General features: G+C 35.8%; 100 protein-coding genes, 3 tRNA genes, 3 rRNA genes and 4 pseudogenes (2 of these 110 cut by a window edge). 70 read left to right on the forward strand and 40 right to left on the reverse strand.

All coding sequences use genetic code 11. The features are described from left to right. The 7 genes from UZ34_01965 to UZ34_01995 all read left to right on the forward strand — a co-directional run. Positions 1-1,027 carry the 3' portion of a heat shock protein 90 gene (locus UZ34_01965; GenBank protein ID AKO64222.1) on the forward strand. 842 nt of this gene lie to the left of the window's left edge, so only the last 1,027 of its 1,869 coding nucleotides appear in the window; its start codon lies beyond the left edge, outside the window; its stop codon occupies positions 1,025-1,027. 161 nt (positions 1,028-1,188) lie between these two features. Beyond that, a tRNA-Met gene (locus UZ34_01970) sits at positions 1,189-1,265 on the forward strand. A 221-nt stretch (positions 1,266-1,486) separates the two neighbouring features. Beyond that, positions 1,487-3,078, forward strand: a 16S ribosomal RNA gene (locus UZ34_01975). A gap of 31 nt (positions 3,079-3,109) precedes the next feature. Next, positions 3,110-3,186 (forward strand) — tRNA-Ile (locus UZ34_01980). 12 nt (positions 3,187-3,198) lie between these two features. Continuing rightward, positions 3,199-3,274: transfer RNA gene (locus UZ34_01985), tRNA-Ala, on the forward strand. 259 nt (positions 3,275-3,533) lie between these two features. After that, positions 3,534-6,435: ribosomal RNA gene (locus UZ34_01990) — 23S ribosomal RNA — on the forward strand. Between the two features lie 100 nt (positions 6,436-6,535). Then, positions 6,536-6,650 (forward strand): 5S ribosomal RNA (locus UZ34_01995). The 16S, 23S and 5S rRNA genes sit together here with 3 tRNA genes alongside, the layout of an rRNA operon. Positions 6,651-6,708: 58 nt before the next feature. Here UZ34_01995 and UZ34_02000 read toward each other — a convergent pair. Beyond that, positions 6,709-8,466, reverse strand: a complete 1,758-nt coding sequence (locus UZ34_02000) for a glutaminyl-tRNA synthetase (protein AKO64223.1) — start codon at positions 8,464-8,466, stop codon at positions 6,709-6,711. Positions 8,467-8,526: 60 nt separating this feature from the next. Between UZ34_02000 and UZ34_02005 the strand changes: the two genes are divergently transcribed. Beyond that, positions 8,527-9,522: a hypothetical protein gene (locus tag UZ34_02005; GenBank protein ID AKO64224.1), complete on the forward strand. Its 996-nt coding sequence runs from the start codon at positions 8,527-8,529 to the stop codon at positions 9,520-9,522. 15 nt (positions 9,523-9,537) lie between these two features. Continuing rightward, a complete protein-coding gene (locus tag UZ34_02010; GenBank protein AKO64225.1) occupies positions 9,538-10,257 on the forward strand; it encodes a pseudouridylate synthase in 720 nt (239 codons plus the stop codon). A 14-nt stretch (positions 10,258-10,271) separates the two neighbouring features. On the opposite strand, the gene UZ34_02015 is transcribed toward UZ34_02010, so the two are convergent. Both UZ34_02015 and UZ34_02020 read right to left on the reverse strand, forming a co-directional pair. Beyond that, complete coding sequence (locus tag UZ34_02015; protein AKO64226.1) at positions 10,272-10,622, reverse strand: hypothetical protein; 351 nt, start codon at positions 10,620-10,622, stop codon at positions 10,272-10,274. A 16-nt stretch (positions 10,623-10,638) separates the two neighbouring features. Further along, entirely contained in the window at positions 10,639-10,956 is a 318-nt protein-coding gene (locus UZ34_02020) for an ArsR family transcriptional regulator (GenBank protein AKO64227.1), read from the reverse strand. A 329-nt stretch (positions 10,957-11,285) separates the two neighbouring features. Here UZ34_02020 and UZ34_02025 point away from each other — a divergent pair, with 329 nt between their 5' ends. Continuing rightward, a complete protein-coding gene (locus UZ34_02025) occupies positions 11,286-11,606 on the forward strand; it encodes a hypothetical protein (protein AKO64228.1) in 321 nt (106 codons plus the stop codon). A 47-nt stretch (positions 11,607-11,653) separates the two neighbouring features. Here the strand turns inward: UZ34_02025 and UZ34_02030 are convergent, their stop codons facing one another. Further along, positions 11,654-12,427, reverse strand: coding sequence for a sulfur oxidation protein SoxZ (locus UZ34_02030; GenBank protein ID AKO64229.1), 774 nt, complete (start codon positions 12,425-12,427; stop codon positions 11,654-11,656). A 77-nt stretch (positions 12,428-12,504) separates the two neighbouring features. On the opposite strand from UZ34_02030, the gene UZ34_02035 reads away from it, so the two are divergent. From UZ34_02035 to UZ34_02045, 3 genes are all read left to right on the forward strand, one after another. Then, positions 12,505-13,041, forward strand: coding sequence for a hypothetical protein (locus UZ34_02035; protein AKO64230.1), 537 nt, complete (start codon positions 12,505-12,507; stop codon positions 13,039-13,041). Between the two features lie 104 nt (positions 13,042-13,145). Then, complete coding sequence (locus tag UZ34_02040) at positions 13,146-13,343, forward strand: hypothetical protein (protein ID AKO64231.1); 198 nt, start codon at positions 13,146-13,148, stop codon at positions 13,341-13,343. A 535-nt stretch (positions 13,344-13,878) separates the two neighbouring features. Next, positions 13,879-14,283 (forward strand): hypothetical protein, encoded by a 405-nt coding sequence (locus UZ34_02045; GenBank protein AKO64232.1) that lies wholly within the window; start codon positions 13,879-13,881, stop codon positions 14,281-14,283. 9 nt (positions 14,284-14,292) lie between these two features. Here the strand turns inward: UZ34_02045 and UZ34_02050 are convergent, their stop codons facing one another. Both UZ34_02050 and UZ34_02055 read right to left on the reverse strand, forming a co-directional pair. Further along, complete coding sequence (locus tag UZ34_02050; GenBank protein AKO64233.1) at positions 14,293-15,666, reverse strand: phosphoglucomutase; 1,374 nt, start codon at positions 15,664-15,666, stop codon at positions 14,293-14,295. Next, positions 15,667-15,861: a hypothetical protein gene (locus UZ34_02055; GenBank protein ID AKO64234.1), complete on the reverse strand. Its 195-nt coding sequence runs from the start codon at positions 15,859-15,861 to the stop codon at positions 15,667-15,669. Between the two features lie 146 nt (positions 15,862-16,007). Here UZ34_02055 and glyA point away from each other — a divergent pair, with 146 nt between their 5' ends. From glyA to UZ34_02105, 10 genes and pseudogenes are all read left to right on the forward strand, one after another. Then, the gene (gene glyA / locus UZ34_02060; GenBank protein ID AKO65138.1) at positions 16,008-17,213 is read left to right on the forward strand and encodes a serine hydroxymethyltransferase; all 1,206 of its coding nucleotides are present in this window, start codon (positions 16,008-16,010) and stop codon (positions 17,211-17,213) included. Between the two features lie 9 nt (positions 17,214-17,222). After that, complete coding sequence (locus UZ34_02065) at positions 17,223-17,669, forward strand: NrdR family transcriptional regulator (GenBank protein ID AKO64235.1); 447 nt, start codon at positions 17,223-17,225, stop codon at positions 17,667-17,669. Then, complete coding sequence (locus UZ34_02070) at positions 17,670-18,761, forward strand: hypothetical protein (protein AKO64236.1); 1,092 nt, start codon at positions 17,670-17,672, stop codon at positions 18,759-18,761. Continuing rightward, a pseudogene (locus UZ34_02075) lies at positions 18,751-19,461 on the forward strand (hypothetical protein). The gene UZ34_02070 and the pseudogene UZ34_02075 overlap by 11 nt, the downstream one beginning before the upstream one ends. 56 nt (positions 19,462-19,517) lie before the next feature. Further along, the gene (locus UZ34_02080; protein AKO64237.1) at positions 19,518-20,564 is read left to right on the forward strand and encodes a hypothetical protein; all 1,047 of its coding nucleotides are present in this window, start codon (positions 19,518-19,520) and stop codon (positions 20,562-20,564) included. Next, on the forward strand, positions 20,557-21,204 hold the full coding sequence (locus UZ34_02085; GenBank protein ID AKO64238.1) for a hypothetical protein: 648 nt from the start codon (positions 20,557-20,559) through the stop codon (positions 21,202-21,204). The genes UZ34_02080 and UZ34_02085 overlap by 8 nt, the downstream gene beginning before the upstream one ends. A gap of 87 nt (positions 21,205-21,291) precedes the next feature. Further along, positions 21,292-22,923, forward strand: a complete 1,632-nt coding sequence (gene pyrG, locus UZ34_02090; protein AKO64239.1) for a CTP synthetase — start codon at positions 21,292-21,294, stop codon at positions 22,921-22,923. Then, a complete protein-coding gene (locus UZ34_02095) occupies positions 22,920-23,747 on the forward strand; it encodes a 2-dehydro-3-deoxyphosphooctonate aldolase (protein AKO64240.1) in 828 nt (275 codons plus the stop codon). Before pyrG ends, UZ34_02095 begins: the two co-directional genes overlap by 4 nt. A 17-nt stretch (positions 23,748-23,764) precedes the next feature. Beyond that, positions 23,765-25,051, forward strand: coding sequence for an enolase (eno, locus tag UZ34_02100; GenBank protein AKO64241.1), 1,287 nt, complete (start codon positions 23,765-23,767; stop codon positions 25,049-25,051). After that, positions 25,048-25,326, forward strand: coding sequence for a cell division protein FtsB (locus tag UZ34_02105; GenBank protein AKO64242.1), 279 nt, complete (start codon positions 25,048-25,050; stop codon positions 25,324-25,326). Before eno ends, UZ34_02105 begins: the two co-directional genes overlap by 4 nt. On the opposite strand, the gene UZ34_02110 is transcribed toward UZ34_02105, so the two are convergent. From UZ34_02110 to UZ34_02140, 7 genes are read right to left on the reverse strand one after another with little or no spacing between them, the layout of a single operon-like run. After that, the gene (locus UZ34_02110; protein ID AKO64243.1) at positions 25,323-26,162 is read right to left on the reverse strand and encodes a hypothetical protein; all 840 of its coding nucleotides are present in this window, start codon (positions 26,160-26,162) and stop codon (positions 25,323-25,325) included. The two genes, UZ34_02105 and UZ34_02110, sit on opposite strands and share 4 nt — an antisense overlap. After that, positions 26,159-27,124 (reverse strand): von Willebrand factor A, encoded by a 966-nt coding sequence (locus UZ34_02115; GenBank protein AKO64244.1) that lies wholly within the window; start codon positions 27,122-27,124, stop codon positions 26,159-26,161. Before UZ34_02115 ends, UZ34_02110 begins: the two co-directional genes overlap by 4 nt. Next, a complete protein-coding gene (locus UZ34_02120) occupies positions 27,121-27,672 on the reverse strand; it encodes a hypothetical protein (protein AKO64245.1) in 552 nt (183 codons plus the stop codon). The genes UZ34_02115 and UZ34_02120 overlap by 4 nt, the downstream gene beginning before the upstream one ends. 4 nt (positions 27,673-27,676) lie before the next feature. Next, complete coding sequence (locus tag UZ34_02125) at positions 27,677-28,657, reverse strand: von Willebrand factor A (protein AKO64246.1); 981 nt, start codon at positions 28,655-28,657, stop codon at positions 27,677-27,679. Positions 28,658-28,660: 3 nt separating this feature from the next. Beyond that, a complete protein-coding gene (locus UZ34_02130) occupies positions 28,661-29,620 on the reverse strand; it encodes a hypothetical protein (protein AKO64247.1) in 960 nt (319 codons plus the stop codon). Continuing rightward, positions 29,613-30,464 (reverse strand): hypothetical protein, encoded by an 852-nt coding sequence (locus UZ34_02135; GenBank protein AKO64248.1) that lies wholly within the window; start codon positions 30,462-30,464, stop codon positions 29,613-29,615. The genes UZ34_02130 and UZ34_02135 overlap by 8 nt, the downstream gene beginning before the upstream one ends. Then, on the reverse strand, positions 30,464-31,480 hold the full coding sequence (locus UZ34_02140) for an ATPase AAA (GenBank protein ID AKO64249.1): 1,017 nt from the start codon (positions 31,478-31,480) through the stop codon (positions 30,464-30,466). Before UZ34_02140 ends, UZ34_02135 begins: the two co-directional genes overlap by 1 nt. Positions 31,481-31,576: 96 nt before the next feature. Here UZ34_02140 and UZ34_02145 point away from each other — a divergent pair, with 96 nt between their 5' ends. Both UZ34_02145 and UZ34_02150 read left to right on the forward strand, forming a co-directional pair. Beyond that, entirely contained in the window at positions 31,577-32,092 is a 516-nt protein-coding gene (locus UZ34_02145; protein AKO64250.1) for a 3-hydroxydecanoyl-ACP dehydratase, read from the forward strand. A gap of 9 nt (positions 32,093-32,101) precedes the next feature. Then, the gene (locus UZ34_02150) at positions 32,102-33,325 is read left to right on the forward strand and encodes a 3-oxoacyl-ACP synthase (protein ID AKO64251.1); all 1,224 of its coding nucleotides are present in this window, start codon (positions 32,102-32,104) and stop codon (positions 33,323-33,325) included. Here UZ34_02150 and UZ34_02155 read toward each other — a convergent pair. Then, complete coding sequence (locus UZ34_02155; protein AKO64252.1) at positions 33,318-33,686, reverse strand: hypothetical protein; 369 nt, start codon at positions 33,684-33,686, stop codon at positions 33,318-33,320. The two genes, UZ34_02150 and UZ34_02155, sit on opposite strands and share 8 nt — an antisense overlap. Positions 33,687-33,734: 48 nt before the next feature. On the opposite strand from UZ34_02155, the gene UZ34_02160 reads away from it, so the two are divergent. The 5 genes from UZ34_02160 to UZ34_02180 are packed head-to-tail and all read left to right on the forward strand — an operon-like array spanning position 33,735 to position 38,969. After that, positions 33,735-34,952, forward strand: a complete 1,218-nt coding sequence (locus UZ34_02160) for an aminotransferase (protein ID AKO64253.1) — start codon at positions 33,735-33,737, stop codon at positions 34,950-34,952. After that, the gene (locus UZ34_02165; protein ID AKO64254.1) at positions 34,949-36,259 is read left to right on the forward strand and encodes a homoserine dehydrogenase; all 1,311 of its coding nucleotides are present in this window, start codon (positions 34,949-34,951) and stop codon (positions 36,257-36,259) included. The genes UZ34_02160 and UZ34_02165 overlap by 4 nt, the downstream gene beginning before the upstream one ends. After that, positions 36,256-37,695 carry a threonine synthase gene (locus UZ34_02170; GenBank protein ID AKO64255.1) on the forward strand — a complete coding sequence of 480 codons (1,440 nt, stop codon included), beginning with the start codon at positions 36,256-36,258 and terminating at the stop codon, positions 37,693-37,695. Before UZ34_02165 ends, UZ34_02170 begins: the two co-directional genes overlap by 4 nt. A 3-nt stretch (positions 37,696-37,698) precedes the next feature. Further along, entirely contained in the window at positions 37,699-38,493 is a 795-nt protein-coding gene (locus tag UZ34_02175; GenBank protein ID AKO64256.1) for a thymidylate synthase, read from the forward strand. A 26-nt stretch (positions 38,494-38,519) separates the two neighbouring features. Continuing rightward, positions 38,520-38,969 carry a diacylglycerol kinase gene (locus tag UZ34_02180; protein AKO64257.1) on the forward strand — a complete coding sequence of 150 codons (450 nt, stop codon included), beginning with the start codon at positions 38,520-38,522 and terminating at the stop codon, positions 38,967-38,969. A gap of 11 nt (positions 38,970-38,980) precedes the next feature. Here UZ34_02180 and UZ34_02185 read toward each other — a convergent pair whose 3' ends face one another. From UZ34_02185 to UZ34_02200, 4 genes are read right to left on the reverse strand one after another with little or no spacing between them, the layout of a single operon-like run. Then, on the reverse strand, positions 38,981-41,221 hold the full coding sequence (locus UZ34_02185) for a lysine decarboxylase (protein AKO64258.1): 2,241 nt from the start codon (positions 41,219-41,221) through the stop codon (positions 38,981-38,983). Further along, positions 41,221-41,787: a deoxycytidine triphosphate deaminase gene (gene dcd / locus UZ34_02190; GenBank protein ID AKO64259.1), complete on the reverse strand. Its 567-nt coding sequence runs from the start codon at positions 41,785-41,787 to the stop codon at positions 41,221-41,223. The genes UZ34_02185 and dcd overlap by 1 nt, the downstream gene beginning before the upstream one ends. Before the next feature lie 18 nt (positions 41,788-41,805). Next, a complete protein-coding gene (locus UZ34_02195; GenBank protein ID AKO64260.1) occupies positions 41,806-43,269 on the reverse strand; it encodes a glucose-6-phosphate dehydrogenase in 1,464 nt (487 codons plus the stop codon). Positions 43,270-43,272: 3 nt separating this feature from the next. Continuing rightward, positions 43,273-44,187, reverse strand: a complete 915-nt coding sequence (locus UZ34_02200) for a 6-phosphogluconate dehydrogenase (GenBank protein AKO64261.1) — start codon at positions 44,185-44,187, stop codon at positions 43,273-43,275. Positions 44,188-44,311: 124 nt separating this feature from the next. Here UZ34_02200 and UZ34_02205 point away from each other — a divergent pair, with 124 nt between their 5' ends. Further along, complete coding sequence (locus UZ34_02205; GenBank protein ID AKO64262.1) at positions 44,312-44,989, forward strand: hypothetical protein; 678 nt, start codon at positions 44,312-44,314, stop codon at positions 44,987-44,989. On the opposite strand, the gene UZ34_02210 is transcribed toward UZ34_02205, so the two are convergent. Beyond that, positions 44,986-46,053, reverse strand: a complete 1,068-nt coding sequence (locus UZ34_02210; protein ID AKO64263.1) for an ATP-binding protein — start codon at positions 46,051-46,053, stop codon at positions 44,986-44,988. The genes UZ34_02205 and UZ34_02210 overlap by 4 nt on opposite strands. A gap of 69 nt (positions 46,054-46,122) precedes the next feature. Here UZ34_02210 and metG point away from each other — a divergent pair, with 69 nt between their 5' ends. Beyond that, entirely contained in the window at positions 46,123-48,150 is a 2,028-nt protein-coding gene (gene metG, locus UZ34_02215) for a methionine--tRNA ligase (GenBank protein ID AKO64264.1), read from the forward strand. Positions 48,151-48,153: 3 nt separating this feature from the next. Here metG and UZ34_02220 read toward each other — a convergent pair whose 3' ends face one another. From UZ34_02220 to UZ34_02260, 9 genes are all read right to left on the reverse strand, one after another. Next, positions 48,154-48,843: an orotidine 5'-phosphate decarboxylase gene (locus tag UZ34_02220; GenBank protein AKO64265.1), complete on the reverse strand. Its 690-nt coding sequence runs from the start codon at positions 48,841-48,843 to the stop codon at positions 48,154-48,156. Further along, on the reverse strand, positions 48,843-50,006 hold the full coding sequence (locus tag UZ34_02225) for an N-acetylglucosaminyl transferase (protein ID AKO64266.1): 1,164 nt from the start codon (positions 50,004-50,006) through the stop codon (positions 48,843-48,845). The genes UZ34_02220 and UZ34_02225 overlap by 1 nt, the downstream gene beginning before the upstream one ends. 44 nt (positions 50,007-50,050) lie before the next feature. Beyond that, entirely contained in the window at positions 50,051-50,329 is a 279-nt protein-coding gene (locus UZ34_02230) for an integration host factor subunit beta (GenBank protein AKO64267.1), read from the reverse strand. A 12-nt stretch (positions 50,330-50,341) separates the two neighbouring features. Continuing rightward, positions 50,342-51,790: a 30S ribosomal protein S1 gene (locus UZ34_02235; GenBank protein ID AKO65139.1), complete on the reverse strand. Its 1,449-nt coding sequence runs from the start codon at positions 51,788-51,790 to the stop codon at positions 50,342-50,344. Positions 51,791-51,913: 123 nt separating this feature from the next. Next, positions 51,914-52,552 carry a cytidylate kinase gene (locus UZ34_02240; GenBank protein ID AKO64268.1) on the reverse strand — a complete coding sequence of 213 codons (639 nt, stop codon included), beginning with the start codon at positions 52,550-52,552 and terminating at the stop codon, positions 51,914-51,916. Continuing rightward, the gene (locus tag UZ34_02245; GenBank protein ID AKO64269.1) at positions 52,549-53,847 is read right to left on the reverse strand and encodes a 3-phosphoshikimate 1-carboxyvinyltransferase; all 1,299 of its coding nucleotides are present in this window, start codon (positions 53,845-53,847) and stop codon (positions 52,549-52,551) included. Before UZ34_02245 ends, UZ34_02240 begins: the two co-directional genes overlap by 4 nt. Further along, positions 53,840-54,685 carry a hypothetical protein gene (locus UZ34_02250; protein AKO64270.1) on the reverse strand — a complete coding sequence of 282 codons (846 nt, stop codon included), beginning with the start codon at positions 54,683-54,685 and terminating at the stop codon, positions 53,840-53,842. Before UZ34_02250 ends, UZ34_02245 begins: the two co-directional genes overlap by 8 nt. Further along, positions 54,678-55,403, reverse strand: a complete 726-nt coding sequence (locus UZ34_02255; protein ID AKO64271.1) for a hypothetical protein — start codon at positions 55,401-55,403, stop codon at positions 54,678-54,680. Before UZ34_02255 ends, UZ34_02250 begins: the two co-directional genes overlap by 8 nt. Next, the gene (locus UZ34_02260; protein ID AKO64272.1) at positions 55,400-56,053 is read right to left on the reverse strand and encodes a hypothetical protein; all 654 of its coding nucleotides are present in this window, start codon (positions 56,051-56,053) and stop codon (positions 55,400-55,402) included. The genes UZ34_02255 and UZ34_02260 overlap by 4 nt, the downstream gene beginning before the upstream one ends. Positions 56,054-56,188: 135 nt before the next feature. Between UZ34_02260 and UZ34_02265 the strand changes: the two are divergent. Beyond that, a pseudogene (locus UZ34_02265) lies at positions 56,189-56,923 on the forward strand (hypothetical protein). 10 nt (positions 56,924-56,933) lie between these two features. Continuing rightward, complete coding sequence (locus UZ34_02270; GenBank protein ID AKO64273.1) at positions 56,934-57,707, forward strand: hypothetical protein; 774 nt, start codon at positions 56,934-56,936, stop codon at positions 57,705-57,707. Here UZ34_02270 and UZ34_02275 read toward each other — a convergent pair. Next, complete coding sequence (locus UZ34_02275) at positions 57,692-58,537, reverse strand: hypothetical protein (GenBank protein ID AKO64274.1); 846 nt, start codon at positions 58,535-58,537, stop codon at positions 57,692-57,694. The two genes, UZ34_02270 and UZ34_02275, sit on opposite strands and share 16 nt — an antisense overlap. Positions 58,538-58,645: 108 nt before the next feature. Between UZ34_02275 and UZ34_02280 the strand changes: the two genes are divergently transcribed. After that, positions 58,646-60,715, forward strand: coding sequence for a hypothetical protein (locus UZ34_02280; protein ID AKO64275.1), 2,070 nt, complete (start codon positions 58,646-58,648; stop codon positions 60,713-60,715). A 171-nt stretch (positions 60,716-60,886) separates the two neighbouring features. On the opposite strand, the pseudogene UZ34_02285 reads toward UZ34_02280, so the two are convergent. Continuing rightward, positions 60,887-61,579 (reverse strand): annotated as a pseudogene (locus UZ34_02285) (hypothetical protein). Then, on the reverse strand, positions 61,572-61,874 hold the full coding sequence (locus UZ34_02290) for a hypothetical protein (GenBank protein ID AKO64276.1): 303 nt from the start codon (positions 61,872-61,874) through the stop codon (positions 61,572-61,574). The pseudogene UZ34_02285 and the gene UZ34_02290 overlap by 8 nt, the downstream one beginning before the upstream one ends. A 139-nt stretch (positions 61,875-62,013) precedes the next feature. Between UZ34_02290 and UZ34_02295 the strand changes: the two genes are divergently transcribed. The 3 genes from UZ34_02295 to UZ34_02305 are packed head-to-tail and all read left to right on the forward strand — an operon-like array spanning position 62,014 to position 64,382. Next, positions 62,014-63,210, forward strand: coding sequence for an ammonium transporter (locus UZ34_02295; protein ID AKO64277.1), 1,197 nt, complete (start codon positions 62,014-62,016; stop codon positions 63,208-63,210). Between the two features lie 20 nt (positions 63,211-63,230). After that, entirely contained in the window at positions 63,231-63,884 is a 654-nt protein-coding gene (locus UZ34_02300) for a hypothetical protein (protein ID AKO64278.1), read from the forward strand. A gap of 3 nt (positions 63,885-63,887) precedes the next feature. Next, on the forward strand, positions 63,888-64,382 hold the full coding sequence (locus UZ34_02305; GenBank protein ID AKO64279.1) for a 2-C-methyl-D-erythritol 2,4-cyclodiphosphate synthase: 495 nt from the start codon (positions 63,888-63,890) through the stop codon (positions 64,380-64,382). Here the strand turns inward: UZ34_02305 and UZ34_02310 are convergent. Both UZ34_02310 and UZ34_02315 read right to left on the reverse strand, forming a co-directional pair. Further along, positions 64,363-64,890: a DNA mismatch repair protein MutS gene (locus tag UZ34_02310; protein AKO64280.1), complete on the reverse strand. Its 528-nt coding sequence runs from the start codon at positions 64,888-64,890 to the stop codon at positions 64,363-64,365. The genes UZ34_02305 and UZ34_02310 overlap by 20 nt on opposite strands. Beyond that, positions 64,883-65,824: a thioredoxin reductase gene (locus tag UZ34_02315; GenBank protein ID AKO64281.1), complete on the reverse strand. Its 942-nt coding sequence runs from the start codon at positions 65,822-65,824 to the stop codon at positions 64,883-64,885. The genes UZ34_02310 and UZ34_02315 overlap by 8 nt, the downstream gene beginning before the upstream one ends. A 132-nt stretch (positions 65,825-65,956) precedes the next feature. Between UZ34_02315 and UZ34_02320 the strand changes: the two genes are divergently transcribed. From UZ34_02320 to UZ34_02335, 4 genes are read left to right on the forward strand one after another with little or no spacing between them, the layout of a single operon-like run. Beyond that, positions 65,957-68,260, forward strand: a complete 2,304-nt coding sequence (locus UZ34_02320; GenBank protein ID AKO64282.1) for a cell division protein FtsK — start codon at positions 65,957-65,959, stop codon at positions 68,258-68,260. A 17-nt stretch (positions 68,261-68,277) separates the two neighbouring features. Next, positions 68,278-68,865: a hypothetical protein gene (locus UZ34_02325; GenBank protein AKO64283.1), complete on the forward strand. Its 588-nt coding sequence runs from the start codon at positions 68,278-68,280 to the stop codon at positions 68,863-68,865. Positions 68,866-68,868: 3 nt separating this feature from the next. Further along, positions 68,869-70,146 carry a recombination factor protein RarA gene (locus UZ34_02330; GenBank protein AKO64284.1) on the forward strand — a complete coding sequence of 426 codons (1,278 nt, stop codon included), beginning with the start codon at positions 68,869-68,871 and terminating at the stop codon, positions 70,144-70,146. A 2-nt stretch (positions 70,147-70,148) separates the two neighbouring features. Continuing rightward, complete coding sequence (locus tag UZ34_02335; protein ID AKO64285.1) at positions 70,149-71,426, forward strand: seryl-tRNA synthetase; 1,278 nt, start codon at positions 70,149-70,151, stop codon at positions 71,424-71,426. On the opposite strand, the gene UZ34_02340 is transcribed toward UZ34_02335, so the two are convergent. After that, complete coding sequence (locus tag UZ34_02340; GenBank protein ID AKO64286.1) at positions 71,419-72,090, reverse strand: ribose 5-phosphate isomerase; 672 nt, start codon at positions 72,088-72,090, stop codon at positions 71,419-71,421. The two genes, UZ34_02335 and UZ34_02340, sit on opposite strands and share 8 nt — an antisense overlap. 44 nt (positions 72,091-72,134) lie before the next feature. On the opposite strand from UZ34_02340, the gene UZ34_02345 reads away from it, so the two are divergent. After that, positions 72,135-75,497: a transcription-repair coupling factor gene (locus tag UZ34_02345; protein AKO64287.1), complete on the forward strand. Its 3,363-nt coding sequence runs from the start codon at positions 72,135-72,137 to the stop codon at positions 75,495-75,497. Here UZ34_02345 and UZ34_02350 read toward each other — a convergent pair. Next, on the reverse strand, positions 75,494-78,499 hold the full coding sequence (locus tag UZ34_02350; GenBank protein ID AKO64288.1) for a hypothetical protein: 3,006 nt from the start codon (positions 78,497-78,499) through the stop codon (positions 75,494-75,496). The genes UZ34_02345 and UZ34_02350 overlap by 4 nt on opposite strands. Positions 78,500-78,544: 45 nt before the next feature. Continuing rightward, positions 78,545-81,034, reverse strand: a complete 2,490-nt coding sequence (locus UZ34_02355) for a hypothetical protein (GenBank protein AKO64289.1) — start codon at positions 81,032-81,034, stop codon at positions 78,545-78,547. Between the two features lie 27 nt (positions 81,035-81,061). Between UZ34_02355 and UZ34_02360 the strand changes: the two genes are divergently transcribed. Genes UZ34_02360 through UZ34_02370 form a run of 3 tightly spaced genes read left to right on the forward strand, consistent with a single transcriptional unit; the run spans position 81,062 to position 83,110 of the window. Next, positions 81,062-81,544, forward strand: coding sequence for a transcription elongation factor GreB (locus UZ34_02360; protein ID AKO64290.1), 483 nt, complete (start codon positions 81,062-81,064; stop codon positions 81,542-81,544). Beyond that, the gene (locus tag UZ34_02365) at positions 81,541-82,509 is read left to right on the forward strand and encodes a hypothetical protein (GenBank protein ID AKO64291.1); all 969 of its coding nucleotides are present in this window, start codon (positions 81,541-81,543) and stop codon (positions 82,507-82,509) included. The genes UZ34_02360 and UZ34_02365 overlap by 4 nt, the downstream gene beginning before the upstream one ends. Positions 82,510-82,546: 37 nt before the next feature. Beyond that, positions 82,547-83,110, forward strand: coding sequence for an elongation factor P (locus tag UZ34_02370; GenBank protein AKO64292.1), 564 nt, complete (start codon positions 82,547-82,549; stop codon positions 83,108-83,110). A gap of 2 nt (positions 83,111-83,112) precedes the next feature. Here the strand turns inward: UZ34_02370 and tldD are convergent, their stop codons facing one another. Genes tldD through UZ34_02385 form a run of 3 tightly spaced genes read right to left on the reverse strand, consistent with a single transcriptional unit; the run spans position 83,113 to position 90,364 of the window. Then, entirely contained in the window at positions 83,113-84,546 is a 1,434-nt protein-coding gene (gene tldD / locus UZ34_02375) for a protease TldD (protein AKO64293.1), read from the reverse strand. Then, complete coding sequence (locus UZ34_02380) at positions 84,539-88,381, reverse strand: hypothetical protein (protein ID AKO64294.1); 3,843 nt, start codon at positions 88,379-88,381, stop codon at positions 84,539-84,541. Before UZ34_02380 ends, tldD begins: the two co-directional genes overlap by 8 nt. A 9-nt stretch (positions 88,382-88,390) precedes the next feature. Beyond that, the gene (locus UZ34_02385) at positions 88,391-90,364 is read right to left on the reverse strand and encodes an AMP-dependent synthetase (GenBank protein AKO64295.1); all 1,974 of its coding nucleotides are present in this window, start codon (positions 90,362-90,364) and stop codon (positions 88,391-88,393) included. A gap of 122 nt (positions 90,365-90,486) precedes the next feature. On the opposite strand from UZ34_02385, the gene UZ34_02390 reads away from it, so the two are divergent. Together UZ34_02390 and UZ34_02395 are read left to right on the forward strand one after the other, a co-directional pair. After that, complete coding sequence (locus tag UZ34_02390; GenBank protein AKO64296.1) at positions 90,487-92,190, forward strand: histidine kinase; 1,704 nt, start codon at positions 90,487-90,489, stop codon at positions 92,188-92,190. Between the two features lie 7 nt (positions 92,191-92,197). Next, a complete protein-coding gene (locus UZ34_02395) occupies positions 92,198-92,836 on the forward strand; it encodes a LuxR family transcriptional regulator (protein AKO64297.1) in 639 nt (212 codons plus the stop codon). Here the strand turns inward: UZ34_02395 and UZ34_02400 are convergent. Next, complete coding sequence (locus tag UZ34_02400) at positions 92,822-93,649, reverse strand: membrane protein (protein ID AKO64298.1); 828 nt, start codon at positions 93,647-93,649, stop codon at positions 92,822-92,824. The two genes, UZ34_02395 and UZ34_02400, sit on opposite strands and share 15 nt — an antisense overlap. 241 nt (positions 93,650-93,890) lie before the next feature. Here UZ34_02400 and UZ34_02405 point away from each other — a divergent pair, with 241 nt between their 5' ends. From UZ34_02405 to UZ34_02510, 22 genes and pseudogenes are all read left to right on the forward strand, one after another. Beyond that, positions 93,891-94,388 (forward strand): membrane protein, encoded by a 498-nt coding sequence (locus UZ34_02405; GenBank protein ID AKO64299.1) that lies wholly within the window; start codon positions 93,891-93,893, stop codon positions 94,386-94,388. A gap of 57 nt (positions 94,389-94,445) precedes the next feature. Further along, the gene (locus tag UZ34_02410; GenBank protein AKO64300.1) at positions 94,446-95,642 is read left to right on the forward strand and encodes an acetylornithine aminotransferase; all 1,197 of its coding nucleotides are present in this window, start codon (positions 94,446-94,448) and stop codon (positions 95,640-95,642) included. Next, positions 95,639-96,553, forward strand: a complete 915-nt coding sequence (locus tag UZ34_02415) for an ornithine carbamoyltransferase (protein AKO64301.1) — start codon at positions 95,639-95,641, stop codon at positions 96,551-96,553. The genes UZ34_02410 and UZ34_02415 overlap by 4 nt, the downstream gene beginning before the upstream one ends. A 5-nt stretch (positions 96,554-96,558) precedes the next feature. Next, positions 96,559-97,773 (forward strand): argininosuccinate synthase, encoded by a 1,215-nt coding sequence (locus tag UZ34_02420; protein ID AKO64302.1) that lies wholly within the window; start codon positions 96,559-96,561, stop codon positions 97,771-97,773. A gap of 3 nt (positions 97,774-97,776) precedes the next feature. Beyond that, positions 97,777-98,271, forward strand: coding sequence for a nucleotide-binding protein (locus UZ34_02425; GenBank protein AKO64303.1), 495 nt, complete (start codon positions 97,777-97,779; stop codon positions 98,269-98,271). Between the two features lie 3 nt (positions 98,272-98,274). Beyond that, the gene (locus UZ34_02430) at positions 98,275-99,681 is read left to right on the forward strand and encodes an isopropylmalate isomerase (protein ID AKO64304.1); all 1,407 of its coding nucleotides are present in this window, start codon (positions 98,275-98,277) and stop codon (positions 99,679-99,681) included. Then, on the forward strand, positions 99,674-100,306 hold the full coding sequence (locus tag UZ34_02435; GenBank protein AKO64305.1) for a 3-isopropylmalate dehydratase: 633 nt from the start codon (positions 99,674-99,676) through the stop codon (positions 100,304-100,306). Before UZ34_02430 ends, UZ34_02435 begins: the two co-directional genes overlap by 8 nt. Positions 100,307-100,308: 2 nt before the next feature. After that, the gene (locus UZ34_02440; protein ID AKO64306.1) at positions 100,309-101,364 is read left to right on the forward strand and encodes a 3-isopropylmalate dehydrogenase; all 1,056 of its coding nucleotides are present in this window, start codon (positions 100,309-100,311) and stop codon (positions 101,362-101,364) included. Beyond that, entirely contained in the window at positions 101,365-102,483 is a 1,119-nt protein-coding gene (locus UZ34_02445; protein AKO64307.1) for an aspartate-semialdehyde dehydrogenase, read from the forward strand. Further along, positions 102,480-103,931 (forward strand): hypothetical protein, encoded by a 1,452-nt coding sequence (locus tag UZ34_02450; GenBank protein ID AKO64308.1) that lies wholly within the window; start codon positions 102,480-102,482, stop codon positions 103,929-103,931. Before UZ34_02445 ends, UZ34_02450 begins: the two co-directional genes overlap by 4 nt. Positions 103,932-104,096: 165 nt before the next feature. Next, complete coding sequence (locus UZ34_02455) at positions 104,097-104,531, forward strand: hypothetical protein (GenBank protein ID AKO64309.1); 435 nt, start codon at positions 104,097-104,099, stop codon at positions 104,529-104,531. Then, positions 104,528-105,304: a hypothetical protein gene (locus UZ34_02460; GenBank protein AKO64310.1), complete on the forward strand. Its 777-nt coding sequence runs from the start codon at positions 104,528-104,530 to the stop codon at positions 105,302-105,304. Before UZ34_02455 ends, UZ34_02460 begins: the two co-directional genes overlap by 4 nt. Next, positions 105,301-105,924: an N-(5'-phosphoribosyl)anthranilate isomerase gene (locus UZ34_02465; GenBank protein ID AKO64311.1), complete on the forward strand. Its 624-nt coding sequence runs from the start codon at positions 105,301-105,303 to the stop codon at positions 105,922-105,924. Before UZ34_02460 ends, UZ34_02465 begins: the two co-directional genes overlap by 4 nt. After that, positions 105,917-107,119, forward strand: a complete 1,203-nt coding sequence (locus tag UZ34_02470) for a tryptophan synthase subunit alpha (protein AKO64312.1) — start codon at positions 105,917-105,919, stop codon at positions 107,117-107,119. Before UZ34_02465 ends, UZ34_02470 begins: the two co-directional genes overlap by 8 nt. 4 nt (positions 107,120-107,123) lie before the next feature. Beyond that, on the forward strand, positions 107,124-107,915 hold the full coding sequence (locus tag UZ34_02475; protein AKO64313.1) for a tryptophan synthase alpha chain: 792 nt from the start codon (positions 107,124-107,126) through the stop codon (positions 107,913-107,915). After that, positions 107,916-108,767, forward strand: coding sequence for an acetyl-CoA carboxylase subunit beta (locus UZ34_02480; GenBank protein ID AKO64314.1), 852 nt, complete (start codon positions 107,916-107,918; stop codon positions 108,765-108,767). Positions 108,768-108,770: 3 nt separating this feature from the next. After that, positions 108,771-109,979 carry a hypothetical protein gene (locus UZ34_02485; protein ID AKO64315.1) on the forward strand — a complete coding sequence of 403 codons (1,209 nt, stop codon included), beginning with the start codon at positions 108,771-108,773 and terminating at the stop codon, positions 109,977-109,979. Beyond that, the gene (locus tag UZ34_02490) at positions 109,969-110,427 is read left to right on the forward strand and encodes a hypothetical protein (protein ID AKO64316.1); all 459 of its coding nucleotides are present in this window, start codon (positions 109,969-109,971) and stop codon (positions 110,425-110,427) included. The genes UZ34_02485 and UZ34_02490 overlap by 11 nt, the downstream gene beginning before the upstream one ends. Beyond that, a pseudogene (locus tag UZ34_02495) lies at positions 110,424-110,780 on the forward strand (hypothetical protein). The gene UZ34_02490 and the pseudogene UZ34_02495 overlap by 4 nt, the downstream one beginning before the upstream one ends. Before the next feature lie 158 nt (positions 110,781-110,938). After that, the gene (locus UZ34_02500; protein AKO64317.1) at positions 110,939-112,492 is read left to right on the forward strand and encodes an amidophosphoribosyltransferase; all 1,554 of its coding nucleotides are present in this window, start codon (positions 110,939-110,941) and stop codon (positions 112,490-112,492) included. Between the two features lie 106 nt (positions 112,493-112,598). Continuing rightward, positions 112,599-113,768: an O-succinylhomoserine sulfhydrylase gene (locus UZ34_02505; GenBank protein AKO64318.1), complete on the forward strand. Its 1,170-nt coding sequence runs from the start codon at positions 112,599-112,601 to the stop codon at positions 113,766-113,768. Between the two features lie 93 nt (positions 113,769-113,861). Next, positions 113,862-115,343: the 5' portion of a DNA gyrase subunit A gene (locus UZ34_02510; GenBank protein AKO64319.1), read on the forward strand. It continues 1,086 nt past the right edge of the window; the window shows 1,482 of its 2,568 coding nt (coding positions 1-1,482); it begins with the start codon at positions 113,862-113,864; its stop codon lies beyond the right edge, outside the window.

Here is a 115,343-nt window from a genome sequence, read left to right on the forward strand (position 1 = left end):
AAAAAAGGCTCCATTTGATTTGTATGATCGTGAAAATAACAATTCCATCAAGTTATATGTCCGTAAAGTTTTTGTGATGGACGCAAATGAAAAATTGATACCGCAGTATTTACGATTTGTTAAAGGCGTAATTGATTCCCAAGATTTATCTTTGAATGTATCCAGGGAAATCCTTCAAGACTCACCTCTAGTGGATTCAATAAAATCGGGTGTGACCAAAAGAGTACTCTCATCTTTACAAACAATGTCTGAAAAAGAGCCAGAAAAATATCAAAGTTTCTGGAATGAATTTGGTAAAGTTTTAAAAGAAGGACCTGCAGAAGATTTTGCAAATAAAGAAAGCATTGCTAAGTTATTACGATTTGCTTCGTCGAACACAGATGAGCAATTGGTGAGCTTTGAAAGCTACATTAAAAATATGCCAAAAGAGCAAGAGTCGATTTACTACATAACTGCAGACTCTCATCAGGCAGCAAAAAATAGCCCACATTTGGAAATTTTCAAACAAAAAAATATTGAAGTACTTCTGTTAAGTGATCGTGTGGATGAATGGTTAGTCTCGAGCTTAAATGAATTTGATGGCAAAAAGCTTCAATCTATTGCGAAGGGTGATCTTGACCTTGGTAAATTAGATACTGAAGAACAAAAAGCAGAAAAAGAAAAAATTGAGAAAGAGTCGAAGAATATTGTTGAAAAAATCAAGAAATCTCTAGGAGACAAAGTAAAAGAGGTGAAAGTAACGCATCGTCTAACCAATTCTCCGGCATGTTTAGTTGTTGGTGAACATGATATTTCAGGTAATTTGGAACGTATTTTAAAGGCAGCTGGACAAAGCACGCCCGAAAATAAACCAATTTTGGAGGTGAATCCAAATCACGAGCTTATCAAAAAACTTGAAAATATTGAAGAAAATCAATTATTTAACGATTATTCATCGGTTATTTTAGATCAAGCAATTTTAGCTGAAGGGGGTCAATTAGACGACCCAATTGGGTATGTAAATAAGGTCAATAAATTCCTTATTTAATGTTTTTTTACTCTGTTACAAATTATTTACAAAAAATAATAATAAATAGCGAAAAAGTGTTTGACAAGGGTAATTTAAACCTGATATAGTTTCGCTTCTTTGGCACTACTGGTGCCAAAATCACTCAGAAAATTAGATAATTTGGTGGTGATTTATTCGATCGCGGGGTGGAGCAGTCTGGCAGCTCGTCGGGCTCATAACCCGAAGGTCACAGGTTCAAATCCTGTCCCCGCAACCAATCGAAATGATCTTTAACAATATGCAACTGATAAGTGTGGGTACTTATTGAACGAGGCAGTGATTGTTTACAATCACACTCAAAAAATATAGTGCTTACACACAAATTTGTGAACAAGACCACATTAGCTTTTAGCTAATAAACCTTGTGAATGAATTTGAGTTTTTTAAAGCACAAAGCGATTTATCTAACTTTCTTTCGGGAAAGTTTAGTAATAGACAAGATTAAACTGAAGAGTTTGATCCTGGCTCAGATTGAACGCTGGCGGGATGCTTTACACATGCAAGTCGAACGGCAGCATAGAGAGCTTGCTCTCTGATGGCGAGTGGCGAACGGGTGAGTAATATATCGGAACGTGCCCAGTAATGGGGAATAACTAGCCGAAAGGTTAGCTAATACCGCATACGACCTACGGGTGAAAGCAGGGGATCTTAGGACCTTGCGTTATTGGAGCGGCCGATATCTGATTAGCTTGTTGGTGGGGTAAAAGCCTACCAAGGCAACGATCAGTAGCTGGTCTGAGAGGACGATCAGCCACACTGGAACTGAGACACGGTCCAGACTCCTACGGGAGGCAGCAGTGGGGAATTTTGGACAATGGGGGAAACCCTGATCCAGCCATCCCGCGTGAGTGAAGAAGGCCTTCGGGTTGTAAAGCTCTTTCGAAAGTGAAGAAAACTTATTTCGTAATATGTTATAAGTATGACGGTAACTTTAGAAGAAGCACCGGCTAACTACGTGCCAGCAGCCGCGGTAATACGTAGGGTGCGAGCGTTAATCGGAATTACTGGGCGTAAAGCGTGCGCAGGCGGTTTTGTAAGTCAGATGTGAAATCCCCGAGCTTAACTTGGGAACTGCGTTTGAAACTACAAGACTAGAGTGTGTCAGAGGGGGGTAGAATTCCACGTGTAGCAGTGAAATGCGTAGAGATGTGGAGGAATACCAATGGCGAAGGCAGCCCCCTGGGATAACACTGACGCTCATGCACGAAAGCGTGGGGAGCGAACAGGATTAGATACCCTGGTAGTCCACGCCCTAAACGATGTCAACTAGTTGTTGGTGGAGTAAGATCCATGAGTAACGTAGCTAACGCGTGAAGTTGACCGCCTGGGGAGTACGGTCGCAAGATTAAAACTCAAAGGAATTGACGGGGGCCCGCACAAGCGGTGGATTATGTGGATTAATTCGATGCAACGCGAAAAACCTTACCTGGCCTTGACATGTACCGAATTTAGCAGAGATGCTTTAGTGCTCGTAAGAGAACGGTAACACAGGTGCTGCATGGCTGTCGTCAGCTCGTGTCGTGAGATGTTGGGTTAAGTCCCGCAACGAGCGCAACCCTTGCCATTAATTGCCATCATTTAGTTGGGCACTTTAATGGGACTGCCGGTGACAAACCGGAGGAAGGTGGGGATGACGTCAAGTCCTCATGGCCCTTATGGCCAGGGCTTCACACGTAATACAATGGTCGGTACAGAGGGCTGCTAACCCGCGAGGGGGTGCTAATCTCAGAAAACCGATCGTAGTCCGGATTGTTGTCTGCAACTCGACAGCATGAAGTCGGAATCGCTAGTAATCGCGGATCAGAATGTCGCGGTGAATACGTTCCCGGGCCTTGTACACACCGCCCGTCACACCATGGGAGTGGGTTTTACCAGAAGTAGTTAGTCTGACCGTAAGGGGGACGATTACCACGGTAGGATTCATGACTGGGGTGAAGTCGTAACAAGGTAGCCGTATCGGAAGGTGCGGCTGGATCACCTCCTTTCTAGAGAATCCTCTTCTCTAAGTGCTCACACTTATCAGTTGTTAAGCGATCAAAGGTAAATTGGCCCTATCGAGAGGGGTCTGTAGCTCAGCTGGTTAGAGCACCGTCTTGATAAGGCGGGGGTCGTTGGTTCGAGCCCAACCAGACCCACCAATTATATATTTTGGGGGATTAGCTCAGCTGGGAGAGCACCTGCTTTGCAAGCAGGGGGTCGTCGGTTCGATCCCGTCATCCTCCACCATTTTCTTTGTATTAGAGGTTAGACTCAAGAGCGTTTTTGTGTTCTTGAGTCTGGCTTTTATAGCTAGTATGTTCTTTAACAATTTGGAAGAAGTAAGACTTGAAATCATAAGATTGTGATGAGATTATGATTTCATTGGGTAAGATTGTAGTAATCAAACTTTTTTAACACTGAGATTTGTAGTTATTCTATAAATTGAGTTTTATTAAAAGTTGCTTTAGAAAAAATAATCTTATAACAAAGAAATTTAGGTTTTAATGTTATAGGATCAAGTGAATAAGTGCATATGGCGGATGCCTTGGCGATTACAGGCGATGAAGGACGCGATAGTCTGCGAAAATTCTCGGGGAGTTGGCAAATAAACTTTGATCCGGGAGTGTCCGAATGGGGAAACCCACCCTTTTTAGGGTATCCATCTCTGAATACATAGGAGATGTGAAGCGAACCGAGTAAACTGAAACATCTAAGTAACTCGAGGAAAAGAAATCAACCGAGATTCCGGAAGTAGTGGCGAGCGAAACCGGAACAGCCTGTTACTTTTAGCTTGCGCGTTAGTAGAATGGAATGGAAAGTCCAGCCGTAGAGGGTGATAGCCCCGTATACGAAAGCCCGCAAGTGGAACTAGGGTAACGACAAGTAGGACGGGACACGTGAAATCTTGTCTGAACATGGGGGGACCATCCTCCAAGGCTAAATACTCGTAATCGACCGATAGTGAACTAGTACCGTGAGGGAAAGGTGAAAAGAACCCCGGGAGGGGAGTGAAATAGATTCTGAAATCATATGCATACAAACAGTAGGAGCCCTTCGGGGTGACTGCGTACCTTTTGTATAATGGGTCAGCGACTTACATTCAGTAGCAAGCTTAACCGATAGGGGAGGCGTAGCGAAAGCGAGTCCTAATAGGGCGACTTAGTTACTGGGTGTAGACCCGAAACCAAGTGATCTATCCATGGCCAGGATGAAGGTGCGGTAACACGTACTGGAGGTCCGAACCCACAAATGTTGAAAAATTTGGGGATGAGCTGTGGATAGGGGTGAAAGGCTAAACAAACTTGGAGATAGCTGGTTCTCTCCGAAAACTATTTAGGTAGTGCCTCGTGTATAACTGCTGGGGGTAGAGCACTGTTATGGCTAGGGGGCTCATAAGAGCTTACCAAACCATTGCAAACTCCGAATACCGGCAAGTTCAATCACGGGAGACAGACATCGGGTGCTAACGTCCGGTGTCAAAAGGGAAACAACCCAGACCACCAGCTAAGGTCCCTAATGATGTGCTAAGTGGTAAACGAAGTGAGAAGGCACAGACAGCCAGGAGGTTGGCTTAGAAGCAGCCACCCTTTAAAGAAAGCGTAACAGCTCACTGGTCGAGTCGTCTCGCGCGGAAGATGTAACGGGGCTAAGCACATAACCGAAGCTGTGGATGCATATTTATATGCATGGTAGGAGAGCGTTCTGTAGGCCTGCGAAGGTGTTCCGTGAGGAATGCTGGAGGTATCAGAAGTGCGAATGCTGACATGAGTAGCGATAAAGTGTGTGAAAGGCACACTCGCCGAAAGCCCAAGGTTTCCTGTGCAACGCTAATCGGCGCAGGGTGAGTCGGCCCCTAAGGTGAGGCAGAAATGCGTAACCGATGGGAAACAGATTAATATTTCTGTACTTCAATTTAATGCGACGTGGGGACGGAGAAGGTTAGGTCAGCCTAGTGACGGATATCTAGGTTTAAGCGTGTAGGTAGATTCTTTAGGCAAATCCGGAGAGTCAATACCAAGGCGTGATGACGAGTGAACTTTTGTTCATGAAGTGATTGATACCATGCTTCCAAGAAAAGCCACTAAGCTTCAGTTAAATTGAAACCGTACCGCAAACCAACACAGGTGGGCAGGATGAGAATTCTAAGGCGCTTGAGAGAACTCTGGAGAAGGAACTCGGCAAATTGGTACCGTAACTTCGGGATAAGGTACGCCCTATTAGGTTGAAACATTTTACATGTGTAGGCCGACGGGGTTGCAGTGAATAGGTGGCTGCGACTGTTTAATAAAAACATAGCACTGTGCAAACACGAAAGTGGACGTATACGGTGTGACGCCTGCCCGGTGCCGGAAGGTTAAATGATGGGGTGCAAGCTCTTGATTGAAGCCCCGGTAAACGGCGGCCGTAACTATAACGGTCCTAAGGTAGCGAAATTCCTTGTCGGGTAAGTTCCGACCCGCACGAATGGCGTAACGATGGCCACACTGTCTCCTCTAGAGACTCAGCGAAGTTGAAATGGTTGTGAAGATGCAATCTACCCGCGGTTAGACGGAAAGACCCCATGAACCTTTACTATAGCTTTACATTGGACTTTGACAAGATTTGTGTAGGATAGGTGGGAGACTTTGAAGCGCAGTCGCCAGATTGTGTGGAGTCACCCTTGAAATACCACCCTGATGTTGTTGGAGTTCTAACCCAGATCCCTTATCGGGATCGGGGACCGTGTATGGTGGGTAGTTTGACTGGGGCGGTCTCCTCCCAAAGAGTAACGGAGGAGTGCGAAGGTAACCTAGGTACGGTCGGAAATCGTACTTTTAGTGCAATGGCATAAGGTTGCTTGACTGCGAGACGGACAGGTCGAGCAGGTGCGAAAGCAGGTCATAGTGATCCGGTGGTTCTGTATGGAAGGGCCATCGCTCAACGGATAAAAGGTACTCTGGGGATAACAGGCTGATTCCTCCCAAGAGTTCATATCGACGGGGGAGTTTGGCACCTCGATGTCGGCTCATCACATCCTGGGGCTGTAGTCGGTCCCAAGGGTATGGCTGTTCGCCATTTAAAGTGGTACGTGAGCTGGGTTTAAAACGTCGTGAGACAGTTTGGTCCCTATCTGCCGTGGGCGTTGGAAGTTTGAAGGGGGCTGTTCCTAGTACGAGAGGACCGGAATGGACAGATCTCTGGTGGACCGGTTGTTACGCCAGTAGCATAGCCGGGTAGCTAAATCTGGAAAAGATAAACGCTGAAAGCATCTAAGCGTGAAACTTGCCTTAAGATAAGACTTCCCTTGCACTTTAAGTGCACTCAAGAGTCGTTCTAGACCAGGACGTTGATAGGTCAGGTGTGGAAGTGCAGTAATGCATGAAGCTAACTGATACTAATTGCTCGTGAGGCTTGATCCTATAACTTTAAATCTTAAAGTTGTAGATCTAAAGCACTACAATTTACAACTTACTTCTTTCTTTTGTTAAAAACATCAAACAGATTCGAGCCTTAAGGCTTAACAGTTTGTTTGGCGGACATAGCGAGTTGGAACCACTCCTTCCCATTTCGAACAGGACAGTGAAACGATTCAGCGCCGATAATAGTGTGATCTTTTTCATGCGAATGTAGGACACCGCCAAACTTTTATATATAAAAAAACCCAAACAAGTGTTTGGGTTTTTTTTTGCCTAAGATTAAGATTACTTTTGCCAGGTATCCCTGAGTGTCGCGGTTCGGTTAAAGATTATTTCATATGCATAGCTATCCGGATCAACTATATAGTATCCATGTCGCTCGAATTGAAATTGTTCTCCAGTTTGGACATCTGAAATACTTTCTTCACAATAGGCGGAATTAGTTTCTATCGAGGATTGATTAATATCATCAAGGAAGTTATCAAATTCATTAGGATTTTCAGATAAAAACAAACGATCATAGTTTCTTATGGTGATGGGTTTAGAAAATTTTGTTGATAACCAGTGAATATTGCCCTTTACTTTAACTGCATCACTGCCGGCAGTTCCAGATTTGGTTTCTGGAAAATATTTACAAAAAACGGTAGACACATTTCCATCATCATCAAGTTTGTAGTCCGTACATTCAATAACGAAACCATATCTTAAGCGCACCTTATTTCCAGGAAACAATCTAAAGTATTTTGGTGGTGGATTAATTTCAAAATCTTCACCTTCGATCCATAATTCTTTAGTTAACTTGACTTCTCTAGTCCCCTCTTCAGGTTTTTGTGGATGGTTAGGTACCGTGCAAATTTCAGTATGATTTTCATCAAAATTCTCAATAATCAATTTAATAGGATTAAGAACAGCAATTTTACGGTTACATTCCTCATTTAAAACTTCACGCATTGAATCTTCAAAAGTTTGATAGTCAATCACTGAGTCAGACTTGGATACCCCAATTCGGTCCATAAATAATCTAAACCCTTTGGGATGATACCCTCTGCGTTTTGCTCCAACCAAAGTTGGCATCCTTGGGTCATCCCATCCATTTACATGATTTTCTTCAACTAATTGAATAAGTTTGCGTTTTGATAGAACCACGTGACTTAAATTTAAACGAGAGAACTCATGTTGTTTTGGCAGAGGTTTTTCTAAAAAATTAAATTCAGCTAATTTTTTCAACACCCATTCATAAAAAGGTCTTTGATCTTCAAATTCTAATGTACAGATTGAGTGTGTTATTTTCTCTAAAGCATCTTCAATAGGGTGAGCAAAAGTATACATTGGGTATATGCACCACTTATCTCCTGTATTGTGGTGAGATACATGTCGAATTCGATATATAGCAGGGTCCCTCAGATTAATGTTTGGAGAAGCCATATTAATTTTGGCTCTTAACACCATCTCCCCGTCTTGATATTTCCCACTCTTCATTTCTTCAAAAAGTTTTAAATTCTCTTCAACAGACTGGTCTCTAAATGGTGAATCCTGGCCAGGCTTTATGAGAGTTCCACGGTTATTACGAATTTCTTCCGCTGTCTGTTTATCTACGTAAGCTAAGCCTGCATTAATTAGGACTTTTGCTGCCTCATACATGTAGTCAAAGTAGTTACTCGCATAGTAAAGATTATTTTCATTTTCATCTTCAAATTTATATCCAAGCCAGTGCACACTATCGACAATACTTTTGACGTATTCATTATTTTCCTTTTCAGGATTTGTATCATCAAAACGAAGATGACAGCGTCCATTAAAATCCTGGGCAAGCGTAAAATTCAAAATAATACTTTTTGCATGACCAAAATGAAGATACCCATTTGGTTCAGGTGGAAATCTTGTTCTTATTTTAGCAGTATCAATTGGTGCATCTTTATGGATGTATGATGGACCAGGCTGACCTGACCATTTTTTTTTAGCATAGAGATTCGCTTTAAGATTTTTTTCAATAATATTTCGAATAAAATTTGTTGGAACCGTATTTTTATTTTCATTACTCATGATGCGATATTCTACACGTTTTATAAATTTTTAACTTAGCGCATGCTATGATTTATTAGTATGAAAAAGTACGATCTCCCATTTATAGCGCTCCATATATTATCCGATGGCAACTTCCATTCAGGAGAAAAAATAGCTGCTGATATGGGATGTTCTAGAGTAACTGTCTGGAAAAGTATTTCAGAATTAAAAAGTCTTGGAATAAATATTTTTTCAGTAAAAAAAAAGGGTTACCGTTTACCAAAAAAAATATCTTTTTTTAATATTGAAAATATACAAAGAGAGCTCGGAGAGCTTAATCAGTTCATCAATTTAGAACTACTTAACGTCACAGATTCAACAAATAAATATTTAAATGCATCAGCGAATGTAAAGCCTCATGCATCGGTTGTATTAGCAAATATTCAGACCAATGGTAAAGGTCGTCGAGGTCGATCCTGGCAGGCGTCAGTGGGTGAATCTTTAGCGATGTCTATTTTATGGAAATTTAATAAGGGAGCCTCCGGATTGTCTGGTTTAAGTTTGGTTGTTGGGGTCGCTATTCAAAGACTGATGAAAAAAATAGGGATTATCAATTCATTTTTGAAATGGCCCAATGACCTTTTAATTTTGGAAGGCGATGCTTATTTTAAACTTGCTGGTGTTTTAATTGAGCTTCAAGGTGACCTTGAAAGTCGTTGCTCAGCAGTGATTGGGGTTGGATTAAATTATGACTTATCAAGTGATATTCTGAAAAATATTGATCAACCAGCTACAAATATAAAAAAATATTTAAATAGTGATATAGATCTCAATCAGTTATCGGCAATGTTAATTAAAGAAATCGTAAACGCTTTATCAGAATTTGAGAGTAATGGATTTTTATCTGTTAAAGAGGAATGGTTGTCCTACAACGCATTTAAAAGGAAAACAATAAGTTTTATCAAGAGTGGTGGGGAGATAATTACTGGCCAGATTGTTGACATAGAAAACGATGGCGCATTGAAAATTTTACAAAGTAATGGAATCCATGAAACATTAATTAGTGGCGAAGTTAGTCAACAAAAAACAAATTAATTTATATTACAAATTATGACTTTAGTACGTATATCAAAATTATTGTCAAACCAAGGTGTATGTTCTCGAAGGGAAGCTGACCATTTTATTGAATTGGGCTTTGTGTATGTGGATGGAATTAAAGTTACTGAACTGGGTGCAAAGGCTAATCCAGAACAAAAAATTGAATTAAGAGGTGAGGGTCACAGGCTTCAGAAAAGTAAAAAAACTATTTTATTAAATAAGCCTATTGGTTTTGTCTCTCATGCTGATGATGAAGGAAAATATAAATCCTCACTTTCTTTAATTTTAAAGGAAAATTTTTTTGGCGATGAAAGATTAGATAAACTTTTTTTTAAGTTGGCCCCAGCTGGGAGGCTTGATATTGACTCAACAGGACTTTTAGTTCTTACCGAAGATGGCGTAATTGCAAAAAAAATCATCCAGGAAGACAGTGAAATAGAAAAAGAATATCTTGTGAGGGTAAATGGCAATTTGATTCCAAACGGATTAGAGTTATTAAACCATGGCTTATCTTTAGATAACAAACCATTGAAAAAAGCGATTGTTTCCTGGATAAATGAGGATCAACTCAAATTTATTCTAAAAGAAGGAAAAAAAAGACAAATCAGAAGAATGTGTGAAATGGTGGGTTTGAAAGTTATTGGCCTTAAAAGGGTAAGGATTGGGAAGGTAAAGCTATCTAATTTACCGATAGGGAAGTGGCGTTTCCTTCAAGAAAATGAATTTTTTTAACCGAGAACATCCACTTAAGATTGATTCTTTTGAAGCTGTTCGTACGCAAGATAAATATTTTTTGCTCGACCTCCACTTTTACAATAGCCTAATATAGGTTGATCATTCTGACTAAACTCTTTGCTAAATTGATTTATATTTTCATCAGTGACGTGTCCGGGAATAACAGGTATAGATACAAAACCAATTCCTCGTTTTTTTGCTTCTTTTTTGAGTGTGTCTTGTTTTGGCTGATTTTCTTTATCTTCATCTTGTGGTCTAAAGCAGATGATCGTTTTAAATCCATTCTCACTGATCTGTTCTAGGTCATCTATGTTTATTTGACCAGTTGCGCTATATAAATCATTTATTTTAGTAATTTGCATGATATTTAACCCTTAATTATTTGTTGCATCCATAGAGGCTTCCTAAGGTCTGCATCACTTGGATGACTTCGTCAGAAGCTATGGAGTAGTAATTAAATTTTCCATCCTTACGGATGTTTACGATGTTATCTTTTCTCAAAATAGTTAGCTGCTGTGAGAGGGTAGGTTGCTGAATATTAGTGGCTGCCTCAAGTTCCCCTACATTTTTTTCACCTTGTGTTAGCTGACAAAGCAACATCAACCTGTCTTCATTAGCTAAAATTTTAAGCATCGAACAAGCTTGGCCTGCTGAATCTCTTATGGCGTCAACATTTTGAATTCTACAATCGGTCATAATAATTTATAAATTTATAATATATAAATTTATATTATATTATTTTATTAATTATTGCAATTTTTTGAACAGCACAATTGAAAATTAAAAAATTGTCACAATAATTTCATCGAAACACTTTACAGTGGCATTGCTTTCCAAAAGAAGGCTTATAAATAACAATCTCAAAAGGAAAATATATGAATAAAACATATTGGCAGCCTCAAACCGACGACGATCTGAATTGGTTAAATAATCCTAAAAAGTTATTGAACTCTTGATGAATCGGTAGTCATATTCTTACCCTTCACAAGAGGGTTATTAAAACATTTCTCAAAAGGAACATAAAAATGAAAAAAATACTTTTTTTGACTACACTCTTGTTTTCTATATCATGTTTTGCCCAGTCAAGTTATACCCAATATACCCAAGATCGAATTAATCAGTACAAACATTTAACTGATAAAATTGAGACTCTAGAAAATGTAGTAAGATTAAAAGGATTGGTTAGTAAAGCTATTGAAAATGAAAACTATGATCTTGCATGCAAAGCACAGTCTAAAATTTACGATTTAACAATGAAGGCACAGATTCGCGACATGATTCAGGTATCTAAAGATCAAAAAGAAACCTACTGTTCTGTACAAAAGTACAGCTTGTTAAACAATTAAATAGCTTTATAAGATAGTCAAAAAAAACCGGGATTTCCCGGTTTTTTTTAATTGGTTTTTACTTCTGATTTAAACTTATTTTCTTTTGTATCGATGGCAACAATTTCAATATCGCCTTCGATCTTGTTCGGAACACTAAACTTGAGAAACGGATCTTGACTGATTGATATCTCATTTTCAACGGCTAGAATTTTTTCACCATTATGATTAAATTCAATAGTTTTAACAATCCACTCAGGAATATATCCACCAGAATCCAAATCTTTTTGTAAACCTGTAAAGTTTGGGTGCTTGATGCGTGTAGTAACAAAATCGTTCTCCGCTTTTAATATAATTTTACCTAAGTCTTTCGTTAATTCTGGGTCATGAACATCCATATATCCGCTACATCCGCCTGAGGCTCGAATGGGTATTACATCCATAAATAATTCACCTTGATCATTTTCTGCTATGACACGGACAAAAGAATCTGTCTCCATTCTGATGCGAGTACTTATATTTACTACTTGTGAATGTTCAGTTAAAAAGTAAGTAGCAGCATGCTGTCCAGGGTTCGCATCAATGTACATATAAATTTTTTCAATTTTGTGATCATTTTGGCTGACACTGACTGTCACAGGGACTTGCGCCCCACTTGAGGCTCTCTTAGGCCCATCAATTTTTAAGAAACTTTGATTTTCTTCAATAGCTCTGTCCTTAAAGGCCTGAGCTTTGAGATAAGGCCAAATATCAGGATTTGCGTCAGCGAACACATTAAGTACTGACAAAATCGATATAATTGAAAATTGTAAAAATTTATTAAAAAATTGAATTTTCTCCATTTTTTTATACCTAGAGTATTACGTATTTAAATTTATTTTACCCATCTTGATTAATTTAACAAGTAATGGTTACTTTTATGAAAATTATTTTACTTTTCTTAATATACTCAACACATATTTCAATTACCTCAGCAAACGACCTAAAGAAAATGGCTTTGGATGGGGACCCTGTATCAATGTGTAACTATGCTCAAGAAATTGATGGTGAGGAAAAAAATAAACTAATTAAACACTCTTATTTGCTTGGCAATATTTCCTGTAATGAGGCGGCAGTTCATAACAATTTTGTAAGTAGTCATGATCTGGTAATCATTGAGGATACTGAAAAAACGGCTAAACAGATTAAAGCGGAAGCAAATAATGACTCAAATAAACAGTTTCTTTTGTGGACCTTGTATGCAAATGGTTACGATGTTTCAAAGCTAACTGCATTTACCTGGTTAAAGGTAGCTGCCGAAAACAAACATCCTGCAGCACTAATGATTTTGGGTACCTTGTACTGCTTTGGATACATTGTCCCTGAAGACAAAGACAAAGGTTTAAAACTTATTCAAGAAAGTGCAAACTTACATTACTCGTTGGCAAAAGATGTTTTAAAACAATTAAATATTTGACAAACTTCGTAGGTTTTGTAAAGTATAAATGATGTAGGAAAACGGGATGTAAGGTTTTCATATATTTTAAGTACTTAAAATTACAATTTTGGGAGAGATAAGTAATGAAATATTTAAAAGTTTTAACATTAGTAGGTTTTCTAGCAGCATTTTCTTCAGTGTTTGCTGAAGAGGAAAAAGAGTTTCACCCAACAGATGCGCTACTAATTGGCGGTAACGGTGGCTTCAACCCAACTGGCGATGAAGATTCACCAATTAAATTGCCTGGTGAAGACGGATTTGAATCAGGTGAAGCGAAGTAATTGATCAATTATGACCTGGGGTATGCTCCAGGTCATAATGATTTTCCTTAGTTAATCTTCATGTAGTTCTTCATTCCACTTTTAATCATTCGATATATTATTTATATGTAAATCTCAAGTTGAACCTTTGCAGTTCGCTGCATCTTCAATGATCTGGTTTATGTTGATTTTTAATAACATAAACAAGGAGAAATACTATGTGGACACAACCAACAGCAACTGAAATGCGTTTTGGTTTTGAAGTAACAATGTACGTTTGCAACAAGTAATTTTAATGAAATTACAACGTCGTAGACATACTGACATTACTTTTTGGCCGTTTCATAACTGGCAATGTACTTGCCCGATATGTTCGGCTAAATCTTTTAACTAATTTTCTTTTAAGGAGAAATATTATGTGGACAAAACCAGCAGCTACTGAAATGCGTTTTGGTTTCGAAGTAACCATGTACGTAATGAACAAGTAATTCATTATTTGTTCTATACTAAAAGCCCGATGTATATCGGGCTTTTTTATTGTTAAAATCATATTTCTATGCAAAGACTAATTTATATAGTTTTATTTTTATTTTTTTCCTCACAAGCCCTTGCTGAGTGGACATTAATATTTGCTAATGATGAAACAGATGCCAAGTACTACGTTGACTTGTCTTCACTTAACAAAAAGAAAGAGACAGTCCGAATGATGACGCTCGAGGATTACACAGCACCCGAGATTGCAAAAAAAGGACAAAAAAAAATAAGTTACAACTCGGTAAAAACTTTATCAGAGTTTAATTGCGGTCTTGAAACGATGAGGGTTTTGTCCTATTCCGTTTATAAAAATCAGATGGCGTTTGGAGAACCGATCCTATCAAAGGGAATACCCTTTGAATGGTCTAAGGTCAATCATAATACGGTGAATGATGCGTATCTTAATATCGCCTGTAATGAGATATAGCGGCGTTTATTAAAAAGGAATGTCACTTACATTAATTTTTGTTTTCAATTTGTCTCTAAAGTCATCTTGAATTTCTAATAGACCTTGTTCTGTTTCTGCTTCAAATCTCAATACAACCACTGGCGTAGTATTAGATGCCCTCATTAAGCCAAAACCATGTTTGTATTCAACACGCAATCCATCAATCTTAATGACTTCAAGCGCTTTTTCAAAATGTGCTTCTTGTTGCAGTGAATGGATAATGCTGTGCTGCTCACCTTCATTCAGCGGAATGTTAATTTCAGGAGTGGAGAATCCTTTGGGCAGTTCGGACAATACTTTTTCTATTTCTTGAGTTTCGTGACTTAATATTTCTAATAATCGGGCACCTGCATAAATTCCATCATCAAAGCCATACCACTTATCATTAAAAAAAGTATGGCCGCTCATCTCACCAGCTAAGATGGCATTATCCTCTTTCATTTTTTTCTTGATCAAGGAATGACCAGTTTTCCATATAATAGGCTCACCACCATTGTTTGCGATCCAAGAGTGAAGATATCTGGATGACTTCACGTCAAAAATTATTTTTCTTCCCGCATTGTCTTTTAAGATACTTTTGGCGAATAACATTAATTGCCGATCTGGATAAATAATTTCACCATTTTTATTAACAACACCCAAGCGATCCGCGTCACCATCGAATGCTAAACCGAGCTCACAATCCGTATTTTTTACGACATCAATTAATTCTTTTAAATTATTAGGTTTTGATGGATCAGGGTGATGATTAGGGAAATTTCCATCAACTTCGTCGTACATCATGTGCGTATCAATGCCAAGTTCTTGAAATAATTCTTTGGCAATCACACCGGCAGCGCCATTTCCACAATCAATCGCCACCTTCATTTTTCTTTTTAATTTGATGGTGCTTAGAATTTTATCTTTGTACGCTTTTTTAACATTCTTATTTTTACTTTTGCCTTTACCAGCAATGAAATCATCTTCTAATATTCTTTGTTTTAATTTTTGAATGTCATCAGAACTTAGAGTTGTTTTGTTTATGACCATTTTGAAGCCATTGTAATTAGGTGGGTTATGACTGCCCGTAATCATGACTCCAGAATTAGTCTCTAGATAAAAAGTACTAAAATAGAGAATAGGGGTGGTAACTAATCCAATGTTGATGGTGTTGATTCCGGTAGAGTTGATTCCTTTGATTAATGTATCACAGATGGATGGACTGGATAGCCGACCGTCATAGCCAACACATATATCAGTTTGCTTTTGAACAATAGCTTCCGATCCTATCGCTTTACCGATGGCAAATATAGTTTCATCGGTGAGGCCTTCATCAACTATTCCTCTAATGTCATAGGCTTTAAATATTAACTGGTCTAGCATTTATTCATATTCCTCGATCCAAGCCATTTGAATTGCCTCGAGAATTCTTTCACCACAGTTACTCTCCTTATCTGTAAAACCGTCTAACTCCAAAACCCATTGCATAAGGTCTGTAAATCTAATTGTTTTAGGATCTACGTCCGGATATTTGTCATACAATTCTTCAGCAATGTGAGTTGAGTCTGTCCACTTCATAAAATTTCCTTAAATTAATTTTTTGTATTCATTTAGTCATTAAATACCTATGAGTAGCGTGATAAAATAGAAGTTCTTATTAATCAGATACTAAACAAAAAATGTACAACAGCCAAGATTATTTATTAAAAGATATTGATCCTGAAATTTATGCGCAGGTAGTCAGTGAAGAAAAACGTCAAGAAGAGCACATTGAGTTAATCGCCTCTGAAAATTACACCAGCCCAGCAGTTATGGCTGTGCAGGGTTCACAACTAACAAATAAATATGCAGAAGGCTACATTGGTAAGCGATTTTATGGTGGCTGTGAATTTGTAGATCAAGTTGAACAGCTTGCCATTGACCGAATTAAGAAATTATATGGGGCGGAATATGCTAATGTCCAACCTCATTCAGGCAGTCAAGCCAACCAAGCGGTTTATTTTGCCTTTTTAAAACCAGGTGACACGGTCATGGGAATGAATTTAGGCCATGGCGGTCACCTCACTCATGGATCTCCCGCGAATTTATCAGGAAAATTATTTAATATCATTCCATATGGTTTAAATGATAAAGAAGAGATTGATTATGACCACATGGAAGAATTAGCAATTGAAAATAAACCTAAGTTAATTATAGGAGGCGCATCTGCTTACGCGTTAACTTTTGACTGGGAAAGAATGTCCAATATCGCAAAAAAAGTTGGCGCTTATTTTATGGTGGATATGGCTCATTACTCAGGACTGATTGCAGGTGGCGCGTATCCCAATCCAACACCATATGCTGACTTTGTGACTTCAACTACCCATAAGTCTTTAAGAGGACCTAGAGGAGGCTTTATTTTAGCGAAAGAGGAGCATGCCAAGGCATTAAACTCAATGGTGTTTCCTGGTATTCAAGGAGGACCGTTAATGCATGTGATTGCAGCAAAAGCGGTTGCATTTTTAGAAGCACTTAAACCATCCTTTAAAGAATATCAGCAACAAGTGGTAAAGAATGCTCAAGTGATGGCACAGCAATTTATTAAACGTGGATATCGAGTAATCTCTGGAAGAACTGAGTCGCATGTTTTTTTAGTGGATCTGAGAGGTCAAAAATTAACCGGCAAAGAAGCGGATCGTTTACTTGGAGAGGCTCATATTACGGTAAATAAAAACTCTATCCCTAATGACCCCGAAAGTCCTTTCGTCACCTCTGGTATTCGAATTGGTACTCCAGCAATCACTACAAGAGGGTTGAAAGAACAGGATGCTATTGAGGTAGTTAACTTTATAGCAGATGTTTTGGACAATCCTGGAAATGAGGAAGTTTCATTAAAAGTAAAAGCTCAAGTATCTGAAATGATGAAGAAATTTCCAGTTTACAAAAGATAGGAAAATGAAATGAAATGTCCATTTTGCTCTGTTGCAGATACCCAAGTCATTGACTCTCGTGTCAATGAGGCAGGGGATTCAATCCGTAGACGGAGAAAGTGTATTAAATGTGAAAAGCGTTTTACCACATATGAAAACGCTGACCTCGGTCTTCCTGCCGTTGTCAAACAAGATGGTAAGAGAGAAGATTTTAATCAAGAAAAATTAAAACAATCTTTTTCTAGAGCACTTCATAAGAGACCAGTCCCTGCTGAATTTGTAGACCAAGCCATATCTAATATCATGCAAAAAGTATTGGCCTCAGGAGAAAAAGAAATTGTTTCACGATCTCTAGGTGAATCAGTGATGGCTGAACTAAAGAAACTAGATAAGGTGGCTTACATAAGATTTGCATCAGTTTACAGAAGTTTTTCAGATGTTGAAGATTTTAATAATGTCATTAAGGATCTTGATTAATTGACTTTTAATAAGCTGGACTTTTTTTTTATGGCGCAGGCTATCAGGCTTGCAAAAAAAGGTCTGGGTCGTTGTAACCCCAACCCTATTGTCGGCGCGGTGATTGTGGCTGAAGATAAAATAATCGCAACAGGTTTTCATCAGCAATTTGGTGGACCTCATGCTGAAGTAATAGCAATAAATAACTGTAAAGATAAATCTCTTTTAAAAAAATCCACTCTTTATGTCACATTGGAGCCTTGCGCGCATGAGGGAAAAACTCCGCCGTGTCTAGATCTAATTTTAGAACATAACATTAAACGAGTTGTGATTGCTTCCCAAGATCCAAATCCAAAAGTGAATGGTGTCAGTATTAGGACGTTAATAGAAAAAGGTGTTGAGGTGGATGTTGGATTGATGGAGGATCAAGCCATTAACCTAAATAAAGGTTTTTTTAAAAGGATATTAAATAATATTCCTCGAGTCACCTCAAAAATTGCCGTGTCATCTGACGGCAAAACAGCTCTCAATAATTTTCAAAGTAAATGGATCTCAAATGAATTTTCAAGAAGCAATGTCCAGAGATTAAGACGATTCTCTGACGGCATCTTAACTTCCTATAAAACAATCAACTCTGATAATCCTCGATTAACAGTAAGAGATGTCGACAGTTCAAAGCAACCTTATCGCTTTATTATTGATGCGAGTTTTCAATCAAATTCAGACGCATATATTTTTAAACAGGAAAGGGTGGTCATTTTTTACTCCAAAGAAGTTGCCAATAAACCAAATCTCAAAGCTATTTGTATTCCGGTGTCTTGTGCTGATGGAGTCCTAAACTTCACAGAAATTATGAAACATATTGCTTCCATGGAGGTAAACAATCTTCTAGTTGAAGCCGGCCCAGGATTAAACGGGCTTTTATTGCAACATAGAATGATTGATGAGCTTATCATTTATCAATCACAATCGATTTTAGGCGGTAATGCGAGAGAGATGTTTAATCACCCAGTCATCACGGCCATGGAGTCTAGAAATCAATTGAAGTTAGTGGATTATAGGTTTTTTGGTGACGATATTCGCTTCATTTACGAGGTTGATTATGTGGATTGATACTCATTGTCACCTTGATTTTATTTATGAAAACAAATCAAAAGATGAGTCTTTGTTTGATAATTCTTTGTTGGATTATATTATTTGCCCCTCTGCCAATCATAAAAGTTTTGGTATTTTAAAAAAATTAAATCAAAAAAATAAAAGTATTGTCTATGCGTTGGGCTATCACCCCCTCTATCTGAATGACTTACCAGAGAATCCAATTCAGTATTTAGAAAATGAGATTCTAAATTCACAGCCAATCGCCGTTGGTGAAATAGGATTAGACTTTTATTTAGGGAATGAGGAACGAGATAAACAAAAAATAATTTTCCAACAGCAGCTTGAGCTAGCAAGCAAATATAAATTACCCGTGATCTTGCATGTGAGATCAGCTATCGATGATGTCTTGAAGATATTAAAAGAATTTCCAAATATCAAAGGAATTGCTCATGCATTTAATGGGAGTTTTCAACAAGCCCAACAATTTATTAATATGGGTTTTAAGCTCGGCTTTGGTGGGGCGATGACTTATTCAAGAGCAAAGAAAATTAATCGATTGGCTATAGAGTTACCAATTGACTCGATTGTTTTGGAGACAGACGCGCCTGATATGAAACCAGCATGGGTTAATGCCACTAGCCAAAATCATCCAAATGAAATCAGAGGCATTGCTGAATTTTTTGCACAATTAAGAAATATTTCTGTGAATGATCTATCTTGGCAATTAAAGAATAACATTGCAGATATCTTTCCAGATTTAAGAACTGCATCATGAAGGTTGCTGGCAAACATTACCAAACCATTTGGCTTGATCGAGAAAATAGTAAGGTTTTTTTTATTGATCAAGCATTACTTCCATTTGAGTTTTCCATTAAATCGACCAGCCAGCATGAAGACCTCATTAATGCTATCAAAACAATGCAAGTAAGAGGGGCTCCGGTGATTGGGATTACTGGTGCATTGGCATTATTACTTGGCATGTCTACCGACTCTTCAGATGAGAATCTCAATCATCTTTCTCAAGAAATAATTAAGGCCAGGCCTACTGCAGTTAATCTCGCTTGGGCGGTGAACTCAATGAGCGAGGAAATTCAAAAAATATCGCAAGAAAGACGATTGGGTTTCGCTTGGAATTATGCGGAGAAATTAATTCAAAATGATATGCAATGCAATCATCAGATTGGTGTTCATGGAGGCCAATTGATAATTGATAATAATTACAACAATATTCTTACCCATTGCAATGCAGGATGGCTGGCTACAGTGGATCATGGGACGGCCTTGAGTCCAATATTCGAAGCTTTTAGGAATAATCAAAATATTCATGTGTGGGTGGATGAGACTAGGCCAAGAAATCAGGGATTACTAACATGCTGGGAATTGATGAATGAAAAAATTCCATACACTTTAATTGTGGATAACGCCGGCGGTCTATTGATGATGGAAAAAAAAGTTGACGCAGTGATTGTTGGTGCAGATCGAATTTCAATCAATGGGCATGTTTGCAATAAGATTGGAACATACTTAAAGGCTTTGGCTGCCAAAGCTAATAATATTCCATTTTATGTAGCAGCTCCATCATCAACAATAGATATTAACTTTAAAGACGAAATCAATTTTGATATTGAAAATCGCTCAACTGATGAGATATTAAAAATTAATGGTTTAGATGAAAATAAACAATTATCTGTTGTTAGTTTTTCTGAATTCAATGCACACAATCCTGCGTTTGATATCACTCCAAATCATCTGATATCCGGTATTATTACCGAAAAGGGAATTTTTAAACCTGAAGTCCTGAAAGCTGTTTATGCATAATTCTATTCAAGAAAAAATTTGTGATATCTCAAACAAGCTCATCCAAGAAGGTCTCAATCATGCTGCCACCGGAAATATTAGTGTTCGGTTAGATGACCATTTTTACATTACACCTAGCGGAACTGTTTCAGAAAATCTAAAGCCAATAGATATAGTGAAGTGCCCTTTAGCTTTGGATGAGGAATTTATTCAAACCATGTCTCAAAGACCCTCTAGTGAGTGGCATTTTCATAAACGAATATATGAGGAAAGAAGTGATGTAAATGCAATCATTCATACTCATTCTGTGTTTGCGAGCACATTGAGTGTATTGAGAAAGAACATACCAGCCTTTCATTACATGATTGCTTTATTTGGCGGTAAAGAAGTGAGGTGTGGCGCCTATAGGTTGTTTGGTAGCAAAGAACTCTCAGAGGAAGTCATTACGTCATTAGGATCACTCAAGGCATGTTTAATGGCGAACCATGGCGCTATTGTTGTTTCAGCTGATATCGATGATGCTTATTTTCTGGCTCAAGAGCTGGAGCATTTATCTCAGCAGTACATTGAGTTACTGAAAATCGGAGAGTCAAACCTTCTCACAGATGATGAAATGGACAAGGTCATTCATAAATTCCAAGGATATGGCCCTAAGGTTTAATCCTTGGAAACATAACTCCATTTATCGATTGTGGTTATCTGTTCAATAAAGTAAAATATTTATCCGTCAGCAAATAATTAATAAATCATGACCAAATATATTTTCGTAACTGGCGGCGTTGTCTCATCCCTTGGTAAAGGTATTTCTGCCGCAAGCCTTGGCTCTATTCTAGAATCAAGAAAAATTAAAGTTACTATGTTAAAACTTGATCCTTATATTAACGTGGATCCAGGCACCATGAGTCCTTTTCAGCACGGGGAAGTATTTGTAACTGACGATGGAGCTGAAACCGACTTAGATCTCGGTCACTATGAGCGATTTGTTTCATCCAAAATGACCAAAAAAAGTAATTTTACAACAGGGCAAATTTACGATTCAGTTATTAAAAAAGAGCGCAGAGGAGAATATTTAGGAAAAACGGTTCAAGTGATCCCTCACATAACTGATGAAATAAAATTACAGATTAAAGAAGGGGCAAAGGGGTCAGATGTAGCTATTGTTGAGGTTGGTGGCACAGTTGGTGACATTGAATCATTACCTTTCCTGGAAGCCATCAGACAAATGGGTTTTGAAGAGGGACGAGAAAACACCTGCTACATTCATTTAACACTTCTACCATACATCGCTACTGCGGGCGAACTAAAAACAAAACCTACACAACACTCAGTTAAAGAATTACGTGAGATTGGTATCCAACCAGATATTTTATTATGCCGTTCAGAGACGGAAATTCCGCAAGAGGAAAAAGATAAAATTGCCTTGTTTACCAATGTACAGAAAGGCTCAGTTATTTCCTGTATCGACTCAGACTCTATATATAAAATTCCACAAATGCTTCATGCGCAAAAAATCGATGACATTGTGTGTGATATATTAAAAATAAAATCACCTCACGCTGATTTGTCTGGTTGGAAAAAAATTGAAAAACTTATTTCTGATTCACAAATTGAGCTCAATATTGGCTTTGTTGGCAAGTATGTTGACCTTACTGAATCATATAAATCGTTAACAGAGGCACTTATACACAGCGGCTTCCATCATCATGCAAAAATAAAATTACATTTTATTGATTCAGAGGGGCTGGAATCTGATCTATCTCCATTATCTAAAATTGACGCTATCTTAGTACCAGGAGGATTTGGCAAGAGGGGTACTGAGGGAAAAATTAAAGCAATTCAATTTGCTAGGGAGAATAAAATTCCCTTCCTAGGAATATGTTTGGGTATGCAACTTGCAGTTGTTGAGTATGCTAGGAATGTCCTTGGCATAAAAAATGCGAACAGTACCGAGTTTGATCCAACAACAAGTAATCCGATCATTGGATTGATTACGGAATGGAAAGATAAGTCAGGTGAGTTGATGCATCGAGATGAAAGTTCAGATCTAGGCGGGACTATGAGACTTGGTGCTCAAGTAGCAATTGTTGAGCCCAATACCATAGCCAGTTCAATATATGGTAAACATGTAAATGAAAGGCATCGCCATCGATATGAGGTAAATAATAAATATATTGATGATTTAAAAGCTGCAGGCTTAGTAATTTCGTCCCGGACCAAAGAGGATGACTTGTGTGAAATTATAGAGCTTTCAAAAGAGAACCACCCCTGGTTCTTTGCCTGCCAATTTCATCCTGAATTTACTTCCAATCCAAAAGACTCCCATCCATTATTTTTAGATTATATTAAACATGTTTTAGAACATAAAAAGGATACACTGTGAAGTTATGTGGATTTGATGCTGGGCTAGACTACCCATTTTTTCTGATAGCAGGTCCCTGTGTGATTGAAAATGAATCAATGACCATGTCTGTTGCAGAACAATTAAAAGAAACAACATCATCCTTAGGAATTAATTTTATTTTTAAATCCTCATTTGATAAGGCTAATCGAAGCTCTAATAATACATTCCGAGGTCATGGAATAGAGGAAGGTTTAAGAATTCTTGAAAAGGTGAAAAAAGAGTTTGACCTTCCGGTGCTTACTGATGTTCATACTGAAGATCAGGTAAATAGTGTTGCCGAGGTTGTAGATGTATTACAGACTCCTGCCTTTTTATGCCGTCAAACTGATTTTATTCATGCTGTGGCAAAATCTGGAAAACCAGTGAATATTAAAAAGGGACAATTCTTGGCACCCCAAGATATGTCTATGGTGGTAAAAAAAGCTAAAGAAGCTAACGGCGGGATTGATAACATTATGGTGTGTGAGAGGGGCGTCTCTTTTGGTTACAATACGCTTGTGTCAGACATGAGGTCGTTATCAATCATGCGAGCCACTAATTGCCCTGTAGTGTTTGATGCCACTCATTCTGTTCAACAGCCTGGCGGACAAGGGGATAGAAGTGGTGGGCAAAGCGAGTTTGTTCCATTACTTGCGAGAGCAGCTATGGCCGTTGGCATATCTGGCATATTTATGGAAACTCATCCTAATCCGAGCGAGGCTTTATCTGATGGTCCAAATGCGGTGCCATTAGATAACATGAAAGATTTACTTAAAACCCTTCAAGGTATTGATCACCTTGTCAAACAAAGTTCAGTTGATTAGATTTAAATAGGATAAGCATGACAATTATAAAAAAAATTAAAGCAAGACAAGTAATTGACTCCAGGGGCAACCCGACTGTTGAAGCGGATGTAATTCTTCAGGATGGAAGTTTTGGTAGAGCTATTGTACCTTCAGGAGCCTCAACAGGTTCTAAAGAAGCTATCGAATTAAGGGACAAGAATAAATCAGTTTATAAGGGCAAAAGTGTGCTCAATGCCGTTAACTTTATAAATACTGAAATTAATGAGGCTCTTGTCGGACAAGATGTGTCTGAGCAAACAAAAGTCGACGACATTTTAATAAACCTTGATGGAACATCAAATAAAGAAAGATTGGGTGCGAATAGTTTATTGGCGGTATCTTTGGCTAACGCTCATGCCTATGCTAATTCTTCAAAAAAACCTTTGTATCAAACCGTGATAAAAGAAAATACATATTCTCTACCCACTCCAATGATGAATATTATCAATGGTGGAGCGCATGCTGATAACAGTGTTGATATTCAAGAATTTATGATTGTGCCAGCTGGTTTTGGAAGTTTTTCAGATGCGATTCGTTGTGGTACAGAGGTGTTTCATTCCTTAAAGGAAAATTTAGCGAAAAGAAATTTATCAACAACAGTTGGGGATGAGGGTGGTTTTGCTCCCAATTTAAGCTCCAATGAAGAGGCGATAGAATTAATAATGCAGTCAATTGAGCATGCCGGATATCAAGCTGGTAAGCATGTTTTTATTGCCTTAGATTGCGCTTCTTCTGAATTTTATTGCGATGGGTACTATCATTTAAAATCTGAAAATCTTAAATTGAGCTCGGCTGAGATGGTAAATTATCTTGAGTCGTGGTGTGATAAATATCCAATCATCAGTATTGAGGACGGTTTGGATGAGAATGACTGGGATGGTTGGAAAATTTTGACCGAAAGATTAGGAAAAAAAATTCAGCTGGTTGGGGATGATCTATTTGTGACCAACCCAAAAATACTTAAAGAGGGAATTGAGAAAAAAATAGCAAATTCTGTATTGATTAAAGTGAATCAAATAGGCACATTAGCCGAGACATTGGAAACAATTAAATTAGCCCAAGATAATAACTACACCGCCGTGATATCACATCGATCTGGTGAGACTGAAGATACCACCATCGCAGATTTGGCGGTAGGGACAAACGCGATGCAAATTAAAACCGGGTCCATGTCACGATCTGAGAGAGTGGCCAAATACAACCAGCTCCTAAGAATTGAAGAAGAGTTACAAGACCAGGCTAAATATGCCGGGCTAGATGCATTTTATCAATTAACTAAATGAAATTTCTGACATTCATTTTTGTTACTTTAATATTAGCGTTGCAGTACCCCTTGTGGCTTGGCAAAGGTGGATGGTTGAATGTGATTTCGTTACATAAACAAATCGATCAACAGCTAAAAGTCAACGAGCAAATAAAGTCGGAAAATGATATTCTTTTGGCTGTTGTTCAGGATTTAAAAAATGGCACGGATGTTATTGAGGGAAAGGCGCGTTTCGATTTGGGCTTAATTAAAAAAAATGAAACATTTTTTTTAATTATTGATAAAAAAAATTAACTTACAAATGATTTAGTTACTACGAGCTTTTCACCCTTAATATTTAAGCTATCGTCTTGTGTGTCTAAGGTTTTTTCAAACAGAACATGTGTCTTGTCTTCGCAGCAAATAAAATTGACCACAGTTCCAATGCTTTGATCATTTTCCAAGACTTGTTCTCCATAACTTAAAGACAATTTAGAATTTATCACACCATAAAAACTACGATGTTTTGGTTTGCCGAGGTAGTGCGTTCTTGCAACTATTTCTTGGCCGGTATAGCACCCCTTCTTGAAGTTAACGGCATCTATTAAATCAAGGTTACATGTGTGCGCTAAGAATTTTTCTTGTGTCTGTTCCATTACCTCTGGGATACCAAATTCAATATCTTTTTTAATCCAATTTGAAATATCTTCAAAATGATGTTCACTTGTAATTTGATTAAATAAATCTGGATCGTTAAAAATTATTACAGAGCGATTTGTTTGGTCAGGTAAGTTTAATTTCTGATCATCAGGTATCTTAAAAAGAGTGCTGTCTTCGATAATTCCTAATAGATGAAAGTTTTCTGATTTCTGAATCACGACCTTAGACCTAAGAATAAACATCGTTAATCTTTTTTGAACGGCATCAGCTAGAGATGAGGGGATGACTAAAAAGGTTGAGTTTAAATCAGGAACTCTCAAGATTCTTAAAAACGCAAATAATCTTCCCTTAGGGTTGCACATGCCGCTATAAATAAACTTTTGTTCATTTTTTTTGATATCGTTTGTCAGTTGACCTTGGAGAAAATCAAGGTGATCATCCCCTGAAATTTCAATGATTGAATAGTGATCGAGTAAATTGATAAGCATCATGTAACTTTTCTAATCAGGCTAATGATATTCGCTTTTGATACGAATCTGGCGATAAAAAACAATAATGCAAGAAAACATAAAATAGGTTGAAGATAAAATTGATCTGGGGCTTTCCATGCAGGAGGCTGTTTTTTCATTTCTTTTTTAACGGCACGGTAACTTTGACCATCAACATAAAAACCTCCAATTTCCTTTGCTAATTTTTCAAGGTATTCTCTATCAAGTTTTGACATATAGCGATCAGTTGCACCACTGGCTACATTGTCATCCCTCACACCAATATTAGATTCCGATATTTGTGCTATCCCAGGTTGAAGAGCAAAGCTATCATTTGACCAATATCCAATAAGTTGATTTTTATTATCATATTTTGGGATCGGTGCTCCTTCATCAGAACCTATTCCAACAAACAACCAATCATTGCCGCCCTGAAATTGCTCAAGATCCCTTGTATTAAAGACGTGAAGCTTTGGAGCTTCTTCACCATCAGTAAAAAAGACGACTTGTGCAGATTCGGGAAAACTTCGAATAAGCCTGGCTAAATTTACCACAGATTCTCTAATTCTTGTATTACCTGACCAAGTGGCCCTCCAATCAAGTTTGCTAATGGTGGTATTAATATTACTAAAGTTCTCACATACTTCAATAGGAGAGTAAGTTGCCGAAACAGACACTCCAGCGAACATTCCAATACTCACTTTTGTGCCGCACGGAAAGTCCTCCACTAAACGGCTCATGATATGTTTTGTGTAGTCCAATCGAGATACCGTTTTTTGATTAATTTTCATATCTTCCGTATTCATACTTTGAGAAATATCTGCAATCAAAATATAGTTATAAAGGGGTTGATTAACTGGTATAGATGGATTGATTAATGCCAGCAACAATAAAATAAAACTAACAAGGAGAAAAAAATCACTTTTTTTCTCAAAATGTTTTTTAAATTTATCAAAAAAAATCATGGTAAACCGATAGGAATATTACCCATAATGAGGCCTGGAGCATCTGAGTCTCCAACCCCAGGTGTTGGATCAGGTGGGAGCATGGTAAGTAACCTATCCAGGTTATGTTTTGCATCCCAATAATAAGGCCCAAATTTTAATGATTGACGATATGCTTTGTTGGCTTGTTGAAACAAATATTCTGCCTCATCTCTAACAGACATACTTGTTCCATTGATGATTAAACCCCTTGTGAAGAAAATATTTCCTATATTGTATTGGAGTGCTGATTTTTGATCATCATCAGCATCCTTCATTAGGGCATTAAATAAAATTGTTGACTCCTTAAACATTTCTTTTTTGGCCAACCAATATGCTGTGGAGTACCTTGCTTCAAAGCTCTGTTCAAAAAATGACGGATTCTCACCAGCTGACACTTCATCATTAAATTTATTTGTTTTATACAGATTAAAAAGATTAAAAATGATGAACAAGGCGCTAAGCAACAAACCAAGCAAGGCGATACTCGTTATGTATTTAACTGTAAAAAATTGATTTAATTTTTTCATAATATTATCTTTTTAACTCAATCAGTTTAAGAAAGAATAGTACAAATGTCATTAAAAAAGCACCAATTAGAAGATGAAGCGAATAATTAGTGCCTGGAATCACTTCTTCATAAAAAATTTGTTTTTTTTCTTTCAGGTTAATATCTTTGATGGCCTTTTCAAGTGATGCTGGATCTTCTGCCTCATAAGCCTGGAATGGTGATCTAAAAGTTTTGAAATAATCAAATAGTTCTATTTGGGGTGGAGGTTGTGTTTCGTCTCTAATTTTTAGATTTTCATCAAAGATACTTATTCCACCTGGCTGTCTTAAGACAATCCAATACAAGCCGATATCAAAACGATCAAACCAGTCTCTTATTTTTTGTTGCGTTGGCGCATCAATTCTTCCAGCTCCATCTGACAATAAAATTACGGCACGTGAACCCGAGTCTTCCACTTTAGCAAAGAGTTCTGAAACGCTTGAAAGACCAGCACCAATATTTGTTTGAAATAGAGCATTGCCTGCTGTTGCATTAACTGCCCCTGTAATTGCACTCTTATTTTGCGTGAGAGGTAAGACAAACATGGCCGAGTTACTAAAGGTTATAACTCCAATCATGTCATTTTTTCTTGACTCGACAAAATTGATAATAAGTCTAGCAGCCGCAGCTGATTTAGTCTCGCCAACGCCTTCATCGTCAAATTGGGTTGATCCAGAGAAAGGATCGTCCATAGAGGCACTTCTATCAAGCACAAGCCCTATTTGAGAACCGACTCCAACTTTAGTTACTGTCTCTTGGGGCATTTGAGGAGACGCAAAATAGAGAATTAAAAAAAGAATAATCAAGCTATTAAAAGCTTTGATTAAAATGGACAGGAATAGTGATGATGAATCGTCTGGAATCAGCGTGTTCCACGAGTAAAAGTTTTTGGATATGACTTTAAAAATAAATGGGACGAATACCAAAGGAATTAAGATCAGAAATAAAGGGTTCAAAAAAAACATATCTTATATTTTTATTAGTTTAATATCTGTGTTCTTAACAGGAATCTTTTTTTCACATAAATGCAGATGAAAGCAGAAAGAAATCAGCCAATCTCTAATGGATGTATTCTCTTTCATTTGCTTGGTAAATAGTTTCTGATTTGAAATTTTAAAAAATAAAATTAGCTCTTTTTCAATAAACTTAAAAGATGAATTTTTGGTATACAGGTCTTTAAGGTTTTTTTCAAAAATACTCGCTTCTGAATAATTATTTATTTGCCCATGAATCAATTTAATGATTTCATCAATCTTTATATCTTTATCTTTTTTTAATTTTCTATATAACGGTAAAAATGTCTTTTTAAATCCTGGAAGAATGGTGAATTTTGTATAAACGTACAATAGAACAAAGAGGGAAAAGATAAAGACAGCAGCACTAATATAAATTTTATTTAAGTATTGTTGTTGTTCAATTAAAACTGGACCTCTAAAATCACTCATATCTTCTTGGACTTTAATATCTCCAAATATTGCAATAGGAGAGACTGCTATTGTGAGCTCGGGGACCCTTAATTTTAAAACTTCCTCAGGATTTTTTTTATTAACGACCCTGTAGTAATCAGCAGTTATAAAGGCTGGCTTAGCGACCACGTTGTTAGTAAATATTTGATAAGTCAAAAGCAGATCTAATTCATTCTTGTTAATTTTCTTATCGATATTTTGCAGGGTAATTCCAAGCAGCTGGCCCCTAAAACGTTTTTCATAGCCTACAATTGGTAATGATTCTTCGACGAGGACGTACGGTTCATGCACAGTCAATTTAATTTGTCTTTGAACTAGATCACCAACATGGTAACCCACTTTCTGACTGGGTTCGGTTATTGATAGGGTGTAAAACTCTTCATCAAGATCAGGATATTTTTTTGGATCTTCAAATGCAAAAACTAAATTTGCACATGTAATTAATATAATAAACCTAAGCATGGTAATACTCATTAAAGTAGTGAGTCATATCATCTGGATTAAACTCACTCTCCACAAAAAAAGGCGGGGCATCAAAGCTATTAAATAATTTCGTCAATTGATTTTTTCTTTGATTAAATTTAGTAATAATATCTTTGATAAGTTTTTTTCTTAACAATATTGTTCTCTCTTCTAACGTTTCAGGATCAGTGAATGTTGTAATACCAAACTTCGGTAAATTAGAATATTCATCCTTATCCCATAAAATAACTGGAACAACAGTATGTTTTCTTGTGTTATTCAAGAATACTGTTATCTCTTCAATAGGCATATGAAAATCAGAAATGAGAAAGATCAGTGTATGATCCTTTGGAAGGTATTGATGCAGCTTTAATAAACCATTAGAACCTTTATTATGATTTTTTTCTAAGGTAATTTTGTTAATCAAACTCTCGGCTAAGTATGGTCTGTAAGACAAGGGGGCAACCCAATCATCATCTACCGTATCATGAAAGCCGACAAGACCAATGGCATCACTATTTTGGTAAGCAGAGTTTTTAACAATCTTTGCAATCTCTGCTGCACGCTCTAACTTGCTTGCTTGACCAAAACTCATGCTGGCTGATAAATCATTGAAAATCATAATGGGTGTAGCGCTTCTTTGATTAAAGATGCGCACATAAATCTGGTCCATTGGATCTCTCATTGTCATTCGAAGATCTATCCTTCTTGGGTCTGGATAATCAAGAAGATTCGAGTGACCTGCAAATTCAATCCCCATACCTCGCTGATCCGATTTATGCCTTCCTGGATGAATGGCTTTAGACTTCCAGTTAATATGATAGTTAAAGAACTCGACAGACATTAATGCGCACTAACCTTGTTGATTATTTCAGTAGTTAATTCTCTGGATATTTCAGTCCTTCTTAAATCATATACAGGATTAAACACCAATCTGTGAGCAATAGTTTCATGGAAAATTTGATGAATGTCTTCTGGGAGAACTGACGAACGATTGTTCATCCATGCATTAACTCGAGCACATTTCATCATCATACTAATTCCCCGAGGACTTGACCCAGATACAATAAGCCTGCTGATATCAATATCAGATATCTTAATATTGAAATCCTGAGGTTTTATAGTTGCCTTCCATAAATTCAAAGCATATTTTTCTAATTCTTTTGTGGCATCAATATTTTCTTGAATTTCAGCAGCTACATTATTTAGCTGATCAAAACTCAATTGATCTGTTTTGACTTTGGTTATTAGTTCATCAGCATTATGAAATTTTGTATCAAAAATTAGATCAGTCATTAGGTCATCGTTATTAGGAATTACGATTGGAATTTCCATCATAAATCGATCCCTTGCAGCAGATGGTATTTCAAATGTCTCTTCTTTTTCAACTTGATTTCGATCTGCAAAAACAATTAAATGAGGAAAGTGAAACTCTTGGTTAAATGCAGAAAGAGTTTTCTCAGCCATGATTCTTAGCATAAGAGAATGCACCTGCGGCCTTGCTCGATTTATTTCATTAAAGAAGAAGATGCTTAAATCTTCACCAGATCTTAAGACAGGACCCTTATCAACATGGGGTTTGCCATCATCACCTAAGTAAGTATGGTAGATCAAATCATTTGGCATTAAGTCAATCGTCCCCTCAATCCTCTCATAACCACCACCAATCCCTCGAGCAACTGCACGAAGCATCGTGGTTTTTCCGACTCCAACATCACCTTCGAGTAAGACATGCCCACGAGCAAATATTGAAATGAGAATGAGACGAATTGGATTTTCTTGACCTAGGATTACTTCATTAATTTGTTTCTCAAGAGTTGTTGCACTTTTTAACCAATCAGCGAGATTTTTTTTTGCCATTTCTTGATCTTTCTATAAAACTAAAGGTTCATGAATTAATCATTAAACTATTTTTATTGTTTATAATGATGAATTCTAAATAAACTAAAATATAACATGATCACCAAAAATAGCTATTCGTACGATGAATTGATTGAGTGCGGCCAGGGTAATATGTTTGGCCCTGGAAATGCCCAACTGCCTTTGCCCCCAATGTTAATGTTTGATCGAATTATTGAAATCAATGACGATCAAGGTGAATTTAACAAAGGATTCATCCACGCAGAAATGGACATTAATCCTGACCTTTGGTTCTTTAAATGTCATTTTGAAAATGATCCTGTGATGCCAGGGTGTCTGGGTTTAGATGCGATGTGGCAATTAGTTGGTTTCTTTCTTGGCTGGAAAGGCGGGGAGGGAAAGGGAAGGGCATTGGGTAGTGGTGAGGTTAAATTTACTGGTCAAGTCCTTCCAAACGCAAAAAAAATTACATATTTAATCAATTTAAAACGTGTGATTATGAGAAAATTGGTGATGGGTATTGCAGATGCTAAAATGCAAGTCGATGGACGTGTGATTTATGAAGCAAATGATTTGAAAGTTGGTTTATTTAAGTCAACAGAAAATTTTTAAGGAAAGTATTTGAGAAGAGTAGTTATTACTGGATTAGGGATTGTTTCTAGTTTAGGAAATAATCAGTCCGAAGTGAAAGATAGCCTTTACCATGGAAAGTCAGGAATCACCTTTCAGCCTGAATATGCAGAGAGAGGGCTTCGCTCCCAGGTCGCTGGCTCAGTCAATATTAATTACGAAGAATTGATAGATCGCAAACTTCTTCGCTTTATGGCAAAAGGCCATGCCTATGCCTGGATTGCTATGCAGGAGGCAATTGCAGACGCTAAACTTAGTGATGATTTAGTATCCAATCCAATGACAGGTCTCATTGTTGGGGCAGGAGGAACATCAACCGAATCTATGCTGCAAGGAACAGAAACGCTTTCCGAAAAGGGCATCAGGCGAGTTGGCCCTTATATGGTAACTAAAACCATGTCTAATGGCGTGGCAGCCTGTTTAGCCACTGGCGCAAAGATCAAAGGAATTAATTATTCAATCAGTTCAGCTTGTTCCACCAGCGCACATTGTATTGGGAATGCAGTAGAACAAATTCAGCTTGGTAAACAAGATATTGTTTTTGCAGGGGGAGCGGAAGAAGAACATTGGACTATGAGCTATCTTTTTGATGCCATGGGAGCCATGTCATCAAAGTTTAATGATGCCCCTGAAACCGCCTCAAGAACATATGATAAAGATAGAGATGGATTTGTAATTTCTGGAGGAGCAGGAATTTTAGTTTTAGAAGATTATGAACATGCGAAAAACAGAGGTGCAACTATTTATGCAGAGGTAACAGGCTACGGAGCTACATCAGATGGCCACGATATGGTTGCTCCAAGCGGAGAGGGTGCTGAGCGATCTATGATAATGGCGTTAGGAAATGTGGAGAAAGTGGACTACATCAACACGCATGGCACAAGCACACCGGTTGGTGATGTTGTTGAAATTAACGCAATAAAAAATGTTTTTGCCTCAGGGAGATTTGGAGATATTCCTTTAATCGCCTCAACTAAATCATTATCTGGACATGCCTTAGGCGCAGCTGGAGTTAATGAAGCCATTTATTCACTCATCATGATGAAAAATGATTTTATTGCAGCTTCAGCAAATGTGGACAATATTGATGAAAATATTCAGGATGTGATGATAGTTACCAAGCTAATTGAAAGTAAACAAATTAAAACGATTATGTCAAACAGCTTTGGATTTGGCGGCACTAATGCAACCCTGCTATTTTCGAAAATCAATTAAGTGCAACAATCAAGGCGGCTTCTCTTAATTCTGACATGGTAATGTTAAAAGTTCGATAACCACTTTCAAGTTTCATAAATTCAATACCAATTTGCATAGAGATAATCTCTTTATATTTAGCGATCCGAGTGAATTCGATATTGTTTTTGGATGCAACGATGATTAACTCGAGACTCCTCTCTTTATGAATTTCTTTTATTAGCTGAGCCACTTCTAGAGAGGATTGTTTCTCAATACTTAACACCTCATTGGGTAGAACAATTATTGATTGGTTATACCTTTTATTATTAATTTTTAACCAATTTTCTTCGTAGGCACTGATATAATTAAGATCTTTATCAGTCGTTTCATGGAATTTCATAATCTGATAATTTGTTAATAATTTTATTAATTATATAGTTATTTAAAAGTGAAAAAAATTCAAAAATCTAATAAGCTGGATGATGTCTGCTATGACATTCGTGGACCTGTATTAGGTCATGCAAAGCAAATGGAGGAAGCAGGCCATAAGGTTATAAAAATGAACATTGGCAATCCAGCTGCTTTTGGATTTGAGGCGCCTGATGAAATTACACAAGATGTAATCAGAAACATGTCGCAAGCTTCTGGCTATACTGAGAGCCATGGTTTTTTTGCTCCAAGAAAATCAATCATGCATTATGTGCAAGAAAAACAAATAAAAGATGTCGATGTTGATGACATTATCATCGGTAATGGCGTTTCAGAATTAATTGTTATGGCTATGCAAGGCCTAATTAATAATGGAGATGAGGTTCTGATCCCGATGCCAGATTATCCACTTTGGACAGCTGCAGTTAGGCTGGCTGGTGGAAAGCCAGTCCACTATGTATGTGATGAAAAACAAAAATGGTATCCAGATTTAAATGACATTAAATCTAAAGTGACATCCAAGACAAAAGCAATAGTGGTCATTAACCCAAATAATCCAACTGGATCTTTATATCCGGATGAAATTTTGAAAGGAATTATTCAGATTGCCAGAGAAAATAATCTGATTGTTATGGCGGATGAGATTTACGATAAGGTTCTTTATGATGGAAATAAGCACACCTCAATCGCATCATTAGCTGATGATATAGTTTTTTTAACCTTCAATGGCTTATCAAAAAATTACAGAGCTTGTGGTTATCGAGCTGGCTGGCTTATTTTATCTGGTGACAAAAAAAATGCATCAGATTATTTAGAGGGATTAAATATGCTTGCATCAATGAGGTTGTGTTCTAATGTGCCAGGTCAATTGGCAATTCAAACTGCTCTTGGGGGTTATCAAAGCATTAACGATCTTGTTGCGCCTGGTGGTAGGTTAGCTAGACAAAGAGATTTAGCCTATGATTTAGTGTCGCAAATTCCTGGGGTAAGCTGTGTGAAGCCTGATGCGGCGATGTATTTGTTTCCTAGACTGGATCCCAAAAAATACAAAATTGATAATGACCAAGACCTTATTTTAAAGATTCTTATTGATACAAAAGTACTCTTGGTCCAGGGAAGCGGTTTTAATTGGTGTGATAATAATCACTTTAGAGTTGTCTTTTTACCTGATGAAGATAATTTAAAAGTGGCACTTACAAGATTAAATGAATTTTTTACAGGAATTGTTAAACAATGAGTAAGTTTAAAATAGGAATTTTGGGTTTTGGAACGGTTGGCTCTGGAGTCTTTAATGTATTGCGCGAAAATCATGATGAAATTCTTGCCAAGACAGGGATAGATTTTGAAATTGCATCTATACTGGACCTTGACCATGAAAAAATTATCAGCGTTGCTGGCGATGAAAAACTGATCGCAAAAGATATTGATGATTTAATCAATATGTCTGACGTCGTGCTTGAATTAATTGGTGGGACTAGAATTGCTTTTGATTTTGCTAAAAAGGCATTAAACGCAAAGAAACATTTAGTTACAGCTAACAAAGCATTAATTGCTCTGCACGGGACTGAGCTGTTTAATTTAGCTAAAGAAAATAATGTTTCAATTTTGTATGAAGCCTCAGTTGCTGGTGGTATTCCGATTATCAAAGCATTACGTGAAGGTGTGGTTTCAAATAAAGTGGAATGGGTGGCTGGTATTTTGAATGGAACTACCAATTACATTCTCACTGAAATGAAAAATAATGGGTTGTCATTTCAAACAGCCCTGTCTCAAGCACAATCATTAGGGTATGCTGAAGCGGACCCAACTTTTGACATTGAAGGGATTGATGCAGCTCATAAGATAACAATTATCGCTTCAATTGCTTTTGGAGTTTCATTAAACTTTAACGACGTATTTGTTGAAGGTATAACCAATCTTCAATTAAAAGATGTGGCATATGCAGAGGAACTAGGCTACAGAATCAAGCTGATAGGCCTAGCCAAGAAAGTAAATCAAGATATTGAAGTGAGAGTGCACCCGACATTGATTTCTGAAACACAACTCGTTGCAAATGTAGATGGCCCGATGAATGCGGTCTTAGTAATGGGAAATATGTTAGGCCCGACCCTCTATTACGGTGCAGGAGCAGGATCTGATCCAACAGCCAGTGCAGTATTGTCTGATGTGATTGATTTAGCACGCTCAATTTCCAATGGGAATAAGGTTTTTCATATCCCATCATTCGGTTATGAAGACTCAAACTTATCTTCATTAAAATTTAAAAAAATTAATGAAATAAATTCTGGTTACTACATAAGAGCTAATTTTGTGGATGCAGCTGGAGTTCTCGCAAAAATAACATCATTATTTGCTGATAAAAATATCTCAATCGATGAAATGCATCAAAAAATGCTGAAAAAAAATCAGACAGAAAATGATGTCATTATTGTTGTCAAGAATGCCCAAGAAAAAGAAATTAATAGCATTATTAATGATATTCAAAAAATGAAATCGAATGTTGGAAATGTAGTGAAAATTAGACTTGAAGAGTTAGCAAAATGAAGTATATCTCTACACGTGGCCAAGCGCCAAAAATAAACTTTAGTGATACATTAATTACAGGATTAGCTTCAGATGGAGGATTATATTTACCAGAAAATTATCCTCAACTATCAAAAAAGAGTCTTGAAGAGTTACAAGATCTGTCATATCCTGATTTAGCTTTTGCTATCATGAAATTATTTATTGATGAAGATGATATTCCTCATGATGATCTTAAAGTCATTATCAATAAAACATATACTAAAGAAAAATTTTCCTATACCCGTGAATGTCAGGATGCAAAAGATATTACTCCATTAACAAAAGTGGATAATCATTTATATCTTCTTTCATTATCAAATGGCCCAACATTGGCTTTTAAAGATATTGCAATGCAATTTCTTGGAAATATTTTTGAATATCTTTTACATAAAAAAAACAAGACTCTAAATATACTGGGAGCAACCTCTGGGGACACAGGATCAGCTGCAGAATATGCCATGATTGGAAAAAAGGGTGTTAACGTATTTATGCTATCACCTCGCGGCAAAATGAGTCCATTTCAGACAGCCCAAATGTATAGCTTACAAGATAATAATATTTTTAATATTTCCATTGATGGTTTTTTTGATGATTGTCAGGATATTGTTAAAGGAGTCTCCAATGACCTTGAATTTAAAGACAAGAATCAAATTGGCGCAGTAAATTCAATCAACTGGGGAAGAATCATTGCTCAGGTGGTATATTATTTTAAGGGGTATTTTTCCTCAACAAATTCATCTGATGAATTGATTGATGTCACAGTCCCATCAGGAAACTTCGGCAATATCTGTGCTGGGCATATATCTAGAATGATGGGATTGCCTATAAGAAAACTTATTGTGGCAACTAATGAAAATGATGTTCTTGATGAATTTTTTAAAACGGGCGCTTATAAACCACGAGCATCGGATGATACCTACCATACATCGAGTCCTTCAATGGATATTTCTAAGGCATCAAACTTTGAGAGATTTGTATTTGATCTAATTGACCGAGATCCTGAAAAATTAAGATCTCTATGGAAAAAAATTGATCAGGGCGAAAATTTTGATTTATCTAACACAGGCTATTTTGGAAAAGTATCCAATTACGGCTTTACTTCTTCATCTAGTTCTCACGAAAATCGTTTACACTTTATTAAGCTATTACACGAAAAATATAAATTAATTATCGACACACACACTGCAGATGGATTTAAGGCAGCTTTTGATCATTTTGATCAGTCCGAGGAAATTCCGATGGTGGTTCTCGAAACTGCTTTACCTACAAAATTTGAGGAAACGGTTATGGAGGCAATTAAATTGAAGCCACCTAGACCAGATGGTTTATCCAATATTGAACAGTTAGCACAAAAATCCTTTGAGATTGAAAACGACATTAACCAAGTAAAACAATTCATTGAGAGTCATTCTTAATTTATGAGGCAATATTTAGATTTATTAAATCATGTTCTAGAACACGGTGATAAAAAAGAAGATAGGACCGGGACAGGAACAATTTCTGTTTTTGGCTACCAAATGCGATTTGATTTGTCTGAAAAATTTCCTCTGCTAACAACAAAAAAAGTACACCTTAAGTCTGTCATTCATGAACTCCTTTGGTTTTTAAAGGGATCAACAAATATAGGATACCTAAAAGAAAATGGGGTAAGTATTTGGGATGAATGGGCAGATGAAAATGGTGATCTTGGTCCAGTCTATGGCTCTCAGTGGAGGTCATGGCAAACGAATGACGGAAGAACGATTGATCAAATTTCTAATTTGATTGAAAATATAAAAAGCAACCCTGATTCCAGAAGGCTTATTGTCTCGGCATGGAATGTCGGCGAGGTTGATAAAATGAAGTTGCCTCCGTGTCATTGTTTTTTTCAATTCTATGTTGCGAATGATAAATTATCTTGCCAGCTTTATCAGAGAAGTGCTGATATCTTTCTTGGCGTCCCATTTAATATTGCTTCATACGCTCTCTTAACATTAATGATTGCCCAGGTAACTAATTTAGCTCCTGGTGAGTTTGTTCATACCTTAGGTGACGCACATATATATAGCAATCATATTGAGCAAGTTAAACAACAATTATCCAGGGAAGCAAAAGACTTGCCCATCATGAAAATGAATCCGCATGTTAAAGATATTTTTAGCTTTAAGTACGAGGATTTCGAGATATTAAATTATGACCCTCACCCATTAATTAAAGCCCCTGTTGCAGTCTAGTGAGTACCTTTTCAATCATTGTCGCTATGTCCGAAAACAATGTCATTGGGATTAAAAATTCGCTTCCCTGGCATTTGTCTGGTGATCTTAAGCGATTTAAAGCAATCACGACTGGACATCAAATCGTGATGGGTAGAAAAACCTATGAATCGATTGGTAAACCATTGCCAAACAGAGTTAACTTTGTTTTAACAAGAAATTCCGATCTAAATATTGATGGAGTTCATGTAATCAGCTCCTTAAATGACATTCCAGATTCTGATAAAAAAACTTTTATAATTGGAGGCGGTGAAATTTACAGTCAATTGATTGATAGTTGTGATGAATTATTGGTCACAAAAATTCATCAAGAAATTCATGGCGATGCCTTCTTTCCAATGATAGATCTCTCTGTGTGGAGTTTGACTGATCAGTCTGAAAAGTTTAATGAGAATGATATTGAGTTTTCTTACCTTACTTACAAAAAAATCTTATAGAAAAATTTAAATTAAGTTTTCACGCAATCAACAAAGTAGGTCGTTTTTCCGTTTACAGAATCTTTCACTAATCCATGATTATCTGTCTCAAACCCTGGAAATAACTCATTAAACTCTTCAGCAAACTGCAGGTAGTTGACAATTTTTTTATTAAATTTTTCCCCTGGGATCAGTAATGGAATACCTGGTGGGTAAGGGGTGAGTAACACTGATGTCACTCTTCCTTCGAGCTCATCAATTGCAATTCTTTCAATTTCTTTATGTGCCATTTTTGCAAAAGCTTCCGTGGGTTTCATGGCAGTTTCAATATCAGAAAGGTACATATCTGTAGTCAGTTTTGCTACATCATATTTTCGATATACCTCATGAATCTCATTACAAAGGTCTTTTAGTCCCTTTCTTTCGTATTGAGGATATTTCTGGGTAAATTCAGGTAGCACTCTCCAGATCGGTTGATTCTTATCATAGTCATCTTTAAATTGCTGGAGTGCAGCTAATAAGGTATTCCAACGGCCTTTGGTAATCCCAATCGTGAACATAATAAAGAATGAGTACAAGCCAGTTTTTTCAACAATCACCCCATGCTCTGCAAGATACTTGGTCACAATTGATGCAGGGATGCCGATATCATCGTCAAACTCACCCTTCATATTCAAACCGGGGGTGATAATGGTCGCCTTGATCGGATCAAGCATGTTGAAGCCTTCTGATAGCTTATTAAAACCATGCCAATTGTCCTCAGATTTAAGCATCCATGAGTCGCGTGTCTCAATTCCTTCTTCAGTTAAGTCATCCGGACCCCAGACTTTAAACCACCAATCTTGACCCCAGTCGCTATCTACTTTTCTCATAGCTCTTCTAAAATCCAGGGCTTCCATTATGGATTCTTCAACTAAGGCTGTGCCACCTGGTTGTTCCATCATGGCAGCAGCGACATCGCAGCTAGCAATGATTGAGTATTGAGGACTGGTTGAACAATGCATTAGATAAGATTCATTGAAGACATCTCGATCAAGTTTATTATTTTCTGCATCTTGAACAAGAATTTGTGAGGCCTGGCTTAATCCTGCTAATAACTTATGCGTCGATTGAGTAGAAAAAATCATACTGTCTTTACATTTTGGACGATCCTCACCAATCGCGTGATAATCACCATAAAAATTATGAAACGCTGCATGGGGAAGCCATGCTTCATCAAAATGTAAGGTATCAATTTTTCCATCAAGCATTTCTTTGATCTCTTCAACGTTATATAACACGCCGTCATATGTTGATTGAGTAATCGTGAGGACACGAGGTTTTTGATCTTTATTCTTAATGAATGGATTTGAGTCAATCTTTTTTTGAATATTTTCCCAACTAAATTCCTCTTTAGGAATGGGGCCAATGATGCCAAAATGGTTTCTTGTCGGCATTAAAAAAATTGGAATGGCACCCGTCATTGTAATAGAGTGCAATACCGACTTATGACAATTCCTGTCAACTACGACAATGTCACCAGGAGCAACCGTTGAATGCCATACCATTTTATTAGAAGTGGATGTACCGTTCGTAACAAAATAGCAATGGTCAGCATTATATATTCTTGCTGCATTCTTCTCTGAGGCTGCAACAGGGCCAGTGTGATCAAGAAGTTGTCCTAACTCATCAACCGCATTACAAACATCTGCACGAAGCATATTTTCACCAAAAAATTGATGAAACATTTGACCAACAGGTGACTTTAAAAAAGCAACCCCTCCAGAGTGACCAGGGCAATGCCATGAGTATGAGCCATCAGCAGCGTAGTGAGTTAGTGCGCGAAAAAATGGCGGGGGGAGGCTATCCAAATAGGATCGCGCTTCTCTGGTAATGTATTTAGCAACAAATTCAGGTGTATCTTCATTCATATGAATGAAACCATTTAATTCACGTAAAACTTCATTGGGTATATGACGACTTGTTCTTGTTTCACCATGCAGAAAAATTGGTATCTCGTCATTACGGTATCGAATTTCTTCTACAAAATCTTTGAGGCTTTTAATTGCTTTTGGATTTTCTTCGACAAACTCTTCATCATCAATTGCTAAAATAAAAGCTGAGGCTCGACTTTGCTGTTGTGCAAAAGAGGCAAGATCCACATAACTTGTGACGCCGACTGCCTCAAAACCCTCTTTTTTGATGGCTTCTGCAAGAAGTCTTATTCCGAAACCAGAAGAATTTTCTGATCTAAAATCTTCATCGATAATAATGACAGGAAAGTTGAATTTCATTATATTTTCGGCGGAGTAACACCAGTTTGACCTTGATATTTTCCGCCACGGTCTTTGTAAGATACTTCACAAACTTCATCAGATTCGAAAAATAGAACTTGGGCACAACCTTCACCAGCATATATTTTTGCGGGCAGGGGGGTGGTATTACTAAATTCTAAGGTGACGTAACCCTCCCATTCAGGTTCGAATGGAGTGACATTAACAATAATTCCACATCTGGCATAGGTAGATTTACCAAGACAAACAGTCAGTATATTTCTTGGTATTTTAAAGAATTCAACAGTTCTAGCTAGGGCAAAAGAATTAGGAGGGATAATGCAGTGATCTGATTCAAATTCAACGAAAGAGTTTGGGTCGAATTCTTTAGGGTCAACAATAGTAGAATTAATATTTGTAAATACTTTAAATTCATTCGCACATCTGATGTCATAACCATAGCTTGAGGTTCCATAAGAAACAATTTTGTTTCCTTCTTTTTCTCGAACTAGTCCTGGTTCAAAGGGTAAAATCATGCCATGATTTTCTGCCATGTCCCTTATCCAACGATCAGATTTAATTGCCATAATTATCCTAAAAAATTGTTACTCTATGTTAATACTACTTCGCCAAAATTGGTCTGAATTTTCAAAAATAATTTTTGAGTCTATCGGGTCCTTTGATCCAGCAGGATAAGTATGAACTGGAACTGATGGGTCTTGCCATTTTTCAATAATAGGGTCTATTAGTTTCCATTGAGCGTTTACCTCATCAATATGTAAAAATCTAGACTGATTGCCCTCAATAAGGTCAAGCATTAAGGTTTCATAAGAATCAATGGTTTCATCTCCCTCGAATCTTATTCCTCCATCAAGCTGAATTTTTCTTGATTTTGTTTCATCCAGTCCAGGCACTTTTGTATTAATTTCAATGTGAATTGACTCTTTTGGTTGAATGCTAATGATAATCCAGTTGTCATTTATCTCACCATTTGGCGTTTTCATTGGTTTTAGTTTAACTGAAATATAGGTTGCATTTTCGTGTAACCTTTTAGCAGTGCGCAGATAAATGGGTACATCTCTCCAGCGGTCATTATCAATAAAAAATTTAACTGCTGCATACGTTTCAACATTACTTTCCTGACCTAATTCTTCGAGGTAGCCTTTTACTTCACCTTCATTCGATATCGTTCCCGAAGTGTACTGCGCCCTAAAGACATACTTTTCAAAATCGTCAATCGGTACAGGTTTAATCTGGTTCAGTAACTTAATTTTTTCCTCTCTCACATCATTTGGAGAAAAACTTTTTGGCTTCTCCATAGTGGCAAGCGTTAAGGTTTGAAGGATGTGACTTTGCATCATATCTCTGAGTGCGCCGGTTGCATCATAAAAGGTTGTTCTGTCACCCACACCTAATGTCTCATGGTTCGTTACCTGTATATGATCAATGTATTGATTATTCCAGATTGGTTCTAGGAGAGTATTATAAAAACGTGTAAATAAGATGTTTTGTAAAGCAAACTTCCCTAAGTAATGGTCTATGCGATAAATTTGAGATTCTTTGAGGTGCTTGGAAATTGAATCCTGAAGAGTTTGAGCTGTTTCAGTATTTACCCCAAAAGGTTTTTCAATTAAAACTCTTTTCCAGTGACTTGATTCATCGAGTAGATTAGCTTCAGCTAGTTGATCAACAATCAAAGCAAAATCGGATGGCCTTACAGATAAAAAGAAAGCTAAATTCTGTGAAAACCCCTCTTGAATCAATCTATCTGACAGTTTTGTGAAAGCATCAGGATCGTCTGGTAGGTTGGCGTGATATATATTTCTATTAAGAAAACGATCTAACACCGTTTGATTTAGATCTTTGTCATATTTGGCGCGAATGATACTTTTTAAGTTTATCAGCCATTCCTCATGTGATTCTTCTTGTCGGCCAATTGAAACAATCTTCATATCCGGATGAAGTTTTCCAGCGAGATCTAATTTAAACAAACCAGGAAATAGTTTTACTCTTGCCAGGTTACCTTTGGCGCCAAATAAGAGCAGAGAAGAAGCTTCTTTTTGCGTCATAACTTAACCTTTTTTTCTTAACAGGTGACCACCAAATGCATTACGCATGATTGACAGTAACTTATATCCGTAGCCTTTTTGTTTTTCTTGAGATCTGAACCTTACTTGAAGTGCCAGAGTTAATACTGGGGCGGGGATTCCTAAATCAACAGACTCAACAACAGTCCATCGTCCTTCACCTGAGTCTGCTACATAAGGTTCAATATTGTCTAGGTTTTGATCTCCCTTCAGAGACTCAGCCGTTAGATCAAGCAACCAGCTTCGAACTACTGATCCATGTCTCCAAAGTTCAGTTACTTTTGCTAAATCAATATCAAACTCTGTTTTTCCTTTAAGAAGCTCTAAGCCCTCAGCGAAAGATTCCATCATTCCATATTCTATTCCGTTGTGAATCATCTTTGTATAGTGACCAGAACCAATTGGCCCCACATGCAGCCAGCCATCTTGCTGATTAGGTGCTAAAGCTCTAAGAACAGGTTCAACTGCTTTTGCAACATCATTATCAGCACCTACCATTAAGCAATATCCGTTATCTAGGCCCCAAACACCACCTGAAGTGCCGCAGTCCATAAAGCCAATATTATGCTCTTTTAACATCGCTCCAATTTTGACGCTGTGTTTGTAATTTGAATTACCACCATCCACAATGATGTCACCAGGGTTTAACATAGGGATAAGGTCATCAATTTGTTTTTCCGTGACTTCTCCAGCTGGGAGCATCATCCAGATGATTTTTTGTCCTTCAAGTTGATTAACTGCATCTTCAACTGAGCTGGCTGGAATTAAACTCTCCTCTCGTTCTAGCTTTGCAATCATCTCTGATGACATGTCAAATCCGACCACATTAATTCCATTACGAATTAGACGTGTAGCCATATTTCCGCCCATTTTTCCAAGTCCAAGCATTGCAATTTTCATAATTATCCTTTTGTTAAAGTTATTTTTTTGGTAATCTTGTGAATTACATTTTTAAGGTCAGAATTATACCAAACCATGGGGTAGTCTGATAGGTTTTTAATCCCTCAAATAATATAAAAACAATATGCACCAAAAACTAAACTGGAAAGATTTTCAAGACAAAAATCAGCTGGAATCAATATTGCTTCAAGACATTTTAAACATTGCTAAAAATGCAATAAGTGAAAATGGAAGTTTTAAAATTGTAATGGCAGGTGGATCAACCCCTGAGAAGTTATATAAATCATTTCTCGATGTTCGTAATCAAAATTTTAGTGCTTGGGAATTGTATGTTGGAGATGAAAGATGCCTCCCAGTAGATTCTAAAGACAGAAATAGCCATATGATAAAAAGATCATTTATTGATCATTTGCCGGATAACTCAAAACCCAAATTTTTTCCTATCAATACGGAAAAAGGGTCTCAAGAAGCCTCGAGTGAATATAACAGTATTATTGACAACATAGATCAATTTGACCTTGTTTTATTAGGTTTAGGGGAGGATGGACACACCGCAAGCCTGTTTCCTGGATATCAATGGGATAATCAATTAAATGCTGTTGCCGTATCGAATGCGCCTAAACCTCCTTCGGATAGGGTATCGATGACCCCTAAAGCTTTTTTAAAAGCCGACAAAATATTTTTTATAGTAACGGGCCATGGAAAGAAAGATGCAGTTAACGCATGGAAAGAAGGGGAAGGTATCCCTGCTTCAAAAATTATGTCCGAAAATCTTATCGACGTTTATTGCAATCTTGATTAATCTTTTTGAATTACAATTTTAGGAAATTTATCTTTGAAATTTTCTTTCATTTGAGCAATTTTGATACTCACTTTTTCAGCGATTGATAAAAAAGCTTCATTTATGGATGGGTTTTCATTATCTAGTAATGGCGGCGCCCCTGAATCCATTTTCTTCTGAATCATTGCATTTAGTGGTATCGAGCCAAGCAATAAAATATTATTTTTAGCCGCTAACGCTTTTCCTCCATCTTCACCAAAAATATGTTCATGATGGCCACAGTTTGGACATTCAAAAACGGCCATATTTTCTACGAGTCCAATATTTGGAATATTGACCTTATCAAACATACCAATACCTTTTTGTGCATCAATTAAAGCAACATCTTGAGGGGTGGTCACAATGACAGATCCTGTTACAGGCACTTTTTGAGCCAAGGTCAGTTGTGTGTCCCCAGTGCCCGGAGGTAAATCAATAATTAAATAATCTAAATTATCCCAATTTGTCTCATTAAGGAGTTGTTGTAGGGTGTTGGTGACCATTGGACCTCTCCAAACGACAGGCGTATCTGGATCAATTAGGTATCCTATGGACATGGTTTGAATACCATAAGAAATAATTGGCTCCATTCTTTTTCCATCACGGGATTCTGGTTTTTTATTTGCACCAAACATCAATGGCTGACTTGGGCCATAGATATCAGCATCAAGAATACCAACCCGAGCACCTAGCTGATGTAAAGCGATTGAAAGATTGCAGGCGACAGTTGATTTTCCAACACCACCTTTACCAGAAGCAACAGCAATAATATTTTTTACATTTTTGATGCTTTGCGTCGTCCCTTGCGTTTTATGGCTTGCTACATCTAACACAAGAGAAATATTAATTTTTTTATCAATATTGTTTAGGCATTCAGCAATTATGTTTTTATAATTCTGCTCAAGATTTTTGAATGTAAAACCCATCTTAATGATGATGTCCAACTGATCTTCAGTCTCATTAACAATTATATTTTTTTTAAGAAAAGGTCTGATTTGATTGTATTGATCAAAAATATTTTCTATTGAGTCTTTAATATTTTCCATTGCACTTTATTTCAGTTGAATTACTAATTATTTGTTAGAATACGATCATTAATTTTTTATAAAGTTTACATGCGAAGAATTTTAATTACATCCGCACTTCCTTATGCAAATGGAAGTATACATCTTGGACACTTGGTTGAATATATTCAAACAGATATTTGGTCAAGATTTCAAAAAATGAATGGTCATGAAGTATTTTATGTATGTGCTGACGATACGCATGGCACACCGATCATGATTAAGGCGCAAAATGAAGGCGTCACCCCTAAGCAATTGATTGCCAATGTTCATAAAGAACATGCTCAAGACTTTGCAGACTTTTATGTGAATTTTGATAACTTCTATACGACTGATTCAAAAGAAAATCAGTTTTATTCCGAGGAGATTTTTAAATCTTTAGATAGAAATAAGAAAATTTCTACCAAAGAAATTGAGCAATATTTCGATGAAGATAAACAGATGTTTCTTCCGGACAGGTTTATCAAAGGTGAATGCCCTAAATGTAATGCAAAAGATCAATATGGTGACTCTTGTGAAGCTTGTGGAGCTACCTATTCACCTACTGATTTAATTAACCCGTATTCAGCATTATCTGGAACTACCCCAATAAAGAAAAAAACAAAGCATTTCTTTTTTAATTTATCTGAATGTGAACCATTTTTAAAAGATTGGACAGCATCTGGAACATTACAACCTGAAGCAGAGAATAAAATCCAGGAATGGTTCAAATCTGGATTACAAGATTGGGATATTACGAGAGATAAACCATATTTTGGCTTCTTAATTCCTGGTGAAACTGATAAATATTTTTACGTTTGGCTGGATGCGCCAATTGGGTACATGGCTAGCTTTAAAAATCTAATTGATCAAAAAGGAAATATTAACTTTGATGATTTTTGGTCACCCGATAGCTCAACCGAACTTTATCATTTTATTGGAAAAGATATACTTTATTTTCATGCATTATTTTGGCCGGCAACATTAAATTTCGCAGGTTTCAGAAAGCCTTCTAAAATTTTTGCACATGGTTTTCTTACTGTGAACGGTGAAAAGATGTCTAAGTCCAGAGGGACATTCATCACCGCACGAAGTTTTTTGAATAATATTCATGAACCAGAATTCTTGAGATATTATTTTGCATCTAAATTAAACGACTCAATGTCAGATATAGATTTGAATTTAGACGACTTAATGTCTAAAGTAAATTCTGATTTGGTAGGTAAACTAGTGAATATTCCAAGCAGAACATTCGGGTTTATTCATAAGCTATTTGATGGAAAAATAAAATCAATAGATCAATTGCCCTCTAATAGTAAATATTCACAATTGGTAATTAAATCGATCGATCTTAAAAATGAAATATTGGACTTATATGAGTCACGTTTATATAGCCAATTAGTCAGAAAAGTTTTTACATTGGTTGAAGAGGTAAATGAGTTAATAAGCGATGAACAACCTTGGAGCTTGGCTAAAGACCTTGAACAGAACAAAGAGCAGCTTCATAACATTCTTACCACGTCAGCAATTGTATTCAGAAATTCAATCATTTATCTTTCTCCAATTCTTCCAAGTTTATCTAAAGAAGTAGCCAGCTTATTTAATGAGACTGATTTTAGTAGCTTCAAACAAATTAAGGATAATATAAAAAAAATCAATAAATACAAACATTTATATCAAAGACTTGATAAAGATAATCTAGTTAAATTAATAGAAGATAATAAAATTATGGAAAATAAAAATAATACAAAAGAAGGTATTGATGCAGGGAATCATATTTCTATTGATGATTTTATTAAAATAGATCTTCGTGTTGCAGAGGTGCTTGAAGCAAATCACGTAGATGGTGCCGATAAATTACTTCAGGTTACTCTCAATGTTGGTGAATTAGGTAAGAAAAATGTTTTTGCCGGAATAAAGTCAAAATATAATCCTGAGTCCTTAGTTGGAAAAAAGGTAAGTTATGTTGCTAATCTTGCGCCTAGAAAAATGAAGTTTGGTGTTTCTGAGGGGATGATACTTGCCGCTTCTGACAGTGATGATGGACCTTTTATTTTATTAGCTGATGATGGCGCCCAGGCCGGGATGAAAATTAAATAAATATTAATTAATACTTTGATTAATTTTATCGATCATAGTTGCTGGATCATCACTTAAGGTGATTGGTCTTCCAATAACAAGATAATTAGATCCATTTGATATGGCATTTTCCGGAGTAGCCACTCTTTTTTGATCATCATCACTGTTGGCAACTCTTATACCTGGCGTTATAAACTGGAATTTTTCTCTAACTAACGGTTTAATTGAGGGAACATCATTTGCCGAACAGACAATTCCATCCATCCCTGATTTTTCAGACATTGTTGCTAAATAAGCAATTTGTTCCTGTAATTCATTTTTAAAACCTAACTCTTGGTAAGAAGAATTATCAAAACTAGTAAGAATTGTAACTGCAATTAAGAGCGGTTTGTGCGATGAAGATTCCACAGCTTCTCTTGCAGCAAGCATCATCTGTTTTCCTCCTGAAGCATGAACATTAACCATCCATACACCTAAATCGCAACTTGCTTTGATAGCACGAGTTACAGTATTTGGAATATCATGAAACTTCAAATCTAAAAAAGTTTCAAAGCCATATTGTTGTATTAATTTGATTATATTTGGACCTTCGGTAGTAAAAAGCTCCTTACCAACCTTTACTTTACAATTTTGACCTTTAATTTTTTTTAGAAAAACTTCAGTTTCATCTAGAGATGAAAAATCAAGAGCCACTATAACTTTGGAATCGTTCATTATTTGCTTATATCTTTTAGTTCGTTTGAAACCGTCTCCCAGGAATTACATGCTGGACATTGCCAATGATGTTGTTTAGCTTTAAAGCCACAATGGTTACATAAGTGAAATAATTTAGTGCCTATGCTATTTTTAATCACCTGTTGCATCATCTTGGTATCACTATCACTGCCATCACTTAAAGACTTTGCACTAAATAATTGATCGAGAACTTCAATAGATGGTTTTTTAATTAAATTATTTTTAGCAAACTCTTCAGCGTATTTAGGCCCTTCTTTTTGGAGAATAAAATTGAAGATAACTGAATCTATTTGGTTTATTCCGTAACTTTCTCTTAAGTGCGAAAGAAATGACAGGCACTCATTTTGTTTGTTTAATTTTTCATAGCATTCTAAAAATTTCGTAGCAATTAAGATGAAGTCAGTTGGTTTCTGTAATTCAATTCTTTTCCAAATTTCTATTGCGGATTTATAGTTCTGTTTTTCAAATTCCAACTCTCCAAGAATAATATTTGCTCGGGTTGAATTTTTGTAAATATCTAATGCCTGTTCGAGATGTTTTATTGCTTGATCTTTTTTTTCTTGAATTATTTTCTCTAATGCCAGTTCACATAAAAAATGGCTAATTTGTAATCTGTAGGAAATGCCAAAATTCTGTTCAACTTCTTTGCAATATTTTATTGCAGAGTCCCAATGTCTTTGTTTGATTGATATATCTAACAAAATCTTTAACTTAAATTCTTGATATTGTTCGTTTGAAAGCTCCTTAGATAGGGATTTGCATCGATCATAAAAGCCTGCTGTAAAATAATCCTGCATCAGTTCTGCTTTTAAAGATTCAATTTGCTGAGGCGTTAATTCTTTTTGGTCAAGTAATTTATTGTGAAGATTGATAGCTTGATCAATTTTTCCAAGTTTTCTAAATATATTACCTTGAATGAAATGCAGCTCAAGGGAGTCTGGTTTAATTCTTAGTGCATCAGAAAAAGATTCAGATGCTTTTTCATAATCTTGAAAGAGAATGAAATTAAGGCCTTTAAAGTATGAGGCAGGCAGGTCAGTTGTTTCAGATATTATATGTTTAATATCTATACGAGCGGCAATCCATCCCAACCCAAAAAAAAATGGGATAAGCAAAAGCCACCAAAGCTCAAATTCAACCATAACTAATTTAGAAAGAAAATATTATAGAAAGTATACTTTAAAAGTTACTTATCAACACGAGATCTCAGCTCTTTTCCAGCTTTAAAATGGGGGACAAGTTTTTCACTGATGTGAACTTTCTCACCAGTTTTGGGATTTCTACCAATTCTTGCAGGTCTTTTGTTTAATGAAAAGCTTCCAAAACCTCTAATTTCAATTCGTTTTCCATTGTTTAGAGTATCTGACATTGAATCTAATATATTTTTCACAACCAATTCAGCATCTTTTTGAAGAAGATGCTGAAATTGTGAAGACAGCTTTTCAATAAGTTCTGATCGTGTCATTGTCTAGGTTAGTTATTCCTTATCTGACGAATCACTCATTTTTGCTTTCAAAAGAGCACCAAGGTTGGTCGTTCCAGCATTTTCTGGTTCCTTGTCAGCAGTTGATTTAGCTTTTTTAGCATCTTTTTTGCTTGATGAACTATCGTCTTTAACATCTTCAATGTAGTCAGCTGAAAGTTGCTTAATTCCAAGAGATATTCTTTCTTTGTCAACATCAATAGCAAGTATCTTTGCTTCAACTTCATCACCTTTTTTATATTTTTTAACAGCATCTTCATTTGATTCAGTTGCAGATATATCTGAAAGATGGATAAGTCCATCAATACCTCCATCTAATCCAATAAATATACCAAAGTCTGTAATTGACTTAATTGAGCCTTTAATTGTTTCACCTTGTTTATGATCATTTTCAAAAGCTTGCCAAGGATTTTCTTTACATTGTTTAATACCAAGCGATAGTCTTCTTTTACCTTCATCAACTTCAAGGATCATTACTTCAACTTCATCGCCAAGATTTACAACTTTTGTAGGATGAATGTTTTTATTTGTCCAATCCATTTCAGAAACGTGAACTAGGCCTTCGATACCACTTTCAATTTCAACGAATGCACCATAATCTGTAAGATTTGAAACTTTGCCAAATATTCTAGTTGAAACAGGGTATCTTCTTTCTAAACCAACCCATGGGTCATCACCAAGTTGTTTTAAGCCAAGAGAAACTCTGTTTTTATCTTGATCATATTTTAAGACTTTGGATTCAATTTCATCACCCACATTTAAGACTTCAGATGGGTGTTTAATCCTTTTCCATGCAAGGTCAGTGATATGCAGTAATCCATCAATACCACCTAAATCAACAAATGCTCCATAATCGGTAATATTTTTAATAATTCCTTTAACTGTAGCGCCTTCAGAGAGTGATTCAATAATTGATTCACGATCTGCTCCCATTTGTTCTTCTAAGACCGCTTTTCTAGAAACCACAATATTATTTCTTTTCTTATCGATCTTAATAACTTTTAATTCAGTTTCTTTATTCTCATATGGCGATGTATCTTTTACCGGTCTTGAATCAACCAATGATCCTGGTAAGAATGCGGTAATTCCTTTTACTGATACTCTTAAGCCACCTTTTACTCTGGAGCTAACAAAACCTGATACCGTAGTCTTATCATTCATCGCATTCTCAAGGTCTTCCCAGGCTTGTATTTTTTTTGCTCTATCTCGAGAAAGAATTGTTGAACCATATCCATCTTCAAGTTTTTCGATAGCCACTTTTACAAAGTCACCAACTGCAACTTCAACTTCTCTTTTGTCGTTATAAAATTCATCAGCTTTAATAAAACTCTCTGACTTTAATCCTGCATTAACAATGACTACATCTGAGTCAATTGACACGACCTCAGCTGTAATAATCTCACCCTGACGCATTTCTTTGAGAGCAAGACTTTCTTCCAGCATTGCTGCAAAATTTTCGTTATTCTTTGTTTCTGTTGTTTTCGTTAAAGTTGTCATTAAAATATCCAATTCCCATCTAGCAATGGGGTTGTTAATCAAACTTCATAGTTTGGAGCTATGAAGAACTCAAATGTCACCAAGTATAAATTCAATGACTTGGCTAGGAGATAATTCAGTTGTATCAATAATCACTGCGTTAGCTGCAGGAACTAATGGTGATATAGTTCTATTGGTATCACGAAAATCTCGTTCTTGTATTTCATCTACAAGGTCGGCCATGATAACATCAAAACCTTTAGAAATCAACTGTTTATATCTACGACTAGCTCTTTCTTCAACAGTTGCTGTAAGAAAAAACTTATGTTTCGCTTCTGGGAATACAACAGTCCCCATATCTCTTCCCTCGGCGACTAATCCTGGTTTTTGTAAGAATGATCTTTGTAAATCTAGAATACTTTCTCTAACAGTCTTTTTAGCAGCAATTAATGAAGCCATTTTAGCAATAGACTCTGTTCTAATCGCATCAGTTACATCTCGATCGTTTAAATAAATTATGTCTTCCATAAATTGAATTTTTGCTTTTTGGATTCTTTCTTTTACTAATGCATCATTTTCAATTGGAGTATTATTTTCCTTCAGATGAAATCCTAGAATTCTATAAATGGCACCAGAATCTAAATAATTTAACTTTAATTCTTGTGATAATTGCTTTGCAATAGTTCCTTTACCTGATCCTGCAGGACCATCAATAGTTATTAGGTTCATGATAATAATTTCAAAAAATCATTAAAGTAATTAGGATAGGTTTTATTAACACACTCTGGATCTTGAATTTCAACAGATTTATTTGCTAAACAAGAAAGTGAAAAACACATTGCTATTCTATGATCGTCATAAGTATGCACGGAGACATTGTCTGAAATATTCGTGGGAGGAATTACTTTTAATGAATTGTCTGTAGATGTCACAGTTGCTCCAAATTTCCTTAGCTCATTTTCCATAGCTACAATTCGATCTGTTTCTTTTACCTTCCAGCTATTTATATTAAATAACTCCACTGGTGAGCTAGTAAACAATCCCATCGCAGCCAGTGTCATCGCCGCATCTGGTATCGCAATACAATCAAATTGACCTCCAACTAAAGAATTGGCTTTTCTCACATCGATTGAATCATTATTGTAAGTAATATCAGCACCCATTTTCTCTAGAACTTCCAGGAATTGAATATCACCCTGAATGGATTCTTTATTTAGACCTTCGACTCTAACGTTGCCACTTATTGCTGCAGCTGCAAAGAAATAGCTAGCAGAGGATGCATCGGGCTCAATGTCTATTAATCCACTATCTAATGAATACACCTTCGGATTGTCATTGCAATTGAATTCAAAACTCGAGTAATTGTGATTAATGTAATTGACATTAAATAGCTTGAGCAAATTTATTGTAATATCAATATAAGGTTTTGAAATCAGTTCTCCATCTATATTTAATTTAAAATCTTGCCCTATGAGAGGAACAGCCATCAGAAGACTGGTAAGGAATTGACTAGAGATATTTCCTTTAATGGATATGTCTGTTTTGCCATTAAATTTAAAATCAGAAACCTGAACGGGAGGGAATCCTATATTTTTTAGATATTTAATATCTGCACCAATGCTTGATAAGCTGTCAACTAAATCTTTAATGGGCCTTTCATGCATTCTTTCAACACCATCAAGGCGATAATTTCCACCCAAAATAGACAATAACGCACACAGCGGCCTAAATGCCGTACCGGCATTTCCAAGATAAAGATCAGCGGAATTGTTGAATTTTTTTGGATCCCCAAATATTGTAATCTTGTCTTTCGTGTCTGAACTTATTGAAACTCCCAAGTCTTCGAGAGCTTTAATCATATATTTTGAATCATCGGAGATCAGATGATTAGTCAATGAAATACTTTGACTACAAAGGCTGCTCAGAAGAAGCAGTCTATTGGTAATACTTTTTGATCCAGGTGGCTTTATCACTCCATCAATTTTTGATCTTGGAGATAATTTAAGAGACAGATTTTTATTCATTCCAGTTACTTCTTAAAGTGCTTGCATATTGAATATATTTTTCCAAATCTTCCTCATTGACAACGATTGATTCAAATTTCTCTATTTGTTGCTTAAATTCACTTAAATCTTTTAAACATGCTTCTTTATTATCAATAAATATATCCTTCCACATCTCTGGGGAGCTTGCAGCAATTCTTGTAAAGTCACGAAAGCCACTGGCTGCGAATCTTAACAACTCATCCTTATTATTTTTGCTATTTAACATGCTCATAAAGATCATTGCTAGAGCATGAGGAAGGTGGCTGACGGTTGAAAAAATTTCATCATGGCTCACAGCATCCATGATCAATGATGTGCCTTCCATTGAATTCCAAAAATTACTAATAAAATCGATATCCTTTTTAGTATTTTTTTCATGCGGTGTGATGATGATATTTTTATTTTTAAAGAGTCCAAGTTGAGCTGCTTCCGGACCATGTTTTTCTGATCCGGCGATAGGATGGGAGCCAATAAATTTTGCATAGTGGTCATCAAGGAAGAAACTTGCATCATTTATTACATTTTTTTTCGTACTTCCCACATCGGTAATTAATGTAGTGGGAGATAAAAATGGGTTTATTTTTTTAAATATTGTGCTGTATTGCTTAACAGGGGTCGCAATGATAATTAAATCGGCTTGATTTAAATCCTCAAAACTTTCTGAAATTTCATGCACTAGGCCTAATTGCTTTGCTTTTTTTAATGACTCACTGTTTCGACCAAAACCCACCACCTGTTTTGCTAAATTTTTTGAAATACATTCCTTCCCAATAGATCCACCAAGCAGCCCAAGACCAATAATACAAATTTTATTCATTAAAAATTTTCCACTGTTTATCTTCAAAAAGCTCAAACGGCTTAAACTTAGTTTTATAGTTCATTTTATCATTTTCCTTGATCCAATAACCTAAATAAAGATAGGGCAAGTTCTCCCTCTTACATTTCTCAATGAGCCAAAGAATAGAGTATGTTCCTAAACTATGCTTCAAGTAATTTTGATCGTAAAAAGTATAGACTGCAGAGATGCCATCATTGAGATAATCCACTATGCTCACCATGAGTAATTTGTCGTTATGATAAAACTTAATTTTTTTTGTGATGAAATTGCTGGTAAGAAGAAAGTTCTTATACTCCTCTCTTTGGTCCTCAAGGGAGGAGGATAGGTCATTGTGACGTATCTTTTGATACTTTGAATACAGGAGGAAGTCTTCTTCAAGAAAATCTAGATCTTCTTCAACCACGACTAGATTGTTTTTTTTATAACATCTATCCTGAGTTCTATTTCGTTTGAATCGATGAACGTCTAATCGAATAGATGTGCACGCCTCACAATTGTGACAGTGGGGCTTATAGACATGATTTCCACTTCTTCTAAACCCAATTGTAATGAGATTATCAAATTCATTTTGATTAACATTTTGGTAAGGTGAGGCAACGATGGATTGTGCTTTTTTTTCCGGTAGATACCCACAATTATAATTTGCAGTTAAATAAAATTGAATTTTTTTGAATTCTTTATTCTCTGGAATGCTCATGACATTATTATATCCATAAATTTATCTCGTGATATGAGCTCACCACCCCATTGAGAAATATGCTCGGATTCGACTTGGGCATCAATGATTTTAACCTCTTGTTCTTTCAGCCATTTGCATAAAAAATAAAAACAAACTTTAGATGCATTATTTTCAAGATGAAACATTGATTCACCAAAAAAAACGTTCTTGCTGAGCATTCCATATATTCCACCAACTAAGCTATCCTCCATGTTGTAAATCTCAAAAGAATGGGCATGTCCAATTTGGTGAAGCCTTGTATAGTTATCAATAATTCTTGCATCTATCCACGTCCCGGATTGTTTTCTCTGCACTTTTTTGCAAGCACGAATGACAGCTGGAAAATTTTTATTAATTTCAAATACAAATTTATTTTTTTTTATTTCCTTTAGTAATGATTTAGATGGTTTGTATTTATCAATAAATAATACCTGTCGAGGATTTGGTGACCACCACAGGATAGGCTCATTTTCATTAAACCAAGGAAAAATACCCAGTTTATAAGATGATTGAATAAGGTCGACATTTAATTCAGGTGATATACCAACCAGGCCATCGTCTGAAATATTGGCAAAATTAATATTATTAAAGTCAGATGCCTCTCTAATTATTAAAATTTTATTCTCCATGATGTTTATAATAAATGAATGAAATTATTTAAAGTATCTTTCAAACTCTTATTTGTACTTATTTGGTTTGTCAGCATTCAAGTTTTTGCAAAAACAACACTTTACGAAGTGACTGATCATGAAGGAAAAATACACTTTGTTTTTGGCACCTTTCATTCTGATGACAGCAGGGTAACCTCATTCAATGAGAATTTATTATTGTCTATCAAAAACTCTAGCCTGTTTTTGATGGAAACCGATGAGCTTACCGATCCAAAGCATATTCAAGCTAACATTAACTTTATTGATCAACTCAATGAGGATGAGCTTGATAGCTTAAAACAGTTATCTGATTATCACGTGATGTTTTTTGATCGAATTACTAAAATGAAACCATGGTTACTGGCATTTATATTAGACTCTCCAAGACCTGCAACACCATTCAATCAGGACAATTTATTAAAACGATATGCTGAAGACATAGGAATCCTCACCCGAGGCCTGATGTCAACCAGTGATCATTTTTCTTCATTGGATTTCTTGACCGATGAAGAACAAATTTTGTTATTAAAGAATTCGTTAATGACCCCAATGGAAATCAAAGAAAAAAATTATGAAAAGTTGATCCAGGTATACATCGATGGTGATTTAGATCTTATTATGAATACGAATGAGTCTATGACATCCGAAATCATGAGTGAGGATTTATGGAATAAAATTAAACAAAAAATCTTAATTGATAGAAATCATATCTTTAATCAAAAAATATATGAAGCAATGAAACAAGATAATATATTTGTAGCAATTGGAGCATCTCATTTAAGTGGCCACACTGGTGTTTTGAGCTTTCTGAAAGACAAGGGTTTTGAGATAAAAAATATTAATTACTAATATTGAGAATATGCAATTTATAACTTCCAAAAATAATTCACGCCTAAAGGAGCTTAGAAAGGTTCAGCAGAATAAATCATATCGGCAGGAAAATAATCTAACAATTATTGAAGGCCCACACCTACTGGAAGCCTATCTAAATGAAAAAAATGATTTTTTAGCATTATTTTGTTCCGAATCATTTAATAAAAATTATCCGGAATATTTCAAAAAGGTATGGGAGGAGAGAATTTATATCCTGCCGGATAATTTTTTTAATGATATATCAGAATTAAAGACACCCATGGGCATTCTTGCATTAATTGAGATTCCTCAAAATGACTCATACCCAAATCACTTTCATGATGGCATGTATCTTTTTTTGGATAAAGTGCAGGATCCAGGAAACCTTGGAACCATATTAAGAACCTCGCAAGCCTTGGGACATAAAGGAATTTTTTTATCAGAACAATGTTCTGACCCCTGGTCACCAAAAACGTTAAGATCGAGCCAAGGGTTTCAGTTTCAGCTATCGATATACCAAAATGTTGATATCAGTAATCTAATTTCGCATGGATTTTCTTTTGTTGTTGCAGATCTGAATGGACAAAATGTTTTTGATTACAACTTTGCCCATAAGACAATACTTATTTTAGGGAGCGAAGGGCAAGGAATTACAACTGACCTTAAAAATATCACATATGACGAGATATCATTACCGATGATGAACAACGTGGAGTCGCTAAATGTGGCAGTATCGGCAGCTATAATTGGCTACCAATTTTTAAATCAATTTAATCGCTGAGTTTTATTAAAAATAATATCAATCTCTTCTTTGGTAACGGTATATTTTTTTTGACAATATTCGCAGACCATTTCGATACAATTATTTTGTATTGATGAGTAGATCTCATTCTCTTTGATTAAACTTATCGTTTTGTAGATCTTCTCCTGATTGCATGAGCATTGATGCTCAACTGGGTGTTCTTCAAATATTTGAACATCATTTTGGCTAAAAATATTTTTTAAAAATTGTTCAGGTCCGTCAGATAAAGTATCCGACTTAATAAGATCAATATCATTCCAAAGGGGCTCTGTTAATAATTTTTTCTCTTCATTTTCATGCGGAAGTTCTTGAAATAACACACCAAAACTTTCTGTGTTTGTTTGGTGAAAAAATACCTTACTCTTAATCTGCATGGATTGGGTGAGGTAATGCTCAATCATGGCTTTGATCTCACCTGACCCCACTTCAATAATTCCCTGATAAGGCGTTTTTTGATCTTTATGAATAATAGTTAGAGCCACAATTGCATCCTGAATCAAATCCTGAAAAGATTTTTTAGTATTTTCTGTAAGTTTGATGGTACCGCGGATTTTAAAATCATTATCGGACTCTGCGATGATTAGTTTTAAGGATTTTTTCCCCTGTATTTGTAAAATTAGACCGCCTTCAAATTTTAGCGTTGCGGCCAGCATCGGACATACCGTGACGATTTCATTAAATGAGGAAGTTATTTGTTCTGGTATTGCTAAAGATTTTTTTAACTGGGCTAGGCTATTTTTTATACGAATAATATTGCCCCGAATAGAGGAGTTATTGATGACAAATCTGGTTATAACGTCTGTTTTCATCGTCAGATTATACCAAGATAAATAATTAAATATTTTACTTGTAATGAGAATCATTCTCATTTAGAATGAGAATCATTCTCATTTAGGATTATATTAGGATTTATATATATGAACAAAGTATCACCCATTAAGGTTTTAATAATGTCAATATTTTCCACATCAACCTTGTTTGCCGGCGACCTTGGTCTGCAAGGTATTGATGTCACAGCACCAGCAAGCACATATTCAAACTCATATTCAGGGTCAGCCACCAAGACTAACACAAGATTAATTGACCTGCCTCAGTCAGTCAACGTGATTAATCAAGAACAATTAAAAGATCAGCAAGCCACCAGCCTGGGCCAATCGATTACCTATGCGCCAGGAATTGATCTTGATCAAGGTGAGGGTAACCGTGATGCCTTTATAATCAGGGGAAATAAAACCACAGCAGATATATTTCTTGACGGTGTTAAGGACGATGCAGAGTACTACAGAGATCTTTACAACATAGAGCGAGTTGATGTGCTGATGGGCGCTAATGGCATACTGTTTGGCAAGGGTGGAAGTGGAGGTATTGTCAACCGAGTCAGTAAGCAGGCATCATTTATTGATTTTAATAGTTATTCCTTACAGCTCGGAAGCTTTGATTCCAGGCGTGCAACACTAGACATTAATAGAAAGATAACGGATCGTTTTGCAGTTAGACTCAATGTTTTAGCAGATAAGGGTGACTCTTTCATCAAGGGAGTCAATTATGAGAAGCAAGGCATTAACCCTGTATTTACATATTTGCTCGATGATAAAACAACCGTAAAATTTGGTAGGGAATATTTTCATGATCAGAGGGTTGGTTACAGGGGTATCCCATCACAGAATAAGCGACCTTACAATGGAAATCGTGGCACATATTATGGCGCAGCTAGCGCAAGCCCCAACGAGGTCAGTGTGAACTCAACATTCTTTAATATTGAACACAATTTTTCTGACAATGTGAATATTAAGAATACGACCCGATACACCGATTACGACAAATATTATCAAAATGTGTACGCTGGAAGTTCAGTAAGCTCATCTGATATGCTGACTTTAAAGGGATATTACGACAACACACAAAGACAAAATTTTTTCAATCAGACTGACGTGACTTGGAACTTTGAGATAGGTGGTCTTGAGCACACGCTTTTAACCGGATTAGAGGTTGGTAGCCAAGATAACAGAAGATATCGACTTACCGCTGCCAATCAAACTGTTTCTATTCACAACCCAGTGAGTTCTGGTTGGAATTTTAATACCTATGCTCGTGATAAAAAAACAGACATTCGTTATACATCTGTCTACTTTCAAGATCAAATCAAAATTAATAACCAACACCAGTTTGTTCTGGGCTTAAGAAAAGATCATTACGAGACGGACTTTAACAACGTCAAGGATTCGACTAAATTTAATATCAAGGACAACATGTTGTCCAGCCGTATCGGTTATATTTTCAAGCCCACCGAGAATATTTCTTATTATGTTTCATACAGTAATGCATACCAGCCAAGAAATGGCGACCAGTTAGACGGCATCAGTAACGATAATGTCAATCAGGATCCTGAAAAATTTGTGAATTATGAGGTGGGGACAAAGATTCAATTTAATGAACAATTATTTGGTACTTTTGCTCTTTATCAATTAGAGCGTGAGAGGATGCAAATCACAGATCCTGATGACGTGACCAAAAAAATAATTGTGGATGGTCAAAGATCAAGAGGGTTAGAGTTTACGCTGAATGGAAATTTAACCGATCGATATTCTGTTCTGGCAGGCTATAACTATGTTAACGCGGAAATCACGAAAGATCAGGGTGTCGGTTCAAGTGCTATCTCGAAGGGGACGCGTCTCGGTAATGTGGCCAGTCATAATTTTTCGATATGGAATAAGTATGAATTTAATTCCACCTGGTCTGCTGCAATCGGCATGATCGGTCGGGGTGAGATGTATGCGGCCACTCCAACCAGCTCCACCAGCGTCACAATTCCTGGATGGGTCAGGATGGATGCTGCAGCTTATGCCAGAATCGATGAAAAAACCATAGTACAATTTAATATCGAGAATTTGCTAGACAAGACCTATTACTCATCTGCCCATAATGTGAATAACATCATGGTGGGGATGCCGTTAAATGCTAAAATAACTTGGATCAGAGACTTTTAATTAAACGTTGATCTTGGTGGTCTTAGGAATGGCTCTAATATCCCAGCTCTCAATCGCATGCTCTAGAATTGATTTGTAACTATTAATATTAGGTGCGATTTTTTGGTTCAGTATTTTTAATAACCTTACTAAAATTGCAGTACGGTTATCAGGGTGGATCTCTTCATCCTGATCACTTTTGCTAATTTTTCTTTCACCATCATATAGCACGGGATGATGGAGATAGGATAACTTAGGAAATGAAAACAGTTCCTGAAGGTAACGTTGTTGAAATGTTTGAAATACAAGATCCGAACCTCTCACAATGGTATTTGCTCCCTGCAAATAGTCATCAATGACGCAACAAAATACATAGGCAAATTGGTTTTTCCCTCTAACTATAAAGTCACTCACATGAGTTTTATCCAATTCAATTAAACCTAGGTTTAGGTCATTAAATGAAAAATTAATTTTTTTCATTTGCATCCTCAACGCACCATGGTTCAGATTTTTATTTAAACAGCGCCCATCATAAATTGCACCAATATTGTGTTGAGGTAATGTGCTAATAATTTTCCTGGTACATTCACAAAAATAAGTTTTTTGTTTTGGAATAAGATCTAGATATTTTACATAGTCATTCAGATGATCGGTCTGATAATAGATCTCATCAGGGTCTAAAAGAAAATCTTTTAAAATTTTAATTATGTTTTCTGAGTAAATTTTTTTTGACCGCTCAGAATCAATGTCGTCGATTCTTAGTTTCCATAGCCCATTGTTATGTTTTGCATCAATGTAACTAGTTATCGCACTCAATATAGAGCCAATGTGCATCTTACCTGAAGGGCTGGGAGCAAATCGACCAATGTAGAGATTATCACTCACGGTAAGGCTCAATATACCAATCAGTCATATCTGAACCGATCATGACTAAATTACAGGCAAGCTTTCTTTCATTAAAAGGGGAGGCATAAAAATGATATTTTCTTTGAATATTAAAAGGATACTTACTGCCTTGAACGATGGATATCTTTCCGCAATATATTGAATCATCCAAGAACTGAAGGTTAAAGTCAGACACAAGTTTTTTGGCATATTTTTTTGCTTTTTCTTGCTTGGCTAAACTGTCAACAAAAAATATCAGACCTGAAATTAATAAAATGAAAAATAATGTATTCAAAATTGCACCAAAATATTACAAAAATGTAATTTAAATGTTTTAATATTGTGCATCTTAAGAGTATTAAGATAGTTTAGTTTTTATTTTATCTTATCAAGAGGTATTGTTTATCCTTTATTAACTTTTGCAGGTACAGGCAATGGAGAATTTAGTCGATCAAAGTAATGTGTTATTTGTGCTTTTGGGCGCGATAATGGTGTTGGCGATGCATGCGGGATTTGCTTTTTTAGAGGTTGGTACGGTGAGAGAAAAAAATCAGGTGAATGCTCTCGCTAAAATTATCGCTGACTTTGCGATATCAACGATCGCCTATTTTTTTATTGGCTATTCTTTAGCGTATGGATTGAATTTCTTTGACTCTGCTACCGCTATCTCAGAAAAAAGCGCCTATGAATTAGTTAAATTTTTCTTTTTGCTTACTTTTGCTGCCGCTATTCCTGCGATTATTTCTGGGGGCATTGCTGAGAGAGCTTGTTTTAAACCCCAGCTAATTGCTTCTTTCGTTATTGTTGGTTTTATTTACCCCACATTTGAGGGAATCGTTTGGAACGGTAACTTCTCTATTCAATCTATGTTCGAAGCAGTTTTTGGCTATGAATTTCATGACTTCGCAGGTTCTATTGTCGTTCATGGCTTTGGGGGTTGGTTAGCACTGGCTGCAGTTTTGATCCTGGGTTCCAGATACGGAAGATATAAAAAAGATGGCTCTTTAGTGGCTTTTCCCCCATCCAGCATACCTTTTCTAGCGCTCGGTTCATGGATTCTTACCGTGGGATGGTTTGGATTTAATGTCATGTCCGCGCAAGAATTAGAAGGCATATCAGGATTGGTTGCAGTTAATTCGCTGATGGCTATGGCGGGCGGTACTTTGGCAGCGCTGTTGGTAGGAAAAAATGACCCTGGTTTTTTATATAACGGACCTTTGGCTGGCCTTGTTGCTGTCTGTGCAGGTTCTGATTTATTCCACCCAATTGGTGCGCTGATAACGGGCGGTATTGCAGGTGCATTGTTTGTTGTGACTTTTAACATGACACAAAATAAGTGGAAGATTGATGATGTGCTTGGTGTTTGGCCTTTACATGGCTTATGTGGCCTATGGGGTGGTGTAGCTGCCGGTATCTTTGGACTTGAGATGTTAGGTGGGCTTGGTGGCGTTTCATTTATGGCTCAATTAGTAGGCTCTCTAATCGGCGTCGGCTTCGCTTTTGTTTTTGGATACATTGTTTACAAAGTAATTAACTCGGTTAGTAATATAAGACTTGATCAAGAGTCTGAGTACAATGGGGCTGATATATCTATTCATAAAATCACCGCTTCCCCGGATATCGATCGCTAATCTCATGCTAGAATTTGGTGATGAAGATCTTCACCATAATTCCTGCATCAGGCTTAGGTCAACGTTTTGGCTCCTCGGTCCCAAAGCAGCTACTGCATATCGACGATGAAGTGATTCTGGAAAAAACCCACCGTATTTTTGATATCGAAGTTATTCACAAAATTTACATTGCTGTCAATCGAGTTGTTTTAGATTTGTTGCTTCCATTAAAAAAAAATTTCTGCTCCAAGTCTGAGTTTATTTTGTGTGGCGGGGATAATCGATCAGATACAGTAAAAAATGCTCTGAAGATGATTGCCAATGAGGTAGGCGAGGAGGACTGGGTTATCGTGCATGATGCCGTAAGACCATATCTAACAAGTTCTCAATTAACTAATTATATAGACCAAACATTAAAAACAGATCATGGATCAATTATGGCTATACCATGTGTGGATACCGTTAAGGAAGTAAATGGGTCTATGCAAATTACCTCTACAATTGATCGAAATAAAATATGGTTAGCTCACACCCCACAGATGTTTCCATACAACATCCTACTTAAAGCGTTAGAGAATTTTCCAGGAAATCCAACTGATGAATCTCAAGCTTTAGAATATGCAGGATTTAAGCCGGTTGTGATTAAAGGCTCAGCTGATAATAAAAAAATCACCTTTCCGGAAGATTTTGCTTAGATTATGAGTAAATTTAAAATTGGACATGGCTTTGATATTCACCCCCTGGTTGAGGGACGCCCTTGTATTATTGGGGGGGTTCATATTCCCTTTGATAAGGGTTTACAGGGCCACTCTGATGCAGATGTCCTTCTCCATGCAATATGCGACGCACTTATCGGAGCTATGGGTCTAGGTGATATAGGACAACTATTTCCTGACAACGATCAAAAGTATAAAGACATTAACTCAAGAGTGTTGTTACAAGAGGTTTATCAAAAGATGGAGGAATTGAAATATACAGTGTCAAACATCGATGCAACTATCATATGTGAAGCTCCAAAGATTTTGAATTTTTCTAATCAGATGAAAGTAAATATTTCTACTGATTTGATGTGCTCTGTTAATGATATAAATATTAAAGCAAAGACAATGGAAAAATTGGGTGCAATTGGAAGAGGAGAGGGTATTGCAGTTGAAGTTGTTTGTCTTATTAAAATTACTTCTCAAGCAAGGTGATTAATGCACCACCACCACCGTCATGGTTAGGCGCTTGAACAAAGCATATTACCTCTTGTTTTTGGATTAACCACTTCTTCACTTTATTTTTTAATACCGGCTCTTTATTTTTTGAGTTGTATCCTTTTCCATGAATTATCCTGATGCAACGAATGCCTCTTTGTTTGCAGTATGAAATAAATTCCACAAGAGCTGCTTTAGCTTCATCTGATGTGAGTCCATGCAGGTCAATTGACTCCTCAACAATCCAATTTCCATTTCTCAATTTTTTTACAATGTCAGGTGAGTGATTTTTTTTGATGTAGAACAATTCATCCCTTGCTAAAAAATAATCAATGGATTCAAAATTATCACTGATTGAATCAGTTAGTACTTTTTTCTCATCCTCTAAAAATTTTTTAGCAACAGGTTTTGGTTTTGGGATCTGGCTATAAGTGTCAACCGTATCTTTTCTTTTTATAGGCTTTACTTCACCTATTTCTTTCTTGAAAAGATCATTGTCACTCATTGTTGCTTAAATACCTTTCAGCATCTAGAGCAGCCATACAGCCTGTTCCAGCTGAGGTAATTGCCTGTCTGTAAATATGGTCTTGGACATCCCCAGCAGCAAAAATACCTGGTATTGATGTGGCGGTAAAATTACCATTTCTTCCATTATTGGTAATGATGTAACCATTTTCCATTTCTAACTGACCTTCAAAGATATCAGTATTAGGCTTATGCCCGATGGCTATAAATACTCCTGATACTCTAATTTCTTCGATACTTCCATTAACAGTATCTGCAAGTTTTAATCCCGTTACCCCAGATTCATCACCTAAAACCTCATCAAGTACTTTAAAAGTTTTTAGAGAAATTTTTCCTTCTTCTACTCTCTTATGAATTTTTTCCATCTCAATCGCTTCAGCTCGAAATTGATCACGTCGATGAATAAGCGTGACATGATTTGCAATGTTAGATAAATAAAGGGCTTCTTCAATTGCTGTGTTTCCTCCTCCAACAACAGCAACATCCTGGTTTTTGTAGAAAAAACCATCACAGGTTGCACAGGCTGACACTCCCTTGCCCATAAACTTTGTTTCTGAATCAAGCCCTAAGTACTTAGCAGATGCACCTGTACTGATGATGACTGAATCTGCTGTGTATGTGCCATTATCACCTGTTAACGTGAACGGTTTATTCTTGAAATCAACCGCACTGATTTGATCAAATATAATTTCACTATTAAATCTTTTTGCATGCTCTTCAAATCGTGTCATGAGATCTGGCCCTAACACTCCATTGGAGTCTGCAGGCCAATTATCAACATCTGTTGTTGTCATAAGTTGTCCACCCTGTTGTATCCCAGTAATAAGGACTGGTTTCAAATTTGCTCGAGCGGCATAAATTGCTGATGTATAACCTGCTGGACCTGAACCTAAAATAATTAACTTTGCATGCATAATGGAACCTATATTTAATATCAGTAAGCATTTTAATTGACTAAATTTTTCAGAGCAAATATTTATCAGAATGGTTCCGAAAATTACGTACTAGCTGATATAATTTTTTAAACAAACCCCAGAATAATTAAATTGTTTTTAAATAAAAAAAATAAAAAAAAGTCTAATGATTTATTAAATCAAGCCTTGCTTGAAAAAAAAACGATTGATCGCGCACTAAGAGAAATTGTTTTTTTACTTCTCTTATTTAGTGGAATTTATTTAATTATTGCTTTAGCTACATACAATCCATTAGATCCATCTTGGTCACACACAACACAATCTCAAGACCAAATTTTTAATCTTGGCGGTGCTTTTGGCGCATACTTATCTGACATATTGATTTATCTCTTTGGTTTATCATCGTGGTGGTTTGTTTTCTTGCTTTTTTATTCAATAAATTTAATTTACAAGAGGATTGAAAATACCGAAAATTCTAGAAGAGTATTGTGGATTAACTATCTTGGGTTTGCTATTTTTCTCTTATCATCCTCAGCTCTAGAGGCTGGGCATGTAATCAACCTTCAAGCATCCTATGCTTCTTTGCAGGGGGGGTTGGCTGGTTCATCTATAGATTCATTGTTTAGAGGAATTATCGGTTACATAGGATCACTTCTACTATTAGTGATTAGTCTTGCATCGGGATTAAGTCTTTTTACTGGTTGGTCATGGTTAACTATAAGTGAAAAAATTGGCGAGATATGCTTGCAATTGATAAATAAAATTTCTATTAAGGTGAATGATTTTTTTGACAGAAGAGCCGGTAAAAAATTTGAGCAACAAAGAATTGAGTATGTTGAAAATGAAAGAAAAAAACTTGAGGATCGCAAGCCTGTTGAAATTTTAATACCTAGGAATGATATTAAAGAAAGCACCAGGGTTAAAAAAGAAAAACAAACTACTCTGTTTGATGAATTAAGCTCAGATGGGGATTTACCTCCTTTACATCTACTTGATCAACCACCTAAAAAAGTCGATCAGCAGTCACCTGAAACAATAGAATTCATTTCACGTTTAATTGAAAAGAAATTATTAGATTTTGGAATCGAGGCAAAAGTTATTTCAGCGCAACCAGGCCCTGTAATTACTCGCTATGAGATTGAACCTTCTGCGGGAGTGAAAGGTAGTCAGGTGACAAACCTCTCAAAAGATCTAGCTAGGTCATTATCTGTAACTAGTGTGAGGGTGGTTGAAACCATTCCTGGAAAAACATATATGGGCCTTGAGATTCCTAACAATAAAAGACAGATTGTTTATCTTTCAGAAATTATGAGTTCGAAAACGTTTGCAGACACTGCATCGCTGACGACCATAGCGTTGGGGAAAGATATTTCAGGAAAGCCGGTGGTTGCTGATCTTGGCAAAATGCCACACGTTTTAATAGCCGGTACAACAGGATCTGGTAAGTCGGTTGCCATTAATGCTTTAATACTGAGCTTTTTGTATAAAGCCAAAGCAAATGAAGTCAAATTAATCATGATTGATCCAAAAATGTTGGAGCTGTCAGTTTATCAGGACATACCTCATCTCCTCACTCCTGTAGTAACAGATATGAGAGAAGCCGGTCATGCACTTAACTGGTCGGTCAAAGAAATGGATAGACGATATAGGTTAATGGCAGAATTTGGTGTAAGAAATATTTCAGGGTTTAACGAAAAGTTAAAAAAGGCTTCAGATTCCGGGTCCCCACTGACCAATCCTTTTTCCACCGATCCTGAAAATCCTGAAGTCCTTGAATCCATGCCACTGATAGTGATTGTGATCGACGAACTTGCAGATTTAATGATGGTTGTCGGTAAAAAAGCGGAAGAGTTAATTGCCAGAATTGCACAAAAAGCGAGGGCTGCCGGTATTCACTTAGTGTTGGCTACCCAAAGACCTTCTGTTGACGTAATTACTGGATTAATCAAAGCTAACGTTCCTGTAAGAGTTGCATTTCAAGTATCGAGCCGTGTGGATTCAAGAACGATTTTGGATCAAATGGGAGCAGAAAATCTTTTAGGGCAGGGAGATATGCTTTATCTTCCGGCTGGATCAGGATACCCCTCAAGAGTTCATGGAGCATTTGTTTCGGATCAAGAGGTTCACAAAGTGGTAAGTTTTCTCAAACAACAAGGCAAGCCAAACTACGTGGAGGAGGTAATTAACTCACAAGAGTCCGCGGAATTTACTTCAGGCTCCTCAGGCGATGTAAATGGAGAAAAAGATCCGTTATACGATCAAGCAGTTCAATTGGTTATTGAATCTAAAAAACCTTCAATATCATACGTGCAAAGAAATTTACGTATCGGCTATAATCGCGCGGCACGAATAATCGAAGACATGGAAAAAGCCGGACTTGTTTCACCTATGCAAAGTAATGGAAACCGAGAGGTTATCCAGCCAAATCAAGAGTGATAAAATCCATTACATGCATGCTTCTTTTTTATTTAAATATCAATTTACTATTGGCTGCCCCTGCTGATGAGTTATCAAACCTCCTCAATAAAACAATAGCTTTTTCCGGACAATTTAGCCAAACGGTGTATGACAACAAATCCCAATTAATTGAAGAGGCTAATGGTGAGGTTGTTTTCAAAAAACCTCACTTTTTCAAGTGGATATACCAAGCACCCCATCAAAATCAAATTATTGGTGACGGAGAGACAGTCTATATTTATGACCCAGACTTATCTCAAGTGATTATGTCTAAGTTCAGTCAATCTAAAAATAACAACCCTGCAAATATTTTCTTTCTAAATAACATTGAGGAGTCTTTTAAGGTTACAAAAATTCTTATTGATGATGAGGTCTGGTATCGTTGCGAGTCAAAATCAAAGGAAATCGATTATCAATCCATAGAAATTTCATTCAATGAAGATAAGATCCACGGCATGAGAGTCGTTGATGGTCTTCAGAATAAGATCATTATAAATTTTGTTAATATCATACAAAATCCCAACATTGATGAGGCATCATTCCTTTTCAATGTTCCAGACAACGTTGAGGTAATTAAGAATTAAAATATGAACACCTTATCGCAACCATTAGCTGAAATTTTAAGACCAAAAACCATTGATGATGTTATTGGTCAAGATCACCTCTTAGGGGATGATTGCCCAATACGAAATGCTGTGATGTCTAATAAACTTCCTTCAATTATTTTATGGGGACCCCCTGGAGTGGGAAAGACATCTATTGCATATGCAATAGCTAATTCAGTTAATTACGAATTCATTTCTCTGTCCGCAGTTTTATCAGGCGTAAAAGATATTCGCGAGGCAGTTGATAAAGCCAATTTTAGTAAAGAGCAGAATCAAAAAAAAACAATGCTCTTTATTGATGAGGTCCATCGATTTAATAAAAGCCAACAAGATGCTTTTTTGCCTCATGTTGAAAATGGACTTTTTACATTTATTGGGGCAACAACAGAAAACCCATCATTTGAAGTTAATTCCGCCCTATTGAGTCGTTGCCAGGTGTATATCCTTAATTCACTATCTAATGAGGCATTAAAAACAATATTAAATAAAGCCTTATCCATTCAAGAAAATATTAAGCTTGATGAGCCTTCTGCAGAGTTTATTATTGAATACGCGAATGGGGATGGAAGAAGACTGCTGAATCTCGTTGAGGTTATTTATTTTTACTCCAAAGATAAACCGATAGAGGTTGATATTGATTTAATAAAAAAAATTGCATCATCTTCTTATAGACGTTTTGATAAGGGCGGAGAACAATTTTATGATCAAATATCAGCGCTGCATAAATCAGTGCGGGGATCAGACCCTGATGCTTCAATCTATTGGCTTCAAAGAATGCTAGATGGTGGAGCTGATCCGCTATATCTTGCCAGAAGAATAATAAGAATAGCTATTGAGGATATTGGCTTGGCAGACCCTAGAGCCCAAACCATTGCGCTTGAAGCCTATCAAATATTTGAGAGACTGGGCACACCAGAGGGAGAGCTGGCCCTTACCAATGCAGTTTTATATTTAGCAGCTGCTCCTAAAAGCAATGCTGCCTATCAGGCATATAATATGTCTAAGGCATACGTCAGTGATCATAATAATTACGATGTTCCGATTCACCTCAGAAATGCGCCAACAAAATTAATGAAGGATATTGGTTATGGCAAGGAATATCGTTATGCTCACAATGAGCCACACGCATATGCGGCGGGAGAAAAATATTTCCCTGATGAGCTAGATCCGATACAATTCTACTCTCCAACTAACCGTGGGTTGGAAATTAAAATTAATGAGAAATTAAATTTTCTAAAAGATTTAGATAAAAAAAAATAATAATGATTGATATTAACTTGCTGAGAAATGACATAGAGTCATTAGAAAAAATTTTAAAATATAGGGGTTTTGACCTAGAAGTTAATTTTTTTAATTCACTCGAAGAAGAGAGAAAACATATCCAAATAAAAACTCAAGAACTCCAACAAGAAAGAAATGATCTTTCAAAACAGGTTGGTGTATTAAAGTCACAAGGTAAGGATGCAAGTGACGTCCTGAATAAAGTCTCCAACATATCAGCACAATCAAAAGAATTTGAATTACAACTTGCATTAATCCAAGAAAAATTAAATAACTTTTTACTTCTCATTCCGAATGTGCCCCATGAGTCGGTCCCATTGGGCCCTGATGAAACAAGTAACGAATTAGTAAAAGAGGTTGGCACACTCCCTGGATTTGATTTTGAGGTTAAAGATCATGTTGATCTAGGCGCACCTCTTGGACTCGATTTTGATACAGCCGCTAAAGTTTCGGGCTCTCGTTTTGTTTTCATGAAAAATGATATTGCCAGGCTGCATCGCGCAATCGGTCAATTTATGATTGATACACACACCGAAAATCATGGATATACTGAATACTACACCCCATATCTGGTGAATGGCGATTCTTTATTAGGAACGGGCCAGTTGCCTAAGTTTGGTGATGATTTGTTTGTCACTCAGAAGAATGAAGATGAAAGCTTATACCTAATTCCCACTTCAGAGGTTTCTCTCACAAATACTGTGCGTGATGAGATAATTGATGCAAAACACTTACCTATCAGGATGACTGCACATACCCCATGCTTTAGATCCGAGGCAGGCTCGTATGGTAAAGATACCAGGGGGATGATTCGTCAACATCAGTTTGATAAAGTCGAGATGGTTCAAATAACCAAACCAGAATTAAGCTATGAGGCGTTGGAAGAGATGCTTTCTCATGCAGAAAATATTCTAAAAGCCCTTGATTTGCCATATCGGGTGATGACACTATCATCTGGTGACATGGGTTTTGGCGCCGCGAAAACATACGATATTGAGGTGTGGCTTCCATCACAACAACAGTATCGAGAAATTTCTTCAATCTCCAATTGTGAAGATTTCCAAGCAAGAAGGCTAAAAGCTCGCTTTAAAAATGAAGAGGGTAAGAATACACTAGTCCATACACTGAACGGCTCAGGCCTTGCGGTAGGTCGAACGCTTGTGGCTATAATGGAAAATAATCAAAAGGCAGATGGATCTATCAACATTCCATCGGCATTACAACCTTATATGAAAAATAAAACGACGATTTCTATTTAGAAAGTATTTCAATGTGCCCATTATCAACAATTAAGGCGCAGTCAGTGATTGCATAAAAAATACCTGTTTCAATAACCCCTGGGGTAGATAAGATTTTTTCATGTAAATCTCTTAATGGCATTTCATCAAAAGAGTAATCTAAAATATAATTCCCAGCAGATGAGATGGCATATGCATCTCCAGCTGCATTTTTTCTTAAGCTTCCCTGACCAAATTTATCTAGAATTTTTTTACTTAATCTCCAAGTACTTTTTAAGATCTCAATAGGAATTGGATTATTTTCTCCAATACGATTAACCCTCTTTGAATGGTCTGCAATTATGATAAATTTGTTAGCACTTTGGGCAAGTATCTTCTCTTTGACTAAATCGTAGCCACGTCCTTTTAGTACATTTAAATCATTCGTAATTTCGTCTGCACCATCCACATAGAGATCAAGAGTCTCTAGTGTATCGATACCAATCAAATTTAATTTATTTCTTTGGGCTTCTATTTCAGATACGGTGGAGCTTGCCACAACCTGTATATCTAATCTTTCATTCTTAATTTTATTAGCAAGGTGTTTAATAAAAAAATTTGCTGTTGATCCAGTCCCTAATCCGATCACAGTATTATCGGTTACATAATCGAGTGCTTTTATAGCAATAATTTCTTTATCTTCCATGTCGATTGAATGTGTTTATAATGACTGATTAATTTTAAAGCCAAATGAATACAAATACAAAAAATATACTGAATTACACATCTTACGCTTACCAGATAATAAAATTTTATTGTTCTGAACTAAGCGCAAAAAATACTCCGTTAGTTATATTCACTAAAGACAGTTATGTTGCTGCTCGGCTTCAGCAGGAGATGCTCTGGTTTAATCAAAATCTTGTTGTTTCTATGATCCCTGATTGGGAAACGTTGCCTTACGATACCGTTTCACCTCATCCTGACTTAATCTCAGATCGTTTAAAGTCACTATTTTTAGTCACCCAGAAAGCTTTTGATATTTTAATTATTCCAGCAACATCAGCATTAAACTATTTGCCTCCAAAACAATACATCACGCAGAACAGTTTTTTTTATAGCAAGGGACAAAAGGTCGATTTAGAGTCCTTAAAAACAGTTTTGATAGAAAATGGATACATCAATGTCCAGAAGGTCTTCCATCCAGGTGAGTTTGCGGTAAGGGGAGGGTTGATTGATTTATTTCCTATGGGATCTACCATTCCGTACAGGATAGATTTTTTTGATACTGAAATAGAAAGTATAAAAACCTTTGATGTTGAAACGCAAAAAAGTATTTACCCAACAAGCAAGATTGAAATTCTACCGGCGCGAGAATGTCCACTTACTGAATTATCTATTGAAACTTTTAGAAAAAATTATCGTGAAAGATTTTCTGGTGATCCAAGTAAGTCATCGATTTATACAAACATATCAAAGAAGACTCCCTTTTCTGGAATGGAATGGTACTTACCACTTTTCTTTCAAGAGACGAATACAATTTTTGATTATCTTCCTGATGAAACATTAATTGATGTCCCTTTTAAATTATCATCCAGCATAGATCACTATTGGCTTGACGCTCAAACAAGATTCAAGATGTATGCTTACGACATTGAGCGACCTATATTGAATCCAGAAGAAATTATGATGGATTCTGTAAAATTTCATCAGGACTTAAATCGTTTTAAAAATCTTAATTTTGATGTAGTTGATAATCCGCTACCTAAAATTACTATCGATTATAAGGACGGCTATAAAAATATAGCGAATTACATTAACCAGTGCCCCAGAAAAATAATCATTTCAGCTGAGAGCTTAGGTCGAAGAGAAACAATTCATAAGATGCTGACCGAGTGTGACCTTAATTTAAAGAGATCTGAAAGCGTTAATATCTTAGATCCAGTAATTGAGCATCAGCTTATTCAATCTCCATTGAAAGAGGGGTTTTCTGATGAATATTTCGATATATTCACGGAGTATGATTTATTTCCTGATTTCATCCATCAAGAAAAATCAAATTATAAAAGCAAGGATTACAACGCCGAGGTTGTAATTAAAGACCTTTCTGAGATAGCAGTTGGTGATCCTGTTGTCCACGAGAATCATGGAGTTGGTCGTTATCAAGGCCTTGTCCAATTGGATATGCTGGGATCAATAAATGAATTTTTATTGTTAACTTATGAAAAAGAGGACAAGCTGTATGTACCTGTCACACAGTTAAACTCCATTTCTAGATATACAGGCGGACCTATCGAATCCGCACCATTACATAAATTGGGTTCAGGGCAGTGGGAAAAAGAAAAAAGAAAGGCGTTAAAACAGGTCTATGATACAGCAGCAGAACTTTTAAATTTATATGCGCAAAGGGAGAAGAAGAAGGGCCTGGTCTCAAAAATTGACTTGCTTGAGTATCAGAAATTTGCGAATGAATTTCCCTTTGAGGAGACTCCAGATCAAATGCAGGCGATTGAGTCTGTAATCAAAGATATGGAATCTGCAAGACCAATGGATCGTCTTATCTGTGGTGATGTTGGTTTTGGTAAAACTGAGGTGGCAATGCGAGCAGCGTTTATATCTATCATGAATAGTCGTCAGGTAATCATATTAGTGCCAACAACCCTGCTTGCTAGCCAACATTATAATAATTTTGTTGACCGATTTAGCTCATTTCCTGTTGAGATTGAGGAAATCTCAAGATTTAAAAGTAATAAGCAACAAAATGAGGTTCTGGAAAAACTGGCTAATGGAAAAGTAGATATTGTCATTGGCACTCACCGTTTATTACAAAAAGATATAAAAATAGATAATATTGGCCTTATTATTGTTGATGAAGAGCATCGTTTTGGCGTTCGTCAAAAGGAAATGCTTAAGAAGTTTAAAACAAATACCGACTTCCTGGCTTTAACAGCTACACCCATACCACGAACTTTGTCTATGTCACTTGAAGGCTTACGAGATTTTTCAATCATCTCCACACCCCCTCAAAAAAGATTGTCAATCAAGACCATGGTTAAGAATTTTTCAGAAGGAATAATCAAAGAAGCCTTAACAAGGGAATTCAATCGTGGAGGACAAGCTTACTTTTTACATAATGATGTAAGTTCAATCTATGCAGTCAGTGAAAAATTAACAAAAATTATGCCTGATGCAAAAGTGGCCATTGCTCATGGCCAGATGAAAGAAAAAGAGCTTGAAAGGGTTATGCAAGATTTCCATCAGCAAAGATTTAACTTGTTACTATGCACAACTATTATTGAGACAGGTATCGATATACCTACCTCAAATACAATTATCATTAACAATGCAGATCGCTTTGGATTATCCCAATTGCATCAATTAAGGGGTCGAGTTGGTCGTTCGCATCATCAAGCTTTTGCATACTTACTAATTGACGAAAATCGAAGCCTTACTAGTAAAGCCAAAAAAAGATTAGAAGCTATCCAGTATCTTGAAGATTTAGGCTCTGGTTATTTCTTAGCGATGCATGATCTTGAGATTCGTGGTGCTGGAGAAATATTAGGAGACCAGCAAAGTGGTGAGATTCATGAAATTGGTTTTTCAATGTATTTAAAGATGCTTAATCGAGCCGTGGCTCACCTAAAAAATAATGAGATGCTTGATATTAATGCTGACTATAACGAGAACAATGAGATTAATATCCATGCCCCAGCGATACTGACAAATCAATACTGTGGCGACCCTAATGAACGTCTTGTGATCTATAAAAGACTGTCATCATGTGAGTCATTAGTAGATTTACAAATGATTCAGGAAGAGCTCATTGATCGTTTCGGAGTTGCTCCTGAGCAGACTGAAAATTTGTTTATCATTCATCATATTCGTATAATAACTAAAGATTTAGATGTGACCAAAATTGATGCTGGAAAGAAAACTATTAGTTTGAATTTTAGGGAAAAGAATAACGTCGATCCATTAAAGATCATTGATCTGGTCCAGACAAATAAACACATTAAGCTTGATGGACCCAACAAGATAACCTTGGCAGGTGATTTTGAGGACCCGTTTGATAAACTGAATAATATTAAATCCCTTGTAGGCGAACTTAAAGATTAAATCTCAATTAACTCACCTTGTTTTAAGAAATAGATAAATTGTCTTATGTTGCAATCATTAAAAAAGGAAGAGTACTGATTCAACTGATTCTTATAATTAAGTGCTAATGAGTTTAAGTTGTGTTCTTCTTTGTGGTATTTGTAGTCAATAATCCAACGTTCATTATTAATTAAAAATGTCCTATCTACACGGTAGTTTGTTTGATCTTTATTTGGAACTGAAATCTTGAGTTCACATTGATCGTTATCATATTTTTTTAAAATCTTTTGGCCTGATTCAGTTTGGTGGATATTGTTAATGCAAGTCATGGATTCATTAACGATCTCTTTGTGATTCAGAGATTTATCGACATTCAAACTATTCAGCATTTTTTCTATAAATTGAACATGGTGATGTATTTTTAAATTTTTATGTAAAAACTCAAGATATTTATGAACGATGATGCCCACATAGATTTCTTCGGTTTCAATACTATATTTTTCTTTAACAGAAATAGGTGAAAATTCGTCCAAACTTTTTTTCTTGCCATTAATATAATCCGACAAAGGGATATTAAATAAATTTGGTGAAAATTTTTCATATTTACTTGAAGGGGCATCAACCTCAATATTTTGAGGATCTGTTGGATAAAAATCATCCTTAAGAAAATGTAAGAAAGTATTTTTCTTGGTAGTTTCGTCTATTCCTGCTACAAGGTCTAGCTGACTGGCAGCGCGGGTAACAGCGACATAGAGCAGTCTTTTTAATTCATTATGCTCTCTAATTTTATTTTTTTGTTCGTGGTAACCGTGTAATGAGTAGATTTCATCATCATTGATTTTGATGGATGAAATATTTTTATTTGCCCCATCCATGTGATCAAAATTGACCAATGAGGGGATATTGGGTCGGGTGGATTTATCTATACACGGAATAATGACGTGATCGAATTCTAATCCTTTTGATTTGTGGATAGTTAAAAAAGAAACAGCTTTTTTATTACTATTTACATCGGATACCATGGTTTCAGTAACGGTTTTAATTAAAACTTCTTTGTCTATTTCATTCGTATCAAAATTCTGAAGGATGCGTAAATAGTAATCTATATATTCGATGTCCTCTTTTACATATAAAGATTTAATTCCTGCTAAGTCTACCCACAATGCTCTAATAATTTCACTCCACTTAGCCGAGTGCATAGAAGAATAATGAATTTCAATTATCTTAATTAAGTTTTTAATTCGTTTTTGGCTCTCGCTGTTTAATTCATTAACTTTTTCAGAATTAATCAGTTTCCAAATATTCTCATCCTTATTGGCAAAAAGGATATGGAGATCTTTAATAGCTAATCCACATAACGGTGACTGGATTGTGGCAATCCAATGTGTGCGATCACTAAAATCAAAGATCGCTAATGTCAATGCAAGAATATCTTGCACACATTGGTGATTGATTAAAGATTCAAGCTCGATCGCATTGATTGGAATCTGTTTAGCATAATTTTTTTTGATATAAGAAACAATTGGTTTCAGATGATTTCGTGACCTTGCAATTACAGCGATAGATTCATGTTGACTAGCCAATATCTGCCGGCAGATTAATTCTGCCTCGATGTCTGAAGACTGTGAGGATGATTCAGGACTGTATGATAAAAAATTTATTGAGCCACTGTCATCCTCAATTCTAGGGTTGCATAATTGATATTGAATACTTCCATTATCAATATTTTGTTCTGTAAAAATTTTAGAAAAGCGTGAGTTAAACCAATGAATTAGGCGACTTTTTGATCTGTTATTTACTGAGAGGATAATATGATTTAACTTTATCTTCCCAACCCCATTTTTTATAACATCCAAAAAAATTCTAACGTCAGATTGTCGAAATCGGTAAATCGACTGCATTGGATCACCCACACAAAAAAAAGTATTTTCAGGCCCCCATTCATGCGTAAGGTATTCAAATAATTGTAACTGGTTTTTATTTGTATCCTGAAATTCATCGACTAGAATATGAGAAAACTTTATGTTGAGGTAGCTTTTTAAATCAGTAAACCCTGATTCATTTTTAAGAGCTAGTAAAGCCTGTAGGGTAATTTCAGGAAAATCAATTACCTTATTTTGACTGAAGTACAATTTGATTCTTGCATATGCTTCTTTGAGGATTGGTGCTAACGTCTGCATGATGTCGCTCTGCTGCAAGTTAGAAATATTTAGAAAGTAGTACTCTTTCTCAAAGCTTTCAAAATCTGGCCACTCTGTACTTGCAATGTCATTACTGGCTGAATTTTTTTTAAAGAACGCCAAATCCTCCTCTTTAATATTTTTTCTTATGCTTTTTTGTTTGGTATAAATCGATTCAATAAAGTGGAGTAATTCACTTTTTTTCAAACGTATTGAGTCCTTAAGCTTAAAAATTTTTTGTAAATGTGCTAGAGACTCTTCCTCCTGTTGCTGGATATATTTATTAAATTGGTTACTATTTTCATCATCAAAGATATAGTGGATCCACTTATCCCTATTTGTCATGAGCTCCAATAAATATTTTTCGAGCTGGGGGAATTCAATGTTTAATGTATGAAGAATTTTATGAATATGATCTGAATTACTTTCTGCATAAATAACTTTTTTTATGATCTCAGAATGGATGGGGGAAGGATCTTCAATGATAGATGACTGGTATCCATACTTAGTGAGCAGGGGGGTGGAATTGATAATTTGTTGGTTAAGTGCGTCAATGGTTAGGATATTTAACTCTGAGATGACTTCATCTACAGCAATTCCTCTTCTTGCGATTTCTTTATTTAAAAGATCAATTAATTTTTTTGTCGTGTCATTTTTAGGCGTAGTTTTATTTTGAAGATAATTCGTTATTCGATTTTTCATTTCAGCTGCAGCTTTATTTGTGAAGGTAACAGCCAAAATCTCTCTTGGTGAATTGACATGTGCGAGTAGTTTTATAAAGCGCTGTGTTAATAATTCAGTTTTGCCAGAACCTGCTGGGGCTTGAACGATTATTGACTTCAAGTCTAGACACTTAATCCTATTTTGAATGTCATTACTACTCATTTGTTATAACTCATACTGATACTTTTTTTCTGGAAGACGAAGAAGAATTTTGCTACCACAATATGTCAGATCCTCCTCTTTTTCGAATGTGTTAGGAAAATACCCTTCTGAGTAAAGATGCATCAAGCTATTGATCTCATCCAGCCAAATGTTTTTGAGATCCCCATAGCTTTTGCTAATAATTTGTTTGGAAATATTGTCAGGTATTTGGTAATCATTGTCCTTAAAAGTAAATCTCTTAATCACGATATTTTTTTGATTTATCTCGTAAAGCAATAATGTGCTGACTTTACAGTCTGTAAATAAAAAATATAAGGGGATTTGAAAATTTTTAATTGGCAATTGTGTCCAAGACCTTGCTGTTGGCAATTTTCCAGTTTTATAGTCAATGACATGAATTCCATTATCATCGCTATCAACTCTATCCTTGATAAGATCAAATGAATAATCTCCATGAACAAATTGTTGTTTTACTTCCAAGCTTTTAATAGCAAAGGGTATTCTTTTCTTTTCCATCTCAAGCACCTCTTGAATCAATGAAGTACATCTTGCTATTTCAAATTTTTTTACTGAGTCACCCATTATTGAAAATTCATTTTTTGTTTCAATGGACATCTCAACAATAGGTTTTACAAATTCCCTTAAGTTGTTAATTTCCGCGAGATTCTGATAATTTTTTAGCTTTATCCAGATGTTATGGAGTGCCTCGTGAATTAAAATACCACGTAAGCGTGGACTATACTCTGTTGTGAGATGATCTGAGTCGTCCTTGCAGTGAAGGACATCTTCATAAAAAGCCCATCGGGGACAAGTTTGTAGACGCTCGAGCAAACCACGAATATTTTTTATCCCCTTGGGAAGCGCCTTGTCTGTGTGGTCATTATCAAGCGCTAATGTTTTATTTTCATGAAGAAAATCATATTTTTTTTCATATTTTTTTTCGACAATCTCACTAAATGTGACGGATGATGAAATTGTATTTTCTACATTGTCTGTTAATAAAGAATAAGAGATCGATAAATTAGCTTTTTCTGACAATTTATTTAATTGATTACCTGAGAAAGTTTTTCTCTTATTGAAATCATTTATTTTATTTAAGTGACACAAGGGGAGTAAGGGATTTCTTAAGCTGGTTTGATTTTTTCGATCGATAAAATCTATGAGGTATATATCATCATACTGTGAGACTACTTCATCTTTAAATGAATAAATATCAACTGCATTGCTTGATACAAAAAAATTTTTTTGAGTCTGGTTTAGTATAATGTTGAGGTATTTTTTAAACTCTAAATAATTAATAATTTTATGTTTTCTAACTGAACTAATGTTTTTAATTAGATCAATAAAAATATTCAAGTCCTCGATTAATGAATCATTTATTTTAAGTTCATTACGAAATAAATAATTTTTTAATAGCCTGACGAGGTAAGTTCCCCATTCCGCTAAAGGTAAGTTATTTTGTAATTTATCAATTTCTTCAAAAGATGATTTATCTATAGAAGAAGATTCTATTGTTTCATTAAACCTTTTTAGATTAATTTTTCGGATCCCATGCTTTTTAAACATTTTGATCTTTTCATCCAGATCGCTCAAAAGTAATAGATCATTTTGAAAGCAGGTGACTACAAAATGACGTATTTTTTCGACTGCAACATATTGGCCGTAATGCAAATCAAAAAAAGTAAAAATACTTCGAATGATCGGTGATTTTGATAAAGATATTTGATTGGGGATATTTAAATCAATTTGCTCTTGTCCGTTTGCATCTTTGTTGTAAGTTTGCAGGCCTGTGAGTGTAGGATAGAAGGTTGTTACAATCTTATTGACATCTTCAGAGATAATTGCAATTTTTTTCCCTTGTGAATGTTTGAGAATAATTTCTTCACCTATATAGTTAAACTCTTGGAGTTCATTGTCAAATTGCTGAATGATGTGGTTTTTATTCTCTTTTTTAAAAGATATATCATTTGTTTTAAACTTATTCTGAATTAATTTATTCATAGGCGTATCAAGGTTAAAACCAACTAGTCGGACCTTTTTATCAAATTTGATATTTTCAATAAAGAAACTAATTGCCTGGTGATATGTAAATAAACCATTGTCAAGTAAATATTGATTGAATTTATCGATTACTGTGCGTAGAAATTTATTCTCGATGGACAGATTGAATGACCCGTCCTGGTAATCTATGTCGTACTCACTAATATTCTTTATGGCATTCTGAACAAAAAAAACGAGTGATTCGATATCATGAAGAAATTGATTTCCGTTCCCAACAATTTCATTGGATACAATCTCTTCCAGGATAATATATTCCTCTAATTTATTGACTATTTTTTTACTAATTTCATTGGATGAAAGATAATGAACACTTAGTTCATTTGAAATAAATTCAAATAGGGTGAAGGTATTAAAGTGTGTGGAATTATTTGTGTGGATGAATCTTTTGAAGTAAATGTCATTTTTACAAATTGTAATTATGTTATCTTTCACATTTAAATTTTATAGTAAAACTATATTATGAGCGAGCAATCATCTTATCTTACAAAAAATGGTTTTATACATTTAAGGGAAGAGTTAAATTATCTCCTAAAGGTTGATCGACCAAGGGTTGTGAAAGACGTTTCGTGGGCAGCAAGCAATGGCGATCGATCTGAAAATGGCGATTACATTTATGGTAAGAAGAGGTTAAGGCAAATTGATTCCAGAGTAAAATATTTGCTTACCGTCATTGAAGATTCAAAGATTATTGATCCACTTGAGCAAGAAAATAAAGACAAGATTTTTTTTGGAGCAACAGTTGAGTATGAGAATTTAGATAAAAACCAGATTAACAAGATTCAGATTGTTGGCGTCCCTGAAGTTGACCCTAAAGAAAATAAAATAAGCTGGTTGTCTCCAATTTCTAAGGCTATTCTCGGTAAGCAAGTTGGAGAAATTGTTTCCTATGAAAGTCCTTCTGGACAAAAAGAAATAGAAATTATGTCTATCATATATAAATGACATTTTCAGTAGACATATTTTCAAGGTTTATCGATAACTATGGAGATATATCAATTCCATTAAGGCTTGCTCATGGGCTTTATATTGACCATGGTGTCACCAGCAATGTATTTCTTACGTCCAATGAGCTTACTCAAAAAATATTAGATAAAAATTTTTTTAACGAGAATATTAATATTATTGATATTGATAAGATGGATAACAACCTTTTACCAAATAATAATGTTGTTACTATTTTTGATACACAGTTACCCTTATCTTATGAAGCTAAACTCACTAATAAAAATTTATTAATCAATTACGAATATTTTTCAGCTGAACAATGGGTTAACGACTATCATCTTAAAGAGTCAATTAACAAAAAATATAAAAAAATATTTTATATTCCTGGCGTTAGTGAACATTCAGGTGTCGCAATATTTGCTATAAATGATAAGGATTTGTATCAAACTGAAAAGTTAAGAGATACAAATACCATCAATTTTTTTTGCTATTTTAATGAGAATATTGAAGCTTCAATTAAAGTTCTACGAAACAACTTTCCGCAATATGATTCTGTAATGCATGATCGATATGATAAAGATAAGGATAGAGGTAAAAACTTATTGAGTTTTAACGATTTTGATAAAGCTCTAGCTAATAGTTTAATAAACTTTGTTCGTGGTGAGGATAGTTTAATCCGTGCCATTTTGGCTGGATCCCCTTTTATTTGGCAACCTTATATTCAAGAAAATGGTCTTCAAATAACAAAATTAAATGCCTTTCTCGATCATTACTTTATTTCTTTGCCACTACAGTTGAGAGAAATTTTTTTAATATGGAATAATCAGAGCCTAAATTTAGAACACTGGCGATATTTATTGGAAAATATTGAAAATCTAAAAGATTTTTATTTAGATGCAAGAGAGAATTTTATAAAAAGGGGTACAGGGATTGCTCAAATTTATTCATTATTTATTAAATAATTTAGTATAATCATCAAAAATTTTTTCAAGGATAGCTATGAAAACAGCACAGGAAGTTAGAGCAGGGAATGTCATTATGGTTGATGGAAATCCAATGGTTGCATTGAAATGTGAATACAATAAATCTGGACGAAATGCAGCTGTAGTAAAAATGAAACTAAAGAACTTACTCAATGAATCTCCTACTGAGTCAGTTTTTAATGCTTCCGATAAATTTGATGTAGTTATTTTAGAGAAGAAGGAAGTCACTTATTCTTACTTTGCTGATCCTGCTTATGTGTTTATGGATGAGGAATACAACCAATACGAAGTTGGACCTGACAGTATGGAGGATGCTTTGAAATTTTTAGAGGATGGAATGTCGTGTGAGGTTGTTTTCTATGAAGGAAAAGCAATTTCAGTAGAGTTACCAAATTCAGTTACTCGGGAAATTACTTATACTGAACCTGCAGTTAAGGGAGATACATCCTCTGGTAAGGTGATGAAAACAGCTTCAATCAATACTGGCTTTGAGCTGATGGTGCCGTTATTTTGCGACACTGGCGATATGATTGAGATTGATACGAGAACTCTTGAATATAAAAATAGGGTTAATAAATAAAATTAACCCTGGGTATCTGAGCCACCAACAAGTATTTCATCAATTTTTAAAGTCGGCTGCCCAACCCCAACAGGGACACTTTGACCATCTTTGCCGCATGTACCAACTCCAGTATCCAATGATGAGTCATTTCCCACCATTGAAACTTTTTTAAGGATATCAGGACCATTACCAACAATGGAGGCTCCTTTGATTGGCTGGGTGATTTTTCCATCTTCAATTAACCAAGCAAGCGAAGATGAGAAGACAAATTTGCCACTGGTGATATCTACCTGACCACCACCAAAATTTGGAGCATAAATTCCTTTTTTTACTGATTTAATGATTTCATCAGGGTTATATTTGCCATTGGTCATAATCGTATTAGTCATTCTGGGCATAGGGATATGGGCGTAAGACTCTCTTCGGCCATTTCCAGTAATTTCCATATTCATTAGTTTTGCATTTAGAGTATCTTGCAGATAATTTTTTAGAATCCCATTTTCAATTAAAACAGTTCGCTGCGTAGGGTTACCTTCATCATCAATATTTAAAGAACCACGTCTGTCCTGGATAGTCCCATCGTCAACAATAGTGATATCACTATGAGCCACCTGCTTTCCCATCAGTTTAGAAAAAGCGGAAGTACCCTTGCGATTAAAGTCTCCCTCAAGACCATGTCCAATAGCTTCGTGGAGGAGAATACCTGGCCAACCAGGACCTAGAACGACAGGCATCAATCCGGCAGGGGATGGTATCGCTTCAAGGTTAGTTACCGCTTGGTGGTATGCTTCATCAATGTAAAGATCAAGGACGTCGTCAGTAAAATAATCAATACTATATCGGCCGCCACCTCCAGCTGTTCCGATTTCCCTTCGATTTTTGTCTTCAATAATAATGCTAAGTGATAATCGAACAAGAGGGCGAATGTCACTCTTCATATCAGAGAGTTTATTTGCAATTAAAATTACATCATATTCAGCAGCAATCGAAGCACTGACTTTAATAATTCTTTTATCTCGGGAAAAAGCTAAACTTTCGAGTTTTTTTAATATTTCAATTTTTTTTTCGCCCGTATTTATGATTGGATCAATACTTGGATAAAGCTGTTGGGGTGTGTTTGAGTTAACTTGAGGAACAGATTTATTCTGACCCTGAGATCTTAATGCATTAATAATTTCACAGGATTGGGTAAGGGTTTGAAAATTTACTTCGTCAGTATATGCATATGCGGTTTTATCCCCAGACACCGCTCTGACACCACAGCCATTATCAATATTAAATGAAGCATTTTTTACTGCACCGTCCTCAATAGCTAAAAATTCATTTTTAGAGTATTGAAAATATAAGTCGCTGTAATCGATATTCTTATGATTCAAATTATTCATCACTTTTTGAATTTTTTGATTATCAAGTTCTGCTGGATTTAATATGAGATTATTTATTTCGTTATTCATCTTTATTTTTAAATATATTTAGTTTTTCTAGAATACTTTCAGATGGTTGGATGACTTCTTCATCCACCAGTTCAGATAATTCTTCTGATTTTGGTTTATCTACTTCAATTGGGTCATCCCATGTTCCTATGATTTGATATTCATCTGTTAAAACTTTATTAAGAGGATCTTTTAATACTTTTTGAGCAATAAAGGCAGCAGCACCAGCTAGAGGACCACCCGCTAGAGCAGCAAGGGATAGCGAATCACTCACAAAGGGTTTGACAGTAACATGAAGATTTTGCGTTTCTTCAATAATATCAACTTCACCATCCATTAAGACCTCTGCAGCAGGACCAACCATTTTAAAATTATTTGAAGATAAAATTCCAGAATTGACTCGTACCCCAGCATTAATGGAGTCAAATATAAAACCCTTGGAGAATAAATCGCTAAAGTCTAGAGTCAATCTTTTAGGTAAGTTTTGCAATGTAAGTAGACCAAACAATCTTCCAATACCAGGTTTAGCTTCAAGTATCTCACCTTTATCAATATCCATAGAAAAATTACCGCTTACCTGATTTGAAGAGAAGCCAAAAGGACTCCCTTCCCAGTTGGCTATGCCATTAAATCTGGCAATTCCCTTTTTGATCAAATTAGGATACCCAAGCTGTTCTAAAGTTTTTTCTAAGTCATCTGCCTTCCATTTAAAATCTATTTTGGTTTGTGTGCCAATTTCTTTTGCCTGCCATTCCCCATCTGCTTTAAATTCATGATGAGGGTTGGTGATAGTGAAATTTTCTATTTTCCAAATTTGATTATTTATATTTGATGCCTGGATATCAAATTTGCCCATGCTTTTATCATCGAGGATAACTTCATCTATCATCAAATCAATGAATACTGGCTGTGCGGTGGTCGGTAAATTATCTTCGTCATTTAATTTACCTATTTGTTTATCTTTTGAAATGATAAATTTATTAAATCTCCCTGTTAGCTTTCTTTCGTTGTTATCCCACAATGCATTACCTTTAATTTCATTTGAATATAAGGAAACTTTAAGATTATTATTAGATGGAAAAACAACGGTCTCCAATCGATGAAGGTTGAAACCATTTACAATTAATTTTTCAAAATTAAGTTTTGACTTACCAATCCTAAATGTTTCTTTCTTGTTATCTGATTTCAAATTAAATAGTGATGAAAAATCATCCAGGTCAACATCTTTGAAGTTTGCAAAAATTGATATTCCGTTCCTGTCTTGGAACTCTTCATTGGACAGGATATTAATCTGACCAGACCAACCATTTTTGCTCATGTAAATCTTGCCGTTGACATCATTGTCCAGCCTAATAACATAGTTTGTTAAGTTATCTTTTGATGGTTTTTTAACAATGGACAAGATTTTTACTTCACCCTGTTTTTTATTTAATGGATAAGGCCCATTAATTTCTATTCCTTTTAAATCAGTTTCTAAAGACAAGGAATTTGATTGTTCAGTAATATTAGATTTTAAAATCCACTCTGCAGACCCTTGGACCTTATTAGCCCAACCTGATCCTAAATTATTAATAAAGAATGTTTCATCAATTTTTCCAGTAGCATTAATTTTGGTTAAATTGTCCTCAACCAGAACATCTATATTTGTCGGCATTTCAAAAACTGATCCTGATGCATTTTTAAGTTCATAAAAGTTTGGTTTAATATTGAGAATTCCATTTAGATTGTTTATTTGAGGAAGACCTATTCTTGGATTTTGAATGACTACATTATTTAGTTCATATTTTACATCAAAGTTAATTTCATCTGGATTAGTGATTGGGTAATTAATTGTAAGGTTAAGTATTGCATTTCCATTCGTAATCAGCTGATTTGTGAATTCTTGAGTATCCTCGTATAGAGGCGAGTTATTAATGGCCTGAATTAAACTATTAGTGCCTCCACTGGTAATCCAGTGGGTATTTATCATTAAATCTGATTCAGACAGATCAGATATGACTTCCAAAGATGAAATATTCTGATTAGCCACTGTTCCATCTTTTGCTAATAATCTTAGGATATTAGAATCAAGACTGAATAATATATTTGCCTTTTCAATCTCAGGATAACCTGTCGCGAACTCGATGTTTGCATTATTGTAACTGCCTGTGATTTGAATATTTGAATTTGCATTTTTGTCGAAGAGCTTATCAAGCTCACCTTTGATAGTGATCTTTGTATTTTCAATGCTTCCTGCAAGCAAAGATGTATCGAGCCAATTTAGTAGATCTGGGTCAGTATTTTTTGGGTAGTATTTTTTTATTCTAGAGATGTCTGGAACAGATAAAGTGATAGCTAGATCTAGATCCGGTTGTTTTAAATTTTTAAGATTGACTGTTCCAGATGTTAATAAATTTAGATCATTGTTATTAAGTAATACATTTGTAAATTTAAAATTTTCTCCGTCAATCTTGATTACACCATTAAAAGTATCGAAGGTTAAATTTGTTCTAAGTCTATCCTCTTGATTAAAAGAGATATTTTTACTAGCAATATCAAGAAAACCTTTATTATTTTTAATATCAAAGCTAGCTGTAAGATTTTTAAATCCAGGAAATTCATTATGTGAATTAATACCAAAATTGATTAGAGATCCAGCTGCTATAAGTTCTTTATTTTTTTTCCATGATAACTGTAGATTTTTAATATCACCTGTGGGGCTATAGTCATCAAGATAAGATTTTAACTCTTCAAAAAATGGAGTCTGATTAATTATCGATTCAGCTGCATCAATATTCAACTGATTTAATTTTAATTTAAAAGATTGCGCTACATTATCTTTGACTAGGATTTCAAATGCACTGTTTTGGATATCAATATTATTTGTTTTAAAGTTTAAATTTGTGGAGGCTATTTTTTTTATATTATTATTGTTGTCAAAAATTGCACTACCAGATAATTCAGAAATATTAATGTACTTATCTTGATTATCATTAAAGTTCCCAATGTAATTCTCTATACTGAAAGATGTTTTAATTTCTTGAATTTTATTCTTAACAAATACAATGTTTAGTTTTAACTCACCATAGCCTTGCTTGACATCGAAAGGGTACTCAATCCAGGGCTTAAATGCAGGTAAAAATGCCTGTGAAATATTTACCTTCATCTTTGTTTTAACTTGATCAAAGTGATCAATAGAATCCAAATCAAAGAACCCATCTACATAGACTCTTTCTTTTGTTCCTTCTGACACTAATGCATTTAAATTAAATTTATGACGATCCAGGTAGGTCAGATATGTAGGACTTGTGTAGGTCAGGTTTATACCGCTAATTGTTAAATCTTTTGCTGCTCTATATTCATCCCTCCATGTTATTTTTCCATTGATTATTCTGACTTCATGTTGGTTAAGAAGCCAATCAGAGAAGGATGATTCAGTTGATTCGATGATCTCAACTCCTGCAATTCTTAATTTATTATCAACAGTCCGTTCAACTAAGATATCAAGATCACCAATAATAATTTGATTTAAGATTGGCTGAAATTTGAGTATGCTAAGCCATGATATTTCAAAGTCGATAGCATTTAAATTAATGGTTTTATTGTTATCCCGGTCTGTAATAGAAAAATTTCGCAATTGAAAACGGGGGTTCGTAATATTCCATACAATGTTGAGCTTATCAATCGAAACCTCACCACCTGTTTCTTTGGCGATAAAGCTTTCAATATTTTGTTTGTAGTTCTCTACATTAGGAATGAGGAAAAAATGGTAGGCAATGGCTGCAGATAAAATGAGAATTGATGCTAGTGAAAAAATGCCGTAATAAAAATATTTTATCTTTTTGGATTTTAAAACGGCATTAATTGTTCTTAGCATTAAAACATTTTAAACTTTTTGCTTGAGTTGATCCAGGATTGCAGGATTTTCCAGAGTAGAAATATCTGCGGTGATTTCCTCATCTTTGGCAATTGATCGAAGTAACCTTCTCATGATTTTCCCAGATCTCGTTTTAGGTAAATTATCACCGAATCTAATCTCATCAGGTTTAGCAATAGGTCCAATTTCATTTCCTACCCATGCGCGTAATTCATTGACTATTTCTGTCGCTTTCTCGGCATTAGGTCGATCTGATTTTAAAACAACAAAGGCGATGATGGATTCCCCTTTGACGTCATGGGGTCTTCCAACAACAGCTGCCTCAGCGACCAAGTCATTGGCAACTAATGCAGATTCAATTTCCATTGTTCCTAGTCTATGACCTGAGACATTTAGTACATCATCAATTCTACCCATGATAGTAAAATAGCCTGATTCAGCATCTCTTACAGCACCATCACCAGCCAAATATAATTTTCCACCTAATTCACTGGGGAAGTAACTATTTTTAAATCGTTCTGGGTCACCCCATATTGTTCGGATCATAGATGGCCATGGTTTTTTTATTACCAGCAGTCCACCTTGCCCCCATTCTAGATTTTGACCAGTTTCGTCCACTACATCAATTGCAATTCCAGGAAAAGGGAGTGTGCAAGAGCCTGGAACTAGGGGAGTGCTACCAGGAAGGGGTGTGATGACATGCCCGCCAGTTTCAGTTTGCCAAAAGGTATCAGCAATTGGACATTTTGAATTGCCTACATTTTCGTAGTACCACATCCAAGCTTCAGGGTTAATAGGCTCCCCAACTGTTCCCAAAATTCTTAATGAACTTAAGTCAAATGATTTTGGATGAACAGCCTCATCACTTTCAGAGGCTTTTATCAATGCTCTTATGGCAGTTGGCGCTGTATAAAAGATAGTTGCTTTGTACTTTTGTACAATTTCCCAAAAACGACCAGCATTGGGGAAGGTAGGCACTCCTTCAAAGATAATTTGTGTTCCACCCAGTGCTAATGGACCATACGCCACATAAGTGTGACCGGTAATCCAACCCACGTCCGCGGTACACCAAAAGATGTCGTCATCCCTTAAATCAAAAGTCCATTTGGTGGTGTTGATTGCATGAAGCAGATATCCCCCTGATGAATGTTGAACTCCTTTTGGCTTTCCTGTTGATCCTGAGGTGTACAAAAGAAAGAGCGGATGCTCTGCATTTACCCACACTGGCTCACATTCTTCTTTTTGATTCTTACATAATGCATGCCAATCAATTTCATTTTCTTTTAGAGCTGCTTCTTTACCAGTTCGATTTAAAACAATAACTTTTTCAACCGAATCACAACCACCTAGAAGAATGGCATCATCAACAGCGGTTTTTAGTGGGAGCTCTTTACCCCCTCTATTTTGATAGTCGGCTGTGATGATAAGTTTTGCTCCAGCATCAATAACTCTCTCTTGAATACTTTTTGCAGAGAATCCACCAAAAACAACAGAGTGTGTTAAACCAATTCGTGCACAAGCCTGCATGGCCACAACAGCTTCAATACCCATGGGGAGGTAAATGATGACACGGTCGCCTAAATTTAAGTTAAGGGTTTTTAAGCCGTTCGCGAACTGACATACTTTTTCATATAGCTCTTGGTAAGTAATTTCAGTTGTTTGGCCATCATCTGATTCAAAGATAATTGCTACTTTATCTTTTTTGTTTGGAAGGTGTCGATCGATACAATTATAAGAAACGTTCAATTCACCATCATCAAACCATTTATAAAATGGTGCGTCATCTTCGTTAAGAATTTTGGTAAATGGTTTTTTCCAATCTATTAAATCTTTTGCCAGATCACCCCAATAACCCTCATAGTCCGCTTCTGCCGCATCACACAGTTGTTGATATTCTTCTAGATTTTTAACATATGCATTTTCACTTAATGTTTTTGGCGGGTTAAAGACCCTATTTTCATGCATCACTGATTCAATCGCCATTCAAACCTCCCTTTTTGAATTTCGTTAGATTAAGTGTGTTGATGTGAATTATAAAATTAAATTACAGTCATTGTTATGAACTATAATACAAGTGTTTTTTTGATTTCCCAAATTTTATTTCTATGAGCTTAAGAGTAAGATTAAATCTATTAATTGCATTAATTATGATCCTTTTTTTAATCGGATTATCAATTACCCTCATGAAATCCTCAAAAAAAGCGATTGAGGAAGGCGTGGAATCATCTCATAGAGTGACTTTGCAATTATTAGATACATTTATCACTAGCTCTGTACAAAATCCAGAGTGGGGATATACGCATCAGGTGATTCAACCTTTCCTTGTTGAATTGGGGCATGTTCGCAGCAACATCATCTCGCTCTATGATTTAAATAACCATTTACTGTATCAATCTCCAGAGTCGACCTACCGTCAAGAAATTACTCCTCCTTTATGGTTTAAAAATTATATGACTCCACCACAAGAATTAAATGCAAAAATTATTAAATACGGAAGGTTGATTGTGGAATCTGCCCCTGAAGGTGCAATCAGGGAGGCTTGGTATCACACAAGAAGTTTTATGTATATTTCATTGATTGTGTTTCTATTAATGAACATATTTGTTTACATGTTGTTGGGAAGATGGCTATCCTCAATCAATCCATTGTTAAAGGGGATAGAGGATTTTGGTCAAGGCAATTTAAAAACAAGGTTGCCAAAATTTGATGTTCCAGATTTTCAAAAAATCGCCACAAATTTCAACAAGATGGGTCAGTCTTTGGAAAAATTTTTAAATGAAAATAAAATATTAGCGCTGATATCTCAACAAACAGCAGATGCCATAATGATCTTGGATGCAGATCAAAAAATTAATTTTTGGAATCATTCTGCTGAGAACATGTTTGGTTTCAAAAAAAAAGAAGTACTGGGTAAATCAGTTAAATTGATTGTTCCAAAAAATAAATTGGGCGAACTTAAGTCTAATCTATCTTATACACACAAGAATAAAAAGATTCAAAATCTCGAAACAAGACGTGTTACCAAATCTAAGAAAATTATAGACGTCTCTATTTCAATTTCACCTTTCTATGATCCCGATAAAAAAGAAGTGATTGGCGATATTGTTAGCATGAGAGACATATCTGAAAAATTAAAAGCAGAAAGATCAAAGAAAGCTTTAGATCAGAATAGAAAATTGACTGGGATTATTCGGGAAAAAATTGAGGACGAAAGAAGAAGCCTGGCCCGAGAACTTCACGACGAACTCGGTCAGTATGTTTCTGCCATAAAAATTTTCACGCAAAATATTAAAAATCAAGCCAAAGGAAATGATTTGATAGCAACAAGTGCCGAGTCTGTAACATCAGCTGCTAATCAAATATATGATGGCATGCATAATATCATTCGTAAATTAAGACCTGGCTCATTAGACAATCTTGGATTGGTTGAAACAATCAATGATTTAGTTGGAGTTTGGCAAAAGCAATACCCTTCAATGAAAATAACTTTCAAACACAATAAAGTTGAGAATTTATCTGAGGAGATCAGTATCAATATTTATAGAATCATTCAAGAGGGCATGAACAATTGCTTAAAACATGCAGATGCTTCTGAAGTTCATATTGACCTAATAGCTGACAAAAGGTATTTAAAAATTTCTTTTAGAGATAATGGTAAGGGGTTTGATACAAAAATTCTGAAATCTTCAAAGCAATTTGGCATTGCTGGGATGAGAGAAAGAATTCAAGGCTTAAATGGAAAATTTGAGTTACAATCGAACGAAAAAGGAACCATTATCACTGGATTAATTCCAATAAAAAAGAAATAGGAATCCTATGTCAAATTTAAATGTGCTTTTAGTCGATGATCATTCAGTAGTTAGGATGGGTTTTAAAATGCTTATCGATAGTGAAAAAGATATGCAGGTAATTGCCGAAGCCGAAACAGGTGAAGATGGCATCATAAAATTTCAAGAAATTAAACCAGATGTGATAGTGATGGACATCACTATGCCAGGCATTGGAGGCCTTGAAGCAATTGAGAGAATAATTGCAAAAGACAAAAATACAAAAATACTGGTTCTATCTGCTCATGAAGATTCCGTCCATCCAAAGAGAGTTTTAAGTGCAGGCGCAATCGGTTATTTGACAAAAAGGAGTGCTGCAGAAGAGTTGATTAATGCAATCAGAACTGTAGGAAGCGGGAAAAAATACATCGAATCTTCCGTTGCTCAACAGTTGGCGATTACCCAATTATCTGGAGAAAATGATCCTACTGAAGTGTTATCGGATCGTGAGTTTGAAGTGTTCATATCGCTGGCTAAAGGCAAAAGTACTAACGAGATTGCGGATACTATGTGTTTAAGTCCGCGTACTGTTGGAACCCATCTCTACAACATCAAACAAAAATTAAATGCGAACAACTCAGCAGAAATAGCTCTTATTGCAATTCGGTGTGGATTACTTGAGCCTTAACTTAGTTTTGTTGATAAATATTCCAGCTAAAAAAATCAGCAAGATTCCCATTAAAGTAAGCCAATCGAGACTTTCCTGAAATATCCATACTCCCCATCCCACTGAAAAGATTACCGTCATATAAGAGTAAGCGGCATTGTTTAATGTTTTTCCTTCACGATAGGCTCTTGTAACAGCTAATTGGGCAATAGTCGCACTAACCCCTAAGAGCAATAGATAAATCAAATTAATGTCAAAAGAGATCGGACTGATATCCTCTTTTAACATCAAACCGAAAGATAAGATCGATGATACCAGGGTGAAAAAATAAACTGTTCTTAAATCTGGCTCTTTTAGTTGACCTAATTTTGCCACCATAATATAAGCAATTGCTGCACCAAATCCTGATAGAACACCCATCAAGCCCGCGAACCAATTATAATTCAGAACAGGTTTGAGAATTAATACAATTCCTAAAAAACCAATTAATAAGAGAAATAGCTTAGAGCTGTTAAATTTTTGTTTCATTAAAAATGGAATCAAAAGTCCTAAAAAAATTGGGGATGTGTAATTAAGAGTCATTGATGTGCTAAGGGGGAGTTTTGTGATGGCGTAAAAAAATAACAAAAGGCTAATGAATCCAATAAACGATCTTAAGAAATGAAACCATGCGTATTTCGTTTTAATCGTAATGCTATTTTTTTTCATCAATACAATGATAATTATTAGACTCACAAACGATCGATAAAAAACCAATTCATATTCATTAAATGAAGAGGAGTTTAATTTCACGCATAAACCCATTACACTGAATGAAAATGTCGCTAATAACATCCATCGAAAACTTTTATATTTTGAAGGTAATTTTTTCACAGTTTGTAATGAAATCTTTTCAATCTTGACAATGTTGGTAAATAATATAGTCTATTCTTAAAATTTGGAGGAAAATTTTTATGAAAAATCCATTAGATTCAATTCTCGGAACCATTGTCGCAGGCGTTATACTTACTTTTGTATTTGTATATCTCTTGAAAAACTTTTTTTAATTTACATTACTAAATATTAGGAGATTATTATGGAATATGATTATTTCACCGCGATTGTAAGATTTCTGCATGTTATTGTGGGGGTTGCCTGGATAGGCCTACTTTATTATTTTAACTTTGTTCAAGTTCCAGCTTTGAAAAATGCAAATGCTGATGGAACAGCGGCTGGTATTACTAAACATGTTGCCCCTTTGGCGCTTCTTTGGTTTCGTTGGGCTGCATTAGCTACATGGATTGCAGGTGCCGCACTCTTAGGTGCCAACTTTGTTCCTGCTTTCACATTGAGTGGAGGTTATGAGGCTATTGGATTAGGATCATGGTTGGGTACTATTATGTTATTCAATGTTTGGGTTCTTATCTGGCCAAATCAACAAAAAATTCTTGGTTTAAAATCAGCGAGTGATGCTGAAAAAACTGCTGCCAGAAGAATTGCTTTTTTAGCATCTCGAACTAACACTATGTTATCTATTCCGATGTTATTCTTAATGACAAACGGACTATCACATAAAGGCTTAATTGGTTTATAATCTTCCTTTAACAACTTTGTAAAAACCGGCGGCGTTAGCCGCCGTTTTTTATTCTAGATGGAATCAAAATATTCAATTTTAAAAACTTACGGAAGACTTCCTATTTCTTTTGAAAAAGGTGAGGGTGTCTGGCTGTTTGATAAAGAAGGAAATAAATACCTTGATGCCTTAGCAGGCGTTGCTGTAAATACGCTAGGCCATGTTCATCCGCATTTCACATCAGGACTAAAAGACCAACTCGATCAATTCATTCACTTATCTAATTATGTCAATATAGGTGAACAAGAAAAACTAGCGGAAAGACTGGCCTCAATCACGGGTATGAGCGCAGTATTTTTCTCCAATTCTGGTTGTGAGGCGAATGAAGCTGCTATCAAGTTTGCAAGACTATTTGCCAATTCAAAAAAGATTACAGATCCACAAATTATTGTGATGGAGAATTCTTTCCATGGCAGAACCATGGCAACTTTATCTGCCACTGGAAGCAGAAAAGTTCAGGCTGGCTTTGAGCCACTTTTAAAAGGTTTTATCCGAGTCCCTTTTGATGATTTAGATTCTATAAAAAAAATTGCAGATCAAAATAAAAATGTTGTTGCTGTCCTAGTTGAGCCTATTCAGGGTGAGGGAGGGATAAAGCTCCCAAAAAATCTTTCATCTTATCTAAATGATTTAAGAAAAATTTGCGATCAAAATGAATGGCTTCTTATGCTGGATGAAGTTCAGACCGGCGTAGGTCGAACTGGACGTTTGTATGCTTTTCAGTATTCAGATATTAAGCCTGATGTTCTAACTAGCGCAAAAGGTCTTGGTTCAGGGGTTCCTATTGGCGCTACTTTAGTGAATGAAAAAATAACAAACATCATTAAACCAGGACAGCACGGCTCAACATTTGGCGGAAATCCCTTAGCATGTCGTGCAGGTAATTTAACTCTCGATGTTTTGGATCAAGAAAAGCTCTATTTAAATGCAACAATTCAAGGATCAAAAATTGCTCATGCTGTGAGAGAGCAAACAAAATCTTTAGATTTTGTAATTGACGTCAGGCAGCAAGGCTTAATGATTGGCATTGAGCTTGGTCATGATTGTCCAGAACTGATGACACTTGCTTTAGAATATAATCTATTGATCAGCGTGACATCTGGAAATGTCATAAGAATTGTTCCCCCTTTAGTTATCAATGATGATGAGTCAGAATTTTTGGTATCAAATTTAATATTGATGCTAAAGGATTATTTGAAAGAAAATAAAGTATGACGATTAAACACTTTTTACAATTTAATGACCTTACAAAAGACGAAATATATTACTTATTCGATCGAGCAAAATGGTTAAAAAAACAATTTAAAGAGTACCAAAAACACTGGCCGCTTGAAGATAGAACTCTGGTAATGATTTTTGAAAAAGCTAGCACTAGGACAAGGTTATCTTTTGAGTCAGGCATGCATCAACTCGGCGGTGCCGCTATTTACTTAAACACAAAAGATTCTCAACTAGGAAGGGGAGAGCCTGTTGAGGATGCAGCTCAAGTTATTTCCAGAATGAGTGATGTCGTCATGATTAGGACTTTTGAGCAGGAAATTATTGAAAGGTTTGCTCAGAACTCTAGGGTTCCTGTGATCAATGGTCTGACGAACGAGTATCATCCTTGTCAAATTTTGGCGGATATATTTACTTTTATCGAGCATAGAGGCTCAGTTGAGGGAAAAACAGTCGCCTGGATTGGGGATTCTAATAATGTTTGCAATACCTGGTTACAAGCTGCAGAGTTATTAGATTTTAATATGCATGTTTCAACTCCAAAAGGATATGAGGTTGAGGTTGAGAGAGCAGGCTTATACGATGATTCTCATTTTGAACAATTTGAAAATCCTATGGATGCAGCTAAAGATGCTCATCTTGTGACTACAGATGTATGGACGAGTATGGGGTACGAGTCAGAGCAGTCAGAAAGAAAATCAGTTTTTGCAGATTGGCAAGTTGATCAAGAAATGATGGATGTCTCAGCGAAAGATTCTTTATTCATGCATTGTTTGCCGGCGCATAGAGGAGAGGAGGTTACATCTGATGTTATTGATGGACCTAAGTCTGTGGTTTGGGATGAGGCAGAAAATCGTTTGCATGTTCAAAAAGCTTTACTAGAATATCTTCTTATTGGGAAAGTTTAATTTTTATGAAATCAATTAAAAAAGTTGTTTTGGCATATTCAGGTGGATTAGATACCTCTGTAATTTTAAAATGGCTACAAGAAAAATATGATTGTGAAGTGGTTACTTTTACGGCTGATATTGGTCAGGGTGAAGAAATTGAGCCAGCCAGAGAAAAAGCCAAACAAGCTGGAATTAAAGAAATTTATATTGAAAATCTTGAGGAAGATTTTGCAAAAAACTATATTTTACCAATGTTTAGAGCCAATGCGATTTATGAGGGTGAGTATTTACTTGGAACATCAATAGCTCGTCCTCTGATTGCAAAAAGACTAATTGAAATAGCTGCTGAAACAGGTGCTGATGCAATAGCTCATGGAGCTACCGGCAAGGGTAATGATCAGGTTAGATTTGAATTGAATGCCTATGCATTAAATCCTGATATTAAAGTGATCGCTCCATGGAGAGAGTGGGAACTCTTAAGTCGTGAAAAATTATTAAATTTTGCTGAAAAACATGGCATTCCTGTAGAAATGAAGCATAAAAATGGAGGAAGTCCGTATAGCATGGATGCTAACCTTCTTCACATTTCCTATGAAGGTAGACATCTAGAAAATCCTAGCAACCCACCAGAAGACTCGATGTGGAGATGGACTAAGTCGCCTGAAGCGGCAAATGATGAACCAGAATCATTATCAATTTCTTTTGAGAATGGAGATCCTGTAGCTATCAATAATGAAACCATGAAATCTCATGAAGTGTTTCATTATCTAAATCAGGTCGGCTCAAGAAATGGAATTGGTCGGCTAGATTTAGTTGAAAACAGATTTGTTGGTATGAAATCCAGAGGATGTTATGAAACTCCTGGTGGGACCATTCTATTAAAAGCTCATCGAGCCATTGAATCCATTACACTTGATCGTGAAGTGGCTCACTTAAAAGACGAATTAATGCCGAGGTATGCGAAGTTAATATATAACGGATTTTGGTTTGCTCCAGAAAGAGAGGCATTACAGACCCTGATTGATCATACGCAAAAAAATGTTACCGGTGAGGTTAATTTAGTTTGCTACAAGGGATCTGTTCAGGTCGTTGGACGAAGTAGTCCTCACAGTCTATTTGACGAAAATATTGCCACATTTGAAGACGATGGAGGATCCTACAATCAATATGATGCGGAAGGGTTTATTAAGCTGAACGCATTAAGACTTAAAACTTTAGGTAGAAATAAGAAGGATTAAATTATGCCCAGTTTCGATATAAGCTCTTCCGCAGATAAGGTCAATTTAGCAAATGCGGTTGATGTTGTTAGAAGACAAATACAAAATCGTTATGATTTTAAAGGCACATCTGCAAGTATTGAATTTAACGAGAAGGATTTAATTATCACTTTATTTGGTGATAATGATTTTCAGGTTAATCAAATTAAAGATATTTTATTTCCATCACTCGAAAAAAAAGAACCTGACTCAACTAAAAGATTGATGGATAAAAATCTTGAGAGTATTTCTGGAAACAATGTGAAACTTGATATAGAAGTGTCGGATGGAATTGATCAAGAACTTGGTAAAAAAATTATCAAATTATTAAAGGATAGTAAATTAAAGGTCCAGGCCTCAATCCAAGGCGATACGGTTAGAGTCACTGGAACAAAGAGAGATATTCTGCAGGAGTCGATTGCGTTGGTAAAAGCAAATGTGTCTGACTACCCTCTAAATTTTGGTAATTTTAGGGATTAGTTTATGGCAAAGACTCTATATGAAAAAATTTTTGATAAACATGTTGTTCTAGCTCAGGAAGATACCTGTCTCATATATATTGATCGTCATTTAATTCATGAGGTGACTAGCCCACAAGCATTCGAGGGTTTAAAAATCCATGATCGCCCATTGTGGCGTAAGGAATCTATCGTGGCTGTTCCTGATCACAATGTGCCAACAACGGACAGGGATAAGGGAATCCAGGACCCTATTTCAAAAATCCAAGTGGAGACTCTCGACCAGAACTGTAAAGATCATAACTTGCTTCAGTTTGATATGTCCGATGTGAGACAGGGTATTGTTCATGTGATTGGACCTGAGCAAGGTTTGACTCTTCCTGGTATGACGATCGTTTGCGGTGATTCTCATACAAGCACTCATGGAGCTTTTGGAGCCTTAGCAATGGGCATTGGCACCTCGGAAGTTGAGCATGTTATGGCCACACAATGCTTAATTCAAAAAAAGCTTAAAACAATGAAAATTGACGTACAGGGTAAAACTCATCCTCTTGTTTCAGCAAAAGATATTGCTTTATTTGTTATCGGGCAAATTGGAACTGCTGGCGGCACCGGTTATGCTATTGAATTTTGTGGAGATGCCATTCAGCAGTTATCGATGGAAGGAAGAATGACGCTGTGCAATATGGCAATTGAAGCCGGGGCTCGTTCGGGTATGGTTGCTGTTGATGATACTACAATTAACTATTTAAAAAATAAGCCATTTGCTCCAAAAAATGGAATGTGGGATCTGGCAGAAAAAGAATGGAGAACTCTTCACTCTGATTCAGATGCAGTTTTTGACAAAGTAGTTGAAATTGATGCGACCATGATAGAACCTCAGGTGAGCTGGGGAACATCTCCTGAAATGGTGAAGGGAATTTCTGAATCTATTCCTAAAAAAAGCAATTTAACATCCGACAAGCACCTTGATTTCCAAAGGGCTCTTGAATACATGGGTCTCAATGAAAATACTCCAATCAATGAGATATCTGTGGATAAAGTGTTTATTGGTTCATGCACAAACTCAAGAATAGAGGATTTAAGAGAGGCAGCGCGGTATTTGAAAGGCAAAAAAATTAATCCGAGTATTAAGTTAGCAATGGCTGTTCCTGGGTCAGGTATTGTGAAAAAACAAGCGGAGTCCGAAGGGTTAGATAAAATTTTTATGGAATCAGGTTTTCAATGGAGAGATCCAGGTTGCTCAATGTGTCTTGCAATGAATGCAGACCGTCTCGAAAGTGGTGAGAGATGCGCGTCAACGTCAAATCGTAACTTTGAAGGAAGGCAGGGGCAGGGTGGAAGAACCCATTTAGTCAGTCCTGCAATGGCTGCAGCAGCAGCAGTTCATGGCCATTTTGTTGATATAAGAAACGAGGAAATCAGTGGATAAGTTTAAACATATCATTAGTAAAGTTATCCCTCTTGATCGATCTAATGTTGATACTGACGCGATCATTCCCAAGCAATTTTTAAAGTCAATCAAAAGAACTGGTTTCGGACCAAATTTATTTGATGAATGGCGATACCTAGATCATGGTGAGCCTGGTATGGATAATTCGAAAAGATCGATCAATCCTGATTTTGTTTTAAATAAACCACAATTTAAAGACAGTAAGATTCTATTGGTTAGAGAAAATTTTGGGTGCGGGTCTAGCAGAGAGCATGCGCCTTGGGCACTATTAGATTTTGGTATTAAGGTCATTATCGCAGAAAGTTTTGCTGATATTTTTTACAACAACTGTTTTAAAAATGGTATTTTGCCAATCACTTTGCAAAAGGATGAAATTGAAGAGTTATTTTCTGAAACCGCGACCAAAACTCTTGAAATTGAAGTTAATTTAGAAAAACAATTTGTTAAATCTTCAAAATCATATTCTTTTGAAATCGATGAATTCAAAAAGAGCTCATTGTTGAATGGCTTAGATGAGATTGGATTAACTCTTGAGAATAAAAGTGTAATAGCAAATTTTGAGAAAAGTTATTTTTCAAATTATCCGTGGCTTAAACAGGAATAAAAATGAACATATTAACCCTACCCGGTGATGGTATCGGTCCAGAAATAACAAAACAAGCTGTAAAGATAATTAAGGCATTGTCTCCTAATTTTAATATTGATGAGGCACCCATAGGAGGCGCTGGTTATGATGCTGATGGGGATCCATTACCACAAACTACCCTCCAAAAAGCTAAAGACGCAGATGCTATTCTGATGGGTTCAGTCGGAGATTGGAAGTACGATCAATTACCAAGAGAGTTGAGGCCAGAGAGGGGATTATTGCGAATAAGGTCGGAGCTTAATTTATTCGCCAATTTAAGACCTGCCATGCTGTTTGATCAGTTAGTGGATGCGTCTTCACTTAAACCTAATATTGTTTCTGGCTTAGATATCTTAATAGTACGTGAATTAACTGGGGACATTTATTTTGGCCAGCCAAGGGGAATTCATAACCTTAAAAACGGAGAACGTGAGGGTATTAATACCATGCGTTATTCTGAGAGTGAGATCCGCAGGATAGGAAATATTGCTTTTCAGCTTGCTCAATTAAGAAATAAAAAATTATGTTCTGTAGACAAAGCCAATGTACTTGAGACAACAGAGCTTTGGCGAGAAGTGATGGTAGATTTATCAGCAAATTATCCAGATGTATCTTTGTCACATATGTATGTGGATAACGCGGCAATGCAATTAGTCAGGGCACCAAAACAATTTGACGTAATGGTTACAGGAAATATTTTTGGAGATATTTTATCTGATGAGGCATCCATGCTGACAGGTTCTATTGGCATGCTTCCTTCTGCATCCTTAGATATTAATAACAAAGGCTTATATGAGCCAAGTCATGGTTCGGCTCCAGATATAGCTGGTCAAGACATTGCAAACCCAATTGCCACGATTTTATCAGCAGCTATGATGTATAAATACACTTTTAAACAGCCTAATGAAGCCATTAGGATCGAAGAGGCGGTTGAAAAAACACTTCAACAAGGTTATCGAACTGCTGACATAATGGATGACAACTCTACAAAAATTGGATGCGAAGAGATGGGTGACCGTATTTTAGGAAATTTATAAATGAATAAGTTAAAAGTTGGTTTTGTTGGCTGGAGAGGCATGGTTGGATCAGTTCTAATGCAACGAATGCTCGAGGAAAATGATTTTAAAAATTACACCTCTTTTTTCTTTTCAACTTCACAGGCTGGCGAAAAATGTCCTTTTGATTTTGCAGAATCAGAATATCTTATTGATGCTAATAATCTTGAGGAGCTATCGAATATGGATGTCATCCTCACATGTCAAGGTAGTCAATTTACGATAGATGTATACGACAAGTTAAAAAATCAAAACTGGGACGGACACTGGATCGATGCAGCATCACATCTTAGAATGGAAAAAAATGCAGTTATTGTGCTTGATCCAATTAACTCAGATTTGATCGACAAATCTCACTCAGATGGTGCCAAGACATGGGTTGGTGGAAATTGTACCGTTTCGCTTATGCTGCTTGCCATTCATGGATTAATTAAAGAAAACTTAGTTGAATGGGTCTCATCCATGACCTATCAGGCAGCGAGTGGTGCTGGGGCAAATAACATGAGAGAGCTCTTGTCTCAAATGGGTTATTTATTTAACTCAGTCTCTGATATGTTAGAGAATCGACAAGGATCAATTCTTGATATAGATCATAAAATAACTAGTGCAATGTTAGATAAAAATATGCCCATAAATAATTTTGGGGTACCTCTTGCCGGTAGTGTAATTCCATGGATTGACTCAGATCTTAAAAATGGTAGTAGCAAGGAGGAGTGGAAAGGACAAAATGAGACCTTGAAAATTCTGGAATCACAATACGCACCAGTCAAGGTTGATGGATTATGTGTTCGAATTGGTACCATGAGATGTCATAGCCAAGCGTTAACGATCAAAATGAAGGAAAATTTATCAATTGAGCAGATTAATGAAAAAATTTCTGCAGGAAACCAGTGGGTAAAATTAATTACTAATGAACGAGATGCGACCATAAATCAGTTATCTCCAACCAATGCATCTGGTAAGTTAGATATTTTAGTAGGTCGGATAAAAAAACTTAACCTTGATAGCAATATGATCTCTCTATTTACCATAGGGGATCAATTATTATGGGGTGCGGCTGAACCATTAAGACGAATCTTGAGTATAATATCCAACAAATGATCAGATTAATTAAATTATTTCTTTTTGCTACTGCATTCACATTTATTTTTTCAGCTCAAGCGTTGCAGCTAGGAAAAATATCGATCAACTCGAAACAAGAACAACCTCTGAATGCTGATATTGAGGTCATTCTAACTAAGGCTGACGATGTGACTGAGTTAGTGCCGAGCATTGCCTCAAAAGAAGACTTTGAATCCCAGGGTATTGAAAGACTTCCTGTCCATGCCAACATTGATGCTAATTTTGTAAAAAACTCTGAGGGTAAGATTTACTTAAAATTAAAAAGTGATAAGCCGGTTAAAGACCCTTTCCTAGATTTGTTAATCCAGATTGATTCACCTAAGGGTAGAAATTATCGTGAATACACAGTGCTGCTTGATCCACCAGACCCGATGGACAAGATGATTAACGAAACCCTTGAAAAAGACTCTGTAAAGAAAGATAACAATAAACTTCCTGCAAAAGATTTGGCTGAAGGAAAAAAACGTGAAATTGATTCATATAAAAACGTAGAAGAAAAAATTGACTTAACTGAAGACCAAAAAGAAGAGGTGGTAGAAGAAAAACAAGAGACTGCTAAAAAAGAGGATGTTAAGGAATCAGTTGTGAACTCCAAAGAAGAGGACCTTGATGATCAAGAAATTGATGAGCTAAAAACAGTCAAATCTGTACCAGGAAAAACTTTGTACCAAATTGGTCGTGAAAATAGTCTATCAGGAATTACATTAGAGCAAATGGTCGTAGGCATATATCAAAATAATAGAAAGGCATTTGCTGAAGGAAACATTAACGGATTAAATAAAAATCAAGTTTTAACAATCCCAAACAAATCTTATTTTTCTGATTTAAGTCATTTAGAGGCAAGAAAAATTTTAAAATCTCAAAATGATGAATGGAAGAAATTAACACAACCAAAAGCTAAGGAAAACAAGTCTACTAAGAAAGTAGAGAATAATATTGAAAAAGAAAAAATTGAGAATCTAGAACAGAAGCTTGCTGAAGCAGAACAGAAATTAAAAAAACTGAGCCAGGCTCAAGTTGACAGTATAGAACCTGAGCAGCAAAAAACCATAGATAAACAAACTATGGATGAAATTTCGAAACAAAATGAAGTAATCGATATCGAGGGAAGTGATTTTGAAATTGAAGAAATTGTTCTTGATGATGTTAAGGAAAGTGATGAAGATGTATTCACCTCTTCAATTTCGGCAGATTCCGATATCAATGAAACTGTCCTAATTGAAGACGAAGCTAATCAAAATGACAATCTGATGATAGTTTTAGTGTTACTCTTTCTTGTGGTTGTTGTGGCGGGAGCTATCTTCTTTATATCTTCAAAGAGAAGAGCTGAAAGGACTATTTTTTCATCTGGAATAAATGATAATTCTCAAAATAATCAATCTGATATTATAGATAATTTATCTCGTGAGGATAAAAACTCATTTTAATTAGTGATTGAGCTTCTCAAATTATTAGCTACCCTGACATCTCTCAAGTTCATATATTACTTATCAATAGCTTTTAATTTCTACCTCCTCCTTTTTCTAATATTGGTTTGTTTTTTCATTAAATACAATCCATTCGTTTTTTTCTTAAAAATAAAATATTTCCTTGTGAGTATTTTTATTATCTACCCTCTTTCAATCCCTGGGGAAATAGCAGCTCAGTTTTATAATTTTTCGGTTACTTATGATGGATTTTATGCAGGATTAAAACAGTCATTGCTCTTAATGAACATCTTTTTACTTGCAAAAATTTATTTAGTAAAAACCCAAGAAATTGAGGTGGTCAATTCAATCATGTACTTTGTATACCCATTTAAATATTTGGGTTTGAATGTTAACAAACTGTATAAGATAATAATCTTAACTTTTAGTTATTTCAGAATATTTTCTCGTAAAAAATTTAATTACAGAAGTCCTGTAAAATCATTTGGGGCTTTTTTATTTTCTCAAGAAAATCTGAAAATTAAGATAGATACATTTGAACTGAATCATTTTGGTTATTTATTTGTTTTTTGTTACTTTTTAGTTTTATTTATCGCATGAGAATTGCAGCCATTGTCGAATACCTAGGAACAAATTACGCTGGATTTCAAATTCAGCCCAATCTAAACACCATACAATTGTGTATTCAAAAAGCTTTATCAAAGATTGCTAACCATGATGTCAAGATTGAAGCGTCAGGCAGAACGGACGCCGGTGTTCATGCACTTGGACAAGTATTTCATTTTGATACAGAATCACAAAGGTCTTTAAACTCATGGAAAAAGGGGGCTAATTCTTTTTTGCCTCAAGATATTTCTATCAAATGGGTCTCGGAAGTTGATAAGAATTTTCATGCACGGTTTAACGTCATGGAGAGAGAGTATCAGTACTTACTTCATTACAATGATTCACCTTCAGCCATTTGGCATCAAAAGGCAGGCCATTATGGCTATGAAATAAACTTTAAACTTCTGGATAAAGTATTAAAAGAATTTATTGGAAAACATGACTTTACTAGTTTTCGATCAAGCGAGTGTCAATCAAAAAAGCCTATCAGAATTATGCATGGTGCCAGCTACCAAAAAAAAGAAAATTTTATCCTCTTTAAATTTACAGCTGATGGATTCCTTCATCACCAGATTAGAAATATGATGAGCGTTATTTTAGATGTCGTTTCAGGAAAAAAGCCATTGGATTATGTACAATATCTATTTGAGGTTAAGGATAGAACGAAGGCATCGAATACATTTTCACCAAATGGTCTTTACCTTGCCAACATTAAGTATGAAAAGAAATTCAAGATAGTTGATTTAAAAAATACAGTCATTATATGAATAACGTAAAAGTAAAAATATGTGGTATTACCAATTGCAGTGATGCAATAAATGCTAGTAATGCAGGCGCTGATGCAATTGGTTATGTGTTTTATAATGACAGTCCAAGATTTTGCTCGATCGATCAGGCAATCCAAATTAACCGGACACTTCCCCCTTTCATTACAAAAGTTGGATTGTTTGTGAATCCTGAAGCCGAATTTGTTCGTTCAGCAATTAGTGAAAATGTTATAGACATCATTCAATTTCACGGATCTGAAACCCCTGAGTTTTGTTCTTCATTTCAGTTTCCTTTTATTAAAGTTATTTCTGTCAAAAAAGATACAAATATTGAAAAAATATGTGACGATTTTGTTGACGCATCAGCAATTCTGCTTGATACTTTTGATACAGATCACTTTGGCGGTACAGGTAAGTCTTTTGATTGGTCCCTAATTCCAAGAAATTTAAAAAAACCAATTATAATTGCAGGGGGACTGAAGCCTAACAATGTATCAACACTCATAAAAGAATACCTACCCTACGCGGTTGATGTAAGTGGTGGGGTGGAAAGTGAAACGAAAGGTAAAAAAAGCGAAGAGCTTATGAAACAATTTATTAAGGTTGTGAAAAATGGATAATTATAATTTCCCTGATCAAAATGGTCACTTTGGCCCCTATGGTGGAACGTTCGTAGCTGAAACATTAATTGAGGCACTTGATGAACTCAAAGAAATGTATAACCAATTCAAGGACGACAAAGAGTTCTTAAATGAATTTCATCACGACTTAAAACATTTTGTTGGCAGACCGAGCCCAATTTATTTTGCTGAGAGATTAACTCATAAAATAGGTGGGGCAAAAATTTATTTCAAAAGAGAAGACCTCAACCATACAGGTGCTCACAAGGTGAACAATACAGTAGGACAGGCTTTGTTAGCAAAAAAAATGGGTAAACCCAGGGTTATTGCTGAAACTGGAGCAGGTCAACATGGCGTGGCTACAGCGACTATAGCTGCTCGTCTTGGACTTGAGTGTGTGGTGTATATGGGCGCTGAAGATGTTAAAAGACAAAGCCCGAATGTCTATAGAATGAAATTATTGGGAGCTAAAGTGGTACCTGTCGAGAGTGGATCGAAAACTCTAAAAGATGCGCTTAATGAAGCACTTAGAGACTGGGTAACAAATGTTAGCAATACTTTTTATATCATAGGTACAGTGGCTGGCCCTCATCCATATCCAATGATGGTCAGGGACTTCAATTCTGTTGTTGGCAAAGAGGCTATTGGACAAATGGATGACTTGGAGGGTAAACAGCCTGACGCAGTTATTGCATGCGTCGGTGGTGGTTCAAATGCGATGGGTATTTTTTATCCATATATTCCATATAAAGAAACTAGATTGATTGGTGTTGAGGCAGCAGGACATGGTATTGATACAGGTAAACATGCAGCTCCATTAACTGCAAATAGTCCGGTAGGAGTCCTTCACGGAAACAGAACTTACATGATGCAAAATGAAGAGGGGCAAATTATAGAGACACATTCTGTTTCAGCAGGTTTAGATTACCCGGGTGTTGGTCCAGAACACTCGTGGCTTAAAGATACTGGCAGAGCTGAGTATGTGGCCGTGAATGATGATGAGGCTCTTGCAGCCTTCCACAATCTATGTAAAACAGAGGGTATTATCCCTGCTCTCGAGACAAGCCATGCTATAGCTTATGCAGAAAAACTGGCAAAGGAACTCCCTAAAGACAAAACAATTTTGGTAAATCTTTCTGGAAGAGGGGATAAAGACATTAATACAATAGCTAATATTGCCGGTATAAAAATTTAAAATCATGAGTAGAATTACAAAAACATTTTCATTATTAAAATCTAATAATAAAAAAGCATTAATCCCTTTTATCACTGCTGGTGATCCATCTGTTGAAATGACAAAAAAAATTCTTCATCAACTGGTAGATTCAGGCGCGGACATGATTGAGCTAGGCATCCCATTTTCGGATCCAATGGCAGATGGACCTGTGATTCAAAGGGCAAGCGAAAGGGCGCTGGCAAACAATGTTGGAATAAGAAAAACATTTGAAATAGCAAAAGAATTTAGAAGCTCCGACCCAGACACTCCGCTTATCTTGATGGGATATGCCAACCCTATTGAGGCAATTGGTTTAGATGAGTTTTTAAGATTATGCAAAGAGGCTGATATAGATGGAATTATTACAGTCGATTACCCACATGAAGAGTCAAATGAATATGTCACTAAACTTAGAGAAAATGACATTGATGCCATTTTTTTATTAGCACCCACGACTGAAAAAGAAAGAATTAAACAAATCATCAAACAAGCTTCTGGTTTTTTATATTATGTTTCATTGAAGGGTGTCACTGGAGCTCAAAACATTGATATTGACCAAGTGAAACACCGTGTTGCTGAAATTAAGTCATTAGCGGATTTGCCAGTGGGTGTCGGTTTCGGAGTAAGGGATCCAGAAACAGCAAAAGCCGTTGCCAGCTTTTCTGACGCCATTGTCATTGGTAGCAGAATTATTCAAGAGATTGAAAAATCTAATCAAGATAATATGCTGGAAAATATTTCAAAGATTATTAAATCTATTCGCGAGGCCATTTAAATGAGTTGGTTAAAGAACGTCATTCCTCCTAAAATTAAAAGAATTGTTGGTTCTCAAAAAAAGAGAGTTCCTGATGGAGTGTGGCATAAATGCAGTTCATGCCAAACTACACTTTATAATAGTGACTTAGAAAAAAATCTTTATGTGTGTCCAAAATGTGATCACCATCATAGACTCCCTGCTAGAGAGAGATTAAAGCTGCTATTTGATTCCATAGGTCAGCGCGAAATTTTTACAGATATTTTACCTAAAGACCCTCTTGGATTTGTCGACTCAAAACCCTATGATGAAAAACTTAAGGAGGCACAGGACAAACACAAAACTGCAGATGCATTAATCGTAATTAATGGAAAAATTGAGTCTTTGAATATAACAGCTGCTGCATTTGAATTTTCCTTTATGGGCGGATCAATGGGGTCTGTCGTTGGTGAGAAATTTGTGCGAGCTATTGATTATGCCATTGAGAATAAAACACCATTTCTTTGTTTCTCCGCCAGCGGAGGCGCAAGGATGCAGGAGGGTCTTTTTTCCCTAATGCAAATGGCTAAAACAAGCGCTGCATTAACTAAGTTAAGTAAAGAGAAAATACCTTTCATTTCAATCTTAACTGACCCAACTATGGGTGGAGTGTCTGCAAGTTTTGCTATGCTTGGCGACATTATTATTGCTGAGCCTAATGCCTTAATTGGTTTTGCTGGCCCACGAGTTATCGAACAAACTGTTAGAGAAAAATTACCGACTGGATTTCAAAGAGCAGAATTTTTGCTAGAACATGGCGCAATTGATTTTATTGTTGATCGAAGAGAAATGCGAAAATCACTTGTTAATATAATCTCTAAACTACATAAATAATTCTTGAAGGAAAAATTAAATCTCCTTCTCAAAAGTCTGGAAACTCGGCATAGCAATCCAATTGATTTGTCATTAAACAGAGTTCAGGAATTCAAACAAAAACTCACTCTAAACCCAAATTTTAAAATCATTACTGTTGCTGGAACAAATGGAAAAGGCAGCGTGTGCTTTTATATTAACCAAATTTTAAAACATAGTAATTATAAAATTGGTCTATATACCTCACCTCATTTTTTTGACTTTAACGAAAGAATTATAATTAATAGTGAAAAGTGTTCCGAATCTGAAATTCTTCAATCTATGGAATATATTTTAGGTTTTGATGATAGTGATTCACTTACTTTTTTTGAGATTACCACATTAGCAGCTATATTAATATTTGATAATCACAATATTGATATCGCTATATTGGAAGTGGGCTTAGGCGGTAGACTTGATGCTGTGAATGCTTTTGAACCTGATATTTCTGTGATCACATCAATAGGATTGGATCATACTGAATATTTAGGGGATACATTGGAGAAGATAGCAGTTGAAAAATCAGGTGTAATGAGGGCAACTAAACCTTGTGTCATAGGGGATGAAAATTGTATTGATATTTTAAAAAACCAAGCATCAGAAATTAATTCAATTCCTTATTTTTTTAATAAAGACTTCGATAGCAACATTATCCCATTTGATAAAAGCCAATTAACTTATGTCCAACAAAAGAATCTTTCGTGTGCAATTTTCTCCCTCCATCAGCTTGGATTAACTGAGTTTACTTCTAATTTAAAAGAGGAATTGTTGCAGCAGGATTTTTTTGGACGGTTTTATAGAATTTCTACAAAACCTGAAGTTATAATCGATGTGGCACATAACCTTGATAGCGTAAAAAATTTAGTTCACTCCCTCTTAAAACTCGGTAATAAAAAAACTTACTTTGTATTTTCAGCTTTAAAAGATAAAGATATCTCATCAATTATTAAATTATTTGAAAAATTTACTTATGATTCCGAATGGCTAGTCTCAGAGCTTAGTAGTCCAAGAGCACAAAAATTATCTTTTATTGAACAACATCTTGAGAAGAATAATTATACTTTTGATTCTGCAGATTCTATTAAAAAAGCTTATGAGTTAGCATTAAATAAGGCTTTAAATGATGATAGAATAGTTGTGTTCGGAAGTTTTTGTGTAATCAGTGAGATTTTTGAGGGTAATTATGCCGAGTAATGAAGATCCTTTCTCAGAAGCGATTCAGCTTAAAAAAGCAAAAAAAAGATTATTGGGTGCATTAATAATATTGGTAGGTTTACTTATCTTCTCTTATTTTTTTCTTGAAGACCGCTCATCAACTAACAGCCAAAACATAAAAATTTCATTTATCGATGAAGGCGGTAGTTCCATTAATAATGATGTTGATCAATCATCAGAAAATCTTGAAGTGGATAATTTTTTTATTCAAATTGGTATTTTTTCAGATAAAGAAAACACTTCTAAACTCTTATCATCTATACAGTCCTTAGGTATTGATTGCACACTTGAGGCTGTTGTGCTTGATGGCAAAAAAAAGTATCGGGTTAAAACTGGGATTTTCGAGTCTTATGGTGAAGCAGAAAGTGCTCTTGAAATTTTAAAGACTAATAAATTTAGCGGGATTATAAAAAAATATAATTCATGAGCCCATTTGATTATTTCATCTTAACGTTATTAATCGTTTCCTCGGTTTATGGCGTGTACCGTGGATTAATTAAAGAAGTCTTATCACTTACTGGTTTAGTTTTGTCTTTCTACTTGGCATCTAACTTTGATAACTTATTAGCGAGTATCGTTCCAATAGAAAATAAGTCTGATTTCTTAATTATTTCGGCTTTTATTTTGATATTTGTTTCTACTTTAATATTAACTTCAATTTTAATAAAGTTAATTAGTAAAATCTTAAAACTTGCGGGTCTTTCTATTGTGAATAGGTTTTTTGGTTTTGTCTTTGGTATTGCAAGAGGTTTAGTGATAGTTTTAGTTATCCTTTATTTGAATCAACTTATTCCTTTTATAAATTTAATAGACCCCGCAGAGTCCTTACTCATTCCCCTTTTAGATCCTATATTTTCATTTGTTTTGGAGTATTTACCAAATTATCAGTCTACCCATGTAGAATATAACTATGCAATCGTAACGGAGGAGCTCATCTAATGTGTGGAGTCATTGGAATTGTTTCTAATAACCCTGTCAATCAGATGCTATATGATGGACTTTTAGTATTGCAGCATAGAGGTCAAGATGCCGCCGGAATTGTTACCACAGACGGCAATAGATTTTACATGCATAAAAATAATGGCCTCGTAAAAGACGTATTTCAAACCCGGCATATGAGAAATTTGATTGGAAATGCGGGAATAGCTCATGCTAGGTATCCGACGGCTGGATCTTCTTCGGCAGCTGAAGCTCAACCATTCTATGTAAACTCACCTTACGGCATTGTACTTGGTCATAATGGTAATTTAACTAACTCTAGCAAGCTAAAACAAGATATGTTTAAACAAGATTTAAGACATATCAATACCAACTCTGATTCTGAGGTTCTCATAAACGTATTGGCTCATGAGCTTGTTGATTCATCTAAAAAAAGCGTGCTTACAACGGATATGATATTTGATGCTGTTACCTCTCTATATAGCAGATGTAGTGGTGCTTTTGCGGTTGTATCCATGATTGCTAACTTTGGTTTACTTGCCTTTAGAGATCCCCATGGAATTAGACCTTTGGTTGTGGGTAAAAGAGAAATGGGTGATGGTCCAGAATACATTGTTGCTTCAGAGAGTGTGGCTTTAGATGTATTAGGTTTTGAGTTATTGAGAGACGTAGAACCGGGAGAGGCAATATTTATTGATCTTAATGGAAATTTTTATTCAAAAAAATGTGTGAGTGATAAGAAAGTTAGCCCTTGTATCTTTGAGTATGTATATCTGGCAAGACCTGATTCGGTAATCGATGGGGTTTCTGTTTATCAAACTCGTCTAAATATGGGGGAAACATTAGCAGAAAAAATTAAATCTGTACTAAAAGATGAAAAGATTGATGTAGTGATTCCTATTCCAGACACCAGTAGACCTACAGCTTTGCAAGTTGCGCAAAAGTTAAAAACAGATTTTAAAGAGGGGTTTGTTAAGAATAGATACATAGGTCGTACATTTATCATGCCCGGTCAGGAAACAAGAAAAAAATCAGTCAGACAAAAATTAAATCCAATTACAATTGAATTCAAAGGGAAAAGTGTGCTGCTGATCGATGATTCAATCGTCAGAGGAACCACATCAAAAGAAATTGTTGAAATGGCTCGTGACGCAGGTGCAAAGAAAGTTTTTCTGGCCTCCGCTGCGCCACCAGTAAAATTTCCAAATGTGTATGGGATTGACATGCCATCTCGCAATGAACTGATTGCTTTTGATAAATCAGAGGCTGAGATCTGTGAGGAAATTGGTGCCGATGGTGTGATATATCAGGAGTTAGATGCCCTAAAAAAGAATGTGACCAAAGAAAATAAACAATTGACTGAGTTTGATGCATCTTGTTTTGATGGTCGTTACGTCACGGATGACATTGATGAAAATTATCTTAATTTGATTGAGTCAGTAAGGGCAGATTCATCAGCCAGCTTTAAACCAAAAAACTCAATTACCCAACTTGATTTAAATTTAATCACTAATCAAGATAGTGATGACGTCGACGAGGTTCTTGAGCTTTAGTTGACCGACTCAGCTTTTTTTTAGATAATGACATCGCGTTGATTTGCACCAGCTTGCTAGCGCAAACATAATTTAGCTAAACTGAGGAATTCTGTTAAACAGAGTTATGAAAAATAAAAATAAAAATAAAAATTTTGAAACTGATGCGGTACGAGCAGGAATTGAACGATCTCAGTTTGGAGAACATTCTGAGGGATTATTTCTTACATCAAGTTTTGTTTTTAAGAATGCACAAGAGGCAGCAAAACGTTTTTCTGGTGAGGAACCAGGGAATGTCTACAGTCGATTTACCAATCCAACAGTAAAAGCTTTTGAAGAAAGGCTGGCATCACTTGAAGGTGCAGAGCAATGTATTGCAACGTCCTCTGGAATGTCTGCAATTCTGGCTGCATTTATGGCTCTTTGTAAACCAGGGGATCATGTGGTTGTATCCAAAAGTATATTTGGTACTTCTGTTCAATTGTTCAATAATTTTTTAGCTAAGTGGGGGCTAAATATTAGCTTTGTTGACCTACCTGATTTGAATGCTTGGGAAGCAGCAACTACAAAAAATACTAAATTTTATTTTTTAGAAACCCCTTCAAACCCATTAACAGAAATTGTAGACTTAAAAAAATTATCTCAATTGGCTAAATCAAAAAAGGTTAAATTAATTGTAGACAATTGTTTTTGTACTCCAGCCTTACAAAAACCAATTGATCTCGGCGCTGACATCATTATTCATTCAGCAACAAAGTATTTAGACGGCCAGGGAAGATGTCTGGGCGGTGCTGTTCTTGGTAAAAAAAGACTAATGAATCAGGTTTATACCTTTTTAAGAAATTCAGGAGTTTCTCTCAGTCCTTTTAATGCATGGGTATTTTTAAAAGGCTTAGAAACATTAAAAATTAGAATGGACCAACAATCTGATAATGCAATCAAACTGGCAAATTATCTTGAAAAAAATAAAAACATTGCAAAAGTTTACTATCCCGGTCTAAAAAGTCATCCACAACATAACACGTCCTTAGCACAACAATCCTCTGGCGGTGCTGTTTTATCATTTGTTGTAAAAGGTGGACAAAAGGCTGCATGGAAAATCATCAATAAAACAAAGTTAATGTCCATCACAGCTAATTTAGGTGATACAAAAACGACCATCACTCATCCAGCGACAACGACTCACTCTCGCTTAACTCAAGAACAAAGAGATGATGCGGGCATTGATAATGGTTTAGTTCGTATCGCTGTTGGGTTAGAACATATTGATGACATTATTGCTGATTTAAACATCTAAAAAACCTACATTCTAAGCCTAATAACCGCCTATAAATGAGCACAGCCGTGCTAAAATGTAATGGAATAACAAACTAATTTTTCAGTCAATATTATGAATCAATTTGCCAAAGAAACTTTACCTGTAAGCCTTGAAGATGAAATGAAAAAATCCTATCTCGATTACGCCATGAGCGTTATCGTTGGAAGGGCACTTCCTGATGTTCGAGATGGATTAAAACCTGTTCATAGACGTGTCTTGTATGCAATGCATGAACTCAGTAATAGCTACAACCGACCATATAAAAAGTCTGCAAGAATTGTTGGTGATGTGATTGGTAAATACCATCCCCATGGAGATACAGCCGCATACGACACTATCGTTAGGATGGCACAAGATTTTAGCTTGAGATACATGCTCGTCGACGGTCAAGGTAACTTTGGTTCCATTGATGGCGACAATGCCGCGGCTATGCGATATACTGAAATTAGGATGTCGAAGATATCACACGAACTTCTCGCGGATATTGATAAAGACACTGTGGATTTTGGGCCAAACTATGATGGATCAGAAAATGAACCATTAATTATGCCTACAAGAATACCAAATCTACTGATTAATGGTAGTTCTGGCATTGCTGTTGGGATGGCAACCAATATTCCCCCTCATAATTTGACTGAAGTAATCAACGCTTGCGTAGAAATTCTTGATAACCCAAACATATCAATTGATGAGCTTTTAAACTTTATCCCTGGTCCTGACTTTCCAACGGCAGGCATTATTCATGGAAATTCAGGAATTAAGGAGGGATATCGAACTGGACGTGGCAGAGTTGTAATGCGGGCCAGAACCCATTTTGAAGAAACTGATAAGGGCAAGAGAGAGGTAATCATTATTGATGAACTTCCTTACCAAGTGAATAAGAAAAACTTACTCGAGAAAATTGCAGAATTAGTCAACGATAAAAAACTTGAAGGAATTTCTGATTTAAGAGATGAATCGGACAAATCAGGAATGAGAGTTGTTATTGAATTAAAAAGAGGTGAAATACCTGATGTAGTTTTAAATAATCTTTATAAACAAACTCAATTACAAGATTCATTTGGAATTAACATGGTGGCATTAATTGATGGTCAACCGAAGCTGTTAAATCTAAAACAAGTCCTAGATGCTTTCTTAAATCATAGGCGAGAGGTCATCACACGAAGAACTGTTTTTGAATTAAGAAAGGCTCGAGAAAGAGGACATATTCTTGAGGGTTTAGCGGTAGCATTAGAGAACGTTGATGAGATGATTAAGATAATTAAATCATCCCCATCTCCATTAGAAGCAAAGACTGAATTAATGCAAAGAGAGTGGAAATCAACCGTTGTATCATCAATGCTTAAGAAAGGTGATGCCACACAATACAGGCCAGAGGGTTTATTGTCAGTCTATGGCTTAAAAGAAAATGGCTATAAGTTATCTGACATTCAGGCACAAGAAATTCTGCAAATGAGACTGCAAAGATTGACAGGTCTTGAACAAGATAAGATTGTTAGCGAATATAAAGAAATAATGGACGTTATTGCCGATTTAATAGATATTCTTAACAAG

Source organism: Methylophilales bacterium MBRSF5, from assembly GCA_001044335.1.
In the GTDB taxonomy this organism is placed as follows: domain Bacteria; phylum Pseudomonadota; class Gammaproteobacteria; order Burkholderiales; family Methylophilaceae; genus BACL14.

What these genes read in the sequence shown, in the direction of transcription:
- UZ34_02000 (AKO64223.1), bottom strand. Translation starts at nt 8,466, where the DNA reads ATGAGTAATGAAAATAAAAATACGGTTCCAACAAATTTTATTCGAAAT.
- UZ34_02005 (AKO64224.1), top strand. Translation starts at nt 8,527, where the DNA reads ATGAAAAAGTACGATCTCCCATTTATAGCGCTCCATATATTATCCGAT.
- UZ34_02010 (AKO64225.1), top strand. Translation starts at nt 9,538, where the DNA reads ATGACTTTAGTACGTATATCAAAATTATTGTCAAACCAAGGTGTATGT.
- UZ34_02015 (AKO64226.1), bottom strand. Translation starts at nt 10,622, where the DNA reads ATGCAAATTACTAAAATAAATGATTTATATAGCGCAACTGGTCAAATA.
- UZ34_02020 (AKO64227.1), bottom strand. Translation starts at nt 10,956, where the DNA reads ATGACCGATTGTAGAATTCAAAATGTTGACGCCATAAGAGATTCAGCA.
- UZ34_02025 (AKO64228.1), top strand. Translation starts at nt 11,286, where the DNA reads ATGAAAAAAATACTTTTTTTGACTACACTCTTGTTTTCTATATCATGT.
- UZ34_02030 (AKO64229.1), bottom strand. Translation starts at nt 12,427, where the DNA reads ATGGAGAAAATTCAATTTTTTAATAAATTTTTACAATTTTCAATTATA.
- UZ34_02035 (AKO64230.1), top strand. Translation starts at nt 12,505, where the DNA reads ATGAAAATTATTTTACTTTTCTTAATATACTCAACACATATTTCAATT.
- UZ34_02040 (AKO64231.1), top strand. Translation starts at nt 13,146, where the DNA reads ATGAAATATTTAAAAGTTTTAACATTAGTAGGTTTTCTAGCAGCATTT.
- UZ34_02045 (AKO64232.1), top strand. Translation starts at nt 13,879, where the DNA reads ATGCAAAGACTAATTTATATAGTTTTATTTTTATTTTTTTCCTCACAA.
- UZ34_02050 (AKO64233.1), bottom strand. Translation starts at nt 15,666, where the DNA reads ATGCTAGACCAGTTAATATTTAAAGCCTATGACATTAGAGGAATAGTT.
- UZ34_02055 (AKO64234.1), bottom strand. Translation starts at nt 15,861, where the DNA reads ATGAAGTGGACAGACTCAACTCACATTGCTGAAGAATTGTATGACAAA.
- UZ34_02065 (AKO64235.1), top strand. Translation starts at nt 17,223, where the DNA reads ATGAAATGTCCATTTTGCTCTGTTGCAGATACCCAAGTCATTGACTCT.
- UZ34_02080 (AKO64237.1), top strand. Translation starts at nt 19,518, where the DNA reads ATGAAGGTTGCTGGCAAACATTACCAAACCATTTGGCTTGATCGAGAA.
- UZ34_02085 (AKO64238.1), top strand. Translation starts at nt 20,557, where the DNA reads ATGCATAATTCTATTCAAGAAAAAATTTGTGATATCTCAAACAAGCTC.
- pyrG (AKO64239.1), top strand. Translation starts at nt 21,292, where the DNA reads ATGACCAAATATATTTTCGTAACTGGCGGCGTTGTCTCATCCCTTGGT.
- eno (AKO64241.1), top strand. Translation starts at nt 23,765, where the DNA reads ATGACAATTATAAAAAAAATTAAAGCAAGACAAGTAATTGACTCCAGG.
- UZ34_02105 (AKO64242.1), top strand. Translation starts at nt 25,048, where the DNA reads ATGAAATTTCTGACATTCATTTTTGTTACTTTAATATTAGCGTTGCAG.
- UZ34_02110 (AKO64243.1), bottom strand. Translation starts at nt 26,162, where the DNA reads ATGATGCTTATCAATTTACTCGATCACTATTCAATCATTGAAATTTCA.
- UZ34_02115 (AKO64244.1), bottom strand. Translation starts at nt 27,124, where the DNA reads ATGATTTTTTTTGATAAATTTAAAAAACATTTTGAGAAAAAAAGTGAT.
- UZ34_02120 (AKO64245.1), bottom strand. Translation starts at nt 27,672, where the DNA reads ATGAAAAAATTAAATCAATTTTTTACAGTTAAATACATAACGAGTATC.
- UZ34_02125 (AKO64246.1), bottom strand. Translation starts at nt 28,657, where the DNA reads ATGTTTTTTTTGAACCCTTTATTTCTGATCTTAATTCCTTTGGTATTC.
- UZ34_02130 (AKO64247.1), bottom strand. Translation starts at nt 29,620, where the DNA reads ATGCTTAGGTTTATTATATTAATTACATGTGCAAATTTAGTTTTTGCA.
- UZ34_02135 (AKO64248.1), bottom strand. Translation starts at nt 30,464, where the DNA reads ATGTCTGTCGAGTTCTTTAACTATCATATTAACTGGAAGTCTAAAGCC.
- UZ34_02140 (AKO64249.1), bottom strand. Translation starts at nt 31,480, where the DNA reads ATGGCAAAAAAAAATCTCGCTGATTGGTTAAAAAGTGCAACAACTCTT.
- UZ34_02145 (AKO64250.1), top strand. Translation starts at nt 31,577, where the DNA reads ATGATCACCAAAAATAGCTATTCGTACGATGAATTGATTGAGTGCGGC.
- UZ34_02155 (AKO64252.1), bottom strand. Translation starts at nt 33,686, where the DNA reads ATGAAATTCCATGAAACGACTGATAAAGATCTTAATTATATCAGTGCC.
- UZ34_02165 (AKO64254.1), top strand. Translation starts at nt 34,949, where the DNA reads ATGAGTAAGTTTAAAATAGGAATTTTGGGTTTTGGAACGGTTGGCTCT.
- UZ34_02170 (AKO64255.1), top strand. Translation starts at nt 36,256, where the DNA reads ATGAAGTATATCTCTACACGTGGCCAAGCGCCAAAAATAAACTTTAGT.
- UZ34_02175 (AKO64256.1), top strand. Translation starts at nt 37,699, where the DNA reads ATGAGGCAATATTTAGATTTATTAAATCATGTTCTAGAACACGGTGAT.
- UZ34_02180 (AKO64257.1), top strand. Translation starts at nt 38,520, where the DNA reads ATGTCCGAAAACAATGTCATTGGGATTAAAAATTCGCTTCCCTGGCAT.
- UZ34_02185 (AKO64258.1), bottom strand. Translation starts at nt 41,221, where the DNA reads ATGAAATTCAACTTTCCTGTCATTATTATCGATGAAGATTTTAGATCA.
- dcd (AKO64259.1), bottom strand. Translation starts at nt 41,787, where the DNA reads ATGGCAATTAAATCTGATCGTTGGATAAGGGACATGGCAGAAAATCAT.
- UZ34_02195 (AKO64260.1), bottom strand. Translation starts at nt 43,269, where the DNA reads ATGACGCAAAAAGAAGCTTCTTCTCTGCTCTTATTTGGCGCCAAAGGT.
- UZ34_02200 (AKO64261.1), bottom strand. Translation starts at nt 44,187, where the DNA reads ATGAAAATTGCAATGCTTGGACTTGGAAAAATGGGCGGAAATATGGCT.
- UZ34_02205 (AKO64262.1), top strand. Translation starts at nt 44,312, where the DNA reads ATGCACCAAAAACTAAACTGGAAAGATTTTCAAGACAAAAATCAGCTG.
- UZ34_02210 (AKO64263.1), bottom strand. Translation starts at nt 46,053, where the DNA reads ATGGAAAATATTAAAGACTCAATAGAAAATATTTTTGATCAATACAAT.
- metG (AKO64264.1), top strand. Translation starts at nt 46,123, where the DNA reads ATGCGAAGAATTTTAATTACATCCGCACTTCCTTATGCAAATGGAAGT.
- UZ34_02220 (AKO64265.1), bottom strand. Translation starts at nt 48,843, where the DNA reads ATGAACGATTCCAAAGTTATAGTGGCTCTTGATTTTTCATCTCTAGAT.
- UZ34_02225 (AKO64266.1), bottom strand. Translation starts at nt 50,006, where the DNA reads ATGGTTGAATTTGAGCTTTGGTGGCTTTTGCTTATCCCATTTTTTTTT.
- UZ34_02230 (AKO64267.1), bottom strand. Translation starts at nt 50,329, where the DNA reads ATGACACGATCAGAACTTATTGAAAAGCTGTCTTCACAATTTCAGCAT.
- UZ34_02235 (AKO65139.1), bottom strand. Translation starts at nt 51,790, where the DNA reads ATGCTGGAAGAAAGTCTTGCTCTCAAAGAAATGCGTCAGGGTGAGATT.
- UZ34_02240 (AKO64268.1), bottom strand. Translation starts at nt 52,552, where the DNA reads ATGAACCTAATAACTATTGATGGTCCTGCAGGATCAGGTAAAGGAACT.
- UZ34_02245 (AKO64269.1), bottom strand. Translation starts at nt 53,847, where the DNA reads ATGAATAAAAATCTGTCTCTTAAATTATCTCCAAGATCAAAAATTGAT.
- UZ34_02250 (AKO64270.1), bottom strand. Translation starts at nt 54,685, where the DNA reads ATGAATAAAATTTGTATTATTGGTCTTGGGCTGCTTGGTGGATCTATT.
- UZ34_02255 (AKO64271.1), bottom strand. Translation starts at nt 55,403, where the DNA reads ATGAGCATTCCAGAGAATAAAGAATTCAAAAAAATTCAATTTTATTTA.
- UZ34_02260 (AKO64272.1), bottom strand. Translation starts at nt 56,053, where the DNA reads ATGGAGAATAAAATTTTAATAATTAGAGAGGCATCTGACTTTAATAAT.
- UZ34_02270 (AKO64273.1), top strand. Translation starts at nt 56,934, where the DNA reads ATGCAATTTATAACTTCCAAAAATAATTCACGCCTAAAGGAGCTTAGA.
- UZ34_02275 (AKO64274.1), bottom strand. Translation starts at nt 58,537, where the DNA reads ATGAAAACAGACGTTATAACCAGATTTGTCATCAATAACTCCTCTATT.
- UZ34_02280 (AKO64275.1), top strand. Translation starts at nt 58,646, where the DNA reads ATGAACAAAGTATCACCCATTAAGGTTTTAATAATGTCAATATTTTCC.
- UZ34_02295 (AKO64277.1), top strand. Translation starts at nt 62,014, where the DNA reads ATGGAGAATTTAGTCGATCAAAGTAATGTGTTATTTGTGCTTTTGGGC.
- UZ34_02300 (AKO64278.1), top strand. Translation starts at nt 63,231, where the DNA reads ATGAAGATCTTCACCATAATTCCTGCATCAGGCTTAGGTCAACGTTTT.
- UZ34_02305 (AKO64279.1), top strand. Translation starts at nt 63,888, where the DNA reads ATGAGTAAATTTAAAATTGGACATGGCTTTGATATTCACCCCCTGGTT.
- UZ34_02310 (AKO64280.1), bottom strand. Translation starts at nt 64,890, where the DNA reads ATGAGTGACAATGATCTTTTCAAGAAAGAAATAGGTGAAGTAAAGCCT.
- UZ34_02315 (AKO64281.1), bottom strand. Translation starts at nt 65,824, where the DNA reads ATGCATGCAAAGTTAATTATTTTAGGTTCAGGTCCAGCAGGTTATACA.
- UZ34_02325 (AKO64283.1), top strand. Translation starts at nt 68,278, where the DNA reads ATGCTTCTTTTTTATTTAAATATCAATTTACTATTGGCTGCCCCTGCT.
- UZ34_02330 (AKO64284.1), top strand. Translation starts at nt 68,869, where the DNA reads ATGAACACCTTATCGCAACCATTAGCTGAAATTTTAAGACCAAAAACC.
- UZ34_02335 (AKO64285.1), top strand. Translation starts at nt 70,149, where the DNA reads ATGATTGATATTAACTTGCTGAGAAATGACATAGAGTCATTAGAAAAA.
- UZ34_02340 (AKO64286.1), bottom strand. Translation starts at nt 72,090, where the DNA reads ATGGAAGATAAAGAAATTATTGCTATAAAAGCACTCGATTATGTAACC.
- UZ34_02345 (AKO64287.1), top strand. Translation starts at nt 72,135, where the DNA reads ATGAATACAAATACAAAAAATATACTGAATTACACATCTTACGCTTAC.
- UZ34_02360 (AKO64290.1), top strand. Translation starts at nt 81,062, where the DNA reads ATGAGCGAGCAATCATCTTATCTTACAAAAAATGGTTTTATACATTTA.
- UZ34_02365 (AKO64291.1), top strand. Translation starts at nt 81,541, where the DNA reads ATGACATTTTCAGTAGACATATTTTCAAGGTTTATCGATAACTATGGA.
- UZ34_02370 (AKO64292.1), top strand. Translation starts at nt 82,547, where the DNA reads ATGAAAACAGCACAGGAAGTTAGAGCAGGGAATGTCATTATGGTTGAT.
- tldD (AKO64293.1), bottom strand. Translation starts at nt 84,546, where the DNA reads ATGAATAACGAAATAAATAATCTCATATTAAATCCAGCAGAACTTGAT.
- UZ34_02380 (AKO64294.1), bottom strand. Translation starts at nt 88,381, where the DNA reads ATGCTAAGAACAATTAATGCCGTTTTAAAATCCAAAAAGATAAAATAT.
- UZ34_02385 (AKO64295.1), bottom strand. Translation starts at nt 90,364, where the DNA reads ATGGCGATTGAATCAGTGATGCATGAAAATAGGGTCTTTAACCCGCCA.
- UZ34_02390 (AKO64296.1), top strand. Translation starts at nt 90,487, where the DNA reads ATGAGCTTAAGAGTAAGATTAAATCTATTAATTGCATTAATTATGATC.
- UZ34_02395 (AKO64297.1), top strand. Translation starts at nt 92,198, where the DNA reads ATGTCAAATTTAAATGTGCTTTTAGTCGATGATCATTCAGTAGTTAGG.
- UZ34_02400 (AKO64298.1), bottom strand. Translation starts at nt 93,649, where the DNA reads ATGTTATTAGCGACATTTTCATTCAGTGTAATGGGTTTATGCGTGAAA.
- UZ34_02405 (AKO64299.1), top strand. Translation starts at nt 93,891, where the DNA reads ATGGAATATGATTATTTCACCGCGATTGTAAGATTTCTGCATGTTATT.
- UZ34_02410 (AKO64300.1), top strand. Translation starts at nt 94,446, where the DNA reads ATGGAATCAAAATATTCAATTTTAAAAACTTACGGAAGACTTCCTATT.
- UZ34_02415 (AKO64301.1), top strand. Translation starts at nt 95,639, where the DNA reads ATGACGATTAAACACTTTTTACAATTTAATGACCTTACAAAAGACGAA.
- UZ34_02420 (AKO64302.1), top strand. Translation starts at nt 96,559, where the DNA reads ATGAAATCAATTAAAAAAGTTGTTTTGGCATATTCAGGTGGATTAGAT.
- UZ34_02425 (AKO64303.1), top strand. Translation starts at nt 97,777, where the DNA reads ATGCCCAGTTTCGATATAAGCTCTTCCGCAGATAAGGTCAATTTAGCA.
- UZ34_02430 (AKO64304.1), top strand. Translation starts at nt 98,275, where the DNA reads ATGGCAAAGACTCTATATGAAAAAATTTTTGATAAACATGTTGTTCTA.
- UZ34_02440 (AKO64306.1), top strand. Translation starts at nt 100,309, where the DNA reads ATGAACATATTAACCCTACCCGGTGATGGTATCGGTCCAGAAATAACA.
- UZ34_02445 (AKO64307.1), top strand. Translation starts at nt 101,365, where the DNA reads ATGAATAAGTTAAAAGTTGGTTTTGTTGGCTGGAGAGGCATGGTTGGA.
- UZ34_02450 (AKO64308.1), top strand. Translation starts at nt 102,480, where the DNA reads ATGATCAGATTAATTAAATTATTTCTTTTTGCTACTGCATTCACATTT.
- UZ34_02460 (AKO64310.1), top strand. Translation starts at nt 104,528, where the DNA reads ATGAGAATTGCAGCCATTGTCGAATACCTAGGAACAAATTACGCTGGA.
- UZ34_02465 (AKO64311.1), top strand. Translation starts at nt 105,301, where the DNA reads ATGAATAACGTAAAAGTAAAAATATGTGGTATTACCAATTGCAGTGAT.
- UZ34_02470 (AKO64312.1), top strand. Translation starts at nt 105,917, where the DNA reads ATGGATAATTATAATTTCCCTGATCAAAATGGTCACTTTGGCCCCTAT.
- UZ34_02475 (AKO64313.1), top strand. Translation starts at nt 107,124, where the DNA reads ATGAGTAGAATTACAAAAACATTTTCATTATTAAAATCTAATAATAAA.
- UZ34_02480 (AKO64314.1), top strand. Translation starts at nt 107,916, where the DNA reads ATGAGTTGGTTAAAGAACGTCATTCCTCCTAAAATTAAAAGAATTGTT.
- UZ34_02490 (AKO64316.1), top strand. Translation starts at nt 109,969, where the DNA reads ATGCCGAGTAATGAAGATCCTTTCTCAGAAGCGATTCAGCTTAAAAAA.
- UZ34_02500 (AKO64317.1), top strand. Translation starts at nt 110,939, where the DNA reads ATGTGTGGAGTCATTGGAATTGTTTCTAATAACCCTGTCAATCAGATG.
- UZ34_02505 (AKO64318.1), top strand. Translation starts at nt 112,599, where the DNA reads ATGAAAAATAAAAATAAAAATAAAAATTTTGAAACTGATGCGGTACGA.